The organism is Streptomyces sp. AN091965 (genome assembly GCF_022698285.1).
Taxonomy (GTDB): Bacteria; Actinomycetota; Actinomycetes; order Streptomycetales; family Streptomycetaceae; genus Streptomyces.
The window spans coordinates 8,722,671-8,838,013 of sequence record NZ_JALDMY010000001.1 but is presented as its reverse complement, the minus strand read 5'-3'; the positions used below and the strand labels follow the sequence as shown (position 1 = coordinate 8,838,013).

Here is a 115,343-nt window from a genome sequence, read left to right as displayed (position 1 = left end):
GCCTCCGGATCGAATTCCTCCCCCGTGCCATGCGGGCACGCTTGCTCTGGGAGCGATCGGTCAATGACATGGTGGGCGCTGCCCGGGGGCAGCGCCCACCATCACCGCCTCGCCCGGCGGGCGCTCCTCTGCCGGACCCGTGGGCGCATCGCCTTGCGGGCGTCGATGGCCACTACCTCGAAGTTGTCCACAGTACGGTTCACCCGGCCGAAGAGATTGTCCGGGCCCGCGATGCAGACCTTGGTGATGCCTTGCTCCCGCATCGTTTCCACCATGTCCGGCCAGCGGATCGGGTGGTCGAAGGTGTCGAGCAGCATGGTGCGCACACCGTCCGCGCCGGTCAGCAGTTCGCCGTTCTGGTCGGCGACGACCGGCAGCTTGGGGTCAGCCACCTCGAAGGTGCCGAGGACCTCCTCCTCCGCCTTGCGGCGCAGGGCGCCGAACGCCGGGGCGTGCACGGGCGGCCACATGGTGTACATGTTGTACCCCCCGAGCTCGCCGATCCGCTTCTTGAACCGGTCGAGCACGGGCTCGCGCAGGGACACGAGGTAGAAGCCCTGGTCGATGTAGCCGGAGACGTCGTGCCACTCCCCCTCGGCATCCAGATCGGCCAGCGCCTCCTGAAGCCGCTCCTCCGGGGTGTGGATCACGCAGTGCGTGACCGCCTCACGGTGCTCCTGCCGGAAGTACTCCTCCTCGCAGCGCGCCAGTTCGGCGGTGAGCCGCACGGTCTCCTCGAACGGCAGGGACCCCGCGTAGGTCACCGCGGCCCGCTGGCCGAAGCTCGGTCCCGCGCACAGCTCGGGCCGCTCTCCCAGCGTCTCCTCCGCCCAGTCGGCGAGGGAGAGACAGACCGTCAGGAAGGCGATCTGGGTGTGCGCGGTGTACTGCCCCTCCTCTTCGGCGTCCGACTGGCGGTACCGGTCGAACACGGAGTACCCCACCACCTCGTCGGCGATCGCGAGCCGGCGCCGGGCATGGGGGTTGGTCAGCAGGAACTCGCCCACATCGGTGAAGCGGAAGGGCCCCATCCCGGGGAAGACCATCGCCGTGCGGCCGGTCTCCGGATCGGATGTCCGCACCTCTGCGGCCTGCGGCTCGGTGCTCTGCTGCTCCGTCATGCCTTCGCTCGCGGCGCCAGGTCGAGAGCCAGCTGCTCGAGCTGTCGTTTGTCGGGCTTGCCGTTTCGGTTCAGGGGGAATCGCTCCAGGACGTGAATGCGGTTGGGGTGCTCGAAGTCGGGCAGCAGGGAGGTGATCGGCTCCCGCCAGTGCCGCGGCTCGCGCCGCTGCTCGTCCTCCACGAAGAAGACGAGCTGGCAGCCGCGCTGTTCGTCGGGGACCGGGACGATCTTGACGAGGCAGCCGGCCGCGGCCAGCTTGTGCTCGATGATCTCGGGGTAGAGCGTGTGGCCGTTGCGGTGCGCCGCGGCCTTCCTGCCGAGGACGAAGAGGTTGTCCCCGGCGTCCAGATAGCCGAAGTCGCCGGTGGGGTACCAGTCGGTCCTGGCCGGGTCGACAGGGGTGACCGTGCCGTCCTCCGCCAGATAGCCCTCCATCAGGTCGGGCGAGTGGATCTGGATCTCCCCGACCTCGCCGGAGGTGAGGACGGCGCCCTCGTCGTCGACGATCCGCAGCTTCAGGCCCTCGACGGCCCGCCCGCAGGCGACCGCGTTGTCCTCGGTCGCGAAGGCCACGTTCCCGGCCTCGGTGCTGCCGTAGCTGTCAAGCAGGGGCAGTCCGAATCGCTCGACGTAGTCGGCGACCAGGCCGGGGTCCAGCGGGGCCGCCCCGCTGCAGAACATCCGGACACCCGACAACTCGTCCGCCAGGGCGGGCTTGCTGCCGATCATGTTGAGCATGCTGCGGTAGCTGGCCGGGGTGGCGTCGACCACCGTGGCCCCGCAGGTGCCCGCCATGGTCATCGCCCGGTCAAGGCGTCGGTAGGGCGCGATGACCAGCGAGCACTTCACCAGCCAGGCGATGAGCACCATGGACAGCCCGTACTGGTGGGAGAAGGGCAGCAGCGGCAGCAGGACGTCATCGGAACGATGGCCCACCTGCTGGGCGTTGCGCTCCAGGTTCTTCAGGAACTTCGCCCCGGTCTTGACGATGCCCTTGGGCTCCCCGGTGGATCCGGAGGACCACATGATCAGGCCGTCGGGCAGCTCGCACCAGGTGTCGAGGGACAGCTGCCGCTCGGCGGGGGTCTGCTCCATGGACGCCATGAGCAGCTCGTAGACGGTGACCCGGGCCGGGCCGCTCTTGGGCATCGGGGTGTCGTCGTCGACCACACAGATCTTGACCCCGGCCCGGTCGCAGATGCGCTGGGTGGCCTCCGCCCGCTCCTGGTGGTCGACCATGACGATCGACGCGCCGGCGTGCATCAGGGCGAGGAGGACCCCGACGAAGCCGGCGGAGTTGCTGGCCTTCAGCATGACCCGGGTGCCGTCGCCGACCCCGCGCTCACGGAGGGCTTCGGCGATGGCCAGGGCCCTCTGTTCGAACTCGGGAAGCGCATGCACCGCTTCCGTCGCAAAGACCTTTGCGGTCATCGGGTTTCACTGAGCCTTTCTTCTTCTTGAAGTCTCTTGGGGTGGGAGCCACCCACGACGCCGACGCTCCGCGAGCCGTGGGCCGTGGGCCGGGACCGCGAGTCCCCCCGGAGGTCTCCGGGGGGACTCGCGGGTCGTCAGGTGTCGAGGTCGCCGAGCATCATGTCGATCAGGTCGTCGTCGTCCATCGCGTCGATGGAGTCCGTCTCCTTCTCCTCGGTGCCCTTCTCGGCCTGGTCCTTGCCGCTCGCCAGCTCGGTGAGAGTGTCGAGCAGACCCGCGCGGCGCAGCCGCTCCAGCGGGATCGACGTCAGAAGGGCACGGATCCTGGCCTCTTCCGGATCGACGTCCGGCTCGGCCGGGCCGTCCGTCGCCACCCGGCCGCGCAGATACTCGGCGAGCACCGCGGGCGTGGGGTTGTCGAAGATCAGCGTGGAGGGGAGGCGGAGCCCGGTGGCCGAGTTCAGCCGGTTACGGAACTCCACGCCCGCCAGCGAGTCGAAGCCGAGGTTCTGGAAGGAGCGGTCGGGCTCGATGGACTGGGCGCCGCTGTGCCCCAGCACCATCGCCGCGCTGCCGCGCACCAGATCGAGCAGCGCCCGCTCGAGTTCGGCTCCGGCCAGACCGGCCAGCCGTACCTTGGCCGATTCGGGAGCGGTCGTCTTTCCGCCGCCCGCCGCCTTGCTCCGCGCCCGGACCACACCGCGCAGCAGGGTGGGGATGTCGGTCTGGCCGCTGAGCGCGGAGGTCTCAAGCCGCATCGGCACGAGCAGGGCGTCCTCGCTCATGGCGCCGGCGTCCAGCAGACGCAGACCGCCCGCCATGGACAGGGCCGCCATGCCCTCGCGCGCCATGCGCACCATGTCCGCCTGGCTGAGGGTGCCGGTCATGCCGCCGGCCTGGTCCCACGGGCCCCAGGCCAGTGAGACCGCCGGGAGGCCGAGGCCGCGCCGGTGTGCGGCGAGCGCGTCAAGGAACGAGTTGGCGGCGGCGTAGTTGCCCTGTCCCGGGCTGCCGAACACACCGGCGACGGAGGAGAACACCACGAACTCCGCCAGGTCCGTCTCCCGGGTCAGCTCGTGCAGGTTCCACGCCGCGTCGACCTTCGGCTCGAAGACCGCGTCGATCCGCTTCGGCGACAGGGTGTCGATGACACCGTCGTCGAGTACGCCCGCCGCGTGCACGACCGCGGTCAGCGGGTGGTCGGCGGGTATGCCGGAAAGCACCCGCTCCAGCGAGGCACGGTCGGCCACGTCACAGGCCGCCAGTGTCACCGACGCGCCCGCCTCGGTCAGTTCGGCCGCGAGGTCGGCGGCGCCCTCCGCGTCCGGCCCGCGCCGGGAGACGAGCACCAGGTTGCGCACCCCGCGCTCGGCCACCAGATGACGTGCCACCTCGCGGCCCAGGCCGCCGGTGCCGCCGGTCACCAGTACCGAGCCCTCGGGGTCGAGGGTCCGGGGCATGGTGAACACGTTCTTGCCGATGTGCCGGGCCTGGCTGATGTACCGCACCGCGTCCGGGGCCCGCCGCACGTCCCACGCCGTCACCGGGATGGGGTGCAGCGCACCGCTGTCGAAGAGCTCGACCAGCTCGACCAGCATCCGCTGGACCCAGTCGTAGTCGGCCGCGACCAGGTCGTACGCCGTGTACTTCACCCCGGGGTGGTCCTGGGCGACGACCTCGGGGTCGCGCACGTCGATCTTGCCCATCTCCAGGAACCGCCCGCCCCTGGGCATCAGCCGCAGGGAGGCGTCGACGAACTCGCGGGCGAGCGAGTCCAGCACCATGTCCATGCCCCGGCCGCCGGTCGCCTCCATGAAGCGCGGCTCGAAGTCCAGGTCACGGGAGGAGGAGATGTGCTTCTCGTCGAATCCCATCGCCCGCAGGGTGTCCCACTTGCCGGGGCTGGCCGTGGCGTACACCTCGGCGCCGAGGTGGCGTGCGAGCTGTACGGCCGCCATGCCCACACCGCCGGTGGCGGTGTGCACCAGGATGGACTCGCCCGCCTGCAGCTCGCCGAGTTCCACCAGGCCGATGTAGGCGGTCAGGAAGACCACCGGCACGGAGGCACCCTGCGCGAACGTCCAGCCGCGCGGCATGCGGACGATCTGCCGCCGGTCGGCGATCGCGATGGGCCCGAACGAGGCGTTGATCATGCCCATGACCCGGTCTCCGGGGGCCAGGTCGGTCACGCCCGGGCCGACCTCCAGGACCACACCGGCGCCCTCGCCGCCCATGGTGGCGTTGTCCTCGGGGTACATGCCGATGGCGATCAGCGCGTCACGGAAGTTCAGACCGGCGGCACGCACCGCGATCCGGACGTATCCGGGGGCCAGCGGCGCCTCCGCCGCGGGGTCGGGCAGCAGCGAGAGGTTGTCCAGGGTGCCGCCGCCTGTGGTGCCGAGCTTCCACGCCGAGGTGCCGGCGGGGGCTTCGAGCACCCGCCCGGAGGCGTTCCTGGCGAGCCGGGGGACCAGCCCCTGGCCGGCGCGGACCGCCACCTCGCGCTCGCCCGCCGCCATCGCGGTCGTCACCAGACCGGCGGCCGCGGTGGCCGATTCGGCGTGGCGGTCGAGGTCCACCAGCAGGAGTCGGCCCGGGTTCTCCGTGGCCGCCGAGCGCACCAGTCCCCACACGGCGGCGTTGGACAGTCCGGCGACGCCGTCGCCCGGTCCCGCGGCGACCGCGTCGCGGGTCACCACGACCAGCCGGGATCCGTCGAACCGGTCCTCGGCGAGCCAGGACTGCACCAGGGCCAGCGCCCGGTGGGTGGCCTTGTGGGTGGCGTCGGCGATGTCCCCGGCGTCCGGTCCGGCGGGCTCGGCACCGCACCAGGCCCAGACGACGTCGGGCAGCGCGGCACCCTCGTCGAGGGCGGTGACGAGCGCGTCCACTCCGGTGTACTCGGCGTGCTCGACACCGGAGGCGGCGAGCAGTTCGCCCACCCGCGCCCGGTCGGCGCCGACCACCGCCGTGGACACACCGACCCCGGCCGGGTCGCCGCCGCGGGCGGCGGCGAGCACGTCCCAGTTGGCCCGGAAGAGCGTTCCGTCACCGCCGGTGGAGCGCGGTCCTGACGCGAACCGCTCGGCCGCCACCTCCCGCACCACCAGCGACTCCACCGAGGCGACGGGCGCACCCGTGGCGTCGGTCACCAGCAGCGCGACCGTGTCCTTGCCCTGCGGGCGCAGCCGCACTCGCACCCGTCCGGCGCCCACCGCGTGCAGGGTCACCCCGGTGAAGGAGAACGGCAGGGTCACGCGTCCGCTCTCGCCGCCGAAGTCGCCCATCTCCATGGCGTGCAGAGCGGCGTCGAGCAGGGCGGGGTGCAGACCGAACCGTCCGGCTTCCTGAGCGGCCGAGTCCGGCAGCGCCACCTCGGCGTAGACGTCGCCGTCAAGGCGCCAGACCGACTCCAGGCCCTGGAAGACCGGCCCGTATCCGTAACCGACCTGGGCCAGGCCCTCGTAGAAGCCCTCCATCGGCACCTGCTCGGCGCCCGGGACGGGCCACTGCAGCAGGCTGTCGGTGACCGCGGCGCCGCTGTCCGCCTCGAGGACGCCCTGGGCGTGCCGCACCCACTCCTCCCCCGGCTCGTCGCTGTCGGAGCGCGAGTACACGCCCAGCGGCCGTATGCCGGACTCGCCGACGGGGCCGACCACGAGCTGGACGCGGACGCCGCCCTGCTCCGGCAGGAGGAGCGGCGTCTCGAGGGTGAGTTCGCCGAGCCGTCCCGCCCCGGTCTCGGCGCCCGCGAGCAGGCCGAGCTCCACGAATCCGGTGCCGGGGAAGAGCACTCCGCCGGCCACGGCGTGGTCGGCGAGCCACGGGTGGGTCTGCAGCGACAGGCGTCCGGTCAGCACCGTACGGTCGCCCTCGGCCAGTTCGGTGAGGCCGCCGAGCAGCGGGTGGTCCACCCTGCCGAGGCCGACGCTCCGGGCGTCGCCGGTCACGGCGCCGCCCGACTCGAGCCAGTACCGCTTGTGCTGGAAGGCGTAGGTCGGCAGGGCGACGCGGTGTGCGCCGCGCCCGGAGTACACCGCGTCCCAGTCCACGCCGATGCCGTTCGCGTACAGGGTGGCGACCGCCTCCGCCAGCGTCTGGGCCTCGGCGCGCCCGGAGCGGGCCAGGGGCACGAAGGCCGCGTCGGCGCCGACGGCGTCCAGGCAGTCCTGGCCCATCGCGGTCAGCACGGCGTCGGGGCCGAGCTCCACGCACGTCGTCACGCCCTGGTCGGCGAGGCGGCGCATGCCGTCGTCGAAGCGGACCGCTTCCCGCACATGGCGGACCCAGTACTCCGGGGTGGCCAGTTCGGCGCCCGCGACATCGCCGGTGACGTTGGAGATGACCGGGACGGCCGGGGCCGAGTACGCCAGGCAGGCGGCGATCTGGCCGAACTCCTCCAGCATGGCGTCCATCCGGGGGGAGTGGAACGCGTGGCTGACCCGCAGCCGCTTGGTCTTGCGGCCCTGGGCCTCCCAGTGGCCGGCGAGTTCGAGCACCGCGTCCTCGTCGCCGGAGACCACCACCGAGGTGGGGCCGTTGAGCGCCGCAAGGGACACCTGGTCCTCGCGGCCCTCCAGGCTCTCGGCCACCTCCTGCTCCGATGCCTGGACGGCCACCATGGCGCCGCCCTCGGGCAGTTCCTGCATCAGCCGTCCGCGGGCCGCCACCAGGGCGCACGCGTCCTCCAGGGACAGCACCCCGGCGACGTGGGCCGCGGCGATCTCGCCCACCGAGTGCCCCATCAGGAAGTCGGGGCGCACGCCCCAGGACTCCAGCAGGCGGAACAGGGCCACCTCGAAGGCGAAAAGACCGGCCTGGGTGAACATCGTCTGGTTGAGCTCGTCACCGGTCGCGGCGGCGTCGTCGTCCTCGGGGCCGAAGACCACGTCGAGCACGGAGGTCCCGAGGCGGACCTCCAGGTAATCGCACGCCTCGTCGAACACGTCGGCGAAGAGCGGGTAGGTCTCGTGGAGTTCACGGCCCATGCCCAGCCGCTGGGCGCCCTGGCCGGTGAACAGGAACGCCACCCGCTGCGCCGTGGACCTGCCAAGGACCAGGCCCGGCGCGTCGGTCTCCTCGGCGAGTGCCGCGAGGCCGCGCAGCAGCCCCTCACGGTCGGACGCCACCACCACGCCACGGTGTTCGAGCGCGGCTCGTGTCACGGCGGACGACCATCCGACGTCGACCGGCCTCGCGTCGGGGTGGCGCACCACGTGCTCGCGCAGCCGCGCGGCCTGCGCCCGCAGCGCCTCCTCGCTCCTGGCGGACACCAGCCAGGACACGGGCTGGGAGGCCGTGTCCGCGTCGGCGTCGGCGTCCGTGATGGGGGCCGGCTCCTGCGGCGGGGCCTGTTCGATGATGGCGTGCGCGTTGGTGCCGCTCATACCGAACGAGGAGATACCGGCCCGGCGTGGCCGCCCGGTCTCCGGCCAGGCGCGCTGCTCGGCGAGCAGCGCCACACCGCCCGACGACCAGTCCACGTGCGGGGTCGGTACCTCCACGTGCAGCGTCTTGGGCAGGATGCCGTGGCGCATGGCCATCACCATCTTGATGACGGCGCCCACACCGGCCGCCGCCTGGGTGTGGCCGATGTTCGACTTGAGGGAGCCCAGCCATACCGGCTGCCCCTCCGGGCGACTCTCGCCGTAGGTGGCGATCAGCGCCTGCGCCTCGATGGGGTCGCCGAGCGAGGTTCCGGTGCCGTGCGCCTCGATCACGTCGATCTGGTCCGCGGTCAGCTCGGCGTTGGCCAGCGCCTGCCGGATGACGCGCTGCTGGGAGCGCCCGTTGGGGGCCGTCAGACCGTTGCTGGCGCCATCCTGGTTGACGGCGGAGCCGCGCACGATGGCCAGCACCTCGTGGCCGTTGCGCCGGGCGTCGGAGAGCCGCTCCACCAGGAGGACGCCGACGCCCTCGGCCCATGACGTGCCGTCGGCCTCGGCACCGAACGCCTTGCAGCGCCCGTTGGAGGAGAGCCCGCGCTGGCGGCTGAAGAGGATGAAGTCACCCGGGGTCGGCATGGTGGCGACGCCGGTGGCGAGCGCCAGATCGCACTCCCCCTGACGCAGCGAGTGCGCCGCCTGGTGCAGGGAGACCAGCGACGAGGAGCACGCGGTGTCCACGGTCCACGCCGGGCCCTCGAAGCCGAAGGTGTAGGAGATGCGCCCGGCGGCGACGCTGCCCGCGATGCCGGTCAGCGCATAGCCCTCGAGGCCGCTCTTGGTGCTCTGGAGGTGGGGCCCGTAGTCGTGGTGCTCCGCGCCGGTGAAGACGGCGGTGCGGCTCCCCCGCAGCTCGGTCACGTCGATTCCGGCCCGCTCGAAGACCTCCCAGCTGGTCTCGAGGAGCAGCCGCTGCTGCGGGTCCATGGCGAGCGCCTCACGCGGCGATATGCCGAAGAACTCCGCGTCGAACTCGGGCGCGTCGTGGATGAACCCGCCCTCGGTCGCGTAGCTGGTGCCGGGGCGGTCCGGGTCCGGGCTGTAGAGCGCCTCCAGGTCCCAGCCGCGGTCGGTGGGGAACGGCGTGATGGCGTCCACGCCCTCGGAGACGACCTTCCACAGGTCTTCGGGGCTGTTGACGCCACCGGGGAAACGGCAGCTCATCCCGACGATCGCGATGGGGTCGTCCGAGCCTACGACGGCACGCGCGGGGGCGGCCTCGTCCGTGGCCACGGGCACGATCCGCCGGTGGAGGTGGTCGACCAGTTCGCCGGGGGTCGGGTGGTCGTAGGCGAGCGTCACCTCGAGGGTGAGCCCGGTGGCGGCGACCAGCCCGCGGTGCAGAGTGACCGCCGCCAGCGAGTCAAGGCCCAGGTCGAGGAACGAACTTCCGGCGTCGAGAGTGCGCGGCGACCCGGACCGCAGCGCCGCGGCTACGTGTGCGCGTACCAGGTCGAAGAGGACCCTGCGCTGTTCGACGCCCGGCAGTTCGTGGAAGTCCGGACCGAGGGAGGGCGGTTCAGGGCTCTCGCCACGGCCCGGTCCAGCCTGCGCGATGGAATCTCCCGAGTCACTGGACCCGTTCAACATGGTGCTCACCTAACTCCTGCCTTGGGTAAAACCCTGCGTCAAAGCTGTGTGCCGCGCCGGCCTCGGCTGCGGCGTGGGGCGCCCGCCCGCGGGCCGTCGGTGCGGGCGGGCGCGTGATGCACTAGAGGCTGGCCACCCAGTCCTCGATGGCCTGTGCGGTGGTCCCCGCCTGCTTCTCCACCATCGTGAAGTGGGTTCCGGGTACGTCGATCACGGAGTCGGCCGGCCAGTCCGACTGCCAGCCCGCCGCGTCCGGGTCCACCTCTCCCATCGGTTCCGCCGCACGGACGAGAAGGCTGGGAACCGCGCTCTCCGGCGGCTTCCACCCCTCGAACAGATGCAGATACCACCCCATGGCGGACATCCGGACACCCTCCATGGAGACGAGGGCGTCCCGCTCGTACATCTCGTCGAGCATGGTGTTCTCGAACTGGCCGATGATCGCGCTGTCCGGAAGGTAGGTGTCCAGCAGGACGACTCCCGCGGGCGGTGTGCCCTGGCTCTCCAGAGCGGCGGCCACCGAGTGGGCGACCATTCCGCCGGCCGACGAACCGACCAGGACGACCGGGGCGCCGTCGGCGTACTCCGAGACGATCCGCGCCTGGAGGCGGAACAGCGCCTCCGGGGTGGCCGGAAGGCTCTCACCCTGGACGAACCCCACGGCGGGCAGGGCCGCGACGTCCCGGCTGCCCCGGAAGGGGGCGGCGAGCTGCGCGTACTGGTGGACGCCGCCCAGCGCCATGTAGGAGGAGCAGCACATCAGCCAGGGGTGCTCGGCACCCCGGGAGAGCCGCACGGGCCTGATGGTCCCCTCGAAGTCGGCCGGGTCCTCGAAGGTGGGACGCAGCCGCGCGGCGTTCACCAGCAGATCCATGCCGATCTTGGTCTTGCCCTGCGCCGCCGCCTCCCGGAAGAGGGAGCCGAGGGTGTCGGGCGCGTCCGCCTGCGACGCCGGAGGCGCAGTCGCGGGCGTCGACGTGGCGGCCTGGGCCGACGGCGGCTGGGGCTGGCGGTCGGTGGGAGCGGACGCGATCCCGGCCGCGAGCCGGGGCCGCAGATAGGACACCAGCTCCAGGGGGCGCGGGTGGTCGAAGACCACCGTGGTGTCGAGGCGGAGGCCGGTGACCGCGGCAAGCTGGTTCCGGAACTCCACCGCCGTAAGGGAGTTGAAGCCCATCTCCATGAACTCGTGGCTGGTGTCGACCTCGTCGGGTGACGTGTACCCGAGCACCGCGGCGGCGAGCGTACGCACCAGTTCGAGCAGCGCCTCCTCGGTCTCGGTCTCCGAAAGGCCGGCCAGTCGCTGGCGCAACTGGGCGGACTGGTCGCCGGCCTCGGACTCGACCGCCCGGGCCGTACGCCGGACCACGGGCTCCGGGACGACGGCACGGAACACGGCGGGCATCGCGGCCCCCTGGGCGCGCAGCGCACCCAGGTCGAGGCGGGTGGGGATCACCACGGCCTGGCCGGAGGTGACGCCCTCGTCGAACAGCTCCAGGCCCTCCTTGGAGGAGAGCGGCACCAGACCCGACCGCGCCACCCGGCGCAGGTCCCCCTGCCCGAGGTGCCCGGTCATGCCGCCGGCCTCTTCCCACAGGCCCCACGCCAGCGAGACGCCCGGCAGCCCCTGGGTACGCCGCCACGACGCGAGGCCGTCCAGGAACACGTTGGCCGCGGCGTAGTTGCCCTGTCCGGCCGCGCCGAGCACACCGGCGGCCGAGGAGAAGAGGACGAACGCCGACAGGTCCATGCCCGCGGTCAGTTCGTGCAGGTTCCAGGCCGCGTCCACCTTCGCCCGCAGCACCGCGCTCACCCGCTCGCGCGTCAGGGACGCGAACAGCCCGTCGTCGAGCACCCCGGCCGCGTGCACCACTGCGCTCGGCGTGAACCCTTCGGGCAGCCCCGAAAGGACCGCGGCGAGCGCCTCGCGGTCCGCGGCGTCGCACGCCTCGATCACCACGTCGGCGCCCGCGGCCTCCAGCTCGGTCCGCAACTCGGCGGCACCGTCCGCCTCCGCCCCACGGCGGGACAACAGCACCAGCTTCCGGACGCCGTGCCGGGTGACCAGATGCCGGGCCACCAAGCCGCCCAGCAGCCCTGTGCCCCCCGTCACAAGGACCGAGCCGGAACCGAACACCTCCGGCTCCTGAGCCCCGCCCGAGAGCGGCGCCCGGCCAAGGCGCGGCACGCGGACCTCGCCGGAGCGCACCACCACCTGCTCCTCGCCGGAAGCCACCACGCCCGCGAGCAGCCCAGCCGACCGTTCGACGTCATCGATGTCGACCAGCACCACCTGGCCCGGGTTCTCCGACTGTGCCGAGCGCACCAGCCCCCACACGGCCGCGCCCGCCAGATCCGTCACACCGTCACCGGTGTCCACGGCTCCCCGGGTCACGAGCACCAGCCGGCTCCCCGCGAACCGCTCGTCCGCCACCCAGGACTGGACGGTCTCCAGTACCTCGGCGACCCGCGCATGCACCTCGCCCGCCACGGCCGAGCCGTCCGAAGCCACCGGCAGCACCACAGTGCCGGGCATGAGCGTGCCCGACGCCACGGCGTCACCGAGCGCCACCGGGTCCGTGTACACGTCGGTGGTGACGCCCGACGCCTCCAGAGCGGCGCCCACGCCGAGGCGGTCGTCGCCAAGGACCACCGACCAGCCCGACGCCACGCCCTCGGCGGGCTCGGCCGCGCCCGCCGTCCACTCCATGAGGAACAGCGCGTCACCGGTCTTCCGGCTCGCGTTCCTCAACGCGTCCGCCTGCATGGGCCGCAGAACGAGTGAGTCGACCGACGCCACCGGGCGGCCCGACGTGTCGGCTATCGCCAGGGACACCGCCTGGCGCCCGTCCGGGACCACCCGGACGCGCAGCGCTCCCGCGCCGACGGCGTCCAGGGAGAAGCCTCGCCACGAGAACGGCAGCAGAGTGCCCGCGCTCGGCGCGTCGTCGCCGCCGCGTACGTCCTTGCCCACGCCGATGGCGTGGAGGGCCGCGTCGAACAGCGCCGGGTGCAGGCCGAAGTACTTCGCGGTGCCGAGCTGGTCCTCGGGCAGTTCGACATCGGCGAACACCGCGTCACCGCGTCGCCAGGCACGCCGCAGCCCTTGGAACGCGGGGCCGTAGCGCAGCCCGTGTTCGGCGGCGTGCTCGTATCCGCCCGAGATGTCGACCGGCTTGGACCCGGAGGGCGGCCACTTCGCGAAGTCGAAGGAGGCGGCCGGGCCGGGCGGGGTGAGCACACCGTGTGCATGTCGTACCCACGGTTCCCCGAGGTCGGCCCGGTCATCGGCCGACTCCGGTCGTGAGTACACGCTCACCTCACGATGGCCGGCGGCATCGGCCTCCCCCACCTCGACCTGGATCTGCACCCCGCCGCGCTCGGGCATCACCAAGGGCGCCTCGATCACCAGCTCATCGACCCGGGGGCACCCCACCTGGTCACCCGCTCGGGCGGCCATCTCCATGAAGGCCGTCCCGGGTACCAACGCCATGCCCTGCACCGTGTGATCGGCGAGCCAGGAGTGCGTGGCCATCGACAACCGCCCGCTGAGCAGCACCCCGCCGCCGCCCGCCAGGGAGAGCACGGCGCCCAGCAGCGGGTGCCATACCGTTCCGAGGCCCACCGAGCCGACGTCGCCGACGGCCGCCATGGAGTCGAGCCAGTAGCGCTGACGCTGGAAGGCGTACGTGGGAAGGGCCACCCGCCGCGCGCCGCGCCCGGAGAACACCCGCTCCCAGTCGACTGCGGCGCCATGGACGTGGAGTTCGGCGACGGCGGTCGTCAGCGCCTGGACCTCCGTCCGGTCCTTGCGCAGCACCGGCACCGTCACCGGGCCGACCGCGGCCCGCTCGCTCAGACAGTCCTGGACCATCGCCGACAGCACGGCGTCCGGGCCGACCTCCAGGAAGGTGTTCACCCCCTGCGCCTCAAGGCCGCGTACGCCGTCGGCGAAGCGCACGGCCGCGCGCACATGCCGCACCCAGTACTCCGGCGAACACACCTCGGCGTCCGAAGCCGGTTCTCCGGTGACGTTGGAGACGAAGGGGATGGCCGACGGGTTGAGCACGAGCCCCTCGACGACCTTGCGGAAGTCGTCCAGCATGGCGTCCATGCGGGGCGAGTGGAAGGCGTGGCTGACCCGCAGGCGGCTCGTCTTGCGCCCCTGCTCCGCCCACTGACCGGCGATCTCCAGCACCGGCGCCTCGTCACCCGCGATCACCACGGCCGTCGGTCCGTTGACCGCCGCGATGCTCACCTCGGCCTCACGACCGGCGAGCGACGCCGTGATCTCCTCCTCCGACGCCTGGACGGCCACCATCGCGCCGCCCTCGGGCAGCGCCTGCATCAGCCGACCACGCGCCGCGATCAGCGTGCACGCGTCCTCCAACGAGAACACCCCCGCCACATGCGCGGCAGCGATCTCACCGATGGAGTGACCGATGAGCACATCCGGCCTGACACCCCAGTGCTCAAGCAGCCGGAACAGCGCCACCTCGACGGCGAACAGCGCGGGCTGCGTGAACGCCGTCCGGTCCAGCAGCTCGGCATCCGCGCTGCCTTCCGCCGCGAACATCACGTCCCGCAGCGGACGGTCCAGCACGACGTCCAGGTGCGCGCACACCTCGTCCAGCGCACGGGCGAACACCGGGAAGGCGTCGTACAACTCCCGCCCCATGCCAAGGCGTTGCGCACCCTGACCGGTGAACAGGAACGCGGTCCTGCGACCCTTCACCGCCTGTGCCCTGACCACGCCCGGAGCGACCTCGCCCTGAGCCACGGCCCGGAGACCACGCAGAAGGCTTTCGCGGTCCTCGCCGATCACCACCGCGCGGTGCTCGAACGCCGACCGGGACACCGCCAGGGAGTAGCCGACGTCCGCCACCGGTGCTGCCGCGAGATCGTCGTTCCGCGAGGATCCCTGAGCCGTCAGACGCGTGTGCAGCCGCTCGGCCTGTGCCCGCAGCGCGGCCTCGCCCTTGCCGGAGACGAGCCACGGCACGACGGAGGTGGCGACCGTTCCGGGTGCCTCGGCTCCCGGGCCCTCCTGCGGATCGGCCGGCCCCGGCTCCTCGGCTTCGGGGGCCTGCTCGATGACGGTGTGCGCGTTGGTGCCGCTGATCGCGAAGGAGGAGATCGCCGCCCGGCGGGGCCGGCCCGTCTCCGGCCAGGGCCGTGCCTCGGTCAGCAGTTCCACGGCCCCCGCCGACCAGTCCACATGCGGGGTCGGCTCGTCGACGTGCAGCGTCTTCGGCAGGACGCCGTGCCGCATCGCCATCACCATCTTGATGATCCCCGCGACACCCGCCGCCGCCTGCGCGTGACCGATGTTCGACTTGATGGACCCCAGCCACAGCGGCCGGTCCGCCGGCCGGTCCTGGCCGTAGGACGCGATCAGCGCCTGCGCCTCGATCGGGTCACCCAGCGTGGTACCCGTACCGTGCGCCTCCACCACGTCGACGTCGTCCGGGGTGAGTCCCGCGTTGTCGAGCGCCTGCCGGATCACCCTGCGCTGCGACGGGCCGTTGGGGGCCGTCAGGCCGTTGCTGGCGCCGTCCTGGTTCACCGCGGAGCCGCGCATCACCGCCAGCACGGGGTGGCCGTGGCGGCGGGCGTCGGACAGCCGTTCCACGAGCAGCACGCCGACGCCCTCGGACCAGTTGGTGCCGTCCGCGGCAGCCGCGAAGGGCTTGCAGCGGCCGTCGGAGGCGAGTCCCCGCTGACGGCTGAACTCGGTGAACGTTCCGGGGCCGGCCATCACGGTGATGCCGCCGGCCAGGGCGAAGTCGCACTCGCCCTGGCGCAGCGCCTGCGCGGCCAGATGCAGCGTCACCAGGGACGACGAACACGCCGTGTCCACCGTCACCGCGGGGCCTTCGAGGCCGAGGACGTAGGAGATCCGGCCGGAGGTGACGGCGGGCGTCTGGCCCGTCATCAGATGGCCTTCGACCTCTTCGGCCTCGATCGGTCCGGCCGCGCCGTACCCCTGGAAGGCGGCGCCCATGAACACGCCGCCGGTGGTGCCCTTGACGGACAGCGGGTCGATGCCCGCCCGCTCCAGAGCCTCCCAGGACACCTCAAGCAGCAGCCGCTGCTGGGGGTCCATCGCCAGCGCCTCACGCGGGGAGATGCCGAAGAACACGGGATCGAACTGCGCGGCGTCGTGCAGGAACCCGCCCTCGTTCACATAGCTCGTGCCCTGGCTGTCGGGGTCCGGGTTGTACACCTCCTCGTGCCAGCCGCGGTCCGTCGGGAACGGTGAGAGTCCGTCGGCGCCGTCCGCGACCATGTTCCACAGCTCCTCGGGAGAGCTGATCCCGCCGGGGAAGCGGCAGCTCATCGCGACGATCGCGATGGGCTCACGCTGCTTCGTCTCCACCTCCTGAAGGCGCTGCCGGGTGCGGTGCAGATCGGTCGTCACCCTGTTGAGGTAGTCGCGGAGCTTCGTCTCGCTCACTGTGTGCCGTCACTTTCTTTAAAGTCAGGGGGTCAGAGGGCGCTGGACACCGGTTCAGGACAGCCCGAGCTCGTTGTCGATGAAGGCGAACAGTTCGTCGTTGGAGGACGATCCGATCCGTTCGACCACCTCGGCGGAGCCGGAGTCGTCGGAAGCCTCGACCAGCTTCTCCAGGAGCTCCCTCAGCCGTCCGGCCACCTTCGTGCGCGCCTCGCCGTCGTCCATCACCTGGGAGAGCAAGGGCTCCAGCCTGTCGAGCTCGGCGAAGACCAGGGGCTCGCCCGTGCCGCCGTCCGGCAGGAGTTCCTCCCGCAGGTGGTCCACCAGCGCCGTGGGGGTCGGGTGGTCGAAGACCAGCACCGCCGACAGCCGCAGCCCGGTCTCCGCGTTGAGCCGGTTGCGCAGTTCCACCGTGGTCAGCGAGTCGAAGCCCATCTCCTTGAAGGCCATGTCGGGCTCCACCGCCTCCGGCGAGCCATGGCCGAGGACGGTGGCCACCTGTATCCGCACCAGGTCCAGCAGCGCCCGGTGTTGGTCGGCCGAGGAGAGACCCGCCAGGCGGTCCCGCAGCGACCCGGTGCCGGTGTGCGTGGTCTCCGACGCCGCGGCCCGGCGCCGGGGAACCCGCACCAGGCCGCGCAGCAGCGCGGGGACGTCGCCGGTGTGGGCCTGGACGCGCAGAGCGGCGAGGTCCACGTGGGTCGGCACGAGCACGGTTTCGTCGGTCCTGAGCGCGTCGTCGAACAGCGCGAGGCCCTCGCGCGAGCTGAGCGCGTTCAGCCCGGCTCGCGCGATGCGCTGGAGGTCCGCCTCGCCGAGGTCCCCGGTCATCTCACTGCGCTGCTCCCACATGCCCCAGGCCAGGGAGACCGCGGGGAGGCCGAGCCCGCGCCGCTGGTGTGCCAGGGCGTCCAGGAAGGCGTTGGCCGCGGCGTAGTTGGCCTGGCCGCCTCCACCGAAGTTGGAGGAGGCCGAGGAGAACACCACGAACGCGGAGAGGTCGAGGTCGCGGGTCAGCTCGTGCAGGTGCAGCGCCGCGTCCACCTTCGGACGCAGCACCCTGTCCACCCGCTCCGGCGTCAGCGACTCCACCACACCGTCATCCAGCACACCCGCCGCATGCACCACAGCCGACAACGGATACTCCGACCCGATCCCCGCCAGCAGACCCTCCACCGCACCACGATCAGCGACATCACACGCCACCGCCCGCACCTCGGCACCCAGCCCCGCCAGCTCCGCCACCAACTCCACCGCACCCGGCGCCTCCACGCCACGACGACTCGTCAGCACCAAAGAACGCACACCGTGCTCCACGACCAGGTGACGGGCCAGCAACGCACCCAGACCACCCGTACCACCCGTGATCAACACCGTGCCACGGCCGTCGAACGGCGGGGTCCCCGGTTCGGACAGGTCCTCGGCCGGGACCACCCGGGCCAGACGCGCCGCGAGGACCCGTCCGTCCCGCACGGCCACCTGCGGCTCCTCGGCGGTCAGCGCCGCCCGGAGCGCCGAGGACACGTCGCCGTGGTCCTCCGGGTCCAGGTCCACCAGCAGGAACTTCCCGGGGTGCTCGGTCTGCGCGGAGCGCAACAGGCCCCACACGGCGGCCTCGGCCGGGGTGCGCACCTCGCCGGAGGACCGGGCACCCATCGCACCGCGGGTCACGAACACCAGGTAGGAGTCGCCGAACCGCTCGTCGGTGACCCACGACCGCACCAGTTCCAGCGCGCGGTACGTGGCACCACGTACCCGTCCCGCCAGATCCGCCCCGTCGTCGATGCCGGCCGCGTCCGCGGCGCCCGCCACCATGACGACGTCCGGCGGCGTGGCCCCTGAGTCGACCGCCTCGCGCAGCGCGGCCAGATCCGCGTACGACACCACGTCGGCACCCGCGCCCTCCAGACCGGAGCGCACCCCCAGGCCGTCCGTGCCCAGCACGGCCCACGTCCCCTCGGAGGCCGGAGCCGGCGCGCCGACGGGAACGGGGGTCCAGTCCAGCCGGAAGAGCGAGTCATGCCCGGCCGCCGCGGAGTCGGCCGACTGGATCTGGCCCTCCGCCACCAGCCGCAGCACCAGGGAGTCGACGGTGGCCACGGCCCGACCGCTGGTGTCGGCCACGGCGAGGCCGATCGAGTCGGGCCCGAGCGAGCTGAGGCGCACCCTCAGCTCCGAGGCGCCCGTGGCCCGCAGCGATACGCCGGTCCAGGAGAACGGAAGCCTGGCAAGGCCCGCCTCCTCCTGCGGCACGAACATGACGGCCTGGACCGCCGCGTCCAGCAGGGCCGGGTGCAGTCCGAACCGCTCCGCGTCCGACGCGTTCTCCTCGGGCAGACGCACCTCGGCGAAGACCTCGTCACCGCGGATCCACACCGAGCGCAGCCCCTGGAAGACAGGGCCGTAGGCGAAGCCGCCCGCGGCCATCCGGGCGTAGACGTCCTCGATGTCGATCCGTTCGGCGCCCTCCGGGGGCCATACGGTGAGGTCGGCCCTGCCGGTGTCGTCCTGCGCACCGCTCCGCGCCAGCAGACCGGAGGCGTGCTGTGTCCACGGCTGCTCCATGGTGGAGTCCTCCAGCCGGGAGTACACGTTCAGCGAGCGCGTGCCGTTCTCGTCCGGTCCGCCCACCGCCAGCTGGAGATGGACCGCGCCCCGCTCGGGCAGCGCCAGCGGCGCCGTGAGGGTCAGCTCCTCGACCCGGTCGCATCCCACCTGGTCGGCGATGTGCAGGGCCAGTTCGAGGAAGGCGGTGCCGGGCAGCAGGATGGTGTCCTGCACCATGTGGTCGACGAGCCACGGATCGGTCTGCGGCGAGAGGCGGCTGGTGAACAGGAAGCCGTCCGCGTCGGGCAGTTCGACGGCGGCACCCAGCAGCGGATGCGTCGGCGGGACGAGCCCCACGGCGGTCACATCGCTGGCGAACGACGTCAGGGCCTCCAGCCAGTAGCGCTCCCGCTGGAAGGCGTACGTCGGCAACTCCACCGTCCGCGCGCCGCGCCCGGCGAAGACGGACTCCCACTCCACCGAGGCTCCGTGGACGTGGAGTTCGGCCAGCGCCGTCGTCAGCGCCCGCGCCTCGGGGCGGTCCTTGCGCAGCACCGCCACCATGACCGGCTCGGCGGTGCCCTCGGGACGGTCCGCCAGGCAGTCCCGCGCCATCGCGGTGAGCACACCGTCGGGGCCGACCTCGACGAACCGGTTCACGCCCAGTTCCTCCAACGCCCGTACCCCGTCGGCGAACCGCACGGCTTCGCGCACATGGCCGACCCAGTACTCCGGCGAACTCACCTCGTCCGCGGCCGCCGGCTCACCGGTCACATTGGAGACCAGGGAGATGGACGGCTCGGCGAAGGACAGCTCTTCGACGACCTTGCGGAAGTCGCCGAGCATCGCGTCCATGCGCGGGGAGTGGAAGGCGTGGCTGACGCGCAGGCGGCGGGTCTTACGGCCCTGCTCCGACCACTGTTCGGCGATTCCCAGTGCGGCGGCCTCGTCGCCCGCGATGACCACGGCGGTCGGACCGTTCACGGCGGCGACACTCACCTCGGTCTCACGGCCGACGAGCGATCCGGCGATCTCCTCCTCGGACGCCTCGATGGCGACCATGGCGCCGCCCTCCGGCAGGGCCTGCATCAGACGGCCACGCGCAGCCACCAGGGCGCACGCGTCTTCAAGGGAGAACACTCCGGCCACGTGCGCGGCGGCGATCTCACCGATGGAATGCCCGATCACCACGTCCGGGACGACACCCCAGTGCTCAAGGAGCCGGAACAGCGCCACTTCGACGGCGAACAGCGCGGGCTGCGTGAACGCCGTCCGGTCCAGCAGCTCGGCCTCCGCGCTGCCCTCCGCCGCGAACGCCACATCCCGCAGCGGACGGTCGAGCAGCGCGTCCACATGCGCGCACACCTCGTCCCACGCGTCGGCGAACACCGGGAACGCGTCGTACAACTCCCGGCCCATGCCGAGCCGTTGCGCGCCCTGACCCGAGAACAGGAACGCCGTCCTGCCGGAAGCCCCCGCCGTGCCCCGTACGACGCCGGGCGCGGTCTCGCCCTTCGCGAGGGCGTCGAGGGCACGCAGCATCTCCGCGCGGTCCTCGCCCACCAGGGCGGCCCGCTGGTCGAAGAGCGAACGGGTCGTCGCCAGGGAATAACCGACGTCCGCAGTGGGCGTGCGCTCCTCGGTGCGCGTGGCGAGTTGGTCCCGCAGCCGCTCGGCCTGGCCTCGCAGGGCGGCGTCGGTCCTGCCGGAGAGGATCCACGGCACCGGGACCCCGGTGGTGTCCGGGGCGGCCGTGGCCCGCGACGCCTCCGGCTCGTCGGCGACCGGCGCCTGCTCGATGATCGTGTGCGCGTTGGTGCCGCTCACACCGAAGGCGGACACCGCCGCCCGGCGCGGATGGTCCGTCTCCGGCCAGGGCACCGTCTCGGTCAGCAGCTCGACGTCGCCCGCCGACCAGTCCACATGCGGTGTCGCCTCGTCCACGTGCAAGGTCTTGGGCAGGACGCCCTCGCGCATGGCCATCACCATCTTGATGATGCCCGCGACACCGGCGGCGGCCTGCGTGTGACCGATGTTCGACTTGATGGCGCCCAGCAGCAACGGCCGGCCCTCGGGGCGGCCCTGGCCATAGGTGGCCAGCAGTGCCTGCGCCTCGATCGGGTCGCCGAGGGGCGTGCCGGTGCCATGGGCCTCGACCACGTCCACATCGGCGGAGGCCAACCGGGCACCGGCCAGCGTCTGCTCGATCAGCCGCTGCTGCGAAGGACCGTTGGGCGCCGTAAGACCATTGCTGGCGCCGTCCTGGTTGATCGCAGAACCCCGGATGACGGCCAGCACCTTGTGGCCGTTGCGCTGAGCGTCCGACAGCCGCTCCACCAGGAGCATGCCCACGCCCTCGGACCAGCCGGTGCCGTCGGCCGACGCCGCGAACGCCTTGCAGCGGCCGTCGAACGACAGTACGCGCTGGGCGCTGAACTCGATGAACGTGCCCGGTGTGGCCATGATCGTGACACCGCCGGCCAGTGCCACGGAGGACTCCCCCTGGCGCAGCGACTGCACGGCCATGTGCAGGGCGACCAGCGACGACGAACACGCGGTGTCCACCGTGACGGCCGGGCCCTCGAAGCCGAAGGTGTAGGAGATACGGCCGGAGGAGACGCTGGGGGCGCTGCCGAGGCCGAGATACCCCTCCACTCCTTCGGCGTCCCTCAGGATGCGTGAACCGTAGTCGTGGTAGTTGGAGCCGACGAAGACTCCGGTCTGGGTTCCGCGCAGCACCACGGGGTCGATGCCGGCGCGCTCGAACGCCTCCCAGGACGTCTCAAGCAGCAGCCGCTGCTGCGGGTCGATCGCCATCGCCTCGCGCGGCGAGATCCCGAAGAACGCCGGGTCGAAGTGCCCGACCTCCTCGAGGAAGCCGCCCGCCCGCACATAGCTGGTACCGGACTTCTCGGGATCCGGGTCGTAGAGGCTGTCGACGTCCCAGTCGCGGTCCTCGGGGAACCCGGAGATCACATCGCTCTCGGCCATCAGCAGGTCCCACAGCGCCTCGGGGGTGCGTACCCCGCCGGGGAACCGGCAGCTCATGCCGATGATGGCGATCGGCTCATCGGTGGCGACGGGCTTGTCGAGCGCCTCCGGCCGCTTGGGCGCGGCGGCGGTGGCGCCCCCGGTGACGGGCCGCTTGCCGAACATCTCGGTGTGCAGATACCGGGCCAGAACCGTGGCGGACGGGTAGTCGAAGACACAGGTGACCGGCAGCCGGAGGCCGGTGACCACGCCGAGGCGGTTGCGCAGCTCGACGGCGGTCAGCGAGTCGAAGCCGAGGTCGCGGAAGGCACGGTCGGCCTCCACCGCGTCGGCGCTGTCGAAGCCGAGGACGTCGGCGGCCTGGTTGCGCACCAGCTCCAGGAGGAGCTTGGGCTGCTCGGCGGGGGACAGCTCCGCCATCTCCCGGCGCAGCGCGGAGATGGCGTCGTCGCCGTCGCTCGCGTCCGCACCAGCGGTGGCAGCGGCAGCGGGACGGTTCAGCTCGGGCACCTCGCGGAACAGCGCGTTCGGACGGGAGCCGACGAACTCCGGCTGGAAGCGATCCCAGTCGATCTCGGCGATGACCAGGAACGTCTCGTCCAGTTCAAGCGCCTGCTGCATTCCGGAGATCGCCAGCTCGGGCGCCATCCCGACCACGCCGGAACGGTCCATCCGCTCGCCGACCCGGCCGGAGCCGAGTCCACCACCGGCCCAGGCACCCCAGGCGATCGAGGTCGCTGGGAGCCCGTCCGCGCGCCGCTGCAACGCCAGCGCGTCGAGGTAGGAATTGCCTGCCGCGTAACTGCCCTGTCCCGGGCCGCCCAGTGTGGCGGCGCCGGAGGAGAAGAGCACGAAGGCCGACAGGTCCATCCCCGCGGTCAGTTCGTGCAGATTCCGTGTCGCGTCCACCTTCGGACGCAACACCCCAGCCGCCCGCTCCACCGTCAGAGCGTCCACCACACCGTCATCCAGCACACCCGCCGTATGCACCACACCGGTCAGCGGGAACTCGCCCGGAATCGCCTCCAGCACCGCCGCCAGCGCCTCACGGTCCGCCGCATCACACGCCGCCACCGTCACCCGGGCACCCAGACCCTCAAGCTCCGCCTTCAGCTCGACAGCGCCCTCGGCCTCCATCCCGCGACGACTCGTCAGTACGAGATGCTCAGCACCCGTACGCGCCAGCCACCGGGCCACATGGCCACCCAGCGCACCCGTACCACCCGTCACCAACACCGAACCGCAGCTCTGCCAGGACCCTCGGCCCTCCGCGTCCTCGGCCGCCGTGGCCCGCACCATGCGCTTGGCGAACGCACCGGAGCCGCGCACCGCGACCTGGTCCTCGCCCTCCGCACCCGCCAGCACCCCGACCAGCCGGGCTGCCGCCCGGCTGTCCACGGTCTCGGGCAGATCGACCGCACCGCCCCAGCGCTGGGGATACTCCGCCCCCACGATCCGGCCCAGGCCCCACGCCAGCGACTGCACCGGGCTCACAAGGCGGTCGGAACGGCCCACCGACACCGCACCCCGGGTACCGCACCACAGGGGAGCCGTCACACCCGCATCACCCAGCCCCTGGACCAGCCCCACCAACGCGGCAAACCCAGCAGGAACACCCTCGAAGGCCCCATGCCCCGACTCGTCCAACGCCACCAGCGAGAACACACCCGCCACAGCCGAGGACTCCACCCCAGCCCCGCCGAGCGCCCCACGCAGCCGCTCCGCGACCGCCTCGCGGTCGTTGCCCGATGCGTCAAGGACCACGCGGACGACAGCGGCCCCGTTCGCCTCCAGCCCGTTCACCGTGGCGGACACGAGGGCGTCATCGGCGTGCGACGCGGGAAGGACGACGAGCCAGGTGCCCGAGAGGGCCGCGTCGGTGGCGGACGCCAGGGGCTTCCAGACCACCTTGTAACGCCAGCTGTCCACCGTGTTCTGCTCACGCCGCTGCCGACGCCACGACGACAACGCCGGAAGCAGCGCCGTCAACGACTGCTGCTCCTCGCCCTCCACCTCCAGCGTGCGGACCAGCGCCTCCAGGTCCTCGCGCTCGACGGCCTCCCAGAAACGGGCGTCCACGGCGTCCGCGCCCAGGGCGTCGGCGGGGGCCGACATCTCCCAGGCCGACACGTCCAGCCAGTACCGCTGCCGCTGGAAGGCGTACGTCGGCAGATCCACCCGGTGGGCGCTCCGGCCCCCGATCAGGGCGGTCCAGTCGACCGTGACACCACGCACGAACACCTCGGCGGCGGAGGTCAGGAACCGCTCGGCCCCGCCCTCGTCCCGCCGAAGGGTCCCGACGACCACGGCCTGCGCCTCGGCGGCCTCAACGGTCTGCTGCACCGGCAGGGTCAGCACCGGGTGCGGGCTCGCCTCGATGAACACGGTGTGACCGTCATCGAGCAGGAGGCGAGTCGTGGACTCCAGCTCCACCGTCTGCCGCAGATTCCGGTACCAGTACTCAGCATCCAGACCGGCGGTGTCCACCAGCTCACCGAACACCGTCGAGTAGAACGGCACTTCCGATGAGCGCGGCGCGATGTCCGCCAGTACCTTCAGCAACTCCTCGCGGATCTCCTCCACATGCGCGGAGTGCGAGGCGTAGTCCACCGGAACCCGACGGACCCGGACCTCCTCACCCTCCAGCTCCGCGACCATCTCATCCAGCGCACCCGCATCACCGGACACCACAACCGAACCCGGACCGTTGACCGCCGCAACGGATATCGCACCGTCCCAGGCAGCGATGCGCTCCCGCGCCTGGTCGACCGGAAGTCCGACCGACACCATGCCGCCACGGCCCGCGAGACCGGCCGCGATCGCCTGCGAGCGCAGGGTCACGACCTTCGCCGCGTCCTCCAGCGAGAGCGCACCCGCCACACACGCGGCGGCAATCTCGCCCTGGCTGTGACCCATCACCGCGTCCGGCTCCACACCCACCGAACGCCACAACCGCGCCAACGACACCATCACCGCGAACAACACCGGCTGCACCACATCCACCCGGTCAAACCCAGGCGCATCCCCGGCACCACGCAGCACATCCGTCAACGACCAGTCCACATAAGCCGACAACGCCGACTCACACTCACCAACCGCCTCCGCGAACACCGGCGAAGACTCCAGGAGACCCACCGCCATACCCACCCACTGCGCCCCCTGACCCGGGAACACAAACACCGAACGACCGGCGTCGCCGGTCCTCCCGCGTACCACTCCGTTCGACGTCGACGTGACGGTGTCCTCGGCGATCGCCTCAAGGCCCTGGAGGAGTGCCTCACGGTCGGCTCCGGTCACCACGGCCCGGTGCTCGAAGGCGGACCGGGTCGTGGCCAGCGAGAGAGCCACCTCCGCCACGTTCAACTCCGGGCGCTCCGCGAGAAATGCACGCAGCTGCCCGGCCTGCGCCCGCAGCGCCTCCGCGCCACGGCCCGACACCGGCCAGGCCACCGGGCCGTCGACGGCCCCGGTTCCGACGGGCTCGGCCTCCTCGACCGCTTCGGCCTCGGGAGCCTGCTCCAGGATGGTGTGCACATTGGTGCCGCTCATGCCGAACGAGGACACCGCGGCGCGCCTCGGGTGCTCCCGGTCCGGCCACGGGATCGACTCGTTCAGCAGGGAGACGGCGCCGCCGGTCCAGTCGATGTGCGGCGAGGGCTCGTCCGCGTGGAGCGTCTTGGGCAGCACGCCCGCACGCATGGCCATCACCATCTTGATGACACCCGCGACACCGGCGGCGGCCTGTGTGTGTCCGATGTTGGACTTGATGCCGCCCAGCCACAGCGGCTGGTCCGCGGGCCGGTCCTGCCCGTACGTGGCCATCAGCGCCTGCGCCTCGATCGGGTCACCCAGGGTGGTGCCCGTGCCGTGCGCCTCGACCGCGTCCACCTCGGCGGCCGACAGCCGGGCGCTGGTCAGCGCCTGCCGGATGACCCGCTGCTGCGAGATGCCGTTGGGCGCCGTCAGGCCGTTGGACGCGCCGTCCTGGTTGATGGCGGAGCCCCGCACGATGCCCAGCACCTGGTGGCCGTTGCGCCGGGCGTCGGACAGCCGCTCCACGAGCAGCATGCCGACGCCCTCGCCCCAGCCCGTGCCGTCGGCCGCGGCTCCGAACGGCTTGCACCGGCCGTCCGCGGCAAGGCCGCGCTGTCGGCTGAACTGGACGAACGCCGACGGGGTGGACATCACCGTGACACCACCGGCCAGCGCGAGTGTGCACTCGCGCTGGCGCAGCGCCTGAACGGCGAGGTGCAGGGCCACGAGGGACGACGAACAGGCCGTGTCCACGGAGAGCGCGGGGCCCTCCAGACCCATGGTGTAGGAGATCCGGCCGGAGACGATGCTCGCCGCATTGCCGGTGCCCGAGTGGCCCTCGACATCCTCCAGGCTCTCGGCCGCGCCGAGCGTGAGCATGGAGTAGTCCTGGCCGTTGGTGCCGACGAACACACCGGTCCTGCTGCCCCGCAGGGACATCGGGTCGATGCCCGCGCGCTCGCACGCCTCCCAGGACGTCTCAAGCAGCAGCCGCTGCTGGGGGTCCATCGACAGCGCCTCACGCGGGGAGATCCCGAAGAACGCCGGGTCGAACCGGTCGGCGTTCTCCAGGAATCCGCCCTCGGTCGTATAGCTGGTGCCGGGGCGGTCCGGGTCCTCGTCGTAGAGGGCGTCGATGTCCCAGCCCCGGTCCATGGGGAATTCCGTGATCGCGTCGGTACCGTCCGCCACCACGCGCCACAGGTCTTCGGGAGAGCTCACCCCGCCGGGGAACCGGCAGCTCATGGCGACGATCGCGATCGGTTCCTGGTCGGCCGACTCGGCCTCGAGCAGGCGCTGGCGGGTCTGCTGGAGATCCGCGGTCACCCGCTTGAGATAGTCGAGAAGCTTCTCTTCGTTCATTGTTATGTCACCCATGGAAGTAGTAAGGAACGACCCTCGGGAACCGACCGCGCCAGCTCAGGAGAGACCGAGCTCCTTGTCGATGAAGTCGAAGATCTCGTCCGACGTCGCCGACTGGATCTTGTCCGGAACCGCCTTCTTGCCGGAGTTGCGCGCATCCTGCTCCGCCTCTCCCCACTTCAGGAGGAGCGTCTGCAGACGCGTCGTGATCCTCGGCCGGTCCACGTCGTCGGCGGAGATCGTGGCCATCGCCGCTTCGATCCGGTCCAGCTCACCGAGGATCGGTGTGGCTGCCGAGACCCCGTCCTCGACGACATCGGTACGCAGTCGCCGGGCGAGCGCCACGGGCGTCGGGTGGTCGAAGACGATCGTCGCGGGCAGGCGCAGGCCCGTTGCCGCGTCGAGCCGGTTCCGCAGTTCGACGGCGGTCAGCGAGTCGAAGCCGAGTTCCCGGAAGGCCCGCTGGGACTCGACCGACTCCACCGACGGGAAGCCGAGTACGACGGCCACCTGGGTGGTGACCAGGTCGAGCAGCGCTCGTTCCTGCTCCGGCTCCGGCAGTCCGGCGAGCCGCTCACGCAGTTCCGAACCACCGGTCTCGAACCGCGCGGTGGTGCCGCCCGCGGCCGCGGCCTCCAGGATCCGCCGCGCCTCGGGCATCTCGTCCAGCAGCCTGCTGGCCCGTACGGCGGTGTAGGACGGGACGAATCGCTCCCAGTCGAGGTCGGCGATGGCCAGGTGTGTCTCCTGGAGGTCGAGGGCCTGCTGGAGTGCCATGACCGCCAGCTCCGGCGTCATCGCGGCCATGCCGCCGCGCCGCAGCCGGTCCTCCAGCGCCCCGTCGACCGCCATGCCGCCCTCGGCCCACGGGCCCCAGGCCACCGAGGTGGCGGGGAGCCCCTGGGCCCGGCGCTGCTGCGCCAGGGCGTCGAGGTAGGCGTTGGCCGCCGCGTAACTGCCCTGGCCCGCCCCGCCGATCGCCCCGGCGAGCGAGGAGAACAGCACGAACGCGGACAGGTCGAGGCCCTCGGTGAGCTCGTGCAGATGGCGGGCCCCGTCCACCTTGGGGCGCAGCACGCCCGCCACCCGCTCCACCGACATCGAGTCCAGGACGCCGTCGTCCAGGACGCCCGCCGCGTGCACGACGGCGTTCAGCGGATACCGCTCGGGGATGGCGGCCAGTAGGGCGGCCAGGGCGTCGCGGTCGGCGGTGTCACAGGCCGCGACGGTCACCTCGGCGCCCAGGGCGGTGAGTTCGTCGCGCAGTTCGGCCGCGCCGTCGGCTTCCGGGCCACGGCGGCTGGTCAGCACCAGGTGCTCGGCGCCGGCGCCCGCCAGCCACCGGGCCACCTGGCTGCCCACTCCCCCGGTGCCGCCGGTCACAAGGACCGAGCCACGCGCGCTCCACGGCCGGGCCGTGGTCCGCGGCGCGGCGGCCCGCACCAGGCGCCGGGTGAACACGCCGGACGTGCGCACCGCCACCTGGTCCTCGAACTCGCCCGCACCGCCGCCCAGCACACCGGACAGCCGGTTCGCGGCCCGCTCGTCCAGCGTCTCCGGGAGGTCCACCAGACCGCCCCAAAGCTTGGGGTGCTCCAGTCCGGCGACCCGGCCGAGGCCCCAGATCTGCGCCTGGGCGGCGCTGCGCAGAGTGTCGGATCCGGTCACCGACACGGCGCCTCGGGTCGCCACCCACAGCGGAGCCTCGACACCGGCGTCCACGAGTGCCTGCAGCGCGACGAGGTTCAGCGCGAGCCCTCGCGGCACCACCGTGTGCCCGGCGCAGGCGTCCTCATCCAGGGCCAGCAGGGAGAGCACCCCGCTGACGGCCCCGTCGGACGCGCCTTCGACCGCGGTGCGCAGCTGCTCGGCGACCGCCGCGCGGTCGATGTCCGCCGCACCGTCGAGCACGATCCGCGCCACGTCCGCGCCCTGCCGTTCGAGCATGGTCACCGCGGAGGTGACCAGCGCGTCGTCGGCGTACGGCTGGGGAACCATGACCATCCAGGTGCCGGTCAGCTCCCGCTCCGCGAGCTCGGACACCGCGTTCCACGCGATCTGGTAGCGCCAGCCGTCCACCGTGGACCGCTCTCGGTGGCCCTTGCGGTACGACGCCAGGGCGGGGAGCACCTCGGTCAGCGAGGCGTCTCCGTCCACGTGCAGCGCGGTGGTCAGCGCCTCCATGTCCTCGCGCTCGACCGCGTCCCAGAACCGGGCGTCGACCGAGTCCACCCAGGCGGAGGGGTCGGAGGCACCGCCCTCGGAGGCACCGCCCTCGGGGGCATCCAGCCAGTACCGCTGCCGCTGGAACGCGTACGTCGGCAGCTCGACCCGCCGGACGTCCTGGCCGGCGAACAGGGCCTCCCAGTCGACGGTGGCGCCGTGGACGTGGAGTTCGGCCAGCGCCGTCGTCAGTGCCTGGGCCTCGGTGCGGCCCCTGCGCAGCGCGGGCACCACGACGGGGGCCGAAGTCTCCTCCGCCGTCAGGCAGTCCCGTGCCATCGCCGCGAGCACACCGTCGGGGCCGACCTCGAAGAACCTGGTCACGCCCGCGTTCTCCAGGGAGCGCAGCCCGTCCAGGAAGCGTACGGCCTCCCGGACATGGCGCACCCAGTACTCCGGCGAGCACACCTCGTCGGCGCCCGCCGGCTTGCCCGTCACATTGGACACCAGGGAGATGGCGGGCGGGGCGAAGGCCAGTCCCTCGACGACCTTGCGGAAGTCGTCCAGCATCGCGTCCATGCGCGGCGAGTGGAAGGCGTGGCTGACCCGCAGGCGGCTCGTCCTGCGCTCCTGCTCCGACCACTGACCGGCGATCTCCAGCACCGGCGCCTCGTCACCCGCGATGACCACGGCCGTCGGACCGTTGACCGCAGCGACGCTCACCTCGGCCTCACGACCGATCAGCGACGGAGCGATCTCCTCCTCGGATGCCTCGATGGCGACCATCGCCCCGCCCTCGGGCAGGGCCTGCATCAACCGGCCACGGGCGGCGACCAGCGTGCACGCGTCCTGAAGCGAGAACACCCCCGCCACATGCGCGGCGGCGATCTCACCGATGGAGTGACCCATCACCACATCCGGTGCCACACCCCACGCGGACAGCAGCCGGAACAGCGCCACTTCGACGGCGAACAGCGCGGGCTGCGTGAACGCCGTCCGGTCCAGCAGCTCGGCGTCGGCACTGCCTTCCGCCGCGAACATCACGTCCTTCAGCGGACGGTCCAGCGCGACGTCCAGGTGCGCGCACACCTCGTCCAGCGCGCGGGCGAACACCGGGAAGGCGTCGTACAACTCCCGCCCCATGCCCAGGCGTTGCGCGCCCTGACCCGAGAACAGAAACGCCGTGATCCCCGTGGGATTCGCGACCGAGCGCACGACGCCGGGGGCGTCCTCGGCGGTGGCGACGGCCTCAAGACCGCGCAGCAGCTCCGCACGGTCCGCGCCGGTCAGTACGGCACGGTGCTCGAACACCGAACGGGTGGCGACCAGGGAGTAGCCCACGTCCTTCAGGTTCAGCTCCGGACGGGCGGTCAGCTGTGCCCGCAGTCGTCGCGCCTGGGCGCGCAGCCCGTCCGCGCTCCGGGCGGAGAGCGTCCAGGGCGCCGTGCCGCGGTCGTCGGGAGACGCCCCTTCGGCCGGTCGGGTGTCCTCGGTGTCCGAGGGGGCCTGCTCGATGATGGTGTGCGCGTTGGTGCCGCTCACGCCGAAGGCGGAGACACCGGCCCGGCGCGGCTGCCCGGTCTCGGGCCACTCGGTGGACTCCGTCAGCAGCCGCACCTCACCCGCCGACCAGTCCACCTGCGTCGACGGCTCGTCCACATGCAGCGTCTTCGGCAGGACGCCGTGCCGCATCGCCATGACCATCTTGATGACACCGGCGAGTCCGGACGCGGCCTGGGTGTGGCCGATGTTCGACTTCAGAGCGCCCAGCAGCAGCGGGCGGCCCTCCGGCCGGTCCTGGCCGTAGGTGGCCAGCAGCGCCTGCGCCTCGATCGGGTCACCCAGCGAGGTGCCCGTACCGTGCGCCTCCACCACGTCGACCTCGGCGGCCGACACCCCGGCGCTGGCCAGCGCCTGCCGGATCACCCGCTGCTGCGACGGCCCGTTGGGCGCCGTAAGACCATTGCTGGCACCGTCCTGGTTGACGGCCGAACCCCGCACGATGCCCAGCACCTGGTGGCCGTTGCGCCGCGCGTCCGACAGCCGCTCCACGAGCAGCACATCGGCGCCCTCGCTCCAGCCCGTTCCGTCCGCCGCCGCCGCGAACGGCTTGCAGCGGCCGTCGGGCGCGAGCCCGCCCTGCCGGCTGAACTCGACGAACGCCATCGGAGTGGCCATCACCGCCACACCCCCGACCAGCGCCATGTCGCACTCGCCCTGACGCAGCGACTGGCAGGCCAGGTGCAGGGCCACCAGCGACGAGGAGCAGGCGGTGTCCACCGTGATGGCGGGGCCTTCCAGGCCGTAGGTGTAGGCGAGACGGCCGGAGACGACGCTGCCGGCGTTACCGGTCAGCAGGTGGCCCTCGACGTCCTCGGGCACCGTCTCCAGGTTGGTGCCGTATCCGGAGCCCGAGAAGCCGACGAACACACCGGTCTGGCTGCCCCGCACCGATGCGGGGTTGATGCCCGCCCGCTCGAACGCCTCCCAGGAGGTCTCCAGGAGCAGGCGCTGCTGCGGGTCGGTCGCCAGGGCCTCGCGGGGCGAGATCCCGAAGAAGCCGGGGTCGAACTCGCCCGCGTCGTAGAGGAATCCGCCTTCCCGGGCGTAGAACGTGCCCGGCCGGTCCGGGTCGGGGTCGTACATCCCCGAAAGGTCCCAGCCGCGGTCCGACGGGAACGACGAGATGGCGTCACCGCCGCCGTCGATCAGCTGCCACAGGTCCTCCGGGCTCCGCACCCCACCGGGCAGGCGGCAGCTCATGGAGACGATCGCGATGGGCTCGTCGTCCGCGCCGGAGCCCGCGGGGCCCCCGGGGCCGGTGGCCGGTGCCGGGGACGTGGTGCCCAGGACCTCGGTGCGCAGATGCGCCGCGAGCACGCCGGCGCTGGGGTAGTCGAAGACCAGCGTGGCGGGGAGGCCGAGACCGGTCTCGGCGGCCAGTCGGTTGCGCAGGTCGACCGCGGTCAGCGAGTCGAAGCCCAGGTCGCGGAAGGCCCGGTTCGGCTCGACCGTCTCGGCGGAGGAGTAGCCGAGTACGGAGGCGGCGTGCCTGCGCACCAGATCGAGCAGCGCCCGGTCCCGCTCGCCCTCGGTGAGCGGCTTCAGCCGTTCACGCAACTGGGCCCCGGCGGCGTCGCCGCTCTCGCCGTCGCCGCTCTTCGTCTCCAGCGCCCGGACCTCGTCGAGGTCGCTCAGGAACGGGCTGGGCCGGACCGCGGTGAACGAGGGCGCGAACCGCTCCCAGTCCACGTCGACGACCGTGACCACACCGTCGTCACCGGCCACCGCGCGTTCCAGAGCGGCGATCGCCAACTGGGGCGCCATCGCGGGCAGTCCGCGACGCGCCAGCTGCTCCCCCGCGTCGCCCCGGGTGGCCATGCCGCCCTCGGCCCAGGGGCCCCAGGAGACGGCGGTGCCCGCGAGACCCCGCGCACGGCGCCGCTCGACCAGCGCGTCCAGGAAGGCGTTTCCGGAGCCGTAGACGCCCTGGCTGCCGCCGCCCCACACACCGGAGATGGAGGAGAAGACCACGAAGGCGTCGAGCTCACGGTCGCCGAGCAGCTCGTCCAGGTTGACGGCGCCCGCCACCTTGCCGGACACGACCGTCGCCGCGTCGGCGAGCTCCGTCTCCAGCAGGGAGGCCGCGAGCGTGACACCCGCCGCGTGCACCACCGCGGTGAGCGGCCGGTGCTCCGGTACGGCGTCCAGGACCGCGGCGAGCGCGTCGCGATCGGCGGCGTCGCACGCGGCCACCGTCACCTCGGCGCCCATGCCTTCCAGCTCCGCCTTCAACTCGGCGGCGCCCTCGGCCTCCGGACCACGACGGCTCGTCAGTACGACATGTTCGGCGCCGCTACGGACCAGCCAGCGGGCCACCTGCCCGCCGATCCCGCCCGTGCCACCGGTCACCAGCACGGTGCCGCGCGCCTGCCACGAGGTCTCCTCGCCGACGGCCGGCGCGGACCGCACCAGACGGCGTACGAAGACACCGGAGCCGCGCACCGCGACCTGGTCCTCGCCGCCCTCGACGGACAGCACACCGGCCAGCCGTTCCGCACCGCGCCGGTCCAGCGTCTCGGGCAGATCGACCAGACCGCCCCACAGCGGCGGGAGTTCCAGACCGGCCACCCGGCCCAGCGCCCAGACCATCGCCTGCGCCGGGCTGGTGAGCCGGTCCGAACGGCCCACCGAGACGGCACCGCGCGTACCGCACCACAGCCGGGCCGGAAGGTCGGCCGCGACCATGGCGCGCACCAGCACCAGGGTCAGCGCATAGCCGCCGGTCAGCTCCGGATGGCCGGGGCAGGGCCGCTCGTCCAGAGCGAGCAGCGACAGCACACCGCCCAGCTCGGGCGCCTCGGCGGCCACCGCGCGCAGCCGCTCCGCCAGCGCATCCGTGTCGAGGTCCCGCTCGTCCACGACGACCGGGACGACACTCGCGCCATGCCGTTCCAGACCGGCGACAACGCCCGAGACCAGTTCGTCCTCGGCGCGGGACGCCGGAACCACCACGAGCCACGTCCCCGACAGCGAGCCGTCGGCGGCGTCGGAGAGCGGCTTCCACGAGACCCGATAGCGCCAGCCGTCGATCGTGGACCGGTCGCGGTTGTTGCGGTGATACGCGGACAGGGCAGGCAGCACGGCGCTCAGCGGCGCCTCGCTGTCGACCGCCAGCGTCCCCGCAAGGGACTCCAGGTCCTGGCGCTGTACCACGTCCCAGAACCGCTCGTCGACGGAGCCGGTGCCGTCGCCCACGCCTCCACCGGGCAGCAGGCCGAATCCGTCAAGCCAGTAGCGCTCGCGCTGGAAGGCGTACGTCGGCAGCTCGACCCGCCGACCGCCACGGCCCTCCAGAGTGACGGCCCAGTCGACCTTGACGCCCCGCGCGAACACCTCGGCGGCGGAGGCCAGGAACCGCTCGGCCCCGCCCTCGTCCCGCCGAAGGGTCCCCACGACCACGGCCTGCGCCTCAGCGGCCTCAACGGTCTGCTGCACCGGCAGGGTGAGTACGGGGTGCGGGCTGACCTCGATGAACACGCCGTGCCCACTGCCGAGCAGGGTACGGGTAGTGGCCTCCAGCTCGACGGTCTGGCGCAGGTTGCGGTACCAGTACTCAGCATCCAGACCGGCGGTGTCCACCAGCTCACCGGACACCGTCGAGTAGAACGGCACCTCCGATGAGCGCGGCGCGATGTCCGCCAGAACCTTCAGCAACTCTTCGCGGATCTCCTCCACATGCGCGGAGTGCGAGGCGTAATCCACCGGAACCCGACGGACCCGGACCTCCTCACCCTCCAGCTCCGCGACCATCTCATCCAGCGCACCCGCATCACCGGACACCACAACCGAACCCGGACCGTTGACCGCCGCGACGGATATCGCACCACCCCACCGGGCGATGCGCTCCCGCGCCTGGTCGACCGGAAGCCCGACCGACACCATGCCACCACGACCCGCAAGACCGGCCGCGATCGCCTGCGAACGCAAGGTCACCACCTTCGCCGCGTCCTCCAGCGAGAGCGCACCCGCCACACACGCGGCGGCAATCTCACCCTGGCTGTGACCCATCACCGCATCCGGCACCACACCCACCGAACGCCACAACCGCGCCAACGACACCATCACCGCAAACAACACCGGCTGCACCACATCCACCCGGTCAAACCCAGGCGCATCCCCGGCACCACGCAACACATCCGTCAACGACCAGTCCACATAAGCCGACAACGCCGACTCACACTCACCAACCGCCTCCGCGAACACCGGCGAGGACTCCAACAACCCCACCGCCATACCCACCCACTGCGCCCCCTGACCCGGGAACACAAACACCGAACGGCCACGCACATCGGCCACGCCACGCGTCACACCCGAGGCCGCCTCGCCCCCGGCCAACGCGTCCAACCGCGCCAGAAGCTCGTCACGACCGGTACCCGTCACCACCCCACGGTGCTCGAACACCGAACGCGACGACACCAACGACAACGCCACATCCGCAGCACCCAACTCCGGGCGCTCGGCCACGAACTCCCGCAGTCGCCCCGCCTGTGCCCGCAGTCCGGCCGCGCTGCGGCCGGACACCACCCAGGCCACCGGACCGTCGACGGCCTCGGCCTCGGGCTCCGCCGCCTCCTCGGCTTCCGGGGCCTGCTCCAGGATCGCGTGCGCGTTCGTCCCGCTGATGCCGAACGAGGACACACCCGCCCGCCGGGGCCGCTCGGTCTCGGGCCAGGGCCTCGACTCGTTGAGCAGCCGGATGTCGCCCTCGGACCAGTCGACCTGGGTGGACGGCTCGTCCGCGTGGAGGGTCTTGGGCAGCACACCCTCGCGCATGGCCATCACCATCTTGATGACCCCGCCGACACCGGCGGCGGACTGGGAGTGGCCGATGTTGGACTTCAGGGAGCCCAGCCACAGCGGCTGTTCCTCCGGCCGGTCCTGGCCGTACGTGGCCAGCAGCGCCTGCGCCTCGATCGGGTCACCCAGCGACGTACCCGTACCGTGCGCCTCCACCGCGTCCACGTCGGCCGGTGTCAGGCCCGCGTTCTTCAGTGCCAGGCGGATCACGCGGCGCTGCGAGGGGCCGTTGGGCGCCGTGAGACCGTTGCTCGCGCCGTCCTGGTTGATCGCGCTGCCCCGTACGACGGCCAGCACGGGGTGGCCGTTGCGGCGGGCGTCCGAGAGCCGCTCCAGGAGGAGCAGGCCCACGCCCTCGGCCCAGCCGGTGCCGTCGGCGCCCGCACCGAACGCCTTGCACCGGCCGTCGGGAGCGAGCCCGCCCTGCCGACTGAACTCCACGAACATGCTGGGGGTGAACATGACCGCGACGCCGCCCGCCAGGGCCAGCGAGCACTCCTCCTGGCGGAGCGCCTGGCAGGCCAGGTGCAGGGCGACCAGCGACGACGAACACGCCGTGTCCACCGTCACCGCGGGCCCTTCCAGGCCCAGGGTGTAGGCCACCCGGCCGGACACCACGGAGGTGGCGTTGCCCGCGAGCAGCAGCCCCTCGACGCCTTCGGGCATCTCGCTCACTCCGGCGCCGTAGCCGGAGGACGAAGCGCCGACGAACACACCGCTTTGGCTGCCCCGCACCGACGCCGGGTCGATCCCGGCGCGCTCGAACGCCTCCCACGCGGTCTCAAGCAGCAGCCGCTGCTGCGGGTCGGTGGCGAGCGCCTCCCGCGGGCTCATGGAGAAGAAGCCGGGGTCGAAGTCGCCGGGGGCGTCCAGGAATCCGCCCTCGCGGACGGAGAAGGTCCCGGACCGCTCCGCGTCGGGGTCGAAGAAGCCGTCGACGTCCCAGCCCCGGTCGGGTGGGAACTCGGTGATGCCGTCACCGCCCTCGGCGACGAGCCGCCACAGCTCCTCCGGAGTCTTCACGCCTCCGGGGTACCGGCAGCTCATCGCCACGATGGCGATGGGCTCCCGGTCCCGCTCCTCCACCTGTCGAAGTCGCCGACGAGCCTGACGCAGGTCACCCGTCACCTTCTTGAGGTAGTCAAGGAGTTTTTCGTCTTCCGCCACTATCCCCAGCCCCTTGAAACACTCTGTGAGTTCCAGCTCGCCACGTCAGGACATTCCGAATTCGTCATCGATGAGTTTGAAGATCTCGTCGGCGGTGGCCGATTCGATCTCGCTGCCGTCGTCCAGGTCGTCGTCCGCCGCCGTCACGGCGCCGGACACCTGGCTGGTACCGCCGGCGGACCACTTCGCCACCAGCCCCTGGAGCCGCGCCATGACCTGGGCGCGCGTCTCGCTGTCGGATGCGAGCGCCGTCAGGGTGGCTTCCAGGCGGTCGAGTTCGCCGAAGACGGGCTCGGTCGTGGGCCCGTCGGCGGGGACGACTTCCTCGCGCAGGAACCGTGCGAGCGACGCCGGCGTCGGGTAGTCGAACACCAGGGTCGCAGGCAGCCGCGTTCCGGTGATCGCGTTGAGCCGGTTGCGCAGCTCGACGGCCGACAGGGAGTCGAAGCCCAGGTCCTTGAAGGCGTGTCCGGGTTCGATCGCCTGCCCCGACGCGTAGCCGAGGACGGTGGCCACCTGGTCGCACACCAGGTCCACCAGGATGCGCTCGCGCTCCGTGTCGGACTTCCCGGCCAAGTGCTGCTTGAGCGCGGCGGCCGGATCGGCCGTGGTGCTCGTGGCCGCCGACTCCGCGGTCCGGCGCGCAGGTGCGCGCACCAGTCCGCGCAGGAGCGCGGGTACCGGTTCGCCCACCGAGGACATGTCCATCGTCATGGGCACCAGGACGGCACCGTCGAGATCGCGGGTCGCGTCGAACAGGGCGAGCCCGGCCTCGGGGGTGAGGGCGACCATGCCGGTCCTGGTCATCCGGGTGACGTCGGCGTCGGCCAGTTCGGTGGTCATACCGCCGTCCTGCGTCCACGGCCCCCATACGAGGGAGGCCGCCGCGAGGCCCGCGGCCCTGCGGTGCTGGGCGAGGGCGTCCATGAAGGCGTTGCCCGCCGCGTAGTTGGCCTGGCCCGCGCCGCCGAAGGTTCCGGAGACGGAGGAGAACAGGATGAACGCGGAGAGGTCGAGGTCACGGGTCAGCTCGTGCAGGTGCAGCGCCGCGTCCACCTTCGGACGCAACACCCTGTCCACCCGCTCCGGCGTCAGCGACTCCACCACACCGTCATCCAGCACACCCGCCGCATGCACCACAGCCGACAACGGATACTCCGACCCGATCCCCGCCAGCAGACCCTCCACCGCACCACGATCAGCGACATCACACGCCACCGCCCGCACCTCGGCACCCAGCCCCGCCAGCTCCGCCACCAACTCCACCGCACCCGGCGCCTCCACGCCACGACGACTCGTCAGCACCAAAGAACGCACACCGTGCTCCACGACGAGATGACGGGCCAGCAACGCGCCCAGACCACCCGTACCACCCGTGATCAACACCGTGCCACGGCCGTCCAGCGGCCTCGGCATCGTCAGCGCCACCTTGCCGGTGTGGCGTGCCTGGCTGAGGAAGCGGAAGGCGTCGGGTGCCCTGCGGACATCCCAGGTGCGCACCGGCAGCGGTCGCAGTACCCCCTTCTCGAACAGCGAGATCAGGTCGTTCCACATCTCGTTGATGCGGTCGGGTCCCGCCTCGATCAGGTCGAACGCCTGGTAGGAGACACCGGTGTACTCGGCGGCCACCTCTTCCGGAATCCGGATGTCGGTCTTGCCCATCTCCAGGAACCGGCCGCCGCTCGGCAGCAGCCGCAGGCCCGCGTCCACGAACTCCCGCGCCAGCGAGTCGAGCACCACGTCCATGCCACGCCCGCCGGTCGCTTCGAGGAAGCGCTTCTCGAAGTCCAGCGTCCGGGACGACGCGATGTGCGCGTCGTCCAGACCCAGCGACCGCAGGGTGTCCCACTTGCCCTCGCTCGCGGTACCGAAGACCTCGGCCCCGAGGTGCCGTGCCAGCTGGAGCGTGGCCATGCCCACACCACCTGCGGCGGAGTGCACAAGGACCGACTGGCCCGCCTTCAGACCGGCCAGGTCCACCATGGCGTAGTAGGCCGTCAGGAACACGATCGGGGTGGAGGCCGCCTGCTCGAACGTCCAGCTCTCCGGGACCCGGGCGACAACGCGCCGGTCGGTGATGGCGAACGGGCCGAACGACCCGCTGAAGATGCCCATCACCTTGTCACCAGGGACGAGGTCCTTCACCGCGGAGCCGACCTCGGTCACCACACCGGCACCCTCACCACCGAGCGGCCCGGCCTCCCCGGGATACATCCCCAGGGCGTTGAGCACATCGCGGAAGTTCAGGCCCGCGGCGCGCAGCGCCACCCTGATCTCGGTCGCGCCGAGTTCCTCCGTGGCATCGGGGCTGGGCAGCAGCGCCAGGTTCTCCAGGGTCCCCTTGGCGTGCATGTCCAGGCGCCAGTCCCGCACCCCGGCGGGCGGCAGCAGCGCGGTGCCCGAGGAGACCCGGGCCATGCGCTGGCCGAGCACCGTGCCTTCGCGGACCACGGCCTGCGGCTCGTCGGTGGCGAGCACCGCGGGCAGTACCGCCTTGGACGCCTCGTCCTCGTCGAGGTCCACCAGGACGAAGCAGTTCGGATTCTCCGACTGCGCGGACCGCACCATGCCCCACAGCGGGGCGTGGATCAGGTCCGGGGTCTCGTCGCGGTCCTCGGGTGCCATGGCGCCCGAGGTCACGAAGACCAGCCGGGAGGAATCGAACCGGCGGTCGCCGAGCCAGCCCTGGATCATGCCGAGCGTGTGGTGCGTCACCGCGTGGATGGCGTCCACGGGCTCCAGGCCCCGCTTGGCCTTGCCCCTGCCCTTTGCCCTGCTCTTGGCCCTGCCCCGCGCCGCCTCGTCGTCGAGGCCCGGTGCGTAGGAGACCAGCACGGCCTCCGGGGCGGCGGCGCCGTCGTCGATCGCGGCACCCAGGGCGTCGAGATCGGCGTAGGCGGTCACCTGGGCTCCGGCGATCGCACCGGCGGCCAGTCCGTAGTGGTCGGTGCCCACCACGGCCCAGGTGGCCGCGGCCGCGTCCGCCGGGGAGACAGCCGGCACGGGGGTCCAGTCCAGCGTGAACAGCGAGTCGCGGAACGCCGACGTCCTGGCCGCGTCGATGTGGTCCACGGATACCGGGCGCAGCACGAGGGACTCGATCGATGCCACGGGGCGGCCGGTTCCGTCGGCCACCGCGAGGGAGATGGAGTCCGGCCCGAGCTGGGTGAGGCGCACCCGCAGCGTGGACGCGCCACCGGCGTGGAGCGACACCCCGCTCCAGGAGAACGGGAGCCGGGAGAGCCCGACGTCCTCCAGGGCGACGAAGGTCACCGCCTGTACGGCGGCGTCCAGCAGCGCCGGGTGGAGGCCGAAGTCGGCCGCCAGCGACGCGTGCTCCTCGCCGAGGCTGACCTCGACGTAGACGTCGTCGCCGACGCGCCAGGCGGCCCGCAGGCCCTGGAACACCGGGCCGTAGGCGAAGCCGGAGGCGGCGAAGCGCTCGTAGAAGTCGCTGATGTCCAGCGCTTCCGCGTCCGCCGGGGGCCATACGCCCAGGTCGAACGACGGCTCGGGGCCGGCCGGGGCCAGCGCACCGGCCGCGTGCTGCGTCCACGGCTCGCCCGAGGACGCGTCGGCCGGGCGGGAGTAGAGGCCGATCGAGCGGTGGCCCGTCTCGTCCGCGTCATCCACCCACAGCTGCACCTGGACCTGTTCGTTCTCGGGCAGGACCATCGGGGTGGCCAGGGTGACCTCCTCGACCCGGCCGCAGCCGACTTGGTCGGCGGCGCGGATGGCCAGTTCGAGGAATCCGGTCCCCGGGAACAGGGCCGCGCCCGCGATCGCGTGGTCGGCCAGCCAGGGCTGGCTCTGCACCGACAGCCTGCTGGTGAACAGGAATCCGTCGCTGCCCGCGAGTTCGACCCCGGCACCCAGCAGCGGATGGTTGGGGGAGCTGAGTCCGACGGAGGCGACGTCCCCGGTCATGGGGCCGCCGGCCTTCGGCCAGTACCGCTGCCGCTGGAACGCGTAGGTGGGCAGCTCCACCCGCCGTACGTCGTGTCCGGCGAACGCCGTCGACCAGTTCACGGTGGCGCCGTGGACGTGGAGTTCGGCCAGCGCCGTGATCAGCGACTGAACCTCGGGGCGGTTCTTGCGCAGTGCGGGGACGAGGGTGCGCGCGCCTCCGGCCTCGTCGGCCGTCAGGCAGTCCTGCGCCATCGCGGTGAGCACACCGTCGGGGCCCACCTCCAGGAACGAGCTCACCCCGAGCTTCTCCAGGGCCCGTACCCCGTCGGCGAACCGCACGGCCTCGCGGACGTGACGCACCCAGTACTCCGGCGAGCACACCTGCTCCGCGCCCGCCGACGCTCCCGTGAGGTTGGAGACCAGGGAGATCGACGGTGCCTGGAAGGCCAGCCCTTCGACAACCTCGCGGAAGTCGTCCAGCATCGCGTCCATACGGGGCGAGTGGAAGGCGTGGCTGACCCGCAGGCGACGGGTCTTGCGGCCCTGTTCGGCCCAGTCCTCGGCGATCTCCAGTACGGCGGCCTCGTCACCGGCGATGACCACGGCCGTCGGACCGTTGACGGCGGCGACGCTCACCTCGGCCTCACGGCCGATCAGCGACGGAGCGATCTCCTCCTCCGACGCCTGGACGGCCACCATCGCGCCGCCTTCAGGCAGCGCCTGCATCAACCGGCCACGCGCAGCGATCAGCGTGCACGCGTCCTGAAGCGAGAGCACCCCCGCCACATGGGCCGCGGCGATCTCACCCACCGAGTGGCCGATGAGCACGTCCGGGGTGACACCCCAGTGCTCAAGCAGCCGGAACAGCGCCACCTCGATGGCGAACAGCGCGGGCTGCGTGAACGCCGTCCGGTCCAGCAGTTCGGCGTCGGCACTGTTCTCGTCGGCGAACATCACGTCCCGCAGCGGACGGTCGAGCAGCACGTCCAGATGCGCGCACACCTCGTCCAGAGCCTGGGCGAACACCGGGAAGGCGTCGTACAACTCCCGTCCCATGCCCAGGCGTTGCGCACCCTGACCCGAGAACAGGAACGCCGTCCTGCCGGCCGTGCCCACCGACCCCTGGACGACTCCGGGGGCCGTGGCGCCCGAGACGATGGCGTCGAGACCGCTCAGCAGCGCGTCCCGGTCCCCGTTCAGGAGGACGGCGCGGTGGTCGAAGACCGACCGGGAGGCCGCGAGCGAGTAGCCCACGTCGTCCAGGTCGAGCTCGGGGTGGTCCGCCAGATGGTCACGCAGGTTGCGTGCCTGGGCGCGCAGCGCCTCGGCGCCCTTGCCGGTGACCGTCCAGGGGAGCGTCCGCGAACCGGACGAGAGGTCGTCCGTGAGACCGTCCGTGACGACCCGCGCCACCGCCGCCTCCGGCTCCTCGGGCTCCGGGGCCTGCTCGATGATGGTGTGGGCGTTGGTACCGCTGATGCCGAACGAGGAGATGCCCGCCCGTCGCGGTTCGCCGTTCTCCGGCCACGCGGTCGCCTCGTTCAGCAGCGACACCGCGCCACTGGTCCAGTCGATGTGCGGCGAGGGCTCCTCCGCGTGAAGCGTCTTCGGCAGCACGCCCTCGCGCATCGCCATCACCATCTTGATGATCCCGGCGACACCGGCGGCGGCCTGCGTATGACCGATGTTCGACTTGATCGAGCCCAGCCACAGCGGCTGGCCCTCGGGCCGTCCCTGGCCGTACGTGGCCAGCAGGGCCTGCGCCTCGATCGGGTCACCCAGCCGGGTGCCGGTGCCGTGTGCCTCGACCGCGTGCACCTGGTGGGCGGCGAGACCGGCGCCGGCCAGCGCCTGCCGGATCACTCGCTGCTGCGACGGCCCGTTGGGCGCCGTGAGGCCATTGCTGGCGCCGTCCTGGTTGACGGCGGAGCCGCGCACGATCGCCATGACCGGGTGGCCGTTGCGCCGCGCGTCGGACAGCCGCTCCAGCAGCAGCACGCCGACGCCCTCGCCCCAGCCCGTGCCGTCGGCCGATGCCGCGAACGCCTTGCAGCGCCCGTCCGACGACAGCCCCTTCTGGCGGCTGAAGTCCACGAACGAGCCCGGCGTGGACATGATCGTGACACCGCCGGCCAGCGCCATGGAGCACTCCCCCTGGCGCAGCGACTGCACGGCCATGTGCAGTGCCACCAGGGACGAGGAGCATGCCGTGTCCACCGTGACGGCCGGTCCTTCGAGGCCGAAGGTGTAGGAGACACGGCCCGACACGACGCTGCCCGCGTTACCGGTTCCGAGGTAGCCGTCGGGGCCGCCCGGGGCGGTCAGCAGCAGGCCGATGTAGTCCTGGCCGTTGCTTCCCGCGAAGACACCGGTCCGGCTTCCCTTGAGCGACGTGGGGTCGATGCCCGCCCGCTCGATCGCCTCCCAGGACGTCTCGAGGAGCAGCCGCTGCTGCGGGTCGATGGTCAGCGCCTCGCGGGGGGCGATCCCGAAGAACGCCGGGTCGAATTCATCGGCGTCGTAGACGAAACCGCCGCCGCTGGCGTAGCTGGTGCCCGTGTTCTCCGGGTCCGGGTCGTACAGGTCGTCCAGGTCCCAGCCACGGTTGGTCGGGTAGGCGCTGATCACGTCGCTGCCTTCGGAGACCAGTCGCCACAGGTCCTCCGGAGTGCGCACCCCGCCGGGGAATCGGCAGCTCATCGACACGATCGCGATCGGGTCGTCGTCCACGACCGTGCCCGTCACCACCGGCGGCTCGTCGGCCGTCGCGGGCGCGGTGCCCAGCACCTCGCCGAGGATGAACCGGGCGAGCGCCGTGGGAGTCGGGTAGTCGAAGGCCATGGTGACCGGAAGGTTCACACCGGCCGCCGCGCTGAGCCCGTTGCGCAGCTCCACGGCGGTCAGCGAGTCGAACCCGATGTCCCTGAAGGCCCGCTCCGGCTCCACCGCGTCGGCGTTCGGGTAACCGATCACCTCGGCGGCGTGGGTCCTGACGAGGTCGAGGACCTCCACCTCGCGTTCGGCGGCCGACAGCCCTTCGAGGCGTACGGCAAGCCCGGAGAGGGCCGCGCCCAGCTCGGCCTCCGCCTCCTCCAGGGCCCGCCGTACCTCCGGCAGCTCGTCGAGCAGCGGACGCGGCCGGGCCGAGGCGAACCCGGGGGCGTAACGCTCCCAGTCCACATCGGCGACGGTGATGTCCACCTCGTCGTGGTCGAGCGCCTGCTGAAGGGCCTCGACGGCCAGTTCGGGCACCAGCGGCGGCATACCGCGCCGCTTCAGCTGGGCCGCCGTGGCGTCGTCGACCAGACCGCCGCCGCCCCAGGCGCCCCACGCCACCGAGGTCGCGGCAAGACCCTGGGCCCGGCGCTGCTGCGCCAGGGCATCGAGGAAGGCGTTCGCGGCGGCGTAGCTGCCCTGACCGGCACCACCGACGGTTCCGGCGTAGGAGGAGAAGAGGATGAACGCGGACAGGTCCAGGTCCTGGGTCAGCTCGTGGAGGTTCACCACGGCGTCCACCTTGGGCCGGAAGACCCCCTGCGTCCTGGGGACGGTGAGGGTGCCGACGAGGCCGTCGTCCAGCACACCGGCCGCGTGCACCACCCCGGTCAGCGGGTACTCCGCGGGCAGCCCGTCGAGGAGCTCCCGCAGCGCGTCACGGTCGGCGGCGTCACAGGCCGCGATGGTGACCCGCACGCCCAGGGCGGTCAGTTCGTCCCTCAACTCGGCCGCGCCGGGGGCGTCCGGGCCCCGGCGGCTGGTGAGCACCAGGTGCTCGGCGCCACCACGGGCCAGCCAGCGGGCGAGACGGCCACCGAGGGCACCCGTGCCACCGGTGATCAGAACGCTGCCACGAGGCTGCCAGGCGCGGGCCGGCCGGGTGTCGCCCAAGGGCGCCCGGACCAGCCTCCGCGCGAAGACCCCGGAGGCGCGCACCGCCACCTGGTCCTCGTCGCCGGAGCGCCCGATCAGGCCGACCAGACGGTTCAGGGCCCGCTCGTCGAGCGCGTCCGGCGTCTCGGGGAGGTCGACGAGACCGCCCCAGCGCTGTGCGTACTCCAGGCCGACCACCCGGCCCAGACCCCACACCAGGGACTGCTTGACGCTGCCGACCCGGTCGGAGCGGCCCACGGACACGGCACCGGTGGTGGCGAGCCACAGCGGCACATCGATGTCGATGTCGGCGAGCGCCTGGACCAGGGCCACCGTGCCGGCGAAGCCGCGCGGAACGCCCGGGTGTCCGGCGAGCGCCTCCTCGTCGAGCGCGAGCAGGGAGAGCACTCCGTCGATCGCGAGCGTCCCGTCCTGCGCGGAGCCGTCCGTGGCGGACGTGCCGGGGGCCGCGGCCCGCAGGAGTCCGGTCAGCGAGGACCGCTCCGGCTCCGTCGCGTCCAGGTCGACCCGCACCATGCGGGCGCCGTGGCGCTCCACGTCCCGTGCGATGCGCTCCGCCAGTTCACGGGCGGCGTCGACCGGCGGGACGACGACCATCCAGGTACCGGTGATCGGGGCGCCCTGCTCCTGCCCGGAGCCGGACGACGGCTGGTCGATGAGGGGCTTCCAGTTGATCCGGTAGCGCCAGTTGTCGACCGTGGACCGGTCACGCCTGCCTCGCCGGTACGACGACAGGGCGGGCAGCACCGCGCTCAGCGGGGCCTCCCCGTCGAGCTCCAGCGTCTGCGCGAGCCCTTCGAGGTCCTCGCGCTCGACGGCCTCCCAGAACCGGGCGTCCACCGAGTCGGCCTCGGAGGCAGGGCCGTTGCCGAACCCGCCGTCCTCGCCCGGCTGCGGCCAGTACCGCTGCCGCTGGAAGGCGTACGTCGGCAGCTCGACCTGTCGGCCACCGTGCCCGGCGAACACCTTCCGCCAGTCAACCGTGGCCCCATTGACATGAAGCTCGGCGGCAGAGGTCAGGAACCGCTCCAGGCCGCCCTCGTCGCGGCGCAGCGTGCCCACGACCACGGCCTGCGCCTCAGCGGCCTCCACCGTCTGCTGCACCGGCAGGGTGAGTACGGGATGCGGGCTGACCTCGATGAACACACCGTGCCCACTGCCGAGCAGGGTACGGGTAGTTGCCTCCAGCTCCACTGTCTGGCGCAGATTCCGGTACCAGTACTCCGCATCCAGACCGGCGGTGTCCACCAGCTCACCCGACACCGTCGAGTAGAACGGCACTTCGGACGTACGAGGCCTCAGGTCCGCCAGAACCCTCAGCAACTCCTCGCGGATCTCCTCCACATGCGCGGAGTGCGAGGCGTAGTCCACCGGAACCCGACGGACCCGGACCTCCTCACCCTCCAGCTCCGCGACCATCTCATCCAGCGCACCCGCATCACCGGACACCACAACCGAACCCGGACCGTTGACCGCCGCAACGGATATCGCACCATCCCAGGCAGCGATGCGCTCCCGCGCCTGGTCGACCGGAAGCCCGACCGACACCATGCCGCCACGGCCCGCAAGACCGGCCGCGATCGCCTGCGAACGCAAGGTCACCACCTTCGCCGCGTCCTCCAGCGAGAGCGCACCCGCCACACACGCGGCGGCGATCTCGCCCTGGCTGTGACCCATCACCGCGTCCGGCTCCACACCCACCGAACGCCACAACCGCGCCAACGACACCATCACCGCGAACAACACCGGCTGCACCACATCCACCCGGTCAAAACCAGGCGCACCCTCAACACCACGCAGTACGTCCGTCAACGACCAGTCCACATAAGCCGACAACGCCGACTCACACTCACCAACCGCCTCCGCGAACACCGGCGAGGACTCCAACAACCCCACCGCCATACCCGCCCACTGCGCCCCCTGACCCGGGAACACAAACACCGAACGGCCAGGTGCTTCGAGGGCGTTCGCGCGGACCGCGCCCTGCGTCCTCGCGCCCTCGGCCATCGCCTCCAGGCGTTCGAGGAGCTCCTCACGGCCGGTCCCGGTCACCGCGCCCCGGTACTGGAACGCGGACCTGGTCGTCGCCAGGGAGAGCGCCACATCGGCGGCGCCCAGCTCGGGGCGCTCGGCCACGAACTTCCGCAGCCTGTCGGCCTGGTCCCGCAGCGCGTCGCCGCTCTTGCCGGACACGACCCACGCCACCGGACCGTCGACGGCTCCGGTTCCGACGGGCTCGGACTCCTCGACCGCTTCGGCCTCGGGAGCCTGCTCCAGGATGGTGTGCACATTGGTGCCGCTCATACCGAACGCCGACACACCCGCGCGCCGCGGATGCCCCGTCTCCGGCCACGGCCTGGCCTCGGCAAGGAGTTCGACGTCGCCGGCCGTCCAGTCCACCATCGGCGAAGGCTCGTCGATGTGCAGCGACTTCGGCAGTACGCCGTGGCGCATCGCCATCACCATCTTGATGACGCCACCGACACCGGCGGCGGCCTGCGAATGACCGATGTTGGACTTGATGGCGCCCAGCCACAGCGGCTGACCCTCGGGGCGCTCCTGGCCGTACGTGGCCAGCAGCGCCTGCGCCTCGATCGGGTCACCCAGCGAGGTACCCGTACCGTGCGCCTCGACCGCGTCGATCTCGGCGGCCGACAGCCGGGCGTTCGCCAGTGCCTGCCGAATGACCCGCTGCTGCGAGGGGCCGTTGGGAGCCGTAAGACCGTTGCTCGCGCCGTCCTGGTTCACCGCACTGCCCCGCACCACGGCGAGGATGGGATGTCCGTTGCGGCGGGCGTCCGAGAGCCGTTCGAGGACGAGCATGCCGACGCCCTCGGCCCAGCTGGCGCCGTCCGCGGCGGCCGAGAACGGCTTGCTGCGGCCGTCGGAGGCGAGCGCGCGCTGGCGGCTGAACTCGATCAGCGACATCGGCGTGGACATCACCGTCACACCGCCGGCGAGCGCCAGGTCGCACTCGCCCTGGCGCAGCGCCTGCCATGCGAGGTGCAGGGCGACCAGCGACGACGAACACGCCGTGTCCACCGTCACCGCGGGCCCTTCCAGGCCCAGGGTGTAGGAGATGCGGCCGGAGAGCACGCTGGGCGAGACGCCGGTGCCGATGTAGCCCTCGACGTTGTCCTGGGATCCGGCGAGGACACCGCCGTAGTCCTGGTAGGTCACGCCCGCGTAGACACCGGTCTGGCTGCCCTTCGCGGAGACCGGGTCGATACCGGCCCGCTCCAGCGCCTCCCACGAGGTCTCAAGGAGCAGCCGGTGCTGCGGGTCCATCGAGAGCGCCTCGCGCGGCGAGATCCCGAAGAACGCCGGGTCGAACTGGCTGGCGCCGTGCAGGAAGCCACCTTCCTGCGTGTAGCACTTGCCCGCCTCGTCCGGGTCCGGGTCGTAGAGGTTCTCCACGTCCCAGCCACGATCGGTCGGGAAGGGAGAGATGCCGTCCCGGCCTTCGGCGACCAGGTTCCACAGGTCCTCCGGGGTGGCCACCTCGCCGGGGTAGCGGCAGCTCATTCCCACGATCACGATCGGCTCGTCGTTGCCCGCCACCGCGACCGGCACCGGCTGCACCGCTCCGGTCAGCGCACCGAGAACCTCGGCTCGGGTGAACTTGGCGAGTTCGGCGGGGGTCGGGTAGTCGAACACGGCCGTCGCCGGGAGCCGCAGGCCGATGGCCTTGCTCACCCGGTTGCGGAACTCGACGGCGGTCAGCGAGCTGAAGCCGAGGTCCTTGAAGGCCTGCGAGCCCTGGACCGCGTCGGCCGAGGCGTGTCCGAGCACGGCCGCGACATGCGTACGGATCACATCGAGCAGCATCCGGTCCTGCTCGGGCTCGGAGAGCCCGGCCAGCCGCTCCCGCAGCGCGGCGAGCGGCCCGGAGTCCGGTCCGCCCCGCTTGGCGGAGCGCCGCGCGGTCTTACGGCGGCGCGAAGGCTTGGCGGAGGAAGTCTCCTCCACAGAGATCTCAGCAGGGGGTACGACGGCTGCCTCGGGCGAGGTGGCGGCGGGCTCGGGCAGAGTCTCCTCGGCCGCGTCGACCGCCGGGGTGGTCTCCGGCTGCCCCGGGGCGACCTGGCGCAGGGTCAGCGTGTCGGCGGTGACCACGGTTTCCCCGGCTCCGTCGACCGCGGTCAGGGAGAGGGTCTCCGGACCCGTACGGGCGAGCCGGACGCGCAGCGCGGAGGCACCGGACGCGTACAGCGATATCCCGGCGAGGCTGAACAGCACGCGTCCGCGCCCCACACCGTCCAGCACGCCGAGGCCGAGCGGCTGCAGCGCCGCGTCCAGAAGGGCGGGGTGCAGCCCGAACCGCTGGGCGTCCACGACGGACTCCTCAGCGAGGCCGACTTCGGCGAACACCTCGTCGTCGCGCTGCCACACCGCGCGGAGGCCACGGAACGAGGGGCCGTAGACGAGGCCGTCGCCGGCGAGCAACTCGTACAGGCCGTCCACCTCGACGCGCTCGGCGCCGGGCGGGGGCCATGCGGCGAAGCCCGCCGCCGCCTCGGCGGTCGTGGCGTCGTCCGGCTCCGGGGCGAGCACACCGCTGGCATGGCAGATCCAGTCGTCCGCGTCCTCTTCGGCGTCCTCGCCCGCGGGCTCGGCCACTCGTGAGTAGATCTCCAGCGAACGGGTGCCGGTCTCGTCCTCCTCTCCGAGGACGAGCTGAATCTGGACGCCGCCCCCTCGGGGGAGAGCCAGCGGCGCCTGGATGACGAGCTCTTCCACATGGCTGAGGCCGACCTCGTCACCGGCGCGAATGGCCAGTTCGACGAGGGCCGTGGTCGCCAGGACCGCCTCGCCGCGCAGGACGTGGTCCGCCAGCCAGGGCTGGGTGTGCAGCGAGAGAGTTCCGGTGAACAACAGGCTGTCGGCGCCCGCGAGGGGGACGGCTCCGCCGAGCAGCGGGTGGTCGGCGGGGTCGAGGCCGAAGGCCGCGGCGTCGCCCGCCGAGGTACCGGCCTCCAGCCAGTAGCGCTGGTGCTGGAACGCGTAGGTGGGAAGGTCCACGCGGCGGGCGCCGCGTCCGGCGAAGAAGGCCCGCCAGTCGACGGTTTCGCCGTGGACGTGGATCTCGGCGAGGGCCGCGACGAGTGCTTGTGTCTCGGGACGGTCCTTGCGCAGCACCGGCACCAACAGGGGGGCCGGTGTGTCCTCGGCCGCGATGTCGTCGGCCGGTTGGGTCAGGCAGTCCTGGGCCATTGCCGACAGCACGCCGTCGGGGCCCACCTCGATGTACGCGGTGACGCCCTGCGCTTCGAGGGCCCGCACCCCGTTGAGGAAGCGGACGGTCTCCCGCACATGCCGCACCCAGTACTCCGGCGAGCACACCTCGTCGGCACCGGCCTGCTGACCCGTGACGTTCGAGATGAACGCGACGGACGGGCTGTTGTAGGCGAGCCCCTCGGCGACCTTGCGGAAGTCGTCCAGCATCGCGTCCATGCGCGGCGAGTGGAAGGCGTGGCTGACCCGCAGGCGGCTCGTCTTGCGCCCCTGCTCCGCCCACTGACCGGCGATCTCCAGCACCGGCGCCTCGTCACCGGCGATGACCACGGCCGTCGGTCCGTTGACCGCCGCGATGCTCACCTCGGCCTCACGACCGGCGAGCGACGCCGTGATCTCCTCCTCCGACGCCTGGACGGCCACCATCGCGCCGCCCTCGGGCAGCGCCTGCATCAGCCGACCACGCGCCGCGATCAGCGTGCACGCGTCCTCCAACGAGAACACCCCGGCCACATGCGCGGCAGCGATCTCACCGATGGAGTGGCCGATGAGCACATCCGGGGTGACACCCCAGTGCTCAAGGAGCCGGAACAGCGCCACCTCGATGGCGAACAGCGCGGGCTGCGTGAACGCCGTCCGGTCCAGCAGCTCGGCGTCCGCGCTGCCTTCCGCCGCGAACATCACGTCCTTCAGCGGACGGTCAAGCACGACGTCTAGGTGCGCGCACACCTCGTCCAGCGCACGGGCGAACACCGGGAACGCCTCGTACAACTCCCGACCCATACCCAGGCGTTGTGCGCCCTGACCGGTGAACAGGAACGCGGTCTTGCCGCCGTTGGCCGCCTGCCCCTGGACGACACCGGGGGCGTCGTCGCCCGCGGCGACGGTCTCCAGGCCACGCAGCAACGTCTCGCGTCCGGTGCCCAGTAGCACCGCGCGGTGCTCGAACACCGATCGCGTGGCGACCAGCGATTCGGCGATGTCCAGAACGCCGTGCTCGGCCCCGTCGGCCAGGTGGGCCCGCAGCCGCTCGGCCTGGGCGCGCAGGGCTTCCGGGCTCCGGGCGGAGAGCGTCCAGGGGGCCAGGCCGTGGTCGTCGGCGGGGGTCGGGGCGGGCTGCGCCTCGCCCTCGATCGGCGGGGCCTGCTCGATGATGGTGTGGGCGTTGGTGCCGCTCACGCCGAAGGCGGAGACACCGGCCCGGCGCGGCTGCCCGGTCTCGGGCCACTCAGTGGCCTCCGTCAGCAGCCGCACCTCACCCGCCGACCAGTCCACCTGGCTCGACGGCTCATCCACGTGAAGGGTCTGCGGCAGGACGCCGTGCCGCATCGCCATCACCATCTTGATGACACCAGCGACACCGGCGGCGGCCTGCGTGTGACCGAGGTTCGACTTCAGCGAGCCCAGCCACAGCGGCAGGTTCTCCGGGCGCTCCTGGCCGTACGTGGCCAGCAGCGCCTGTGCCTCGATCGGGTCGCCCAGCGTCGTACCCGTGCCGTGCGCCTCCACCACCTGGATGTCGGCGGCCGACACCCCGGCGTTGGCGAGCGCCTGCCGGATCACCCGCTGCTGCGACGGCCCGTTGGGCGCCGTAAGCCCGTTGGAGGCGCCGTCCTGGTTGACGGCGGAGCCGCGCACGATCGCCAGCACCTGGTGGCCGTTGCGCCGGGCGTCGGAGAGCCGCTCCACGAGCAACATGCCCACACCCTCGGACCAGCCCGTACCGTCCGCGGCGTCCGCGAACGGCTTGCACCGGCCGTCGGGGGCCAGGCCACGCTGGCGGCTGAACTCGACGAAGGCGGCCGGGTTGGTCATCACGGTGACACCACCGGCGAGCGCCATGTCGCACTCGCCCTGGCGCAGCGCCTGCGCGGCCTGGTGCAGGGCGACCAGCGACGACGAACACGCCGTGTCCACCGTCACCGCGGGCCCCTCAAGACCCAGCGTGTACGAGATACGACCGGACACGACCGAGGTGGCGCTGCCGGTCAGCAACTGCCCTTCGAGCCCCTCGGGGATCTCGTGCAGTCCCGTTCCGTAGCCGGAGGTCGCGGCTCCGACGAACACGCCGATCTGGTTGCCGCGTACGGAGGTGGGAGCGATACCGGCCCGCTCGAACGTCTCCCAGGACGTCTCAAGCAGCAGCCGCTGCTGCGGATCCATGGCAAGGGCCTCACGCGGCGAGATCCCGAAGAAGGCGGCATCGAACTCGCCCGCCCCGTCGAGGAATCCGCCCTCGCGGGCGTAGAACGTGCCCAGGCGCTCCGGGTCGGGGTCGTACATCCCGTCGACATCCCAGCCCCGGTCGGAGGGGAAGTCCGTGATGGCGTCCGTGCCGGCCGCGACGAGGTTCCACAGGTCCTCGGGGCTTCCGACGCCGCCCGGGAAGCGGCAGCTCATCCCGACGATCGCGATCGGGTCGTCATCGACCGGAGCCACCGCCCCCGCCGATGGCACAACCACGGCCTCCCGCGTACCCAGCACCTCGGCACGCAGATGACCGGCCAGCACCACAGAACTCGGATAGTCGAAGACCAACGTGGCCGGCAACACCAACCCCGTCTCCGCGTTCAACCGGTTACGGAACTCCACCGCCGTAAGCGAGTCAAAGCCCAGCTCCTTGAACGCCCGCCCCGGCTCAACCACCTCCGCACCCGCGAAACCAAGCACCGCAGCAGCATGAGCACGCACCAGGTCGAGCAGAGTCCGGTCGATCTCGGCCTCGGTCAGCCCTGCCAGACGCTCCCGCAGTGCCGAACCGGCCGCGACGCCGGTGCTCTCGGCGGTTCCGGTGTTCGCCAACGCCCGCTGGACCTCGGGCAGTTCACCGAGGAGTGGACTGGGCCGCCCGATCGTGAACGCGGGCGCGAACCGCTCCCAGTCCACATCGGCGACCGTCACCACACCCTCGTCACCAGCGATCGCCCCCTGCAACGCCACAAGAGCCAGACCCGGCGCCATCGCGGGCAGACCACGACGGGCCAACTGATCGCCACCCTCACCGGCCGCCATACCGCCTTCCGCCCACGGCCCCCAGGCCACAGCCGTACCAGCAAGACCCCGACCCCGACGGTCCTCCACCAACGCGTCCAAATAGGCGTTAGCCGCACCATAAGCAGCCTGACCACCACTGCCCCACACACCCGCGATCGAAGAGAACACCACGAACGCGTCCAGCTCACGATCACCCAGCAATGCGTCCAGGTTGACGGCACCGGCCACCTTGCCGGAGATCACAGCGGCAGCATCGGCCACCGTGGTCTCGGCCAGCGGCCCCGCCGCATTGGCACCCGCCGCGTGAATCACTGCCGCAAGCGGATATTCCTCAGGCACGGCATCCAGCACCGCGGCCAACTGCTCACGGTCAGCCACATCACACGCCACCACGGTCACCCGGGCGCCCTGCGCTTCGAGTTCCGCACACAGCTCCGGTGCGCCGGGCGCCTCAAGGCCCCGACGGCTGGTCAGCACCAGATGCTCGGCGCCATTGCGCACCAGCCAGCGAGCCACCTGGCCGCCGAGCGCACCCGTACCGCCGGTCACCAGCACCGTGCCACGCACCCGCCACGACGCCACGTCCGCGACAGGCGCCGCCGACCGGGTCAGACGGCGTACGAACACACCGGAGCCACGCACCGCGAGCTGGTCCTCGCCGGCCCCACCGGCCAGCACGCCCACCCACCGCGCGACCGCACGCTCGTCCAGCACCTCGGGCAGATCAACCAGACCACCCCACAGCCCCGGCAGCTCCAACGCGGCCACCCGGCCCAACGCCCACACCATCGCCTGCGCCGGACGGCTGAGCCGCTCGGAACGGCCCACCGACACCGCACCCCGCGTACCGCACCACAGCGAAGCCTCGATGCCCGTGTCGGCCATGGCCCGCACCAGGGTCAGCGTCAGGGCGAGACCACTGGGGAGCCCGGGGTGCCCGGAGCAGGGCTCCTCGTCCAGGGCGAGCAGCGACAACACGCCACCCACGGCGGGTGCGTCGGCGACCGCCTCGTGCAGCCGCTCCCCCAGCGCCCCGGCGTCGAGGTCACGCTCGTCCGCCACCAGCGGCACCACATCGGCGCCATGGCGCCGGAGCCCTGCGACGGCCTCCGTCACCAGCTCGTCCTCGGCACGCGACGCCGGAACCACCACCAGCCACGTCCCCGACAACGACCCACCGGCCACGTCCGAGACGGGCTTCCACGCCACGCGGTAGCGCCAGTTGTCGATCGTGGAGCGGTCGCGCCTGTTGCGGTGGTACGTGGACAGCGCGGGCAGCACCGCGCTCAGCGGCGTCTCGCCGTCGACGTCGAGCGCCTCGGCGAGCGCTCCGAGATCCTCGCGCTCGACCGCTTCCCAGAACCGCGCGTCCACCGAGTCGGCGGCGCCCTGTGCGTCCAAGCCGCTCAGCGAGAGGGACACCTCGGGCCAGTACCGCTCACGCTGGAAGGCGTACGTCGGCAGCTCGACCGTCCGCGCACCGCGCCCGGCGAAGACGGACTCCCACTCCACCGAGGCTCCGTGGACGTGGAGTTCGGCCAGCGCCGTCGTCAGCGCCTGGGCCTCGGGGCGGTCCTTGCGCAGCACCGGCACCACGGCCGAGGCCGCTGCCTCGTCCCGCGTCAGGCAGTCCCGCGCCATCGCGGACAGCACACCGTCCGGGCCGACCTCCAGGAACCTGGTGACGCCCTGGGCGCTGAGCGCCCGCATGCCGTCCGCGAACCGCACGGCCTCCCGGACATGGCGCACCCAGTATTCCGGCGAGCACACCTGCTCCGCGCCCGCCGACGCTCCCGTGAGGTTGGAGACCAGGGAGATCGACGGTGCCTGGAAGGCCAGCCCTTCGACAACCTCGCGGAAGTCGTCCAGCATCGCGTCCATGCGCGGCGAGTGGAAAGCGTGGCTGACCCGCAGGCGGCTCGTCTTGCGCCCCTGCTCCGACCACTGACCGGCGATCTCCAGTACAGCGGCCTCATCACCCGCGATGACCACGGCCGTCGGACCGTTGACCGCCGCAATGCTCACCTCGGCCTCACGACCGGCAAGCGATCCGGAGACCTCCTCCTCGGACGCCTCGATGGCGACCATCGCCCCACCGGTCGGCAGGGCCTGCATCAGACGGCCACGCGCAGCCACGAGCGTGCACGCGTCCTCCAACGAGAACACCCCCGCCACATGCGCGGCAGCGATCTCACCGATGGAGTGGCCGATCACCACGTCCGGGACGACACCCCGGTGCTCAAGGAGCCGGTAGAGCGCCACCTCGACCGCGAAGAGCGCGGGCTGCGTGAACGCCGTCCGGTCCAGCAACTCGGCGTCGGCAGTGCCTTCCGCCGCGAACATCACGTCCTTCAGCGGACGGTCAAGCACGACGTCCAGGTGCGCGCACACCTCGTCCAGAGCCTGGGCGAACACCGGGAAGGTGTCGTACAGCTCCTGTCCCATACCCAGGCGTTGCGCACCCTGACCCGAGAACAGGAACGCCGTCCTGCCACCCGTTACGGCCTGCCCCTGGACGACTCCCGAGGCGATGCCGCCCTCCGCGACGGCCCGCAGGCCACGCAGCAGGGTCTCCCGGTCCTCGCCGACCAGCACGGCACGGTGCTCGAACACCGACCTGGCCGCCAGCGTGTGGCCGACGTCGAGCGCCTCGATGTCCTCGCGAGCCGCCACGTCCCCGTACAGCCGCTCGGCCTGCGCCCGCAGCGCCTCCCGGCTCTTCCCTGAGACCAGCCACGGCAGCACGTCCGTCGACACCGGTGTCCCGGGCCCGGCAGCCTCCGAGGCCACGGCCTCTTCCAGCTCGGGGGCCTGCTCGATGATGGTGTGGGCGTTGGTCCCGCTGAGCCCGAACGAGGAGATGCCCGCCCGGCGCGGCTGCCCGGTCTCGGGCCACTCAGTCGCCTCCGTCAGGAGCCGCACCTCACCCGCTGACCAGTCCACCTGGCTCGACGGCTCATCCACGTGAAGGGTCTGCGGCAGCACGCCGTGCCGCATCGCCATCACCATCTTGATGACACCGGCCACGCCCGCGGCCGCCTGCGTATGACCGATGTTGGACTTGATGGCGCCCAGCAGCAGCGGGCGGCCCTCCGGGCGCTCCTGGCCGTACGTGGCCAGCAGCGCCTGCGCCTCGATCGGGTCACCCAGCGTCGTACCAGTGCCGTGCGCCTCGACCGCGTCGACCTCGGCGGCGGACAGTCCGGCGCCGGCCAACGCCTGGCGGATCACCCGCTGCTGGGAAGGACCGTTGGGCGCCGTAAGACCATTGCTTGCGCCGTCCTGGTTGATCGCGCTGCCGCGGACCACCGCCAGGACCGGGTGGCCGTTCCTGCGCGCGTCCGACAGCCGCTCCACCAGCAGCATGCCCACACCCTCGGACCAGCCCGTACCGTCCGCGCCCTCCGCGAACGGCTTGCAGCGGCCGTCGGGGGCCAGGCCACGCTGGCGGCTGAACTCCACAAAGGCGCCGGGTGTCGACATGACCGACACACCACCGGCGAGCGCCAGGTCGCACTCGCCCTGGCGCAGCGCCTGCACCGCGAGATGCAACGCCACCAGCGAGGACGAACACGCCGTGTCCACCGTCACCGCGGGCCCTTCGAGACCGAAGGTGTACGAGATGCGCCCGGACACCACGCTGGCCGCGCTGCCCGTACCCACATGGCCGCCGAAGTCCTCGACGGCGTCGAGCATGATCGTGGAGTAGTCCTGGCCGTTGGTGCCGACGAACACACCGGTACGGCTGCCACGCAGCGCGGCCGGTTTGACGCCCCCGTACTCGAACGCCTCCCAGGACGTCTCAAGGAGCAGCCGCTGCTGCGGGTCCATGGCGAGCGCCTCGCGCGGCGAGATCCCGAAGAAGGTGGGGTCGAACTGGGGCGCCCCGTAGAGGAATCCGCCCTCGCGGGCGTAGAACGTGCCCGGGTGCTCGGGGTCCGGGTGATACATGCCCTCGACGTCCCAGCCCCGGTCGCCGGGGAACCCGGCGATGCCGTCGCCGCCCTCGGCCAGGAGTCGCCACAGGTCCTGCGGGTTCTCCACGCCTCCGGGGAAGCGGCAGCTCATCGCCACGATCGCGATGGGGTCGTCGTCGTCCGGCCGCACGCGGTGCGAGTCCGCCGAAGTGACGGCCACGGCGTGGGCTCCGACCAGTTCCTGCCGCAGCTGGTCGGCGAGCACCTCGGCGGTCGGGTAGTCGAAGATGAGGGTGGCGGGCAGGCTCAGACCGGTGGCCAGGTCGAGCCGGTTGCGCAGCTCGATGGCCGTGAGGGAGTCGAACCCGAGGTCCCGGAAGGCGCGGCCCGGCTCGACGGAGTCCGCCGAGAAGTGGCCGAGTGCCGAGGCCGCGTGGGTGCGGATGAGGTCCAGCAGGAGGAGGCGCTGTTCCTCGTCCGACTGTCCGGCCAGTTGTCCGCGCAGGTCATGGCCCGGTCCCGCCTGGCCGCTGGTCCCGGCCGCGGCGGTCAGGAGCTCACGTGCCTCGGGGATGTCGCTGACGAGGGCGCTGGGGCCGGCGCTCAGCGTGGAGGCCATGCCGGTCCAGTCGATGTCGGCCACGACCAGCGCGGCCTCGTCGTGGCCGGCGGCCCAGCCCAGCGAGTCCAGGGCCAGCGAGGGAGTCATGGGGGGCAGTGGCCCGCCGCGCGTCCGCTCCCCGGCTCGGCCGCTCGCGGCCATTCCGCTCTCGGCCCACGGGCCCCAGGCGACCGCGGTGGCGGCCAGGCCCTGGGCCCGGCGCCGCTGTGCCAGCGCGTCGAGGTAGGCGTTGGCCGCCGCGTAGGCGGCCTGGCCGGCGCCGCCGATGGCACCGGCGAACGAGGAGAACAGCACGAACGCGTCGAGCGGGAGCTCCGCGGTCAGCTCGTGCAGATGGCGCGCGCCCTCGGCCTTCGCGGCCAGGGTCCCGGCGAGTTGGCCGACGGTCAGGCCGTCGAGCACACCGTCGTCCAGGATGCCCGCCGCGTGCACGACGGCGGTCAGCGGATACCGCTCCGGTACGGCGGCCAGCACCTCGGCCAGGGCATCCCGGTCGGCGGCGTCGCAGGCCACCACGGTCACTTCGGCGCCGAGTGCCTCGAGCTCCGCGGTGAGTTCGGAAACGCCGTCGGCCGACGGGCCTCGACGGCTCGTCAGCACCAGGTGTTCCGCGCCCTCGCGCACGGCCCAGCGCGCCACCTGGGCACCCAGGGCGCCGGTGCCGCCGGTGATAAGGACCGAGCCCCGGGGGCGCCACACGCGCTCCGCCGACCCGTTGCCGACCGTGACGCGGGTCAGGCGCCGGACGTACGCTCCGGATCCGCGTACCGCCACCTGGTCCTCGCCGTCTCCGGCGGACAGTGCCCAGGCCAGTCGCGCGGCGGCGCGCTCGTCCACGGTCTCGGGCAGATCGACCAGACCGCCCCAGATCCGGGGGTGCTCAAGGGCGGCCACCCGGCCGAGGCCCCAGCTCTCCGCCTGCACGACGCTGGTGAGCTGGTCGGAACGGCCCACCGACACGGCACCCCGGGTGGCGCACCACAGCCGGGCGCGGATGTCCGCCTCGGCCAGGGCGCGCACCAGCGTCAGGGTCAGCGCGAGGCCGCGCGAGACCACCGGGTGCTCGGTGCAGGGCCGCTCGTCCACCCCGAGCAGGGACAGCACACCGCCGAGCCCGGACGGCTCGGTGGCTATGTCACGCAGTCGCCCGGCCAGCGCACCGGGGGCGAGATCGGCCTCGTCCGCCACCAGACGAACGACATCGGCGCCGTGCCGCTGGAGTGCGGCGGACACCGAGTCCGCGAACGTGTCGGCGGCACCGGACGCGGGAACGACCATGAGCCAGGTACCCGACAGTGTGGCCGCGGGAGTCTCCGAGACCGGCTTCCACGAGATCCGGTAGCGCCAGCCGTCGACCGTGGCCCGGTCGCGCTGCTGACGGCGGTAGGAGGACAGCGCGGGCAGCAACTCGCCCAGCGAACCGCTCCCGTCGACGTCCAGCGCCTCCGCCAGTGTCTCCAGGTCCTCGCGCTCCACCGCGTCCCAGAACCGCGCGTCCACCGAGTCCACGGCAGCGGAGGCGCCCGAGGCTCCGCCCGCGCCCTCCAGCCAGTAGCGCTGACGCTGGAAGGGGTACGTCGGCAGGTCCACCGTCCGCGCACCGCGCCCGGCGAAGACCTGCTCCCAGTCGACCGTCACACCGTGGACATGGGCCTCGGTCAGCGCGGCCATCAGAGCCTGGGCGTCGGGGCGTCCCTTGCGCAGGACCGGCACCACGGCCGGGGCCGAAGCCGCCTCGCCCGCCAGGCAGTCCCGCGTCATCGCCGAGAGCACACCGTCGGGGCCCACCTCGATGTACGCGGTGACGCCCTGGGCCTGGAGGGAGCGAACGCCGTCGGCGAAACGCACGGCCGCGCGCACATGCCGCACCCAGTACTCGGGGGAACAGACGTCGTCGGCCCCGACCGGCTCTCCGGTGACGTTGGAGACCAGGGCCAGGGTGGGAGTCTGGAAGGTCAGGTCCCGCGCGACACGGCGGAAGTCGTCCAGCATCGCGTCCATGCGCGGCGAGTGGAAGGCGTGGCTGACCCGCAGGCGGCTCGTCTTGCGCCCCTGCTCCGACCACTGACCGGCGATCTCCAGTACAGCGGCCTCATCACCCGCGATGACCACGGCCGTCGGACCGTTGACCGCAGCGACGCTCACCTCGGCCTCACGACCGATCAGCGACGGAGCGATCTCCTCCTCGGATGCCTCGATGGCGACCATCGCCCCGCCCTCGGGCAGGGCCTGCATCAACCGGCCACGGGCGGCGACCAGCGTGCACGCGTCCTGAAGCGAGAACACCCCCGCCACATGCGCGGCAGCGATCTCACCCACCGAGTGGCCGATGAGCACGTCCGGGGTGACACCCCAGTGCTCAAGGAGCCGGAACAACGCCACCTCGACGGCGAACAGCGCGGGCTGCGTGAACGCCGTCTGGTTCAGCAGTTCGGCATCGGCACTGTTCTCGTCGGCGAACATCACGTCCCGCAGCGGACGGTCCAGCACGACGTCCAGGTACGCGCACACCTCGTCCAGAGCCTGGGCGAACACCGGGAACGCCTCGTACAACTCCCGCCCCATACCCAGGCGTTGCGCACCCTGACCCGAGAACAGGAAAGCCGTCTTGACGGCCGTCCCGGCCACGCCCTGAACCAGTCCCGGGGCGGCTTCTCCAGATGCCACGGCCTCAAGTCCGGCAAGGAGTTCCGCACGGCTCGCACCCGACACCACCGCGCGGTGCTCGAACACCGACCGCGTCGCCACCAGCGAGTAGCCCACATCCAGCGCGCTCGACTCCACCCGCTCCAACAGGAACGCCCTGAGCCGCACCGCCTGAGCCCGCAACGCGTCCGCGCCACGAGCCGACAGCATCCACGTGGCCACGCCACTGCCGACACCAGAAGCCGGACTCTCCCCGGCCCCGGACTCGTCCTCCTCAACCGGCGGCGCCTGCTCGATGATGGTGTGCGCGTTGGTACCACTCACACCGAAAGCAGACACACCAGCCCGCCGCGGCTGACCGGTCTCAGGCCACTCCATGGACTCCGTCAGCAGCCGCACCTCACCCGCCGACCAATCCACCTGCCGCGACGGCTCATCCACATGCAGCGTCTGCGGCAGCACTCCGTGCCGCATCGCCATCACCATCTTGATGACACCGGCGACACCGGCGGCGGCCTGCGTGTGACCGAGGTTCGACTTCAGCGATCCCAGCCACAGCGGCAGGTCCTCCGGGCGCTCCTGACCGTACGTGGCCAGCAACGCCTGCGCCTCGATCGGGTCACCCAGGGACGTACCGGTTCCGTGGCCCTCCACCACGTCCACATCGGCGGCCGACAGACGGGCACTCGCCAGCGCGTCCCGGATGACCCGCTGCTGGGACGGGCCGTTGGGCGCCGTAAGACCGTTGGACGCGCCGTCCTGGTTGACGGCGGAGCCTCGCACGACCGCCAGGACCGGGTGGCCGTTCTTGCGCGCGTCCGACAGCCGCTCCACGAGCAGCATGCCGACACCCTCGGACCAGCCCGTGCCGTCCGCGGCGTCCGCGTACGGCTTGCAGCGGCCGTCGGGGGCCAGGCCGCGCTGGCGGCTGAACTCGACGAAGGCACCCGGTGTGGACATCACCGTGGCACCACCGGCAAGGGCAAGGTCGCACTCGCCCTGACGCAGCGCCTGGACCGCGAGATGCAGTGCGACGAGCGACGACGAGCACGCCGTGTCCACCGTCACCGCGGGCCCCTCAAGACCCAGCGTGTACGAGATACGGCCCGATACGACCGAAGTCGCCGTACCGGTCAGCAGGTGGCCTTCGATCTCCTCGGGGAAACCGACGACGTCCGCCCCGTAGCCCGAGGTGGCGGCTCCCACGAACACACCGCCACGCCGGCCCTTCACCGACCCCGGAGCGATGCCCGCCCGTTCGAAGACCTCCCACGAGGTCTCAAGGAGCAGCCGCTGCTGCGGATCCATGGCAAGGGCCTCACGCGGCGAGATGCCGAAGAAGCCCGCGTCGAACTCGTCCGCGTCGTGAAGGAAACCACCCTCACGGGAGTAGAACGTCCCCGAACTCTCGGGATCCGGGTCGTACATCCCGTCCACGTCCCATCCGCGATTGGACGGGAAATCGGAGATGGCGTCACCACCGCCGGCCACCAGCCGCCACAAGTCCTCGGGGCTCCCCACACCACCCGGGAAACGGCAGCTCATCGCCACAATCGCGATGGGCTCCTGCTCTCCTGCCTCCAGCTCGCGCAGGCGTTGGCGCGCTTGGTGCAGATCAGCCGTTACCCGCTTGAGGTAGTCCCGAAGCCTATCTTCGTTCACCATGAAACCCTTGCCTGTCACGAGTCAAAGAAGTCTGAAGAATGAAAGGAGGCCAGAGAACTGCACCTCGGCGCTCACGTTTTAGCTGAGCTCGTTCTCGATGAAATCGAAGAGATCGTCGTCGGACGCCCCGTCAAGCCGTTGCGTAATGCTCTCAGCGTCCTTCGCTCCGCCCTCGTCGCCATTCAGTCTGGCGAGGAGTACTTGGAGTCGGGCCGCGATGGCCATTCGCTCGGCATTGTCCGGCTCAGCCGTGGAAAGTGATGCCTCGAGTTTTTCCAGATCCGCGATCAGCGGAGTGGCAGATACCCCTTCGTCGGGCAGGACGCCCGCTCCTACATGCTCTGCCAGAGCCTTTGCGTTGGGGTAGTCGAAGACCAGTGTGGTTGGCAGCCGCAGCCCGGTTTCCGAGTTCAGCCGGTTTCGGAATTCTACCGCCGTGAGCGAGTCGAATCCCAATTCCTTGAAGGCTCGGTCGGGTTCCACGCCTTCCATGCCGGAGAACCCGAGAACCGCCGCCGCGTGACCGCGCACCAGGTCGAGCACAGCGCGCTGCCGCTCGCCCGGCGCCAGCGCGAGGAGCCTTTCCCTCAGGCGCGATCCGCCCTCGGCACCGCTCTCCTCTGCGGCACGGGCCTGCTCCAGGGCCGATACGACCTCGGGCAGTTCACCGAGGAGCGGACTGGGCCGCCCGATCGTGAACGCGGGCGCGAACCGCTCCCAGTCCACATCGGCGACCGTCACCACACCCTCGTCACCAGCGATCGCCCCCTGCAACGCCGCAAGAGCCAGACCCGGCGCCATCGCGGGCAGACCACGACGGGCCAACTGATCGCCACCGTCACCGGCCGCCATACCGCCTTCCGCCCACGGCCCCCAGGCCACAGCCGTACCAGCAAGACCCCGACCCCGACGGTCCTCCACCAACGCATCCAGATAGGCGTTGGCCGCACCATAAGCAGCCTGACCACCACTGCCCCACACACCCGCGATCGAAGAGAACACCACGAACGCGTCCAGCTCACGATCACCCAGCAACGCGTCCAGATGCCCGGCACCCGTCGCCTTGCCCGAGATCACCGACGCCGCATCCGCCAGCCCCATCCCCGCAAGCTCCGCCGCCTGCTCCACACCCGCCGCGTGGAAGACAGCCCTCAGCGGAAGTTCCTCCGGAACCGCCTCCAGCACACCGGCCAGCGCCTCCCGGTCAGTCACATCGCACGCTGCCACCGTCACCCCGGCACCCAACGCCACCAGCTCATCGCGCAACGCCTCAGCGCCCGGCGCCTCCAGGCCCCGGCGGCTGGTCAACACCACATGCTCGGCACCCTGTCCGACAACCCAGCGGGCCACCCGGCCACCCAGCGCACCCGTACCACCGGTCACCAGTACCGTGCCACGCACCCGCCATGTCGTCGCGTCGGCGACGGGCGCGGCCGACCGGGTCAGACGGCGTGCGAACACACCGGAGCCACGCACCGCGACCTGGTCCTCGGCAGCCTCACCGGCCCCGCCGGACAGCACGCCCACCAGCCGCGCGACCGCACGCTCATCCAGCACCTCGGGCAGATCGACCAGACCACCCCACAGCGCCGAGTGCTCCAGCCCCACCACTCGGCCCAAACCCCACACCTGCGACTGCGCGGTGCTCGCGAGCCGATCCGAACGCCCCACCGAGACGGCACCCCGCGACACACACCACAACAGGCCCTCGGCGTCCACCTCGGCCAACGCCTGTACCAACGTCAACGTCGAAGCGAAACCAGCAGACAGCTCCGGATGTCCCGGGCACGACCCCTCATCCAGAGCGAGCAGCGACACCACGCCACCCACCTCCGGCGCAGCAGCGAGGACTTCACGCAACCGCCCGCTCAGCACCCCGGCATCGAGGTCCCCCTCACCCACCACCAGGGACACCACATCGGCACCATGGCGCTCAAGCCCCGAAACAACCCCCGCCACCAGCTCGTCCCCGGCACACGACCCCGGAACCACCACCAGCCACATTCCCGACAACGACCCACCGGCCACATCCCCAACCGGCTTCCACGACACCCGATAACGCCAACCATCGATCGTGGATTGCTGGCGGCTGCTCCGGTGATATGCGGACAGCGCGGGCATGACCGTACTCAGCGGTGCGTTGCCATCGACGTCGAGCGCCTGGGCGAGCGCTTCGAGATCCTCGCGCTCGACCGCTTCCCAGAATCGCGCGTCCACCGAGTCTGCGGCCGTCGAACCGGAATTCCGGCCGCCGCCGGACGCGGATACCTCAGGCCAGAACCGTTCACGCTGAAACGCGTACGTGGGCAGCTCCACCTGGCCGGCACCATGTCCGGCGAATATCGATTCCCAGCCCACCGTGGCACCGTGTGCATGCAGTTCGGCAAGCGCCGTCATCAGAGCCCCTGCTTCGGGTCGCTCTTTACGCAGCACCGGGACCAGAACCGTCGCCGAGGTGTCCTCGGCGTTTTCCGCGAGGCAATCCTGTGTCATGGCGGTGAGCACACCGTCCGGACCAACTTCCAAGAACCTTGTCACGCCCAACGCCTTAAGCGAACGAACCCCATCCGCGAACCGAACCGCCTCACGCACATGCCGGACCCAGTAATCCGGAGAACACATCTCCCCCTCCGAGACCAGCCCACCAGTGACATTGGACACCAGCGCCATGGTCGGCGGTTCAAGAGAGACCTCACGGACCACTCGGCCGAACTCGTCCAACATACTGTCCATGAGGTAAGAGTGAAACGCATGTGAGACCCGCAAACACCTAGTCTTCCTCCCCTTCGCCGTCCAGGTGTCCGCCACCTGCTGGACCGCTTGCGTGTGCCCGGCGATCACCACGGCCGTCGGTCCGTTGACCGCCGCGATGCTCACCTCGGCCTCACGACCGGCCAGCGAAGCCGCGATCTCCTCCTCCGACGCCTGGACGGCCACCATCGCGCCGCCTTCAGGCAGCGCCTGCATCAACCGGCCACGCGCAGCGATCAGCGTGCACGCGTCCTCCAACGAGAACACCCCCGCCACATGGGCCGCGGCGATCTCACCCACCGAGTGGCCGATGAGCACATCCGGGGTGACACCCCAGTGCTCAAGCAGCCGGAACAACGCCACCTCGACGGCGAACAACGCGGGCTGCGTGAACGCCGTCCGGTCCAGCAGCTCGGCGTCCGCGCTGCCTTCCGCCGCGAACATCACGTCCTTCAGCGGACGCTCAAGCAGCACATCCAGATGCGCGCACACCTCGTCCAGCGCACGGGCGAACACCGGGAACGCCTCGTACAACTCCCGGCCCATACCCAGGCGTTGCGCACCCTGACCGGTGAACAGGAACGCCGTCTTACCGCCCGACACCGCCTGCCCCTGGACCACACCGGAAGCGATTCCGCTCCCGGCCACGGCCTCAAGACCACGTAGAAGGGCTTCCCGGTCCTCGCCGACCAGCACGGCACGGTGCTCGAACACCGACCTGGCCGCCAGCGAATACCCCACATCCAGCACACCGAGGTCGCCCCGGGCCGCCACATGCGCGGCGAGCCGCCCGGCCTGCGCCCGCAACGCCTCCTGGCTCTTGGCCGAGACCAGCCACGGCACCACTGCCGACGACCCGACGGTCGCGGAAGCGGAAACCGGAGCGGAAGCGGGAGCCACGGCGTCCGAAGCCGCGGGCTGCCCGGCCTCCGGCGCCTGCTCGATGATGGTGTGGGCGTTGGTCCCGCTCAGCCCGAACGAGGAGATGCCCGCCCGGCGCGGACGGCCGGTTTCCGGCCATGCGGTGGCCTCGGTCAGCGGACGCACCTCACCCGCCGACCAGTCCACCTCCCGCGACGGCTCGTCCAGGTGAAGGATCTTCGGCAACACGCCCTCGCGCATCGCCATCACCATTTTGATGATTCCCGCGACACCGGCGGCGGCCTGTGTGTGCCCGATGTTCGACTTGATGGCACCCAGCCACAGCGGCTGCTCCTCGGACCTCCCCTGGCCGTAGGTGGCCAGCAGCGCCTGCGCCTCGATCGGGTCACCCAGCGTCGTACCCGTACCGTGCGCCTCGACCGCGTCCACCTCGGTGGCCGACAGTCCCGCACTGGCCAGCGCCTGACGGATCACCCGCTGCTGGGACGGACCGTTGGGCGCCGTAAGACCATTGCTGGCACCGTCCTGGTTGATCGCGCTGCCCCGGACCACCGCCAGGACCGGGTGGCCGTTCTTCCGCGCGTCCGACAGCCGCTCCACCAGCAGCAGTCCCACACCCTCGGACCAGCCCGTGCCGTCCGCGGCGTCGGCGAACGGCTTGCAGCGGCCGTCGGGGGCCAGGCCACGCTGGCGGCTGAACTCCACAAAGGCGCCGGGTGTCGACATGACCGACACACCACCGGCAAGGGCCAGGTCACATTCGCCCTGCCGCAGCGCCTGCACGGCCATGTGGAGCGCCACCAGCGACGACGAACACGCCGTGTCGACCGTCACCGCGGGCCCTTCGAGACCGAAGGTGTAGGAGATGCGCCCGGACACCACGCTGGCCGCGCTGCCCGTGCCCAAGTGGCCTTCGAGGTCGCCCTGGGAGTCCACCCACAATCCGGCGTAGTCCTGGCCGTTCGTCCCGACGAACACACCCGCCCGGGCGCCCCTCAGCGACTCGGGAGCGATACCGGCACGCTCGAACGCCTCCCACGAGGTCTCAAGGAGCAGCCGCTGCTGCGGGTCCATGGCCAGCGCCTCACGCGGGGAGATCCCGAAGAACCTGGCGTCGAATTGCGGGGCGCCGTAAAGGAAGCCGCCCTCGCGGGCGTAGGACGTGCCGAGCCGCTCGGGGTCGGGGTCGTACAGCCCGTCGAGGTCCCAACCGCGGTCGGCGGGGAATGCGGAGATGGCGTCGGAGCCTTCGGCCACCAGCCGCCACAGGTCCTCCGGTGTGTGGACGTCTCCGGGGAAGTGGCAGCTCATCGCCACGATCGCGATGGGGTCGTGGTCCACGGCCACCGCGTTCGGCTGGGCGCTGTCGAGGGCCGGCCGGGCCGTGCCGAACGCCTCGGCGTCCAGGTAGTCGGCCAGTTCGGCGGCGGTCGGGTAGTCGAAGACGAGCGTCGCCGGGAGGCGCAGGCCGGTCGCGAGATCCAGCCGGTTGCGCAGCTCGACCGCCGTGAGGGAGTCGAACCCGAGGTCGCGGAAGGCGCGGCCGGGCTCGATCGAGTCCGCGGAGGTGTGGCCGAGCACCGAGGCCGCTTGGCCGCGGACCAGCTCCAGCACGGCCTCGTTGCGTTCGGCCGCCGACAGTCCGGCGAGCTTCCCGGCGAAGGTGGCCGCCTCCGTACCGGTGCCGCCGTCGTCCGTGGCCAGGTGCTTGTGCGCCTCGGGGATGCCGCTGACGAGAGTGCCGCCACGCGCGGCGGCCAGTGACGGGGCCAGGCGCTCCCAGTCGACGTCCGCGACGACGAGCGACGCCTCCTCTTGGCCGACGGCCCAGCTCAGCGCGTCCACCGCCAGCGCAGGGGCCATCGCGGACACCGCGCCACCGCGTACCCGCTCCCCGGCGCGACCGCTCGCGGCCATACCGGATTCGGCCCACGGTCCCCAGGCCACCGCCGTACCGGCAAGCCCGGCACCACGGCGCTCCACGGCCAGCGCGTCCAGATACGCGTTCGCCGCCGCGTAGGCACCCTGTCCGGCGCCGCCCACCACACCGGCGAACGACGAGAACAGCACAAACGCGTCCAGTTCCAGGTCGGCCGTCAGCTCATTCAGCAGCCGCGCGCCCTCCGCCTTCGCCCGCAGTACCCCGGCGAGCTGATCGACGGTCAGGCCGTCCAGGACGCCGTCATCCAACACACCGGCCGCGTGCACCACGCCACGCAGCGGGAAGCGCTCGGGAATCCCTGCCAGCACCTCGACCAGCGCATCCCGATCGGAGGCGTCACAGGCCACCACCGACACGGCGGCGCCGAGTCCTTCCAGCTCCGCCCTCAGCTCGGAGGCTCCCTCCGCCGCGAGCCCACGACGGCTGGTCAGCACCACGTGTTCGGCACCCTCACGCACCGCCCAGCGCGCCACATGCGCGCCCAGCGCTCCCGTACCGCCGGTGATCAGCACCGAGCCGCTCGGCCGCCATGCCTCGCCGCCCGTCGACGCCGTACGCACGAGCCGCCGGCCGAACACACCGGAGCCCCGGATCGCCGTCTCGTCCTCGCCGCCGTCCGCGGACAGCACTCCGGCCAGCCGCGACACGGCGCGCTCGTCCAGCGTCTCGGGCAGATCGACGAGCCCGCCCCAACTCTGCGGATGCTCCAACGCCGCCACCCGGCCGAGACCCCACACCTGCGCCTGCGCGGTGCTCGCGAGCCGGTCGGAACGACCCACCGACACCGCGCCCCGCGAGGCACACCACAGCCGAAGGCCCACGTCCAACGCGGCCGCGGCCTGCACCAGCCGCAGAGTCAGCGCGAGTCCGGCAGCGACCACCGGCTCCGCGGCACACCGCTCCTCGTCCAGCGCGAGCAACGACAACACGCTCGCGTCGGACTCATCGCCGAGCGCACCGAGCAGCATCTCGGCGAGCCCATCGCGGTCCATGTCGCCGTCGACCGACACCGGTACGACGCGAGCGCCGTGCTTCTCCAGCCCCTGCGCGATCGTGACGGTGAGCTCGCTGTCCGCGAGCCCGGCGGGTACCGCCAGCAGCCAGGTGCCCGACAGCGACCCCGCTGCCTCCTGGACCGGCTTCCAGGAGACTCGATAACGCCAGCTGTCGACCGTGGCCCGGTCGCGCTGCTGACGGCGGTAGGAGGACAGTGCGGGCAGCAACTCGCCCAGCGAACCGCTCCCGTCGACGTCCAGCGCCTCCGCCAGTGTCTCCAGATCCTCGCGCTCCACCGCGTCCCAGAACCGCGCGTCCACACCATCCACGGCGGCGGAGCCGCTCGACGCCTCCGCGCGGTCCTCCAGCCAGTACCGCTCACGCTGGAAGGCGTACGTCGGCAGCTCGACCGTCCGCGCACCGCGCCCGGCGAAGACCTGCTCCCAGCCCACCTCGGCACCGTGCACGTGGAGTTCGGCCAGCGCCGTCGTCAGCGCCTGAACCTCCGGGCGGTCCTTGCGCAGAACGGGTGCCACGGCCGAGGCCGCTGCCTCGTCCCGCGTCAGGCAGTCCCGCGCCATCGCGGACAGCACACCGTCCGGGCCGACCTCTACGAACCGGGTCACGCCCAGCTTCTCCAGCGCCCGTATCCCGTCCAGGAAGCGGACGGCCTCCCGGACATGGCGCACCCAGTACTCCGCCGAGCACACCTCGTCGGCACCGGCCGGACCACCCGTCACGTTGGAGACCAGAGTGGTGGTCGGTGGGGCGAACGACAGCCCCTCCACGACCTTGCGGAAGTCGTCCAGCATGGCGTCCATGCGCGGCGAGTGGAAGGCGTGGCTGACCCGCAGGCGGCTCGTCTTGCGCCCCTGCTCCGACCACTGACCGGCGATCTCCAGCACCGGCGCCTCATCACCCGCGATCACCACGGCCGTCGGACCGTTGACCGCAGCGACACTCACCTCGGCCTCACGACCGGCCAGCGATCCGGAGACCTCCTCCTCCGACGCCTGGACAGCCACCATCGCGCCGCCCTCCGGCAGCGCCTGCATCAACCGGCCACGCGCAGCCACCAACGTGCACGCGTCCTGAAGCGAGAACACCCCCGCCACATGCGCGGCAGCGATCTCACCGATGGAGTGACCGATGAGCACATCCGGCCTGACACCCCAGTGCTCAAGCAGCCGGAACAGCGCCACCTCGACGGCGAACAGCGCGGGCTGCGTGAACGCCGTCCGGTCCAGCAGCTCGGCGTCCGCGCTGCCTTCCGCCGCGAACATCACGTCCTTCAGCGGACGGTCAAGGAGCACATCCAGATGGGCGCACACCTCGTCCAAAGCCTGGGCGAACACCGGGAACGCCTCGTACAACTCCCGGCCCATACCCAGGCGCTGCGCGCCCTGACCCGAGAACAAGAACGCCGTCACACCCGACGCGTTCACCATGCCCTGGACCGTTCCGGGAGCCACTTCGCCGGTCGCGACAGCCTCGACGCCGCGCAACAACTCCGCGCGGTCGGCACCCGTGACCACCGCGCGGTGTTCATGCACCGCGCGGGTCGTCACCAGCGAGTGGCCCACATCCAGCGCGCTCAGCTCGGCACGCTCGACCAGATACGACCGCAGCCGCTCGGCCTGTGCGCGCAGAGCCTCCGCGCTCCGGGCGGAAAGCGTCCAGGGCACGATGCCGTGATCCTCGGCCGGGGCGGCCGGGACGATCTCCGTCTCGTCATCCGCCGCCGGGGCCTGCTCGATGATCGTGTGGGCGTTCGTCCCGCTCACACCGAACGAGGAGATACCCGCCCTGCGCGCACGGCCTGTCTCCGGCCACGTGATGGCCTCCGTCAGCAGCCGCACCTCACCCGCCGACCAGTCCACCTCCCGCGACGGCTCATCCACATGCAGCGTCCGCGGCAGTACGCCGTGCCGCATCGCCATCACCATCTTGATGATTCCGCCCACACCGGCGGCGGCCTGCGTGTGACCGAGGTTCGACTTCAGCGAGCCCAGCCACAGCGGCAGGTCCTCCGGCCGGTCCTGCCCGTACGTGGCCAGCAGCGCCTGCGCCTCGATCGGGTCACCCAGCGTCGTACCCGTACCGTGCGCCTCGACCGCGTCCACCTCGGCGGCGGACAGTCCGGCGCTGGCGAGCGCCTGCCGGATCACCCGCTGCTGGGACGGCCCGTTGGGCGCCGTAAGGCCATTGGAGGCACCGTCCTGGTTGACCGCCGAGCCCCGTACGATCGCCAGCACCTGGTGGCCGTTGCGCCGGGCGTCGGACAGCCGCTCCACGAGCAGCATGCCCACACCCTCGGACCAGCCCGTACCGTCCGCGGCGTCCGCGAACGGCTTGCACCGGCCGTCGGGGGCCAGCCCACGCTGACGGCTGAACTCCACGAACGCACCCGGCGTGGCCATCACCGTCACACCACCGGCCAGAGCCATGTCGCACTCGCCCTGACGCAGCGCCTGCGCGGCCAGATGCAACGCCACCAGCGACGACGAACACGCCGTGTCCACCGTCACCGCGGGCCCCTCAAGACCCAGCGTGTACGAGATACGACCGGACACGACCGAGGTCGCGTTGCCGGTCAGGATCTGTCCTTCGAGCTCCCCGGCCGCACTGTCGTGCCCGACTCCGTAGCCCGAGGTCGCGGCTCCGACGAACACGCCGATCTGGTTGCCGCGTACGGAGGTGGGAGCGATACCGGCCCGCTCGAACGTCTCCCAGGACGTCTCAAGCAGCAGCCGCTGCTGCGGATCCATGGCGAGCGCCTCACGCGGCGAGATCCCGAAGAAGCCCGCGTCGAACTCGCCCCCGTTGTGCAGGAATCCACCTTCGCGGGCGTAGAACGTGCCCAGGCGCTCGGGATCCGGGTCATACATCCCATCCACGTCCCATCCACGGTTGGACGGGAAGTCGGAGATGGCGTCACCACCAGCGGCCACGAGCCGCCACAGGTCCTCGGGGCTTCCGACGCCGCCCGGGAAGCGGCAGCTCATCCCGACGATCGCGATCGGGTCGTCATCGACCGGAGCCACCGCCGACGCCACAGCCACCGCCTCCCGCGTACCCAGCACCTCGGCACGCAGATGACCGGCCAGCACCACAGAACTCGGATAGTCGAACACCAACGTGGCCGGCAACACCAACCCCGTCTCCGCGTTCAACCGGTTACGGAACTCCACCGCCGTAAGCGAATCAAAACCCAGCTCCTTGAACGCCCGCCCCGGCTCAACCACCTCCGCACCCGCGAAACCAAGCACCGAAGCAGCATGAGCACGCACCAGGTCGAGCAGAGTCCGGTCGATCTCGGCCTCGGTCAGCCCTGCCAGACGCTCCCGCATACCCGTCGAAGTGTCGCCTGCCTGGCCGGACGCGCTCGCGGTGTCGAGTGCCCTCCGAACCTCGGGCAGGTCAGCGAGGAACGGGCTCGGCCGCTCCAGAGTGAACAAGGGGGCGAACCGCTCCCAGTCCACATCGGCGACCGTCACCACACCCTCATCACCCGCGATCGCCCCCTGCAACGCGGCGAGGGCCAGCGTCGGAGGAATGACCGCCAGGCCACGACGGACAAGCTCCCCTTCCATCCCCTCCGAAGTGGCCATACCGCCTTCCGCCCACGGCCCCCAGGCCACAGCCGTACCAGCAAGACCCCGACCCCGACGGTCCTCCACCAACGCATCCAGATAAGCGTTGGCCGCACCATAAGCAGCCTGACCACCACTGCCCCACACACCCGCGATCGAAGAGAACACCACGAACGCGTCCAGCTCACGATCACCCAGCAACGCGTCCAGATGCCCGGCACCCGTCGCCTTGCCCGAGATCACCGACGCCGCATCCGCCAGCCCCATCCCCGCAAGCTCCGCCGCCTGCTCCACACCCGCCGCGTGGAAGACAGCCCTCAGCGGAAGTTCCTCCGGAACCGCCTCCAGCACCGCCGCCAACTGCTCACGATCGGCCACATCACACGCCACCACCGTCACCCGGGCGCCCAGCGCTTCGAGTTCCGCACACAGCTCCGGCGCGCCGGGCGCCTCAAGACCCCGACGACTGGTCAACACCACATGCTCGGCACCCTGTCCGACAACCCAGCGGGCCACCCGGCCACCCAGCGCACCCGTACCACCGGTCACCAGTACCGTGCCACGCACCCGCCATGTCGTCGCGTCGGCGACGGGCGCGGCCGACCGGGTCAGACGGCGTGCGAACACACCGGAGCCACGCACCGCGACCTGGTCCTCGGCAGCCTCACCGGCCCCGCCGGACAGCACACCCACCAGCCGCGCGACCGCACGCTCATCCAGCACCTCGGGCAGATCGACCAGACCACCCCAGGTCCGGGCATGCTCCAGCGCGGCCACCCGGCCCAGCCCCCACAGCATGGCCTGCGCCGGACGGCTGAGCCGCTCGGAACGGCCCACCGACACCGCACCTCGGGACACACACCACAGCAAGCTCTCGGCGTCCACCTCGACCAACGCCTGCACCAACGTCAACGTCGAAGCAAAACCAGCAGACAGCTCCGGGTGTCCCGGGCACGACCCCTCATCCAGAGCGAGCAGCGACAACACGCCGCCCCACTCCGGTGCAGCCGTGAGGGCTTCACGCAGCCGCCCGCTCAGCACCCCGGCATCGAGGTCCCCCTCACCCACCACCAGGGACACCACATCGGCACCATGGCGCCGAAGCCCGGCGACGGCCTCCGCCACCCACTCGTCCCCGGCACCGGACGCCGGAACCACCACCAACCACGTCCCCGACAACGACCCACCGGCCACGTCCGAGACGGGCTTCCACGCCACGCGGTAGCGCCAACTGTCAATGGTCGACTGGTCACGACTGCTGCGCCGGTACGCCGAAAGCGCGGGCAGAACCGCGCCCAGCGTCGCCTCGTCATCGAAGTCGAGCGTCTTGGCCAGCGAAGCGAGATCCTCGCGCTCCACGGCCTGCCAGAACCACGCGTCCACCTCGTCCCGGATGCCGACATCGACACCGGGTCCGTCGGCGGACTTCTCGATCCAGTAGCGCTGACGCTGGAACGGGTATGTCGGCAGGTCGACCCTGCGAACTTCGAGACCGTGGAACGCCGGCCGCCAGTCGACGACGGAGCCATGAACATGCAGCCGGGCCAGCGCCGTGGTCAGGGCGACGGCCTCCGAGCGGTCCTTGCGCAGCACCGGCACGACCACGGGCGCCGAGCCGGACTCGGCCCGTTCCGCCAGGCAGTCCTGCGCCATCGCCGAGAGCACACCGTCGGGGCCCACCTCAAGGAAGGTGGTCACGCCCTGCGCGTCGAGCGTCCGCACGCCGTCCGCGAACCGCACCGCCTCCCGGACATGGCGCACCCAGTACTCCGGCGAACACACCTCCGCGTCCGCCACCTTGCCGGTGACGTTGGAGACGAGATCGATGGAGGGCGAGGCGAACGACAGGGCTTCCACGACACGGCGGAAGTCGTCCAGCATCGCGTCCATGCGCGGCGAGTGGAAGGCATGGCTGACCCGCAGCCGACGGGTCTTACGGCCCTCCTGCTCCCACTGCCCGGCGATCTCCAGTACGACGGCCTCGTCACCGGCGATGACCACGGCCGTCGGACCGTTGACCGCCGCGATGCTCACCTCGGCCTCACGACCGGCGAGCGACCCGGAGACCTCCTCCTCCGACGCCTGCACCGCCACCATCGCGCCGCCCTCCGGCAGCGCCTGCATCAACCGGCCACGCGCAGCGATCAGCGTGCACGCGTCCTCCAACGAGAACACCCCCGCCACATGGGCCGCGGCGATCTCACCCACCGAGTGGCCGATGAGCACGTCCGGGGTGACACCCCAGTGCTCAAGCAGCCGGAACAACGCCACCTCGACGGCGAACAGCGCAGGCTGCGTGAATGCCGTCCGGTCCAGCAGCTCGGCGTCCGTGCTGCCTTCCGCCGCGAACATCACGTCCTTCAGCGGACGGTCCAAGCCGACGTCCAGGTGCGCGCACACCTCGTCCAGAGCCTGGGCGAACACCGGGAAGGCGTCGTACAACTCCCGCCCCATGCCCAGGCGTTGCGCACCCTGACCGGTGAACAGGAACGCGAGGGTGTCCTCGATCCGTGCCACACCCTGGACGACCTGAGCCGCGTTCTCGCCGTTGGCCAGAGCCTCCAGATCGCGGAGGAGACCCTCACGATCCTCGGCGACCACAGCCGCGCGGTGCTCGAAAACCGAACGAGTCGTGGCCAGGGAAAAGGCCATATCGGCCGGAGACAACTCCGGATGCGCACTCATGTGGGCATGGAGCTGGCTCGCCTGGGCGCTGAGCCCCTCCGCGCTCCTACCGGACAGCAGCCACGGCAGGGCGGCGGGCTGCTTCGCCGCGTCGGCCTGGGAGGCGGTCGCCTCCTGTTGTTCATCGAGGTCGGCCTCCGGCGCCTGCTCGATGATGGTGTGGGCGTTGGTCCCGCTCAGCCCGAACGAGGAGATGCCCGCCCGGCGCGGCTGCCCGGTCTCGGGCCACTCGGTCGCCTCCGTCAGGAGCCGCACCTCGCCCGCCGACCAGTCCACCTGTCGCGACGGCTCGTCCACATGCAGGATCTTCGGCAGGACGCCGTGCCGCATGGCCATCACCATCTTGATGATTCCCGCGACACCGGCGGCGGCCTGCGTGTGCCCGATGTTCGACTTGATGGCACCCAGCCACAGCGGCTGCTCCTCGGACCTCCCCTGGCCGTAGGTGGCCAGCAGCGCCTGCGCCTCGATCGGGTCACCCAGCGTCGTACCCGTGCCGTGCGCCTCGACCGCGTCCACCTCGGTGGCCGACAGTCCCGCACTGGCCAGTGCCTGGCGGATCACCCGCTGCTGGGAAGGACCGTTGGGCGCCGTAAGACCATTGCTTGCGCCGTCCTGGTTGACCGCCGAACCACGCACGATCGCCAGCACCGGGTGGCCGTTCTTCCGCGCGTCCGACAGCCGCTCCACCAGCAGCAGTCCCACACCCTCGGACCACCCCGTGCCATCCGCGGCGTCCGCGAACGGCTTGCACCGGCCATCGACCGCCAGCCCACGCTGACGGCTGAACTCGATGAACGAACCGGGCGACGACATGACCGACACACCACCGGCAAGGGCCAGGTCACACTCGCCCTGACGCAGCGCCTGCACCGCGAGATGCAGTGCGACGAGCGACGACGAACACGCCGTGTCCACCGTCACCGCGGGCCCCTCAAGACCGAAGGTGTAGGAGATGCGCCCGGACACCACGCTGGCCGCACTGCCCGTCAGATAGCCCTCGAGTTCGCCTCCCACCTCATAGAGATGGGTCGCGTAGTCCAGGCCACTCGTGCCGACGAAGACCCCCACCGGCCTGCTGCGCAGGGACACGGGGTCGATGCCGGTCCGCTCGAACGCCTCCCACGAGGCTTCCAGCAGCAGCCTCTGCTGCGGATCGGTCGCCAGCGCCTCGCGCGGAGACATCCCGAAGAACTGCGGGTCGAACTCGTCGGCGTCGTAGAGGAAGCCGCCCTCACGGGTGTAGCTCGTCCCCGGGTTGTCCGGGTCGGGGTGGTACAGCGTCTCGTTCTGCCAACCGCGATCGGTCGGGAACTCGGAGATGGCATCGACGCCATCCGCGACGAGTTGCCAGAGTTGCTCGGGGGTGCGCACGCCCCCGGGGAAGCGACAGCTCATACCGACGATGGCGATGGGCTCTTTCGAGGCCTCGACCAGACGCTGGTTCTGTAGCTTGAGGCGGTCGTTTTCCCGCAGAGAAGCGCGCAGCGCTTCGACAACTCTTTCGGAGGACGTAGCCATCAGTAGCTCCACACTTCCAACAACATCAAAGGTCAGTGCCGCCCAGAGCCCTCTGGACGAGGTCGTCGACATCCATCGTGTCGACCGCGCTACTCAGTTCGTCTTGCGGCGCCGACTCAGAACCGCTCTCCGATGTCTGAGCGAGTTCGAGCAGGGCGTCCATGAGTCCGGCTTCACGGAAACGCGCGAGCGGAATGGAAACCAACGCCTCGCGTATCCGGTCCTCTTCCGAGTCGTTCCGCTCAGCCCCACCGCCTTGCGGGAACATGCCCGCTTCCAGGTGCTCGGCCAGGGCGATGAGGTTCGGGTAGTCGAACGCCAAGGTGGTCGGCAGCTCAAGGCCGGTGATCGCGCCCAGCCGGTTCCGCAGCTGAACAGCCGTCAGTGAGTCGAACCCGAGCTCTGTGAACGACCGATCGTTCTCGATGGCGTCCGGGGTCGTGTGCACCAGGACCGCGGCGACGTGCTGACGCACCAGCTTGCGCAGCCGGCGCTGACGCTTCGCCGAGGGCAGCGCCTCCAGGCTTGTGCGCAGCTCGGCCACCGCCGACTCGGTCGCCGCCGGGTCGGAAGGCGTCAGTGATGCCGTCGGCCGCCGCGTCTCTGTCAGCTCGCTCAGCAACGCTGTCGTCCGGTCCGCTCCCAGCTCGCCCGCGAGCCGCTCCCATGCGGCATCGGCCACGAGGAGGAAGGTTTCGTCCAGGTCCAGAGCACGCTGAAGCGCGGAGATGGCCAGATCCGGGTTCATCGGGGCCATGCCGCCCCGCCTCATCTGCTCTTCGAGCTCCCCGTCAACCGCCATACCGCTCCCGGCCCAGGCGCCCCAGGCTATGGAAGTCGCCGGAAGGCCGTCCGCGCGCCGCTGCAACGCCAGCGCGTCGAGATAGGCATTGCCCGCCGCGTAACTCCCCTGGCCCGGGCCACCCAACGTGCCCGCCGCCGAGGAGAACAACACGAACGCCGACAGATCCGTCCCCGCCGTCAACTCATGCAGGTTCCGCGCCGCATCCACCTTCGGACGCAACACCCCAGCCGCCCGCTCCACCGTCAGAGCGTCCACAACGCCGTCATCCAGCACACCGGCCGTATGCACCACGGCGGTGAGCGGCAATTCCCGCGGAATCGCGTCCAGCACCGCTGCCAGCGCCTCGCGGTCGGCCGCGTCACAGGCCGCCACCGTCACCCGGGCGCCCAGGCCCTCAAGCTCCGCCTTCAGATCGACGGCGCCCTCGGCCCCCATCCCACGACGACTTGTCAGTACGAGATGCTCAGCACCCGTACGCGCCAGCCACCGGGCCACATGGCCACCCAGCGCACCCGTACCGCCCGTCACCAACACCGAACCACTCGAACGCCACCCATCGACACCAGTGGGCTCAAGCGCGGAAGCCCGCACCAACCGCTTGACGAACACACCCGAACCACGCACCGCGACCTGGTCCTCGCCGTCCTCACCCGCCAGCACTCCGGCCAGCCGCGACACGGCGCGCTCGTCCAGCGTCTCGGGCAGATCGACGAGCCCGCCCCAGCTCTGCGGATGCTCCAGCGCCGCCACCCGGCCGAGGCCCCACACCTGCGCCTGTGTGGCGCTCGCGAGCCGGTCGGAACGACCCACCGACACCGCGCCCCGCGAGGCACACCACAGCCGAGCGCGCACGCCCAGCCCCGCCACGGTCTGCACCAGCCACAGAGTCAGCGCGAGTCCGGCAGCGACCACCGGCTGCCCGGCCATCGGCTCCTCGTCCAACGCGAGCAACGACAACACCCGGACATCGGATTCGCCGTCAACCGCGGCCAGCAGCGCCCGGGCGAGCGCGTCGTGGTCCGTGCCCGCGTCCACCGCCACCGGTACGACACGGGCACCGGACTTCTCGAGGCCTTGGGAAATCGTCTCGGTGAGCTCACTGTCCGCGAGCCCGGCGGGCACCACCAGCAGCCACGCACCCGACAGCGACCCTGCCACCGCCTCCTGGACCGGCTTCCAGGAGACTCGATAACGCCAGCTGTCGACCGTGGCCCGGTCGCGCTGCTGACGGCGGTAGGAGGACAGCGCGGGCAGCAACTCACCCAGCGAACCGCTCCCGTCGACGTCCAGCGCCTCCGCCAGTGTCTCCAGATCCTCGCGCTCCACCGCGTCCCAGAACCGCGCGTCCACGCTGTCCACCGCGGCGGAACCACCCGGCACGGAGCCGGACGACGCCTCCGCGCGGTCCTCCAGCCAGTACCGCTCACGCTGGAAGGCATACGTCGGCAACTCCACCGTCCGCGCACCGCGCCCGGCGAAGACCTGCTCCCAGCCCACCGAGGCTCCGTGGACGTGGAGTTCGGCCAGCGCCGTCGTCAGCGCCTGAACCTCCGGGCGGTCCTTGCGCAGAACGGGTGCCACGACCGAGGCCGAAGCCCCGCCCGCGATCAGGCAGTCCTGCGTCATCGCGGACAGCACACCGTCGGGGCCGACCTCGAGGAACGAGGTCACCCCGAGCTTCTCCAGCGCCCGCACCCCGTCCGCGAACCGCACCGCCTGCCGCACATGGCGCACCCAGTACTCCGCCGAGCACACATCGTCCGTGCCCGCTGGCTCACCGGTCACATTGGAGACCAGAGTGGTGGTCGGCGGGGCGAACGACAGCCTCTCGACGACCTTGCGGAAGTCGTCCAGCATGGCGTCCATGCGCGGCGAGTGGAAGGCGTGGCTGACGCGCAGGCGGCGGGTCTTACGGCCCTGCTCGGCCCACTGTCCGGCGATCTCCAGCGCCGGCGCCTCGTCACCGGCGATGACCACGGCCGTCGGTCCGTTGACCGCCGCGATACTCACCTCGGCCTCACGACCGGCGAGCGATCCGGCGATCTCCTCCTCCGAGGCCTGCACCGCCACCATCGCGCCGCCCTCCGGCAGCGCCTGCATCAACCGACCACGCGCAGCCACCAGAGCGCACGCGTCCTCCAACGAGAACACCCCCGCCACATGCGCGGCAGCGATCTCACCGATGGAGTGACCGATCAGCACGTCCGGGGTGATGCCCCAGTGCTCCAGGAGCCGGTAGAGCGCCACTTCAATGGCGAAGAGCGCGGGCTGCGTGAACGCCGTCCGGTCCAGCAACTCGGCGTCGGCACTGCCTTCCGCCGCGAACATCACGTCCTTCAGCGGACGGTCAAGCACGACGTCCAGGTACGCGCACACCTCGTCCAAAGCCTGGGCGAACACCGGGAACGCCTCGTACAACTCCCGCCCCATACCCAGGCGCTGCGCACCCTGACCCGAGAACAAGAACGCCATCACACCCGACGCGTTCGCGACGCCCTGAACCAGTCCCGGGGCGACCTCTCGGGATGCGACGGCCTCGACGCCGCGCAACAACTCCGCACGGTCGGCACCCACGATCACCGCGCGGTGTTCATGCACCGCGCGGGTCGCCACCAACGAGTAGCCCACATCCAGCGCGCTCAGCTCGGCACGCTCGACCAGATACGACCGCAGCCGCTCGGCCTGGGCGCGCAGAGCCTCCGCGCTCCGGGCGGAGAGCGCCCAGGACACGATGCCGTGATCCTCGGCCGGGGCGGGCTGCGCCTCATCCTCGATCGGCGGGGCCTGCTCGATGATGGTGTGGGCGTTGGTGCCGCTCACGCCGAAGGCGGAGACACCGGCCCGGCGCGGCTGCCCGGTCTCGGGCCACTCAGTGGCCTCCGTCAGCAGCCGCACCTCACCCGCCGACCAGTCCACCTGCCGCGACGGCTCATCCACGTGAAGGGTCTGCGGCAGGACGCCGTGCCGCATCGCCATCACCATCTTGATGACACCAGCGACACCGGCCGCCGCCTGCGTATGACCGAGGTTCGACTTCAGCGAACCCAGCCACAACGGCAGATTCTCCGGGCGCCCCTGGCCGTACGTGGCCAGCAGCGCCTGCGCCTCGATCGGGTCACCCAGCGTCGTACCCGTACCGTGCGCCTCCACCACCTGGATGTCGGCGGCCGACAGTCCGGCGCTGGCGAGCGCCTGCCGGATCACCCGCTGCTGCGACGGCCCGTTGGGCGCCGTAAGGCCATTGGAGGCACCGTCCTGGTTGATCGCCGAACCCCGGACGACCGCCAGCACGGGGTGGCCATTGCGCCGGGCGTCGGACAGCCGCTCCACGAGCAGCATGCCCACACCCTCGGACCAGCCCGTGCCATCCGCCGCGTCCGCGAACGGCTTGCACCTGCCATCGGGGGCCAGCCCACGCTGACGGCTGAACTCCACGAACGCACCCGGCGTGGCCATCACCGAGACGCCACCGGCGAGCGCCAAATCGCACTCGCCCTGACGCAGCGCCTGCGCGGCCAGATGCAACGCCACCAGCGACGACGAACACGCCGTGTCCACCGTCACCGCGGGCCCCTCAAGACCCAGCGTGTACGAGATACGACCGGATGCCACGCTTCCGGCGCTTCCGCTGCCGAGAGACCCCTCGAAGCCCTCGGGAACCTGCCGCAGCCGGGTGCCGTAGTCGTTGTACATCACGCCCACGAACACACCGGACCGGCTGCCCCGCTTGGTCGTGGGGTCGATGCCGGCCCGCTCGAACGCCTCCCACGAGGTTTCCAGCAGCAGCCGCTGCTGCGGGTCGGTCGCCAGTGCCTCACGCGGACTCATATCGAAGAAGGCGGGGTCGAATTGGTGCGCGTCGTAAAGGAACCCACCGTTCTGGGCGTAGTGAGTGCCCTCCCGGTCGGGGTCCGGGTCGTACAGGCGCTCAAGGTCCCACCCGCGGTCGGACGGGAACTCGGACATCGCATCCGTACCCGCCATGACCAGCTGCCACAGCTCTTCGGGGGTCCGTACCCCGCCCGGGAAGCGGCAGCTCATGCTCACGATCACGATGGGGTCGCTGTCCACCGGCGTGCCCGGCGCGGCCACCGCCGCCGCGCCCGCCGACGAGGAAGCGGCGCTGTCTCCGCCCAGGATTTCGTCACGGATGTGGCCGACGAGTGCCATCGGGGTCGGATAGTCGAAAACCAGCGTGGCGGGCAGCCGCAGACCGGTCTCCGCGGTGAGGCGATTCCTGAGATCGACCCCCATCAGCGAGTCGAAGCCGAGCTCCTTGAACGGCCGCCTTGTGTTGACGGTCTCGGCGCTGGCGTGCCCGAGGGCGGCTGCGGTCTGTGCGCGGACCAGCTCCAGCAACATCTGGTCCTGCGCCGTCTGCGGCAGACCCGCGAGGCGTCGGCGCAGTTCATCGGGGAGGCTCTCGTCCTGCTCCGATCGTGCGACACGACGCGCCGTCACGGTGGGTACGACGCTACGGAAGAGGGCGGGGAGTTCGGCGCCCTGCGCACGCAGCGCCGGGACGTCCAGCCGCACCGGAACTGGCACGATCTCATCCGCGACCAGAGCCGCATCGAACAGTTCGAGCCCCTCCTGGGAGGAGAGCGGCACCAGGCCGGAACGCGACACTCGGCGCAGGTCCCTCTCGCCGAGGTGTCCGGTCATGCCGCTGGCCTCTTCCCACAGACCCCACGCCATCGACACACCCGGCAACCCCTGAGCCCGCCGCCACGAGGCCAGCCCGTCCAGGAACACGTTCGCCGCAGCGTAGCTTCCCTGGCCCGGCCCGCCCAACGTGCCCGCCGCCGAGGAGAACAGCACGAACGCCGACAGGCCCAGCCCCTCGGTCAGCTCATGCAGGTTCCACGCCGCGTCCACCTTCGCCCGCAACACCGGCTCAACCCGCTCACGGGTCAACGACGTCAGCAGGCCGTCATCCAACACACCCGCCGCATGCACCACACCACTCAACGCAAAGCCCTCAGGCAACCCCGACAGCACCCCAGCCAAAGCCCGGCGATCCGCCGCGTCACACGCCGCGATCACCACCTCAGCCCCAGACGCCTCCAGCTCCGCCCGCAACTCCGCCGCAGCCTCAGCCCCCGCACCACGACGCGACAGCAACACCAGCCTGCTCACCCCATGCCGGGCCACCAGATGCCGGGCCACCAAACCACCCAGAACACCCGTCCCACCCGTCACCAACACCGCACCAGCGCCAAACACCCCCGACACCGACGGATCCGGCGCCGACACCCGGCCCAGACGCGGCACCCGCACCGCACCCGACCGCACCACCACCTGCTCCTCACCCAGAGCCAACACCCCAGGAAGCAGACCACCCACACCATCCAGATCATCGGTGTCCACCAGCACCAGACGCCCCGGATTCTCCGACTGCGCGGACCGCACCAGACCCCACACCGCGGCCCCGGCCATGTCCCGCACACCATCGCCCGCGTCGACAGCGCCCCGGGTCACCACCACCAGCCGCTCACCCGCGAGACCCTCGTCCGCCACCCAGGCCTGCACCCGCTCCAGGACCTCAAGGACCCGCCCGTACACCTCACCCACCACATCCGAACCACCGGAGACCACCCGCATGACCTCAATCCGCGGCGCCACCTCACCCGCCACGACAACCCCGGGCGCATCCACCCACTCCACCCGGAACAGCGCATCCCGCGCCACCCCGCCCACGGCATTGAGCTGATCCGCGTCAACCGGCCGCAGCACCAGCGACTCGACCGACGCCACCCCACGCCCCGACTCATCCCCCACCAGCACCGACACCGCACCCGAACCATCACCCACCGACGCCAACCGCACCCGCAACGACGTCGCACCCACCGCCTCCAGAACAAACCCACGCCAGGAGAACGGCAACAGGCTCCCCGACCCACCCGTGAAGCCCTCGCTCACACCCATCGCATGCAACGCCGCATCGAACAACGCCGGATGCAGACCAAACCGGCCCGCCCGCTCCCGCTCACCCTCCGGAAGCTCCACCTCCGCGAACACCTCACCACCACGCCGCCACGCACGCCTCAACCCCTGGAAAACCGACCCGTACTCCAGCCCGTTCTCCGCCGCCCGCACATACTCACCCGACACATCAACCAACTCAGCCCCCACCGGAGGCCACACACCAAAGTCGAAGGAAGCCGCGTCGGCACCTGCCATCGGCGCGAGCACACCACGGGCATGGCACGTCCATGGCGCGCCCTCGCCCTCCGCCTCCTCCCGTGAGAACACGCTCACCTCGCGGAAGCCGGAAGCGTCCGCCTCCCCCGCCTCGACCTGGATCCGCACCCCACCGTGCTCGGGCAGGATCAGCGGCGCTTCGAGGACGAGTTCCTCGATCCGGCCACAGCCGACCTGGTCCCCGGCCTGCCCCACAAGCTCGACGAACGCCGTCCCGGGCAGCAGCACGACCCCGTGGACAGCGTGATCCGCCAGCCACTCATGCGTAGCCAACGACAGCCGTCCGTTCAGCAGCACCCCACCACCGCTCGCCAACGACACCACCGCACCCAACAACGGGTGCCCCAGCGAACCCAACCCCACCGAACCCACATCACCCACACCCGCGGGAACATCAAGCCAGAACCGCTCCCGCTGGAAGGCATACGTCGGCAACTCGACCCGCCGACCGCCACGGCCCTCCAGAGTGACGGCCCAGTCCACCTCGGCGCCGTTCACGAATACCTCGGCGGCGGAGGTCAGGAACCGCTCGGCCCCGCCCTCGTCCCGCCGAAGGGTCCCCACGACCACGGCCTGCGCCTCGACGGCCTCCACCGTCTGCTGCACCGGCAAGGTCAGCACCGGATGCGGACTGACCTCGATGAACACACCATGCCCACTGCCCAGCAGAATGCGGGTAGTGGCCTCCAGCTCGACCGTCTGGCGCAGGTTGCGGTACCAGTACTCCGCGTCCAGACCAGCGGTGTCCACCAGCTCACCGGACACCGTTGAATAGAACGGCACCTCGGAGGTACGAGGCTTCAGGTCCGCCAGAACCCTCAGCAACTCCTCCCGGATCTCCTCCACATGCGCGGAGTGCGAGGCATAGTCCACCGGAACCCGGCGGACCCGCACCTCCTCACCCTCCAGCTGGGCGACCATCTCATCCAGCGCACCCGCGTCACCCGATACCACAACCGAACCCGGGCCATTGACCGCGGCAACGGATATCGCACCGCCCCACGCGGCAATACGCTCCCGGGCCTGGTCGACCGGAAGCCCGACCGACACCATGCCACCCCGACCCGCAAGACCAGCCGCGATCGCCTGCGAACGCAAGGCCACGACCTTCGCCGCGTCCTCCAGCGACAGCGCACCCGCCACACACGCGGCGGCAATCTCACCCTGGCTGTGACCCATCACCGCATCCGGCACCACACCCACCGAACGCCACAACCGCGCCAACGACACCATCACCGCAAACAACACCGGCTGCACCACATCCACCCGGTCAAACCCAGGCGCACCCTCAACACCACGCAGCACATCCGTCAACGACCAGTCCACATAAGCCGACAACGCCGACTCACACTCACCAACCGCCTCCGCGAACACCGGCGAAGACTCCAGGAGACCCACCGCCATACCCACCCACTGCGCCCCCTGACCCGGGAACACAAACACCGAACGACCGGGAGGCGCGCTCTCGCCCACCACCACGCCCGGAAGAGCGGACTTCTCCGTGACGGCGCCCAAGCCGGACAGCAACTCGTCCCGGTCCCGGCCCACCAGCACCGCGCGGTGCTCCAGCACCGACCGAGTCATGACCAGCGACCGCGCCACATCGGCGGCGCCCAGTTCCGGACGCTCGGCCACGAACTCCCGCAGCCGCCCGGCCTGCGCCCGCAGCCCTTCCTGGCTACGGCCCGACACCAGCCACACCACGGGACCATCGGCGACCTCGGCCTCAGCGTCGTCGGCCGCCTCGGCCTCCGGCGCCTCCTCCAGGATCACATGCGCGTTCGTCCCGCTCACACCGAACGAGGACACACCGGCCCTGCGCCGCTCACCCGTCTCCGGCCACGGGGTCGACTCGGTCAGCAGCGATACCGCCCCCGCCGACCAGTCCACATGCTCCGACGGCTCCTCCACGTGCAGGGTCTTGGGCAACACACCGTGCCGCATCGCCATCACCATCTTGATGACGCCACCCACGCCCGCGGCCGCCTGTGTGTGCCCCACGTTCGACTTGAACGAACCCAGCCACAACGGCCGGTCGGCTCCGGAGCGCTCCTGGCCGTAGGTGGCCAGCAGCGCCTGCGCCTCGATCGGGTCACCCAGCGGTGTGCCGGTGCCGTGTGCCTCCACCGCGTCCACATCGGCCGCGGACAGGTCGGCGTTGCGCAGCGCGTCGCGGATCACCCGCTGCTGCGAGGGGCCGTTGGGCGCCGTCAGCCGGCTGCTCGCCCCGTCCTGGTTCACGGCGGCGCCCCGTACCACGGCCAGCACCTGGTGCCCGTTGCGCTGGGCGTCGGACAGCCGCTCCAGCAGCAGCACACCAGCGCCCTCGGACCATCCGGTGCCGTCGGCGGCGTTCGAGAACGACTTGCAGCGTCCGTCCACGGCGAGTCCGCGCAACCGGCTGAACTCGATGAACACCCCTGGTGTCGCCATCATGGCCACGCCACCGGCGAGCGCGAGCGAGCAGTCGCCCTTGCGGAGCGCCTGGACGGCCAGTTGGAGCGCCACGAGCGACGAGGAGCACGCGGTGTCCACCGTCATGGCGGGGCCTTCGAAGCCGAAGGTGTAGGAGATGCGGCCGGAAGCGATACTTCCAGCGCTGCCGTTGCCGAGGTGGCCTTCAAGGCCCTCCGGTATGGCCTGGATGCGGGAGCCGTAGTCGTTGTACATCACGCCGACGAACACGCCGGTTCGGCTGCCACGCACCGACGCCGGGTCGATGCCCGCCCGCTCGAACGCCTCCCAGGACGTCTCGAGGAGCAGCCGCTGCTGCGGGTCGGTCGCCAGCGCCTCACGCGGGCTCATACCGAAGAAGGAGGCGTCGAAGCCGTTCGCGTTGTGCAGGAACCCGCCCTCACGCGTATAGCTCTTGCCCGGCTTCTCCGGGTCGGGGTCGTACAGGTCCTCGTCCCACCCCCGGTCCACGGGGAAGGTGGAGACCGCGTCGGTGCCCGAGGCGACCAGCTCCCACAGGTCTTCGGGCGACTCCACCCCGCCGGGATATCTGCACCCCATGCCGACGATCGCGATGGGCTCCCGGTCCCTGTCCTTGAGTTCCTTCAGCTCTTGACGAGTTTCGTGCAGGCTGGCCGTCGCGCGCTTGAGGTAGTCGCGCAGCTTGGTCTCGCTCACCGTTTCTTGTCACTCCTCTGAGCACCCCGGACAGGGGTGGAAAGCCTTCGGCCGGTAACTTCCGGGGACGGGGGCGTCCGCGTCACGAGAGCTCCTCGTCGAGGAAGTCGAAGATCTCGTCGTCGGTCGCCGACTCGAACGTGGTGGCGGCGACCCCACCGTTCGCCGTCTCCGCCTGCTGCCCCGCGGTCAGCTTCGCCAGGACCTGCTGCAAGCGCGAGGTGAGACGTGCCGTGGCGGCGTCGTCCGCCACCACCTCGGCGATGGAGCTCTCCAGCTTCTCCAGCTCCGACAGGACCGGCAGCACCAGCGATGCGTCCGGCTCTTCCGCGACCAGCACCTGCGCCAGGTAGCCGGCCAGCGCCCTGGACGTCGTGTAGTCGAACAGCAGGGTGGCGGGGAGCCGCAGACCGGTCACCGTGCCCAGCTGGTTGCGCAGTCCGACCGCGGTCAGCGAGTCGAAGCCGAGCTCGAGGAAGCCACGGTCCGGGGCGATCATGCGCGGGCTGTCGTGGCCCAGCGCCATGGCCGCGTGCTCCGTGACCAGTTCGAGGAGCGCCTGCTGCCGGGCGGCGGGGTTCATCGAGCCGATACGGCGACGCAGGTCGGCGGGGTTGGCACCGGAGCCGCCCGTGGACGCCTTCGCGGCGCCGCGTCGAGCCGTTGTCCGGATGATGCCCCGCAGCAGCGCCGGGATCGGCCCGTCCTGGGCTCGCCACGCCGCGGCGTTGAGCCGTGCCGGTACCAGGGTGGCCGCGTCGATGCCGCAAGCGGTGTCGAACAGGGCCAGGGCCTCCTCGGAGGACATCGGGGTCACGCCTTCGCGGGCGAGGCGCCGCATGTGGGCCTCGTCCAGCTTGCCGGTCATGCCGCTGCGCTCCTCCCACAGGCCCCAGGCGAGCGACTGGGCGGGAAGGCCCTCGGCCCTGCGCCGGTGGGCGAACGCGTCCAGGAAGGCGTTGGCGGCAGCGTAGTTGGCCTGGCCGGTGCCGCCGAGGGTCCCGGAGAGCGAGGAGAAGAGCACGAACGCGGACAGGTCGAGACCGGCGGTCAGCTCGTGCAGATTGAGCACTGCGTCCACCTTGGGCCGCAGCACACGGTCGACCCGCTCGGGGGTGAGGGCTTCGACGACGCCGTCGTCCAGCACTCCGGCGGTGTGCACCACGGCGGTGAGCGGGTGTTCGTCCGGCAGGGAGGCCAGGAGCGCGGCGAGGGAGTCGCGGTCGGCGGTGTCACAGGCGGCGACCACGGCATGGGCGCCGAGGTCCGTGAGCTCCGTCCGCAGTTCGGCCGCGCCGTCCGCGGCGAGGCCGCGGCGGCTGACCAGCACGAGGTGGCGGACGCCGTGCTCGCCGACGAGGTGCTTGGCGATCAGGCCGCCGAGGCCGGATGCCGCCCCGGTGACCAGGACGGTGCCCTGCGGGTCCCAGGTGACGCCGGTCGTGGCCGACCGCGCGCCGCCCTGCTCGGACGCGCTGTCGCGCGCCGCTACCCGGGCCAGCCTGCAGGCCAGGGCCGTGCCGTTCCGGACCACGATCTGTGGTTCGTCGGTGGTGAGCGCCGCGGGGAGGATCCGGCGCGAGCCCTCCTGGTCGTCCAGGTCGGCCAGGACGAACCGGCCGGGGTTCTCGGACTGGGCCGAGCGCACCAGGCCCCAGACGGCCGCGCCGGCGGGGTCGGCCACATCGGTGTCGTCGCCCGCGGCGATGGCTCCCTGGGTGAGGAACACCAGCCGGGAGGCGCCGAGGCGGTTGTCGGCCAGCCAGCTCTTGAGCAGGTCGAGGGCGTGGTGGCCGGCTTCCCGTACCGCCTGTGCCAGTTCCCTCGTCCGCCCGGTGCGGGACACGTTCGCGGCGAGTACGACGTCGGGCGCGGTCGCGCCCGCGTCGATGGCCTCGGCCAGGGCCGCGAGGTCCGGGTAGGTGTCCATGGTGACGTCGGCCGATCCGAGGACGCCGGTCAGCTCGGCCCGGTCGGGTCCGACGAGCGCCCAGTGCCCGGTGGCCGCGCCGCTCGTCTTCGGGGCGGTCGGCACCCATTCGATCTGGTACAGCGACTCGTGCGGCTGGGCCGAGTTGACCTGCTCCGGGGCCACGGGCCGCAGTACGAGGGAGTCGACCGAGGCGACGAGCGCGCCGGAGGTGTCGGTGACATGCAGGGAGACCGTGTCCTCGCCGACGCTCGTCAGCCGTACGCGCAGCGCGGACGTGCCGCTCGCGTGGAGGGTCACGCCGTTCCATGAGAACGGGAGGGTGCTGCCGTCGCTGCCGGACGGCTTGAACGCCACGGTGTGCAGCGACGCGTCGAGCAGCGCTGGGTGGAGGCCGTAGCGCGCGGCCTCGCCCTTCTGTGCCTCAGGCAGGTCGACCTCGGCGAAGATCTCGTCGCCACGGCGCCAGGCGGCGCGCAGCCCCTGGAAGGCCGGGCCGTAGGCGAAGCCGACGTCGATGAACCGGTCGTAGAGATCGGCCACGTCGACGGCCTTCGCCTCCGCAGGCGGCCACACGGCGAAGTCGGCGGCCACGGACTCCGGTGCCGTGGTGGACGCGTCCCTGCTGAGCAGGCCGGTCGTATGACGTGTCCAGGGGTCGTCCGGCTGGGCGTCCTCGGGCCTGGAGTGCAGGTTGAGCGAGCGGGCTCCGGACTCGTCGGGTTCGCCCACGGCGAGCTGGATCTGGACCGCGCCGCGCACGGGCAGGACCAAGGGCGCTTCGATGGTCAGTTCCTCCACCCGCTCGTAGCCCACCTGCTCGGCCGCGCGCAGGGCCAGTTCCACAAAGGCCGTGCCGGGGAAGAGAACGGTGTCCGCGAAGGCGTGGTCGGCCAGCCACGGCTGGGTGGCGACCGACAGGCGCCCGGTGAACAGGTACGTGTCGGTTTCGGCCGGGGCGACGGCGGCGCCGAGGAGCGGATGGTCGGGCGAGTCCAGGCCGGCCGATGTCACGTCTTCACCGGTGGTCGGCGCGGCTTCGAGCCAGTAGCGCTGCCGCTGGAACGCGTAGGTCGGCAGCTCGACCCGCTGGGCGCCGTGCCCGGCGAACACCGCCTCCCACTTCACCGTGGCGCCGTGGACGTGGAGTTCGGCCAGTGCCGTGGTCAGCGACTGGAGCTCGGGCCGGTCCTTGCGCAGCACGGCCACGAGGGCGGGCGCGACCGCGCCATCGGATCCTGCGGCCGTCAGGCAGTCCTGCGCCATCGCGGTGAGCACACCGTCCGGGCCCACCTCGACGAACGAGGTCACGCCCAGGTTCTCCAGGGTCCGTACCCCGTCCGCGAACCGCACGGCCTCGCGGACGTGGCGCACCCAGTACTCCGGCGAGCACACCTCGTCAGCGTCGGCCGGGGTACCGGTGACGTTGGAGACCAGGGAGATGGTCGGCGGGGCGAACAACAGCCCCTCGACGACCTTCCGGAAGTCACCGAGCACACCGTCCATGCGCGGGGAGTGGAAGGCGTGGCTGACCCGCAGGCGGCGTGTCTTGCGGCCCTCTCGCTCCCACTGTCCGGCGATCTCAAGGACCGCGGGCTCGTCGCCCGCGATGACCACGGCCGTGGGGCCGTTGACAGCCGCGATGCTCACCTCGGCCTCACGGCCGGCCAGCGACGCGGCGACCTCCTCCTCGGGCGCCTGGACGGCCACCATTGCGCCGCCTTCGGGCAGCGCCTGCATCAGCCGGCCACGGGCCGCCACCAGGGCGCACGCGTCCTCCAGGGAAAACACCCCGGCCACGTGGGCGGCGGCGATCTCACCGATGGAGTGGCCGATCAGCACGTCCGGGGTGATGCCCCAGTGCTCCAGGAGCCGGTAGAGCGCCACTTCGATGGCGAACAGCGCGGGCTGGGTGAACGCCGTCTGGTTCAGCAGTTCGGCGTCGGCACTGCCCTCGGTCGCGAACATCACCGCGGTCAGCGGACGGTCGAGCAGCATGTCGAGATGCGCGCACACCTCGTCCAGCGCCTGGGCGAACACCGGGAAGGCGTCGTACAGCTCCCGGCCCATGCCGAGCCGTTGCGCGCCCTGGCCCGAGAACAGGAACGCCGTCTTGTGCTCGGCCCGTGCCACGCCCTGGATCAGCGTGGCCGCGTTCCTGCCCTCCGCCAGCGCTTCGAGCCCGGAGCGGAACTGCGCCGGGTCCTCCGCGACCACAGCGGCGCGGTAGGGCAGGGCGGAACGGGTGGTCGCCAGCGAATAGCCGATGTCGGCGACGTCACCGGCGTCCGCGGTGCGCACGCCGTCGAACTCGCGCAGCCGCCCGGCCTGAGCGCTCAGCGCATCGGCGTTGCTGCCGGAGAGCAACCAGGGAACCATCGTCATACCGGTCGGCGAACCGGTGGCATCGCCATCCGTCTCCGGCGACGGCGACGGCGACGGCGACGGCGACGGCGACGGCGACTCAACGGGGTCGGCCGCCTCGATGATCGTGTGCGCGTTGGTGCCGCTGATCCCGAAGGACGACACGGCCGCCCGGCGCGGGCGGTCCGTCTCCGGCCACGCGGTCGCCTCGTTCAGCAGCGACACGGCACCGCTGGTCCAGTCGATGTGCGGGGAGGGCTCGTCCGCGTAGAGGGTCTTGGGCAGGACCCCCTCGCGCATGGCCATCACCATCTTGATGACACCTGCGACACCGGCGGCGGCCTGCGTATGACCGATGTTCGACTTGATGGAACCCAGCCACAGCGGTTGGCCCTCGGGCCGTCCCTGGCCGTACGTGGCCAGCAGCGCCTGCGCCTCGATCGGGTCACCCAGCGAGGTGCCCGTGCCATGGGCCTCGACCGCGTCGACGTCGGCGGCCGACAGGCCCGCGTTCTCAAGAGCCTTGCCGATCACACGCTGCTGCGACGGGCCGTTCGGCGCCGTAAGACCGTTGGAAGCACCGTCCTGGTTGATCGCCGAACCCCGCACGACGGCCAGCACCTTGTGGCCGCGGCGCCGGGCCTCCGACAGCCGCTCCACCAGGAGCATGCCCACGCCCTCGGACCAGCCGGTGCCGTCGGCCTCGGCGGCGAACGCCTTGCACCGTCCGTCCGGCGACAGCACACGCTGGGCGCTGAACTCGACGAACGTGCCCGGCGTGGCCATGATCGTGACACCGCCGGCCAGCGCCATGTCGCACTCGCCCTGGCGCAGCGACTGGCAGGCCAGGTGCAGGGCGACCAGCGACGACGAACACGCGGTGTCCACCGTCACGGCCGGGCCCTCGAAGCCGAAGGTGTAGGAGAGACGGCCGGAGGAGACGCTGGACGCGCTGCCGAGTCCGAGATAGCCCTGCACACCGTCCGGCGCGCTGATCGCCCGGCCGCTGTAGTCCTGGTAGTTCGAGCCGATGAAGACACCGGCCTGGCTGCCGCGCAACGCCGCCGGGTCGATGCCGGCCCGCTCGAACGCCTCCCAGGACGTCTCAAGCAGCAGCCGCTGCTGGGGGTCCATGGCCAGGGCCTCACGCGGTGAGATACCGAAGAAGTCCGGGTCGAAGTCGGCGATGTTGTCCAGGAATCCGCCGGTGCGCGCGTAGGTCTTGCCCGGCTTGTCAGGGTCGGGGTCGTAGAGCCCCTCGAGGTCCCAGCCACGGTCGTCGGGGAATCCGGAGATCGTGTCGACTCCGGCGTTCACCACGTCCCACAGCTGCTCAGGGGTTCGCACGCCGCCCGGGAAGCGGCAGCTCATCGCCACGATCGCGATGGGCTCGTCGGACGAGTCCGATCGGGTCGGCGTGATCTCGGCGGCGCCACCTTCCTCGGTACCGAACATCTCGCCGTTCAGGAACCGCGCCAGCACCGCGGGCGTGGGGTAGTCGAAGACCAGACTGACCGGGAGCCGCAGCCCGGTCGCCGCGCCGATCCGGTTGCGCAGCTCGACGGCGGTCAGCGAGTCGAAGCCGAGGTCGCGGAAGGCACGGTCCGAGGCGACCGCGTCCGCGCTGTCGTGAGCGAGGACATCGGCGGCCTGGGCACGCACCAGATCGCGCAGCGCGGCTTCGCGCTTCTCCCGGGGCAGAGCTTCCAGCCGGTCGTGAAGTTCCGCCCGCCCGCGGTCGGCGCTGCCCGGCGTGGACTGCTTCCCCGTGGCCGTGGTCCCCGCGCCGCGCAACTCGCGGAAGAGGGGGGTGTCGAAAGAGTCCGCTTCGAAGCGTGTCCAGTCGATGTCCGCGACGGCGAGGAACGTCTCATCGTGGTCCAACGCCTGCTGCAGCGCCGAAATCGCCAGCTCGGGGGACATGGGCAGCATCCCCGAGCGACTCATCCGCTCGCCGACCTCACCGGAGCCGAGTCCACCACCGGCCCAGGCACCCCAAGCGATCGAGGTCGCCGCAAGACCGTCCGCGCGCCGCTGCAACGCCAGCGCGTCGAGATAGGAATTGCCTGCCGCGTAACTTCCCTGCCCCGGGCCGCCCAGTGTGGCGGCGCCGGAGGAGAAGAGCACGAAGGCCGACAGGTCCATCCCGGCGGTCAGTTCGTGCAGATTCCGTGTCGCGTCCACCTTCGGACGCAACACCCCAGCCGCCCGCTCCACCGTCAGAGCGTCCACCACACCGTCATCCAGCACACCCGCCGTATGCACCACACCGGTCAGCGGGAACTCGCCCGGAATCGCCTCCAGCACCGCCGCCAGCGCCTCACGGTCCGCCGCATCACACGCCGCCACCGTCACCCGGGCACCCAGACCCTCAAGCTCCGCCTTCAGCTCGACAGCGCCCTCGGCCTCCATCCCGCGACGACTCGTCAGTACGAGATGCTCAGCACCCGTACGCGCCAGCCACCGGGCCACATGGCCGCCCAGCGCACCCGTACCACCCGTCACCAACACCGAACCACTCGGACGCCACCCACCGACGCCGACAGCCTCAGGCACGGAAGCACGCACCAACCGCTTGACGAACACGCCCGAGCCACGCACCGCGACCTGGTCCTCGCCACCCTCCACGGACAGCACCCCGGCCAGACGGACCAGCGCCCGGCTGTCCATGGTCTCGGGCAGGTCCACAACACCGCCCCAGCGCTGGGGATACTCCGCCCCCACGATCCGGCCCAGACCCCACGCCAGCGACTGCACCGGACTCACAAGCCGGTCGGAACGACCCACCGACACCGCACCCCGGGTACCGCACCACAGCGGAGCCGTCACACCCGCATCACCCAGCCCCTGGACCAGCCCCACCAACGCGGCAAACCCAGCAGGAACACCCTCGAAGGCCCCATGCCCCGACTCGTCCAACGCCACCAGCGAGAACACACCCGCCACAGCCGACGACTCCACCCCAGCCCCGCCGAGCGCCCCACGCAGCCGCTCCGCGACCGCCTCGCGGTCATCCGCGGCCCCGACGACCACGGAGACGACATGCGCACCACGGCCGGTCAAGCCATCCAGCACGGCGGCGGCCAGGGTCTCGTCACCACAGGCTTCCGGAACGACCACGAGCCAGGTGCCCGAGAGCGTCGACTCGGACTCGGACACGGATGCCAGGGGCTTCCAGACCACCTTGTAACGCCAGCTGTCCACCGTGTTCTGCTCACGCCGCTGCCGACGCCACGACGACAACGCCGGAAGCAGCGCCGTCAACGACTGCTGCTCCTCGCCCTCCACCTCCAACGTCCGCGCCAGCGCCACCAGATCCTCGCGCTCGACGGCCTCCCAGAAGCGCACGTCCACCGCGTCGGCGCTCAAGCCGTCACCGGTGACCGCACCCGCAGCAGCCGAGACGGCGTCCAGCCAGTACCGCTGCCGCTGGAAGGCGTACGTCGGCAGCTCGACCTGACGGCCACCGTGTCCGGCGAACACCTTCCGCCAGTCAACGCTTGCTCCACTGACATAGAGCTCAGCCGCGGAGGTCAGGAACCGCTCCAGACCGCCCTCGTCGCGGCGCAGCGTGCCCACGACCACGGCCTGCGCCTCAGCGGCCTCCACCGTCTGCTGCACCGGCAGGGTCAATACCGGGTGCGGGCTCACCTCGATGAACACGGTGTGGCCCTCATCGAGCAGGAGGCGAGCCGTGGACTCCAGCTCCACCGTCTGCCGCAGATTCCGGTACCAGTACTCAGCATCCAGACCGGCGGTGTCCACCAGCTCACCGAACACCGTCGAGTAGAACGGCACCTCCGATGAGCGCGGCGCGATGTCCGCCAGAACCTTCAGCAACTCCTCGCGGATCTCCTCCACATGCGCGGAGTGCGAGGCATAGTCCACCGGAACCCGACGGACCCGGACCTCCTCACCCTCCAGCTGGGCGACCATCTCATCCAGCGCACCCGCATCACCGGACACCACAACCGAACCCGGACCGTTGACCGCAGCAACGGATATCGCACCGCCCCACGCGGCAATACGCTCCCGCGCCTGGTCGACCGGAAGCCCGACCGACACCATGCCACCACGACCCGCAAGACCAGCCGCGATCGCCTGCGAACGCAGGGTCACCACCTTCGCCGCGTCCTCCAGCGACAGCGCACCCGCCACACACGCCGCCGCGATCTCACCCTGACTGTGACCCATCACCGCATCCGGCACCACACCCACCCAACGCCACAACCGAGCCAACGACACCATCACCGCGAACAACACCGGCTGCACCACATCCACCCGGTCAAACCCAGGCGCACCCTCAACACCACGCAACACATCCGTCAACGACCAGTCCACATAAGCCGACAACGCCGACTCACACTCACCAACCGCCTCCGCGAACACCGGCGAGGACTCCAACAACCCCACCGCCATACCCACCCACTGCGCCCCCTGACCCGGGAACACAAACACCGAACGGCCACGCACATCGGCCACACCACGCGTCACACCCGAGGCCGCCTCGCCCCCGGCCAACGCGTCCAACCGCGCCAGAAGCTCCTCACGCCCGGCACCCGTCACCACCCCACGGTGCTCGAACACCGAACGCGACGACACCAACGACAACGCCACATCCGCGGCACCCAACTCCGGGCGCTCGGCCACGAACTCCCGCAGCCTGTCGGCCTGGTCCCGCAGCGCGTCGCCGCTCTTGCCGGACACGACCCACGCCACCGGACCCTCGACGGCCCCGAGCCCGGCCGCCTCGGTCTCCGGAGCCTCCGCCGACTCCGGAGCCTGCTCCAGGATCGCGTGCGCGTTCGTCCCGCTCACACCGAAGGACGACACGCCGACGCGGCGAGGGTGGCCCGACTCCGGCCAGACCGTGGCCTCGGTGAGCAGCGCGACGTCGCCCGCCGACCAATCCACGTGCTGTGACGGCTCATCGATGTGCAGCGACTTCGGCAACACGCCGTGCCGCATCGCCATCACCATCTTGATGACACCGGCCACACCGGCCGCCGCCTGCGAATGGCCGATGTTCGACTTCACCGATCCGAGCCACAGCGGCTGGTCCGCGGGCCGGTCCTGGCCGTACGTGGCCAGCAGCGCCTGCGCCTCGATCGGGTCACCCAGCGACGTACCCGTACCGTGCGCCTCCACCGCGTCGACCTCGGCGCCCGACAGACGGGCGGTCCTGAGCGCCGCGTGGATCACCCGCTGCTGCGACGGTCCGTTCGGGGCGGTCAGGCCGTTCGACGCACCGTCCTGGTTGACCGCCGAGCCCCGGACGAGGGCCAGCACCTCGTGGCCGTTGCGCCGGGCGTCCGACAGCCGCTCGACGAGCAGCAGCCCGACGCCTTCGGCGAATCCGAATCCGTCTGCGCCATTGCTGAACGCCTTGCACCTGCCATCGGCGGACAGCGCGCGCTGCCGGCTGAAGTCCACAAGGCCGGCCTGTGTGGACATCACCGTCGCGCCACCGGCGAGCGCCAAGTCGCATTCGCCCTGGTGCAGCGCCTGGACCGCGAGGTGCAGCGCGACGAGCGACGACGAGCACGCGGTGTCCACCGTCACGGCGGGCCCTTCCAGGCCCAAGGTGTAGGAGATCCGGCCCGAGGCCACGCTGCCCGCGCTGCCGGTGCCGAGATAGCCCTCAAAGCCTTCGGGGGCGTTCCCTTGCAGCCGGGTGCCGTAGTCGTTGTACACAACGCCGACGAAGACTCCGGTCCGGCTTCCCTTCGCCGACTCGGGGTCGATACCGGCCCGCTCGAACGCCTCCCACGAGGTTTCCAGCAGCAGCCGCTGCTGCGGGTCCATCGAGAGCGCCTCACGCGGCGAGATCCCGAAGAACGCCGGGTCGAACTGGTCCGCGTCGTAGAGGAAGCCACCGTTGCGGGCGTAGTACGTGCCCTCGCGCGCGGGGTCCGGGTCGTACGTCGTCTCGAGGTCCCAGCCGCGGTTGGACGGGAGCGAGGCGGTGGCGTCGGTACCACCCATCACCAGGTGCCAGAGCTCCTCGGGCGTCCGCACCCCACCGGGGAAACGGCAGCTCATGGCGACGATCGCGATCGGGTCGTCGTCCGTGTGTGCCGGGGTGTCGGCGGATCCGCCCGCCGTCGGCGCCGCGATGGCCGTGCCCTGCTCCCCGAGGATCTCCGAGCGCAGATAGCCCGCCAGTACGGTCGGGTTCGGGTAGTCGAAGACAAGCGTGGCCGGGAGGCGCAGACCCGTTTCCGCACTCAGACGGTTCCGCAGTTCCACGGCGGTGAGCGAGTCGAAGCCCAGTTCCTTGAAGGGCCGTCCCACCTCGACGGTGTCCGACTTGGCGTGTCCCAAGGCAGCGGCCGCCTGGACGCGGATCAGCTCCTCGAGCAGGAATTGCTCCTGGTCCGCCTCGGACATGCCTGCCAGTCGCCGCCGCAGACGGGCGGCGATGTCGTCCGTGGCTCCGGCGCCCACGACGCGCCGGACCGTCATCCCCGGTACGACGTTGCGGAAGAGGGCGGGGAGTTCGGCGCCCTGCGCACGCAGCGCCGGGATGTCCAGCCGGAAGAGAACCGGAACAACCGCAGCCGAAGTCAGAGCCGCGTCGAACAGCTCAAGCCCCTCGTCCGTGGCCAGTGGTACCAGGCCCGAGCGGGATATCCGCTGGACGTCGTCCTCGCCGAGGTGTCCGGTCATGCCGCTGGCCTCGGCCCACAGACCCCACGCCATCGACACACCCGGCAACCCCTGAGCCCGCCGCCACGAAGCGAGGCCGTCCAGGAACACGTTCGCCGCCGCGTAATTGCTCTGCCCCGCGCCGCCCAGCACACCAGTGGCCGAGGAGAACAGCACGAAGGCCGACAGGTCCAGCCCCGTCGTCAGCTCATGCAGGTTCCACGCCGCGTCCACCTTCGCCCGCAACACCGGCTCAACCCGCTCACGGGTCAACGACGTCAGCAGGCCGTCATCCAGCACACCCGCCGCATGCACCACACCACTCAACGCGAAGCCCTCAGGCAACCCCGACAACACCCCGGCCAAGGCCTCACGATCCGCCGCGTCACACGCCGCGATCACCACCTCAGCCCCAGCCGCTTCCAGCTCCGCCCGCAACTCCGACGCGCCCTCAGCCTCCGCGCCACGGCGAGACAGCAGCACCAGCTTCCTGACGTCATGCCGGGCCACCAGATGCCGGGCCACGAAACCACCCAGAACACCCGTGCCACCGGTCACGAGCACCGCGCCAGCACCGAACACCCCCGACTCCGGAGCGTCACCCGAAGGCAGCGACCGGCCCAGGCGCGGCACCCGCACCACACCGGAACGCACCACCACCTGCTCCTCACCCAGAGCCAACACCCCGGGAAGCAGACCGTCGGCACCATCCAGGTCATCGGTGTCCACCAGCACCAGACGCCCGGGATTCTCCGACTGCGCAGACCGCACCAGACCCCACACCGCGGCCCCAGCCATGTCCCGCACACCATCGCCCGCGTCGACAGCGCCCCGAGTCACCACCACCAGCCGCTCACCCGCGAGACCCTCGTCCGCCACCCAGGCCTGCACCCGCTCCAGAACCTCAAGGACCCGCCCATACACCTCACCCACCACATCCGAACCACCCGAGACCACCCGCATGACCTCAGTCCCCGACGCCACCTCACCCGCCACCACAACCCCGGGCGCATCCACCCACTCCACCCGGAACAGCGCATCCCGCGCCACCCCGCCCACGGAGTTCAGCTGATCCGCGTCAACCGGCCGCAGCACCAGCGACTCGACCGACGCCACCCCACGCCCCGACTCATCCCCCACCAGCACCGACACCGCACCCGAACCATCGCCCGCCGGAGCCAGCCGCACGCGTAGCGATGTCGCACCCACCGCCTCCAGAACAAACCCACGCCAGGAGAACGGCAGCAGGCTCCCCGACCCACCCGTGAAGCCCTCGCTCACACCCATCGCATGCAACGCCGCATCGAACAACGCCGGATGCAGACCAAACCGGCCCGCCCGCTCCCGCTCACCCTCCGGAAGCTCCACCTCCGCGAACACCTCACCACCACGCCGCCACGCACGCCTCAACCCCTGGAAAACCGACCCGTACTCCAGCCCGTTCTCCGCCGCTCGCACATACTCACCCGACACATCAACCAACTCAGCCCCCACCGGAGGCCACACACCAAAGTCGAACCGGGCCTCGGAGCCGGGCGCGGCCGAACCCAGCAGACCGTGGGCATGCCGCGTCCAGGCGGCACCCTCGCCCTCCGCTTCCTCCCGCGAGAACACACTCACCTCACGGAAGCCGGAAGCATCCGCCTCCTCCACCTCAACCTGAAGGTGCACCCCGCCCTTCTCGGGCAGGATCAGCGGCGCTTCCAGGATCAGTTCCTCGACCCGACCACAGCCGACCTGATCGCCCGCCAGTACCGCCAGCTCCACGAACGCAGTCCCCGGCAGCAGCACGACCCCGTGGACGGCGTGATCCGCCAGCCACTCATGCGTGGCCAACGACAGCCGTCCATTCAGCAGCACCCCACCACCGCTCGCCAACGACACCACCGCACCCAACAACGGGTGCCCCAGCGAACCCAACCCCACCGAACCCACATCACCCACACCCGCGGGAACATCAAGCCAGAACCGCTCCCGCTGGAAGGCATACGTCGGCAACTCGATCTGGCGAGCGCCGTGTCCGGCGAACACCTTCCGCCAGTCAACGCTTGCTCCGCTGACATAGAGCTCAGCTGCTGAGGTCAGGAACCGCTCGGGTCCGCCCTCGTCCCGCCGCAGCGTGCCGACGACCACGGCCTGCGCCTCAGCGGCCTCCACCGTTTGCTGCACCGGCAGGGTCAATACCGGGTGCGGGCTCACCTCGATGAACACAGTGTGGCCCTCATCGAGCAGGAGGCGAGCCGTGGACTCCAGCTCCACCGTCTGCCGCAGATTCCGGTACCAGTACTCCGCGTCCAGAGCGGCCGTGTCCACCAGCTCACCGGACACCGTCGAGTAGAACGGCACCTCGGAGGTTCGGGGCTTCAGGTCCGCCAGAACCCTCAGCAACTCCTCGCGAATCGACTCCACATGCGCGGAGTGCGAGGCGTAATCCACCGGAACCCGACGGACCCGGATCTCCTCACCCTCAAGTTCGGCGACCATCTCGTCGAGCGCACCCGGGTCACCGGACACTACGACCGAACCGGGGCCGTTGACCGCCGCAACGGATATGGCACCGCCCCACCGGGCGATACGCTCCTGCGCCTGGTCGACCGGAAGCCCGACCGACACCATGCCACCACGACCAGCGAGACCGGCGGCGATCGCCTGCGAGCGCAGGGTCACCACCTTCGCGGCGTCCTCCAGCGAGAGCGCACCCGCCACACACGCCGCCGCGATCTCACCCTGACTGTGGCCCATCACCGCATCCGGCACCACACCCACCGAACGCCACAACCGCGCCAACGACACCATCACCGCAAACAACACCGGCTGCACCACATCCACCCGGTCAAACCCAGGCGCACCCCCGGCACCACGCAACACATCCGTCAACGACCAGTCCACATAAGCCGACAACGCCGACTCACACTCACCAACCGCCTCCGCGAACACCGGCGAAGACTCCAGCAGCTCCACCGCCATCCCCGCCCACTGCGCCCCCTGACCCGGGAACACGAACACCGAGCGACCAGGTGTTTCGGCGTCCTTCCCCCAGATCACACCGGGGAGCTTCGCCCCCTCGGCCACCGCCTCCAGGCGCTCGAGGAGCTCCTCACGGCTGGTCCCGGTCACCACGGCGCGCTGCTCGAACGCGAACCTGGTCGTCGCCAGGGAGAGCGCCACATCGGCGGCGCCCAGCTCGGGGCGCTCGACCACGAACTCCCGCAGCCTGTCGGCCTGATCCCGCAGCGCGTCGCCGCTCTTGCCCGACACCACCCAGGCCACCGGACCCACCGGACCCACCGGATCCGCGACGCCGCCGTCGGCAGGCTCCTCGGCCGCCTCGACCTCCGGAGCCTGCTCCAGGATCACATGCGCGTTCGTCCCGCTCACACCGAACGAGGACACACCGACCCTGCGCGGCTCGCCCGTCTCCGGCCACGGCCTGGACTCGGTCAGCAGCTCGATCTCGCCCTCGGACCAGTCCACGTGGCTCGACGGGGCGTCGACGTGCAGTGTCTTCGGCAGCACGCCGTGCCGCATCGCCATCACCATCTTGATGACGCCGGCCACACCGGCGGCGGCCTGTGTGTGACCGAGGTTCGACTTCAGCGAGCCCAGCCACAGCGGCCGTCCCTCCGGCCGGTCCTGCCCGTAGGTCGCCAGCAGCGCCTGCGCCTCGATCGGGTCACCCAGCGTCGTACCCGTACCGTGCGCCTCGACGGCGTCAATCTGGTTGGTGGTCAGCTCGCAGTTCTCGAGGGCCTGCCGGATCACACGGCGCTGAGAGGGGCCGTTGGGGGCCGTCAGGCCGTTGCTCGCGCCGTCCTGGTTCACGGCGGAGCCGCGCACCACCGCCAGGATCTCGTGCCCGTTGCGCCGCGCGTCGGACAGCCGTTCCACCAGCAACACACCGATGCCCTCGGACCATGTGGTGCCGTCGGCAGCGTCGGCGAACGCCTTGCACCGGCCGTCGGCGGCCAGTCCGCGCTGGCGGCTGAAGGTGACGAAGCCCTTGGGGCTCGCCATGACCGTCGCACCGCCGACCAGCGCCATGGAGCACTCGCCCTGACGCAGCGCCTGCGCGGCCAGGTGCAGGGCGACCAGCGCCGATGAGCAGGCGGTGTCCACCGTCAGCGCGGGGCCTTCGAAACCGAAGGTGTAGGAGACACGGCCCGAGGCGATGCTGGTGGTCGCGCCGTTGTGGAGGTACGGCTCGATCTCGTCCGGAATCTGCGCGGCCTCGGAAGCGTAAGTGGTGTGCATGGCGCCGGTGAAGACACCTGTCTGGCTGCCACGCAACGACGCGGGGTCGATGCCCGCCCGCTCCATGACCTCCCACGACGTCTCAAGGAGCAGCCGCTGCTGCGGGTCCATGGCCAGGGCCTCGCGGGGCGGGATGCCGAAGAAAGCGGAGTCGAATTGATCCGCGTCGTGGAGGAAGCCGCCTTCGCGAACGTAACTGGTACCGGGATGCTCGGGATCCGGGTTGTAGATCCCCTCCACGTCCCAGCCGCGGTTTGTCGGGAAGGGCGAGATGGCGTCCGATCCGTCGGCGACCAGGCGCCACAGCGCCTCGGGGGAATTCACTCCACCCGGAAATCGGCAGGCCATACCGATGATGGCAATGGGCTCGGTGGCCGAACTGACCAGCTGGCGGTTCTGACGCCGGAGCCGCTCGATTTCCTTGAACGACTTGCGCAGCGCTTCAACGGCTTTGTTCTGGTTGGATGCAGCAGGCATCAGAAACTCCACACTTGACGCGTCGTTCACTGGAAGAGCGCAACGGACCTGAAAGTTATGACAACACGCATTGCCAGACGGACACCGGCCACATTAGCTCTGGTTCCGTAAGGGAAACCCTAGAAACCCGCTCAGGCAGGGTTGACACCTCGGACGTGTTTCCCGGGGATTCGGTTTCAGCGGCGCTTCACCAAGTGTGTGATCCATGCCACGGTCACGTTCTCCGTCGGCATTCGTGCTCCCGAACTCTCAGGCCCTGTCTTCACGCGCCAGGGTCTTCTTCGAGGCGGATCGCACCGGTCGGACAACGGGATACGACCTCGCGCAGAACGTCCAGGTGTCCGGTGTCGGGCTGCGCGTCGAGCAGAACGACGGAGCCGTCCTCGTCGCTCTGGTCGAACAGGTCAGGCGCGATCAACGCGCACTGGCCCGCCGAACAGCACACCTCACGGTCGGCGGTGATCCTCATCGGGTCTCAGTCCTACCTTGTTGTTCGAGATGGGCCGACATGTCTACGTCTTGTGGGCCCTCTTGCATGACGGTGACGGACGGTGGGAGAACGTCCCACCGTCCGTCGTATTCACCGCTTGTACGCCTCGGTCAGTCGTCCCAGGTGACGCGAAGCGACCTGGGGCCGTAGTGCACGCAGTCGTCCCGCATCGGGACCTCATCGGCCGGTACGGCCAGTCGCAGCGTGGGGAACCTGTCGAACAGGGCCTCGTAGCCGACGCGCAGGATCGTGCGGGCGAGATGCTGGCCGAGACACTGGTGGACGCCGTGGCCGAGCCCCAGGTGCCCGTGATCCGAACGGCCGATGTCCAGCTGATCGGGGTTCTCGTAGCGCTCGGGGTCGCGGTTGGCGGCGGGGAGGGCGACAGTGACCACCTCGCCCTTCTTGATCGTCTGACCGGCGAACTCGACATCTTCGAGCGCCCACCGGCTGGCCCCGAGGTGGGAGATGGTGAGGAAGCGGAGGAGCTCTTCGACGGCGGCCCCCATGAGCTCCGGGTCCTCCTGGAGCTTGACCAGTTGATCGGGGTGCTCGAGCAGGGCGTAGACGCCCATGGCGAGCATGTTGCCCGTGGTGTCGAAGGCCCCGGTGATCAACGTGGCGGTCATGCCCATGAGTTCTTGCTCGGTGAGCTGCCCGCCGCGGATGAGGTCACCGAGGATGTCGTCCCGGGGGTCGCCCATCCGGCTGGGGACGAAGCGGGCCAGGAACCCGCTCATCCCGGACACGGCGGCGAGCGCCGCGGGAACGGTGGTGGAGAGCCGGCCGAGGGTCTCCACATGACGCTGGAGGCTCTTCCGCTCCGCTTCGGGGACGCCGATCATCTCGCACATCACTCGGGAGGGAACCGATTCGGTGAAGACCTCCACCAGGTCGGCGCCCGGCCCGGCCTTTTCCAGATCGTCGAGTTGCTCGTGCACGATTCGCTCGATCATGGGGGCGAGTTGCCGCGTGCGCCGGACCGTGAAAAAGCCGGTGACCAGCTTGCGGTACTTGCTGTGGACCGGGTCGTCCGTCTTCGCAAAAGCACCCGGATCAGCGGGACCTTCGTACGCCAGCTCCGTCGGGACGGGGGAGAGCAGCCCTTCCTGGCGCGCGCTGAAGCTCTTATGGGTGAAGAGTTCCTTTGCTTCAGCATGGCGGGTGATGAGCCACCCGGGCGTGCCGTCCGGATAACTCATGCGCGTTATTCGCTCCTGCTCGCGCAGCGGAGCGTAGCCATCCGGAGGATCGAAGGGGCAGCTCCGCTTGGTAGGCAGCGGCACAGGGGGGTGCAGGGCGTCGACCAAGACTCCTCCATCGATTCACAGTCCATGCATCGAGGTCGTCGGCGGCTACACCGGCTGGCTCGATCTTGATGTTAGCTTCGCCGTCGACCCGATAACTCACCAGAAGGACTCTGCGGGCGCGTTCTGTGAAATCCCTTAGACAAAAGGCGGGAGCTGTTGACCGCTGCGCGCGAGTGCACTCGCCGCGACGTCCGAACGCGTGGCGGCTCCCCCTCTCCCCGACCCCGGGTACGCCGGCTCCGGCTGCCGCGTTCCTGTCGGCACCGACATGCGTGGGAGGGGGTCCGTTCGACGCCTTCCCTGCGGCGTTCGACGGATGTGACGTGGTGGTGGCAGGTCTGGGGCAGGTCGCCGCGCGATCCGTGGCTGAGGCCGCGGGGATCCCTACGTGTACGTGAACCATGCGGGGGTCCACGTGCCGTCGCCGCACCACGCGCCACCGCCGCGGCCGGGCCGGCCGAAGCCCGATGTCGTCGACAACCATGGGGGTTGGACGCCCAGAGCATCAACGCGCAGTTCGGCGAGGCACTCAACGGTCACCGGGCAGCCCTTGGTCTGCCGTTGGTGGACAACGTGCGCGATCACATCCTCACCGACCGTCCGTGGTTGGCATCCGTGGTTGGCAACGGACCCGGTCCTGGGATCGTGGCGGGAGACGTCCGGCCTCGACGTCACACAGACCGGTGCATGGACCCTCGCGGACGAACGGCCCCTCCCTGCGGACTTGGCGAGGTTCCTGGACACGGGCGCCCGGCTGGTCTGTGTGGGCTTCGGCAGTATGTTCCCGGCCGAAGGCATCGGCGGCATGGCCGTCGAGGCGATCCGCCAACTCGTACTGGGTCGGTCGGGTGGCGGCACTGGACCTCGGTGCGGACCTCGATGCTCCGACCACGACAGTCGGATCTCCGGGCATCGCGCTCAAGGCCGCCCTGTCACCCGAGGCCCGGGCGCGCACGAAGGCCCTGTGAAGCCGACTCCATGCGGACGGAGCGGAGGTGGCCGCGCGCCGGTTGGTCGCCGGCTCGCGGTGAACGAGGCGGCCCCGTAGCGCTCGGGCCGACAGGACGATCCGGAGTGGGTGGCCAAGCAGCGGCGCCGCCCGCTGTAGGCGCCGAGGTGTTCGCAGACGCCGCAGCACGATCGAGGAGCGGATCTCGCCGCACAGGAGCGTTGAACCTCCTACCAGTACCTGTCGGCGAAGGCCTCAGCTATCACCACGTGTCACATCCGTGTCACCAACTCCGTCGACACGCCTGCCCCGTGTACCACCAGGAAGGGGCGCCCCCGGATGACATGCAGGCCCTGAACCCGACCGAAATGTGCTGCCGATGGTCGGGCGCGCACGACGATGTCGAACTCCCCGCCGCAGCGACACCACAGCGCCGGGAAAGCGGCGAGGAGTGTCATGAAGAGCGTGGCCCCGACAGCGTGGCTCGGTTCCTGCGACGTCGCGTGGAGTTCCAGATGAACGCAAGGCACCGCGTCTTCCCGCCACTCATTCCGGCGTCGGCCCAGCCAGGAGGAAGTTCTCGCTCGGACGGCCAGATCGAGGAGCACCTGGAGGCGTCGCCGCTCGGAGGGGCTGAGTGCTGGCCACTCGGTCGGCGTGGCGACGGTCAGGTTCTCGAATATGGCACGGAAGGGGGCCTTATCCCCTGGAGGATCTTTCGTTTGTCAGCGCCACCCCGGTGAGCAACGGCAAGGACACCGACACCGAAGCGATCCCTCCGGTCAGCCCCCACAGGACGCTGGACGCGAAGGAATGACCGCCCAGAAAAAGGCCGAGGAGTGCCCCCAGTTCACCCAGCACCGCAAGCGTGACAGTCCGCTCAATGATGGTGGCGCTGATGCCGCTGGCGGTGTGCTGGCGGTGGTTCATAAGACCCTTCGCAAGATGATTCGCAGGGGCCCCGGCGCAGTCGGTAAGGGACGGCATGCGCCGGGGCTGACTCGACCGTGGCACGAGCCATGGAGGGCCACGCAGGGGAGAGCGGCCCATGACGATCGGGGCTTTGGTCCCTGACCACATGGGGCCGACCGGCTGTCTCACCGCGGACGTAGGCAGTCCCGCCTTCGGTGAAAGGCTGCCCCTACCGCAGCATCGGGAACTCCATGTGGATCCTTGTTCCACGCTTCCAGTAGGTTTCAGCAATGGCAGGGAACAAGCACCGGCCGCTCCGCCGTCTTCCGCGGCGACAGTCATCGGCTGGAAACGGTATGCATAGTTGCGTGCATGGCGTGCGACTGCGCGAATGCTCATTGCCCTAGAAATTCTACTGATCGGCGGCCCGCAAACTTCACCATTGCGGTAGAGGGGGTGGCCGCTCGCCCTGCCCGCGGCTTCCCACATTCAGGTTGCCGAGTGACTTTTGAGTAGAAACCGTCCTGGAACAAAAGGAGCAATCTTGCGTGCGTTGAGCGAACGTCTGACGACAATTGCCATGGACAGTCAAGGGGGTGGGGCATGGACCGCTGCCGTGGTTTTGATTCTCATCGTTGCTGCTGCGGGGTTGTACGTCTGCACCCTCATGGACATCCTCACTTCTTCCGCAGGCAAGGGGATGAAGGCCGTCTGGATCGTCTTCGCTTTCATCGCGCCTTTCATCGGCAGCGTGCTGTGGTTCCTCGTCGGCCGACGTTACGCCCGACGGTCACCGGTCACCTTCTGACGTCAGTGGCACAGATGGGTTCGACCTCATGGCACACCACCACGCCGACGGAACCACCCGGAACCGGCTCGGAACCTGACGCAGGGTCAAGCACGCTTCACGGGAGTGCCCAGCGAAGACCACCCGGGTTGCTCCCGAGCATGATGGCGCCCCGCTCAGGTCGCCCGCGTGGGGTCGTCATCATGCTGGGCATCCGGGGCGCGTCATGACCCCGATGAGGCCCCCATCCGTACGCTGCCCGTCCGACTCGTCAGGTGCGCCTCGCGCAAGTGACCATCGTCCTCGACGACAGGCGCGAACCACCGGACCTGCTCACCGGTCGGTGGCATTCGACCGGCCGCCGGACAGGGCCGGGCCGACGCTCCCGTCGACAGCAGTCGCAGGACCCCGTGGGCCGGGGCGACGAGTTCACCGGCAGAACACTCTCTGGATGTACCATCATCCAGACTTGCAGAATTGCGCAATTGGCTAGTTTCCTTGGCCATTAAGCCTTGGAGGGGGTGGCTGGTTCGACTGCGTCTGGCGACACGGCGCAGGAGCGGGCGCACCACGCGCTTCGCCGCGGAAGGCGTCGACCGCGAAGGACACCCCATCCGTGACGGTGGCTCAAGGCGGGCTGGACGACGTGGTGCACCTGACCCGGCTCCATGGAGTCGAGTCGGGTGAAGCAGCCGACGACGAGAAGGGCACGGTCCAGGAGTGAACGAGGTGCCGGTTTTGCTGTACGAGGCGCAGGCAGATTTGCTCCAGGTGCTGGGGCACCCAGTGCGCATCCACGTGCTTGAAGTGCTCCAGCGCGCTCCCGTACCAGTGCGGGAGCTGCTGGCCGCGATCGAGATGGAGGTCGAACTACCGGAGTTGTCGCAGCAGTTGGCGGTGTTGCTCGGCTCCGGGGTCGTGGCCGTGAACCGCAGGGGGACGACAGCGGTCTACGAGGTGGCGGTCGGCGACGTCGACGAGCTGCTCACGGTGGCGCGACGCATGTCATCCGCACTGCTGTCGAGCCAGGGTGTCCTGCTCGAACAGGCACGAGAGCGGGCCTCGGAGGGCGCTTCGTGAGGGGTTCGAGCCGCTTCCCTCCACGCCGCAGGGTCCGGTCGACGACAGCCCTAGAGCTCGTGCCGACCCTGGTGGAACGGCACCTCGTATCGACAGGAGGTCGGACCGCCCCGGCACCAGGGCCGGGAGTCGGGAGTCGGGAGTCGGGAGTCGGGAGTCGGCGACATGCTCGCAGGGCGAACTGTCGCGCCTCCGTCACCGTGACCGTCCGGGGCTGCTCGGGCAGGCGTGATGCCCCCTCCTCCGTGGCGAGTCCGTGCGGCCTGGGTACGCGAATTCAGCCGATCCCGTCCACAGCCTCCGCCCCCCCACGGCGCCAGCGACCGCCCCGCGGCATCAGAGCGTCGGCCTTCCTCAGGCCCTCAACTCCGTTCGAGCAGCGGAGGCCGCACTCACCGAAGGGCGGCTGCCGGCCGTGCGCCTGCTACGAGGGAGGCTTCGACTCCGCCGAGGCGGTCCGCAGATCAGCGAGCAGTCCGGCCTGATTGGCCAGTACTCCCGACAGGATGGTGCGCGCCACCTTGAGCAGCTCCGCCACGTGCTCGCTCGTCAACGAGTAGTAGACGGTCGAGCCCTCCTTGCGGGTGACGACCAGGTTCGCGCGCCGCAGGACGGCCAACTGCTGGGAGAGGTGTGCGGGCTCGATGCCCACTTCGGGCAGCATCTCCGCGACCGCGTGTTCACGCTCGCTCAGCAGCTCGAGCACCCTGATCCGCGCCGGGTGCCCGAGCGTCTTGAAGAATTCGGCCTTGAGTTGGTACAGCGGTGCACTCATCGGACCGGCCTCCCGCCCTGCCCGTCGGCGACCGGCCGACCGGCCCGCCACCGCGGGTGCTCCGCGCACCGCATCCGCCCAGAAATCATCAGCATGCGACCATCCTGGACCCCGAACACCGGAATGATGACCTCCTAACTTGCCGACATTAGCAAGTCAGAAGTCCGAGGGAGGCCCGCGCCCGGAAGAAGCACGAACGTGCCCGCGGGCCGGCACCGTGCCGACCGCGACAGGAGTACGGGGCGGCGCCCGCCGAGGTTGTCCGCCCCTCCCAGGGCACGTACGGGTTGCGACACGGCTGGAGGGAGCGGACCGCCCCGACCGGCCCGGTCCGCTCCCCCGCGCTCAGCCGGTCCAGCCGCCGGTGCGCCATTGCTGCCGCTCTTCCCGCCCCTCGGGCATGGCGTCCCGGTCCGTCCCGTGCGCGGCGAGCGCCGTGGTCAGGTCGTCGTGGACGGGGAGGGGCGGGCAGTCGGCGACCGGGACCAGGGAGCCGTCGGCGGGGATGGCCGCCAGCTCCAGGCGACGCCCGTGCGCCGCGAGCCGACGAGCCGCCTCGGCCACGGCGAGCCGGCCCTCGACGGACCAGCCGCGCAGTTCCGTGCAGTCCACGATGACCGGGCCCGTGCCACGGGCCAGCACCCAGCCGACCGCGCCGGTGAAACGGTGCGCCGCGTCCTCGCCGAGGTGACCGGCGACGGACAGGATGCCGAGGTCCGGCGCGACGGTGTAGCGCCACTCGATGGTCATGGTCGTCATCAACTGCCTTTCGTATGCTGCCGCGTGTGCGGAGGACGGGGACGGATCACAGCGGAAGCGTGATCCAGACGCTCTTGCCTGCCGCATGGATGACGGTGACGTGCGGAGAGGTGCCGGCGGGGTGCCGCACGACATGGGTGACCAGCTCGCCGAGGATCAGCAGGGCCGTGCCGACGGCCCGGTGGCGGCGGCCGATGCCCCGCTCGTCCAGGACCTGCTCGGCCGTCTCCCGGGCCACGCACCGCGGACGGCACGGTCGGCGGAGTCAGCACGTGCCGGTGGGGCAGAGCCGCCAGGCCTCCCACCATCACGCCTCCGCACGGGCGAGCCGGTACCCGCTCACCGTCCGCGGACGAACGCGCAGCAACGTGTCGTGCGGGCCGTGCTTCCAGCCGGGCAAGGTGCGCCGATAGTGCGCCGCCTCGTCCGGATCGGAGACCGACTCGGCCGGACCGCTCGCGGTGACACTCCAGCCGGTGCCGATCGCCGTGCGGACCTCGTCCACGTGGTAGGTCACGGTGACGCCGGCAGGCAGAGCCGATCCCGGCACGGGTGCGCGGACGATCAAGCAGCCGTACTCCAGCACATGGGCCGCGGGGCGCAGAGCAGGCGAGCCCTTGTGGAGGTGGACACCCCCGCCATGCACGGGATGACCACGCGCACGTCGGTCAACGCGGCCGCCCCATGCGGGACCTGGTGGGAAGCGGTGAAGAACAGCGGCCCGTCGATGCGGTACGGGACGATGTGCCCGGCCGGCAGTGTCTGCTCGGGGGCGCGGCGGTCTCCCCCGTCCGACGGCACACGGTCCACGCGGGCCTGACGGGCTACGGCACGCGACGCGGGCGCACCGGCGGCGACGGCGGTGGCAGGACCCGCCTGCGCGCCGAGTCCGGAGGACCCTCCGAAGCCGAGCGTCGGCGGCAGTGGCACGATCGCCACCGTCAGACCGGCGAGCACGTCCCGACGGGGGCCGCGGCCCCTCTCGACGCCATCCGTATCCGTGTGCGCGGGCAGAAGGGAACGGACCGGCGTCCGGGCCCGGGGCAGCGGAGCGCTCACCTCGCGGCGGCCCCGGCTTCCCGCAACTCCTCCAGCAGGTCGTGCCGCCCGGCCAGCATCTGCGTGAGGATCCGGCGTGCGGCCCGCATCAGGTCCGCGACGTCCCCACCGGCCAGCGCGTACACGACCGTCGAGCCCTCCCGCCGCGAGTTCACGATCCCCGAACGGCGCAACACCGCCAGCTGCTGCGACAGAGCCGACGGCTCCACCTCTATCGCGGCCAGCAGATCACGCACGGGCATCGGCCCGCCCTGCAGCAGCTCAAGCACCCGTATCCGTACGGGATGACCGAGCATCCGAAAGAACTCGGCCTTGGCCTGATACAGCGGAACGGACACGAACGCTCTCCCCGAAGTCCCGTGCGGTGACGCCGTGCCCGCGGCTACCTGCGGGCACGACCACCACACCATCTAATGAATTGCAAAATTTCGCAATTCAGCCAGTCGACCTATCCTGGCCGGACAACCTCAAGATCCACCAGAGCCGGCCCACGGCCGCTGCGGCGGTTCGGCGACCGACGCGGGCCACGGCGTCGGTGCCGTTCGGCCGGCCGAGCGCGACGGCTTCCCCGCCGAAAAGGACTGTGCCGATGCCCGAGAACCTGCCGCCCTGCCCCGCGTGCTCCAGCGCGTACACCTATGAGATGGGCGCACTGCTGGTCTGTCCCGAGTGCGGGCATGAATGGGCACCCGCGTCAGCCGACGCCGATCAGGTCACCGCGGACACAGCCATCAGGGATGCGGTGGGGAACGTACTCACCGACGGTGACACCGTCACGGTGGTCAAGACCCTGAAGGTCAAGGGCAGCCCCACCGGCATCAAGGCGGGCACCAAAGTGCGCAACATCCGCCTCGTCGACGGCGTGGACGGCCACGACATCGACTGCAAGGTCGACGGATTCGGCTCCATGCAACTCAAGTCCAGCGTGGTCAAGAAGGCCTGACCCGGACGGCACGGCAGCAGACCCGGCGCCCCCTCTTCCCCGTGGAAGGACGAAGGGCCCCTCCCCCGGCGGGGAGGGGCCCTTCAGCCCTGTTCCGTGTGGCCTGTGGGCGTTACGCGGGTGGGTACACCAGCGTGATCTCCCGGCTCAGGCCGCTCTCGTCGGCGTCCGGGTACATGGAGACCTCGCCGTCGGACCAGCGCACCAGGAAGTCGTCCGGGTGCTTGTTCTCGGTGTAGTCGCCCGCGCCGAGGACCGTGGCGTGCGTCCAGAGCCGGTTGGGCTTCTTGACCTGGACCTCGCCGTGGAAGCCGTTCTGGTCGATGTCCTTGTAGAGCGTCAGCTCGCCGTCCGTCCAGCGGACCATCAGGTCATGCTGGTCGTTGCCCGTGAAGTCGCCCGAGGTGATCGTCGAGGCGTGCGTCCACGTACCGTTGGGCGCGGCGAGCTTCTTCTCGCCGTGGAAGCCGTCCTTGTTGAGGTTGGTGTAGAGGGTGACCTCACCGTCGCTCCAGCGGACCACGAGGTCGTCGGTCCACTTGTTGTCGGTGGTGTAGCGGCCGCCGGTGAGGGAGGTGGCGTGCTTCCACAGGTCGTTGGGCTTCTGGAGCTGCACCTCGCCGTGGAAGCCCGCCGCGTCGACGTCCGGGTACAGCGTCAGCTCGCCGTCGGACCAGCGCACGATCAGGTCGTCCGTGTCGGCGCCGGAGAAGTCGCCCGCGGCCATGGTGACGGCGTGCTTCCAGGTGCCGTTGGGGCCGGTGAGACGGATCTCCTTGTCGAAGTTGTCGTTGTCCTCACCGGCGCCGCGGTACAGCGTGACCTCGCCGTCGGACCAGCGCACGATCAGGTCGGAGTAGTCCCACGTGCCGGGGTTGCCGTCGGTGAAGTAGCCGCCGGCCATGGCCTCGGCGTGCTGCCAGGTCTCGGCCTTGCCGAGGACGCCGCGGCCCGCCGGGGGCTTGTTGTTCACCGCGTCGTCGTACAGCGCCTTGGCGTCGCCGTCCAGGTAGGAGCTGTACGAGATGTCGTCCACGTCGCCGCCGGTCTTCCAGCCGCCGATGACGCCGATGATGCCGAAGCCGCTGCCGCGCTTGATCAGGAAGGGGCCGCCCGAGGCGCCGCCGGAGTACTTGTCGCAGGCGATGCGCAGGAAGCTGCCCGGGATCTTCGGGTCGGTGCTGTTGTAGCGGACCGTCTTGTCCGTGCAGTCCAGCGGGCGCTTCTGGTTGGCGGGGTAGCCGATGAGGCGGACCGGGTTGTGGTCGTACCCGGCGTTGATCATCAGCTCGGCGCCGCCGACGACGTCCTCGACGTTCTTGCCGCCGCGCGGTTCGAGCACCAGGAAGTTGAAGTCCAGGTCGGCCGCGGCGTCCGGGCCCTTGGACAGGTACCGCTTGTCGACGTAGATGCGGCCGGGCTTGACGGTGAAGGCGCCGTGCGGCTTCTTGCCGTCGTCGTACTGCGGGACGAACGTCAGGTTCTTGCGCGCGTCCTGGTCGTCGAAGCAGTGCCCGGCGCTCATCACGATGTTCTTGCCGGGGCTCTTGACGACCGTGCCGCCGCAGAAGCGGCCGGTGTTGGTGCCGTCGTTCCAGAAGAAGGTGCCGACGACCGGCAGGCCCTCGAAGGGCTTGCTGGCCGAGCGCACCATGCGCCGCTCGGCCGTGGACCCGGGCTTGCGGGTCGTGTCCTCCTCGACCGGCTCGGCGGCGCGCATGCGGGCGGGCGTCCAGTAGTCGTCGGCATCGGCCGGGGTGAACGCGCGGGCATCGTTGTCACCGCCCGCCGGTACGGGGGTCGGGGGCGCGGTCGGGGCCTTCGGCGTGGTCGTCGGGGCCGGGCTCGTGGGCTTCGGCGCGCCCTTCGGGGCCGCGTCCTTGCGCTTCGGCACGCGGGTCGGCGCCGGAGGCTTACCCTCCGGCGTGGGCTCGGTCACTGACGCCGCGTCGGTGGCCTGCGCCGTGGGCGACGGATCGCCGGGGTCCGCCTGCGCCGGGAGCCCCGGCAGCAGGATCAGGGCCACGGCTCCCGCCGCGGCACCCAGCGCTCTGCGCACGTGCATGGTTGTTTCCCCCCAGATGAATGAGACGCCTATCACCCGGTATGGCGTGACTGCGTCAAGGTCGGCCAAGATCGTATGGCCACCGCGCGCCAAGGGAAGGTAAAGCCTCTATGAACAACTTCACAGGGTCGTCCGGGCGAGCGGGAGCCGCCGCGCTGGCCGCGTCCGCCGCGTTCGCCCTGGTCATCGGGGTGTCGGGACCGGCCCACGCCGAGCGGCTCCCGTTCCCCGGACGGGGCTACGCCTCGGTCGGCGGCCCGGTCGCGCCCGGCGGCCTTGTGGACCTCACGGTCAAGGAGCGCCCCGGCAATCCCCGGCCGACGGCGGTGGAGGTTTCGAGTCCCGCCCTGAACGACGGCACGGCCATGGGGGACACGGGCGCGGCCTGGGTCGGCGCGGGCCGGGTCAAGAAGGGCGTCCGGCCGGGGACGTACGCGGTGACGTTCACCCTCCGGCACAAGGACGCCGACTGCGTCGGCGAGGGCGAGGAGGACTACACGTGCGACTACCCGGCGATCGTCCTGCGCAAGAAGGTGACGGTCGCCGCGTCCGAGGGCGACCGGGACGGGGACGACCGGGACGGGGACGACGGTGCGGGGTTCGGCCGAGGTGTCGCGGTCGGAGCCGGGTCGGCCGTCGTCGCCGGGGGGCTGTTGGGCGCGGCCGTGGCGTGGCGACGCAGGCGCCGGGCCTGACTTCCGGGCGGCGGGATGCCGTCAGTCGCCACCGGGCTCGGCGCATCGCCCGGTGTCCACGTCACCACCGCAGACGGACTCGCCCACGCGCGGCGGCACCCGCTCCGGACGGCCGCTCAGGGCGTCGCGGGACCCGGGCGCCGGGGTCGGCGACGCGGCCAGGGCCCCGCCGGGGGCCGGGACTGTTCGGCCCGCCCCGGCCGGGGCCCGGTGGCTCACAGCTCCCCGAGGAGCCGCTCGATGTCGTCCGCGTCGGGCAGGCCGAGTTCACGGAAGACGGTGTGCGCGCGGCGGTAGTTCTCCTGGGCGCGGTCGGTGTCGCCCTGGGCCCGGTGGGCGTGGCCGAGTTGGGCGAGGGCGCGGGCGACGATGCCCGCGTCGCCGCGCGCCTCGGCGATGTCCCGGGCCCGAGCGGCGTGTTCGGCGGCTTCCGCGGGCCGCCCCGAGAGGTTGTGGGCCTGGGCGATCGCGCCGAGCAGGAGGCCCTCGCGGAAGCGCGAGCCCGTCTCGCGCCACAGGCGCAGGCTCTCGTGCAGGCTGTCGAAGGCCTCGGCCGTGCGCCCGGTGCGCAGGCAGACCTGGCCGAGGTTGTGCAGCGCGTTGGCGCGGCCCGCGACATCCCCGGTCGCCGAGGTGACGGCGACGGCCTCGCGGCAGTGCGCCAGGCCCTCCTCGGCCCGGCCGGTGGCCAGCAGGGCCAGGCCGAGGAAGCCGAGCGCGTACGCCTCGATGCCTCGGCTGGCCACGGCCCTGCCATGGGCGAGCGCCTCGGTCAGCAACGCGTGCGCGGTGGTGAAGTCGCGCAGGGCAAGGGCGCCTCCGCCCCGGGTGATCAGGACTAGGGCGAGCAGCGTCCGGTCCCCGGCCTGTCGGCACAGCTCGATGGCCCGGTCGAGGGTGGGGGCGCCGAGCCGCATGGCGAAGCGGTGCTGCACGGAGCTGCCGAGCATGTACAGGGCGCGCGCTTCCGCGGTGCGGTGACCGGCGGCGCGCGCGGCCTCGGCCAGGGTCCGGGCGGCGCGTTCGATGCCGTAGGGCTGCGCGCCGAGGCGGCCGAGCGGGTCCGCGGCGAGCAGCAGGTCCGCGCAGACCGTCAGCGACAGGGAGGCGTCGCCCGCGGCCTGCTCGATGAGCCCCAGGAGCGACGTCTGCTCGTCGAGCAGCCAGGCGGCGGCCGCCTGCGGGCTGCCGAAGGCCGGGCCCTCGTAGCGCAGCGCGGCCGCGTGCCCGGGGAACACGTCGTCGGGCAGCGAGGCCCGGTGGGCGCCGAGGGCGGTGGCCAGGCAGAACTCGAGGAGGCGGGTGAGCGCGGCGGTCCGCTCGCGGTCCGGCACTTCGGCGCACGCGGTCTGGCGGGCGAAGAGCCGGAGCAGGTCGTGGTAGCGGTAGCGGCCGGGCGCGACCGACTCGAGGAGGCTCAGGTCGACCAGCGCCTCGCACAGCTCCTCCGCCTCCCGCTCCGGCCGGGCGAGCAGCGCCGCGGCGGCGGACACGCCCAGTTCGGGCACCTCGGGCAGGGCGAGGAGCCGGAAGGCGCGGAGGTGTTCGGCGTCGAGGAGTTCCATGCCGAGCCGGAAGGTCGTCTCGACGGCGGTGTCCTCCGCTCGCAGCGCGCCGAGGCGGCGCCGCTCGTCCGCGAGGAGCACGGCGGTCTCCGCGAGCGTGTGGTCCGGCCGGGCGACCAGGCGGGAGGCCACGACGCGGATGGCGAGCGGCAGATGGCCGCAGGCGTCGAGCACCTCGGCGGCGGCCTCCGGCTCGGCGGACACGCTCTGCTCGCCGACGATCCGGGTCAGCAGCTCCAGGGCCTCCGCCCGGTCCATGGGCCGCAGGTCCACCAGGGTGGCCCCGGTCAGGCCGACGAGCCGGGAGCGGCTGGTGAGCAGCACCGCGCTGCCGGGCGTGCCGGGCAGCAGGTCGCGGACCTGGGCCGGGTCGCGGGCGTTGTCGAGGACGACGAGCACCTGCCGGGTGGCGAGCATGGAGCGGTAGAGGGCGGCCCGCTCCCCGGGCAGCATCGGGAGGTGACCCGCGCGGACGCCGAGTACGCACAGGAAGCGGCCGAGGACCTCCATGGGCTCCGCGGGCCGGGGGTCGGTTCCCCGCAGGTCCGCGTAGAGCTGCCCGTCCGGGAAGCGGTGGCGCATGCGCCGGGCCACGTGCACGGCCAGGGCGGTCTTGCCGATGCCGCCCATGCCGCTGATGGAGCTGAGGGAGACGATCCCGTCCTTCTCCAGCGCGGCGCACAGCCGGTCGGCCTCGTCGCTGCGGCCCGTGAAGTCGGCGA

General features: G+C 71.1%; 23 protein-coding genes and 3 pseudogenes (1 of these 26 only partly in view). 4 read left to right on the top strand and 22 right to left on the bottom strand.

The window, feature by feature from the left end; translation table 11 throughout:
• Positions 1–101: 101 nt before the first annotated feature.
• From MQV74_RS36295 to MQV74_RS36235, 14 genes and pseudogenes are all read right to left on the bottom strand, one after another.
• Complete coding sequence (locus MQV74_RS36295) at positions 102–1,121, bottom strand: ACP S-malonyltransferase (RefSeq protein WP_242727553.1); 1,020 nt, start codon at positions 1,119–1,121, stop codon at positions 102–104.
• Positions 1,118–2,554 carry a class I adenylate-forming enzyme family protein gene (locus MQV74_RS36290; RefSeq protein ID WP_242727550.1) on the bottom strand — a complete coding sequence of 479 codons (1,437 nt, stop codon included), beginning with the start codon at positions 2,552–2,554 and terminating at the stop codon, positions 1,118–1,120. Before MQV74_RS36290 ends, MQV74_RS36295 begins: the two co-directional genes overlap by 4 nt.
• A 137-nt stretch (positions 2,555–2,691) precedes the next feature.
• Positions 2,692–9,600 carry an SDR family NAD(P)-dependent oxidoreductase gene (locus tag MQV74_RS36285; RefSeq protein WP_374120744.1) on the bottom strand — a complete coding sequence of 2,303 codons (6,909 nt, stop codon included), beginning with the start codon at positions 9,598–9,600 and terminating at the stop codon, positions 2,692–2,694.
• Between the two features lie 112 nt (positions 9,601–9,712).
• Positions 9,713–16,033: pseudogene (locus MQV74_RS36280) on the bottom strand (type I polyketide synthase); the annotation flags it as partial.
• A 69-nt stretch (positions 16,034–16,102) separates the two neighbouring features.
• Positions 16,103–26,488 carry a type I polyketide synthase gene (locus MQV74_RS36275; RefSeq protein WP_374120819.1) on the bottom strand — a complete coding sequence of 3,462 codons (10,386 nt, stop codon included), beginning with the start codon at positions 26,486–26,488 and terminating at the stop codon, positions 16,103–16,105.
• Positions 26,489–26,539: 51 nt separating this feature from the next.
• Positions 26,540–36,172 (bottom strand): type I polyketide synthase, encoded by a 9,633-nt coding sequence (locus MQV74_RS36270; protein ID WP_242727546.1) that lies wholly within the window; start codon positions 36,170–36,172, stop codon positions 26,540–26,542.
• A 45-nt stretch (positions 36,173–36,217) separates the two neighbouring features.
• On the bottom strand, positions 36,218–61,051 hold the full coding sequence (locus tag MQV74_RS36265) for a type I polyketide synthase (protein ID WP_242727544.1): 24,834 nt from the start codon (positions 61,049–61,051) through the stop codon (positions 36,218–36,220).
• A gap of 78 nt (positions 61,052–61,129) precedes the next feature.
• Positions 61,130–75,421 (bottom strand): type I polyketide synthase, encoded by a 14,292-nt coding sequence (locus MQV74_RS36260; RefSeq protein WP_242727541.1) that lies wholly within the window; start codon positions 75,419–75,421, stop codon positions 61,130–61,132.
• Positions 75,422–75,446: 25 nt separating this feature from the next.
• Positions 75,447–85,562, bottom strand: coding sequence for a type I polyketide synthase (locus MQV74_RS36255; RefSeq protein ID WP_242727539.1), 10,116 nt, complete (start codon positions 85,560–85,562; stop codon positions 75,447–75,449).
• Between the two features lie 82 nt (positions 85,563–85,644).
• Complete coding sequence (locus tag MQV74_RS36250; RefSeq protein ID WP_242727537.1) at positions 85,645–101,232, bottom strand: type I polyketide synthase; 15,588 nt, start codon at positions 101,230–101,232, stop codon at positions 85,645–85,647.
• A 262-nt stretch (positions 101,233–101,494) separates the two neighbouring features.
• Positions 101,495–101,701: a ferredoxin gene (locus MQV74_RS36245; RefSeq protein WP_242727535.1), complete on the bottom strand. Its 207-nt coding sequence runs from the start codon at positions 101,699–101,701 to the stop codon at positions 101,495–101,497.
• A 131-nt stretch (positions 101,702–101,832) separates the two neighbouring features.
• Complete coding sequence (locus tag MQV74_RS36240) at positions 101,833–102,924, bottom strand: cytochrome P450 (RefSeq protein WP_242727532.1); 1,092 nt, start codon at positions 102,922–102,924, stop codon at positions 101,833–101,835.
• Between the two features lie 1,511 nt (positions 102,925–104,435).
• The gene (locus MQV74_RS41470; protein ID WP_374120818.1) at positions 104,436–104,579 is read right to left on the bottom strand and encodes an MbtH family NRPS accessory protein; all 144 of its coding nucleotides are present in this window, start codon (positions 104,577–104,579) and stop codon (positions 104,436–104,438) included.
• 101 nt (positions 104,580–104,680) lie between these two features.
• Positions 104,681–104,911: a hypothetical protein gene (locus MQV74_RS36235; protein ID WP_242727530.1), complete on the bottom strand. Its 231-nt coding sequence runs from the start codon at positions 104,909–104,911 to the stop codon at positions 104,681–104,683.
• A gap of 535 nt (positions 104,912–105,446) precedes the next feature.
• On the opposite strand from MQV74_RS36235, the gene MQV74_RS36230 reads away from it, so the two are divergent.
• Positions 105,447–105,701 carry a PLD nuclease N-terminal domain-containing protein gene (locus MQV74_RS36230; protein WP_242727528.1) on the top strand — a complete coding sequence of 85 codons (255 nt, stop codon included), beginning with the start codon at positions 105,447–105,449 and terminating at the stop codon, positions 105,699–105,701.
• A 699-nt stretch (positions 105,702–106,400) separates the two neighbouring features.
• Complete coding sequence (locus MQV74_RS36225; protein ID WP_308402347.1) at positions 106,401–106,760, top strand: helix-turn-helix domain-containing protein; 360 nt, start codon at positions 106,401–106,403, stop codon at positions 106,758–106,760.
• A 424-nt stretch (positions 106,761–107,184) separates the two neighbouring features.
• Here the strand turns inward: MQV74_RS36225 and MQV74_RS36220 are convergent, their stop codons facing one another.
• From MQV74_RS36220 to MQV74_RS36195, 6 genes and pseudogenes are all read right to left on the bottom strand, one after another.
• Positions 107,185–107,535 (bottom strand): ArsR/SmtB family transcription factor, encoded by a 351-nt coding sequence (locus tag MQV74_RS36220; RefSeq protein ID WP_242727526.1) that lies wholly within the window; start codon positions 107,533–107,535, stop codon positions 107,185–107,187.
• 345 nt (positions 107,536–107,880) lie between these two features.
• A complete protein-coding gene (locus MQV74_RS36215) occupies positions 107,881–108,294 on the bottom strand; it encodes an anti-sigma factor antagonist (RefSeq protein ID WP_374120742.1) in 414 nt (137 codons plus the stop codon).
• A gap of 76 nt (positions 108,295–108,370) precedes the next feature.
• Positions 108,371–108,602: pseudogene (locus tag MQV74_RS36210) on the bottom strand (ATP-binding protein); the annotation flags it as partial.
• The gene (locus MQV74_RS36205) at positions 108,602–108,940 is read right to left on the bottom strand and encodes a pyridoxamine 5'-phosphate oxidase family protein (protein WP_308402346.1); all 339 of its coding nucleotides are present in this window, start codon (positions 108,938–108,940) and stop codon (positions 108,602–108,604) included. The gene MQV74_RS36205 and the pseudogene MQV74_RS36210, both read right to left, overlap by 1 nt.
• 188 nt (positions 108,941–109,128) lie before the next feature.
• Positions 109,129–109,353: pseudogene (locus MQV74_RS36200) on the bottom strand (sodium-independent anion transporter); the annotation flags it as partial.
• The gene (locus MQV74_RS36195) at positions 109,350–109,691 is read right to left on the bottom strand and encodes an ArsR/SmtB family transcription factor (RefSeq protein ID WP_242727524.1); all 342 of its coding nucleotides are present in this window, start codon (positions 109,689–109,691) and stop codon (positions 109,350–109,352) included. The gene MQV74_RS36195 and the pseudogene MQV74_RS36200, both read right to left, overlap by 4 nt.
• 251 nt (positions 109,692–109,942) lie before the next feature.
• Here MQV74_RS36195 and MQV74_RS36190 point away from each other — a divergent pair, with 251 nt between their 5' ends.
• Positions 109,943–110,296, top strand: a complete 354-nt coding sequence (locus tag MQV74_RS36190) for a zinc ribbon domain-containing protein YjdM (protein ID WP_242727522.1) — start codon at positions 109,943–109,945, stop codon at positions 110,294–110,296.
• Between the two features lie 112 nt (positions 110,297–110,408).
• Here the strand turns inward: MQV74_RS36190 and MQV74_RS36185 are convergent, their stop codons facing one another.
• Positions 110,409–112,361, bottom strand: a complete 1,953-nt coding sequence (locus tag MQV74_RS36185; RefSeq protein ID WP_242727520.1) for a trypsin-like serine peptidase — start codon at positions 112,359–112,361, stop codon at positions 110,409–110,411.
• A 110-nt stretch (positions 112,362–112,471) separates the two neighbouring features.
• On the opposite strand from MQV74_RS36185, the gene MQV74_RS36180 reads away from it, so the two are divergent.
• Positions 112,472–113,056, top strand: a complete 585-nt coding sequence (locus tag MQV74_RS36180; protein WP_242727518.1) for a hypothetical protein — start codon at positions 112,472–112,474, stop codon at positions 113,054–113,056.
• A 215-nt stretch (positions 113,057–113,271) separates the two neighbouring features.
• On the opposite strand, the gene MQV74_RS36175 is transcribed toward MQV74_RS36180, so the two are convergent.
• Positions 113,272–115,343: the 3' portion of an AfsR/SARP family transcriptional regulator gene (locus MQV74_RS36175; protein ID WP_242727516.1), read on the bottom strand. The gene runs 883 nt beyond the window's last position; 2,072 of the gene's 2,955 nt are visible here — the last part of the coding sequence; its start codon lies beyond the right edge, outside the window; it ends in the stop codon at positions 113,272–113,274.

Coding starts and splice junctions, on each gene's coding strand:
- MQV74_RS36240 (WP_242727532.1), bottom strand. CDS start 102,924: ATGAGTTATCCGGACGGCACGCCCGGGTGGCTCATCACCCGCCATGCT.
- MQV74_RS36235 (WP_242727530.1), bottom strand. CDS start 104,911: ATGAACCACCGCCAGCACACCGCCAGCGGCATCAGCGCCACCATCATT.
- MQV74_RS36180 (WP_242727518.1), top strand. CDS start 112,472: ATGAACAACTTCACAGGGTCGTCCGGGCGAGCGGGAGCCGCCGCGCTG.
- MQV74_RS36295 (WP_242727553.1), bottom strand. CDS start 1,121: ATGACGGAGCAGCAGAGCACCGAGCCGCAGGCCGCAGAGGTGCGGACA.
- MQV74_RS36250 (WP_242727537.1), bottom strand. CDS start 101,232: ATGCCTGCTGCATCCAACCAGAACAAAGCCGTTGAAGCGCTGCGCAAG.
- MQV74_RS36260 (WP_242727541.1), bottom strand. CDS start 75,421: ATGGCTACGTCCTCCGAAAGAGTTGTCGAAGCGCTGCGCGCTTCTCTG.
- MQV74_RS36245 (WP_242727535.1), bottom strand. CDS start 101,701: ATGAGGATCACCGCCGACCGTGAGGTGTGCTGTTCGGCGGGCCAGTGC.
- MQV74_RS36265 (WP_242727544.1), bottom strand. CDS start 61,051: ATGGTGAACGAAGATAGGCTTCGGGACTACCTCAAGCGGGTAACGGCT.
- MQV74_RS36185 (WP_242727520.1), bottom strand. CDS start 112,361: ATGCACGTGCGCAGAGCGCTGGGTGCCGCGGCGGGAGCCGTGGCCCTG.
- MQV74_RS36190 (WP_242727522.1), top strand. CDS start 109,943: ATGCCCGAGAACCTGCCGCCCTGCCCCGCGTGCTCCAGCGCGTACACC.
- MQV74_RS36220 (WP_242727526.1), bottom strand. CDS start 107,535: ATGAGTGCACCGCTGTACCAACTCAAGGCCGAATTCTTCAAGACGCTC.
- MQV74_RS36215 (WP_374120742.1), bottom strand. CDS start 108,294: ATGACGACCATGACCATCGAGTGGCGCTACACCGTCGCGCCGGACCTC.
- MQV74_RS36290 (WP_242727550.1), bottom strand. CDS start 2,554: ATGACCGCAAAGGTCTTTGCGACGGAAGCGGTGCATGCGCTTCCCGAG.